The organism is Stenotrophomonas sp. STEN063 (genome assembly GCF_056854515.1).
Map to the genome: position 1 here is coordinate 1 of NZ_JBXFWF010000002.1, position 115,343 is coordinate 115,343.

At 62.3% G+C, this 115,343-nt stretch carries 86 protein-coding genes and 3 pseudogenes (1 of these 89 running past the window's edge); 49 read left to right on the top strand and 40 right to left on the bottom strand.

Annotated features, from left to right (window positions below; genetic code table 11):
• Nucleotides 1-100: 100 nt before the first annotated feature.
• On the bottom strand, nt 101-1,057 hold the full coding sequence (locus AC1VWL_RS00850; protein ID WP_481533979.1) for a chemotaxis protein: 957 nt from the start codon (nt 1,055-1,057) through the stop codon (nt 101-103).
• Between the two features lie 113 nt (nt 1,058-1,170).
• Between AC1VWL_RS00850 and flgA the strand changes: the two genes are divergently transcribed.
• The 4 genes from flgA to AC1VWL_RS00870 all read left to right on the top strand — a co-directional run bounded on the left by flgA (nt 1,171) and on the right by AC1VWL_RS00870 (nt 3,823).
• Nucleotides 1,171-1,815 carry a flagellar basal body P-ring formation chaperone FlgA gene (flgA, locus tag AC1VWL_RS00855; protein WP_481533980.1) on the top strand — a complete coding sequence of 215 codons (645 nt, stop codon included), beginning with the start codon at nt 1,171-1,173 and terminating at the stop codon, nt 1,813-1,815.
• Between the two features lie 62 nt (nt 1,816-1,877).
• Nucleotides 1,878-2,180 (top strand): flagellar biosynthesis anti-sigma factor FlgM, encoded by a 303-nt coding sequence (gene flgM / locus AC1VWL_RS00860; RefSeq protein WP_282271889.1) that lies wholly within the window; start codon nt 1,878-1,880, stop codon nt 2,178-2,180.
• A 2-nt stretch (nt 2,181-2,182) separates the two neighbouring features.
• The gene (locus AC1VWL_RS00865) at nt 2,183-2,515 is read left to right on the top strand and encodes a flagellar protein FlgN (RefSeq protein ID WP_481534018.1); all 333 of its coding nucleotides are present in this window, start codon (nt 2,183-2,185) and stop codon (nt 2,513-2,515) included.
• 114 nt (nt 2,516-2,629) lie between these two features.
• Nucleotides 2,630-3,823 (top strand): ATP-binding protein, encoded by a 1,194-nt coding sequence (locus AC1VWL_RS00870; RefSeq protein ID WP_481533981.1) that lies wholly within the window; start codon nt 2,630-2,632, stop codon nt 3,821-3,823.
• A 229-nt stretch (nt 3,824-4,052) separates the two neighbouring features.
• On the opposite strand, the gene AC1VWL_RS00875 is transcribed toward AC1VWL_RS00870, so the two are convergent.
• Together AC1VWL_RS00875 and AC1VWL_RS00880 are read right to left on the bottom strand one after the other, a co-directional pair.
• Nucleotides 4,053-5,783, bottom strand: coding sequence for an EAL domain-containing protein (locus AC1VWL_RS00875; protein ID WP_481533982.1), 1,731 nt, complete (start codon nt 5,781-5,783; stop codon nt 4,053-4,055).
• Nucleotides 5,784-5,803: 20 nt separating this feature from the next.
• A pseudogene (locus AC1VWL_RS00880) lies at nt 5,804-6,784 on the bottom strand (sensor histidine kinase); the annotation flags it as partial.
• A gap of 400 nt (nt 6,785-7,184) precedes the next feature.
• On the opposite strand from AC1VWL_RS00880, the gene AC1VWL_RS00885 reads away from it, so the two are divergent.
• Entirely contained in the window at nt 7,185-9,959 is a 2,775-nt protein-coding gene (locus AC1VWL_RS00885; protein WP_482985485.1) for a bifunctional diguanylate cyclase/phosphodiesterase, read from the top strand.
• 520 nt (nt 9,960-10,479) lie between these two features.
• Here the strand turns inward: AC1VWL_RS00885 and AC1VWL_RS00890 are convergent.
• From AC1VWL_RS00890 to AC1VWL_RS00910, 5 genes are all read right to left on the bottom strand, one after another.
• Complete coding sequence (locus tag AC1VWL_RS00890) at nt 10,480-11,670, bottom strand: methyl-accepting chemotaxis protein (RefSeq protein ID WP_482985405.1); 1,191 nt, start codon at nt 11,668-11,670, stop codon at nt 10,480-10,482.
• A gap of 126 nt (nt 11,671-11,796) precedes the next feature.
• The gene (gene hflD / locus AC1VWL_RS00895) at nt 11,797-12,411 is read right to left on the bottom strand and encodes a high frequency lysogenization protein HflD (RefSeq protein WP_482985406.1); all 615 of its coding nucleotides are present in this window, start codon (nt 12,409-12,411) and stop codon (nt 11,797-11,799) included.
• A 9-nt stretch (nt 12,412-12,420) separates the two neighbouring features.
• Nucleotides 12,421-13,542: a tRNA 2-thiouridine(34) synthase MnmA gene (mnmA, locus tag AC1VWL_RS00900; protein ID WP_482985407.1), complete on the bottom strand. Its 1,122-nt coding sequence runs from the start codon at nt 13,540-13,542 to the stop codon at nt 12,421-12,423.
• The gene (locus tag AC1VWL_RS00905; protein WP_482985408.1) at nt 13,539-14,003 is read right to left on the bottom strand and encodes an NUDIX hydrolase; all 465 of its coding nucleotides are present in this window, start codon (nt 14,001-14,003) and stop codon (nt 13,539-13,541) included. The genes mnmA and AC1VWL_RS00905 overlap by 4 nt, the downstream gene beginning before the upstream one ends.
• A gap of 2 nt (nt 14,004-14,005) precedes the next feature.
• Nucleotides 14,006-14,482: a hypothetical protein gene (locus AC1VWL_RS00910; protein ID WP_482985409.1), complete on the bottom strand. Its 477-nt coding sequence runs from the start codon at nt 14,480-14,482 to the stop codon at nt 14,006-14,008.
• A 104-nt stretch (nt 14,483-14,586) separates the two neighbouring features.
• Between AC1VWL_RS00910 and clpS the strand changes: the two genes are divergently transcribed.
• Nucleotides 14,587-14,907, top strand: coding sequence for an ATP-dependent Clp protease adapter ClpS (gene clpS / locus AC1VWL_RS00915; protein ID WP_282272346.1), 321 nt, complete (start codon nt 14,587-14,589; stop codon nt 14,905-14,907).
• 323 nt (nt 14,908-15,230) lie between these two features.
• The gene (clpA, locus tag AC1VWL_RS00920) at nt 15,231-17,510 is read left to right on the top strand and encodes an ATP-dependent Clp protease ATP-binding subunit ClpA (RefSeq protein WP_482985410.1); all 2,280 of its coding nucleotides are present in this window, start codon (nt 15,231-15,233) and stop codon (nt 17,508-17,510) included.
• Nucleotides 17,511-17,893: 383 nt separating this feature from the next.
• Here the strand turns inward: clpA and infA are convergent, their stop codons facing one another.
• The 5 genes from infA to trxB all read right to left on the bottom strand — a co-directional run bounded on the left by infA (nt 17,894) and on the right by trxB (nt 21,966).
• Complete coding sequence (gene infA / locus AC1VWL_RS00925) at nt 17,894-18,112, bottom strand: translation initiation factor IF-1 (RefSeq protein WP_005409596.1); 219 nt, start codon at nt 18,110-18,112, stop codon at nt 17,894-17,896.
• Nucleotides 18,113-18,210: 98 nt separating this feature from the next.
• Nucleotides 18,211-18,945, bottom strand: a complete 735-nt coding sequence (aat, locus tag AC1VWL_RS00930) for a leucyl/phenylalanyl-tRNA--protein transferase (protein ID WP_482985411.1) — start codon at nt 18,943-18,945, stop codon at nt 18,211-18,213.
• A complete protein-coding gene (locus tag AC1VWL_RS00935) occupies nt 18,942-20,084 on the bottom strand; it encodes a GNAT family N-acetyltransferase (RefSeq protein WP_482985412.1) in 1,143 nt (380 codons plus the stop codon). Before AC1VWL_RS00935 ends, aat begins: the two co-directional genes overlap by 4 nt.
• Nucleotides 20,081-20,962, bottom strand: a complete 882-nt coding sequence (locus AC1VWL_RS00940; RefSeq protein ID WP_482985413.1) for a metallophosphoesterase — start codon at nt 20,960-20,962, stop codon at nt 20,081-20,083. Before AC1VWL_RS00940 ends, AC1VWL_RS00935 begins: the two co-directional genes overlap by 4 nt.
• Nucleotides 20,963-20,997: 35 nt before the next feature.
• Nucleotides 20,998-21,966, bottom strand: a complete 969-nt coding sequence (trxB, locus tag AC1VWL_RS00945) for a thioredoxin-disulfide reductase (protein ID WP_303746396.1) — start codon at nt 21,964-21,966, stop codon at nt 20,998-21,000.
• Between the two features lie 289 nt (nt 21,967-22,255).
• Between trxB and AC1VWL_RS00950 the strand changes: the two genes are divergently transcribed.
• From AC1VWL_RS00950 to AC1VWL_RS00980, 7 genes are all read left to right on the top strand, one after another.
• Nucleotides 22,256-24,622 carry a DNA translocase FtsK gene (locus AC1VWL_RS00950; RefSeq protein WP_482985414.1) on the top strand — a complete coding sequence of 789 codons (2,367 nt, stop codon included), beginning with the start codon at nt 22,256-22,258 and terminating at the stop codon, nt 24,620-24,622.
• Between the two features lie 93 nt (nt 24,623-24,715).
• Nucleotides 24,716-25,354: an outer membrane lipoprotein periplasmic chaperone LolA gene (lolA, locus tag AC1VWL_RS00955; protein WP_481515659.1), complete on the top strand. Its 639-nt coding sequence runs from the start codon at nt 24,716-24,718 to the stop codon at nt 25,352-25,354.
• Nucleotides 25,355-25,479: 125 nt separating this feature from the next.
• Nucleotides 25,480-26,775, top strand: a complete 1,296-nt coding sequence (locus tag AC1VWL_RS00960; RefSeq protein WP_481511921.1) for a replication-associated recombination protein A — start codon at nt 25,480-25,482, stop codon at nt 26,773-26,775.
• Nucleotides 26,776-26,811: 36 nt separating this feature from the next.
• Complete coding sequence (gene crcB, locus AC1VWL_RS00965) at nt 26,812-27,198, top strand: fluoride efflux transporter CrcB (RefSeq protein WP_296252342.1); 387 nt, start codon at nt 26,812-26,814, stop codon at nt 27,196-27,198.
• Between the two features lie 89 nt (nt 27,199-27,287).
• Nucleotides 27,288-28,328, top strand: coding sequence for a glucokinase (locus AC1VWL_RS00970; RefSeq protein WP_482985415.1), 1,041 nt, complete (start codon nt 27,288-27,290; stop codon nt 28,326-28,328).
• A gap of 22 nt (nt 28,329-28,350) precedes the next feature.
• Nucleotides 28,351-29,358: a glycosylasparaginase gene (locus AC1VWL_RS00975; protein WP_482985416.1), complete on the top strand. Its 1,008-nt coding sequence runs from the start codon at nt 28,351-28,353 to the stop codon at nt 29,356-29,358.
• Nucleotides 29,355-30,092 carry a copper homeostasis protein CutC gene (locus AC1VWL_RS00980; RefSeq protein WP_482985417.1) on the top strand — a complete coding sequence of 246 codons (738 nt, stop codon included), beginning with the start codon at nt 29,355-29,357 and terminating at the stop codon, nt 30,090-30,092. Before AC1VWL_RS00975 ends, AC1VWL_RS00980 begins: the two co-directional genes overlap by 4 nt.
• 145 nt (nt 30,093-30,237) lie before the next feature.
• Here the strand turns inward: AC1VWL_RS00980 and AC1VWL_RS00985 are convergent, their stop codons facing one another.
• Nucleotides 30,238-32,388: a TonB-dependent siderophore receptor gene (locus tag AC1VWL_RS00985; protein ID WP_482985418.1), complete on the bottom strand. Its 2,151-nt coding sequence runs from the start codon at nt 32,386-32,388 to the stop codon at nt 30,238-30,240.
• A 351-nt stretch (nt 32,389-32,739) separates the two neighbouring features.
• On the opposite strand from AC1VWL_RS00985, the gene AC1VWL_RS00990 reads away from it, so the two are divergent.
• Nucleotides 32,740-33,096 (top strand): hypothetical protein, encoded by a 357-nt coding sequence (locus AC1VWL_RS00990; protein WP_482985419.1) that lies wholly within the window; start codon nt 32,740-32,742, stop codon nt 33,094-33,096.
• 638 nt (nt 33,097-33,734) lie between these two features.
• Nucleotides 33,735-34,499: pseudogene (locus AC1VWL_RS00995) on the top strand (site-specific integrase); the annotation flags it as partial.
• Here AC1VWL_RS00995 and AC1VWL_RS01000 read toward each other — a convergent pair.
• Nucleotides 34,499-35,004, bottom strand: a pseudogene (locus AC1VWL_RS01000) (hypothetical protein); the annotation flags it as partial. The pseudogenes AC1VWL_RS00995 and AC1VWL_RS01000 overlap by 1 nt on opposite strands.
• A gap of 159 nt (nt 35,005-35,163) precedes the next feature.
• On the opposite strand from AC1VWL_RS01000, the gene AC1VWL_RS01005 reads away from it, so the two are divergent.
• Nucleotides 35,164-38,892, top strand: coding sequence for a hypothetical protein (locus tag AC1VWL_RS01005; protein ID WP_482985420.1), 3,729 nt, complete (start codon nt 35,164-35,166; stop codon nt 38,890-38,892).
• Nucleotides 38,893-39,647: 755 nt separating this feature from the next.
• Here the strand turns inward: AC1VWL_RS01005 and AC1VWL_RS01010 are convergent.
• Nucleotides 39,648-40,397 carry an AlbA family DNA-binding domain-containing protein gene (locus tag AC1VWL_RS01010; RefSeq protein WP_482985421.1) on the bottom strand — a complete coding sequence of 250 codons (750 nt, stop codon included), beginning with the start codon at nt 40,395-40,397 and terminating at the stop codon, nt 39,648-39,650.
• 727 nt (nt 40,398-41,124) lie between these two features.
• On the opposite strand from AC1VWL_RS01010, the gene AC1VWL_RS01015 reads away from it, so the two are divergent.
• The 4 genes from AC1VWL_RS01015 (at nt 41,125) to AC1VWL_RS01030 (ending at nt 44,341) form a co-directional block, all read left to right on the top strand.
• Complete coding sequence (locus AC1VWL_RS01015) at nt 41,125-41,949, top strand: AraC family transcriptional regulator (protein WP_482985422.1); 825 nt, start codon at nt 41,125-41,127, stop codon at nt 41,947-41,949.
• The gene (locus AC1VWL_RS01020; RefSeq protein ID WP_482985423.1) at nt 41,946-43,049 is read left to right on the top strand and encodes an alpha/beta hydrolase family protein; all 1,104 of its coding nucleotides are present in this window, start codon (nt 41,946-41,948) and stop codon (nt 43,047-43,049) included. Before AC1VWL_RS01015 ends, AC1VWL_RS01020 begins: the two co-directional genes overlap by 4 nt.
• 99 nt (nt 43,050-43,148) lie before the next feature.
• Nucleotides 43,149-43,694 (top strand): AAA family ATPase, encoded by a 546-nt coding sequence (locus AC1VWL_RS01025; RefSeq protein WP_482985424.1) that lies wholly within the window; start codon nt 43,149-43,151, stop codon nt 43,692-43,694.
• Between the two features lie 515 nt (nt 43,695-44,209).
• The gene (locus AC1VWL_RS01030) at nt 44,210-44,341 is read left to right on the top strand and encodes a hypothetical protein (protein ID WP_482985425.1); all 132 of its coding nucleotides are present in this window, start codon (nt 44,210-44,212) and stop codon (nt 44,339-44,341) included.
• 891 nt (nt 44,342-45,232) lie between these two features.
• Here the strand turns inward: AC1VWL_RS01030 and AC1VWL_RS01035 are convergent.
• Nucleotides 45,233-46,003: an SDR family NAD(P)-dependent oxidoreductase gene (locus tag AC1VWL_RS01035; RefSeq protein ID WP_482985426.1), complete on the bottom strand. Its 771-nt coding sequence runs from the start codon at nt 46,001-46,003 to the stop codon at nt 45,233-45,235.
• Between AC1VWL_RS01035 and AC1VWL_RS01040 the strand changes: the two genes are divergently transcribed.
• Nucleotides 45,978-47,006, top strand: a complete 1,029-nt coding sequence (locus AC1VWL_RS01040) for an AraC family transcriptional regulator (RefSeq protein WP_482985427.1) — start codon at nt 45,978-45,980, stop codon at nt 47,004-47,006. The genes AC1VWL_RS01035 and AC1VWL_RS01040 overlap by 26 nt on opposite strands.
• A gap of 3 nt (nt 47,007-47,009) precedes the next feature.
• Here AC1VWL_RS01040 and AC1VWL_RS01045 read toward each other — a convergent pair whose 3' ends face one another.
• From AC1VWL_RS01045 to AC1VWL_RS01055, 3 genes are all read right to left on the bottom strand, one after another.
• Nucleotides 47,010-47,996 (bottom strand): NAD-dependent epimerase/dehydratase family protein, encoded by a 987-nt coding sequence (locus AC1VWL_RS01045; protein WP_482985428.1) that lies wholly within the window; start codon nt 47,994-47,996, stop codon nt 47,010-47,012.
• A 28-nt stretch (nt 47,997-48,024) separates the two neighbouring features.
• A complete protein-coding gene (locus AC1VWL_RS01050; RefSeq protein ID WP_088479559.1) occupies nt 48,025-48,573 on the bottom strand; it encodes a TetR/AcrR family transcriptional regulator in 549 nt (182 codons plus the stop codon).
• Between the two features lie 72 nt (nt 48,574-48,645).
• Nucleotides 48,646-49,101 (bottom strand): MarR family transcriptional regulator, encoded by a 456-nt coding sequence (locus AC1VWL_RS01055; protein WP_482985429.1) that lies wholly within the window; start codon nt 49,099-49,101, stop codon nt 48,646-48,648.
• A 104-nt stretch (nt 49,102-49,205) separates the two neighbouring features.
• Here AC1VWL_RS01055 and AC1VWL_RS01060 point away from each other — a divergent pair, with 104 nt between their 5' ends.
• Nucleotides 49,206-50,468, top strand: a complete 1,263-nt coding sequence (locus tag AC1VWL_RS01060; RefSeq protein ID WP_482985430.1) for an alpha/beta hydrolase — start codon at nt 49,206-49,208, stop codon at nt 50,466-50,468.
• An 85-nt stretch (nt 50,469-50,553) separates the two neighbouring features.
• On the opposite strand, the gene AC1VWL_RS01065 is transcribed toward AC1VWL_RS01060, so the two are convergent.
• Together AC1VWL_RS01065 and AC1VWL_RS01070 are read right to left on the bottom strand one after the other, a co-directional pair.
• Nucleotides 50,554-50,982, bottom strand: coding sequence for a hypothetical protein (locus AC1VWL_RS01065; RefSeq protein ID WP_482985431.1), 429 nt, complete (start codon nt 50,980-50,982; stop codon nt 50,554-50,556).
• 167 nt (nt 50,983-51,149) lie between these two features.
• Nucleotides 51,150-51,917 (bottom strand): alpha/beta fold hydrolase, encoded by a 768-nt coding sequence (locus AC1VWL_RS01070; protein ID WP_482985432.1) that lies wholly within the window; start codon nt 51,915-51,917, stop codon nt 51,150-51,152.
• Between the two features lie 123 nt (nt 51,918-52,040).
• Here AC1VWL_RS01070 and AC1VWL_RS01075 point away from each other — a divergent pair, with 123 nt between their 5' ends.
• Nucleotides 52,041-52,925 carry a LysR family transcriptional regulator gene (locus AC1VWL_RS01075; protein ID WP_482985433.1) on the top strand — a complete coding sequence of 295 codons (885 nt, stop codon included), beginning with the start codon at nt 52,041-52,043 and terminating at the stop codon, nt 52,923-52,925.
• 80 nt (nt 52,926-53,005) lie between these two features.
• Here AC1VWL_RS01075 and namA read toward each other — a convergent pair whose 3' ends face one another.
• Entirely contained in the window at nt 53,006-54,052 is a 1,047-nt protein-coding gene (namA, locus tag AC1VWL_RS01080) for an NADPH dehydrogenase NamA (protein ID WP_482985434.1), read from the bottom strand.
• 145 nt (nt 54,053-54,197) lie between these two features.
• On the opposite strand from namA, the gene AC1VWL_RS01085 reads away from it, so the two are divergent.
• From AC1VWL_RS01085 to AC1VWL_RS01095, 3 genes are all read left to right on the top strand, one after another.
• Nucleotides 54,198-54,584: a winged helix-turn-helix transcriptional regulator gene (locus AC1VWL_RS01085; protein WP_482985435.1), complete on the top strand. Its 387-nt coding sequence runs from the start codon at nt 54,198-54,200 to the stop codon at nt 54,582-54,584.
• Between the two features lie 104 nt (nt 54,585-54,688).
• Nucleotides 54,689-54,913 carry a hypothetical protein gene (locus tag AC1VWL_RS01090; protein ID WP_482985436.1) on the top strand — a complete coding sequence of 75 codons (225 nt, stop codon included), beginning with the start codon at nt 54,689-54,691 and terminating at the stop codon, nt 54,911-54,913.
• Nucleotides 54,914-55,348: 435 nt separating this feature from the next.
• A complete protein-coding gene (locus AC1VWL_RS01095) occupies nt 55,349-57,994 on the top strand; it encodes a bifunctional diguanylate cyclase/phosphodiesterase (protein WP_482985437.1) in 2,646 nt (881 codons plus the stop codon).
• Nucleotides 57,995-58,592: 598 nt separating this feature from the next.
• Here AC1VWL_RS01095 and AC1VWL_RS01100 read toward each other — a convergent pair.
• From AC1VWL_RS01100 to AC1VWL_RS01115, 4 genes are all read right to left on the bottom strand, one after another.
• Nucleotides 58,593-59,981, bottom strand: coding sequence for a CehA/McbA family metallohydrolase domain-containing protein (locus AC1VWL_RS01100; protein ID WP_482985438.1), 1,389 nt, complete (start codon nt 59,979-59,981; stop codon nt 58,593-58,595).
• Nucleotides 59,982-60,057: 76 nt separating this feature from the next.
• The gene (locus AC1VWL_RS01105) at nt 60,058-63,126 is read right to left on the bottom strand and encodes a TonB-dependent receptor (protein ID WP_482985439.1); all 3,069 of its coding nucleotides are present in this window, start codon (nt 63,124-63,126) and stop codon (nt 60,058-60,060) included.
• Nucleotides 63,127-63,239: 113 nt separating this feature from the next.
• Nucleotides 63,240-64,286, bottom strand: a complete 1,047-nt coding sequence (locus tag AC1VWL_RS01110; protein ID WP_482985440.1) for a FecR family protein — start codon at nt 64,284-64,286, stop codon at nt 63,240-63,242.
• 2 nt (nt 64,287-64,288) lie between these two features.
• On the bottom strand, nt 64,289-64,813 hold the full coding sequence (locus AC1VWL_RS01115; protein ID WP_482985441.1) for an RNA polymerase sigma factor: 525 nt from the start codon (nt 64,811-64,813) through the stop codon (nt 64,289-64,291).
• 377 nt (nt 64,814-65,190) lie between these two features.
• On the opposite strand from AC1VWL_RS01115, the gene AC1VWL_RS01120 reads away from it, so the two are divergent.
• Complete coding sequence (locus AC1VWL_RS01120) at nt 65,191-65,838, top strand: DUF2306 domain-containing protein (protein WP_482985442.1); 648 nt, start codon at nt 65,191-65,193, stop codon at nt 65,836-65,838.
• Between the two features lie 287 nt (nt 65,839-66,125).
• On the opposite strand, the gene AC1VWL_RS01125 is transcribed toward AC1VWL_RS01120, so the two are convergent.
• The 4 genes from AC1VWL_RS01125 to AC1VWL_RS01140 form a co-directional block, all read right to left on the bottom strand.
• Entirely contained in the window at nt 66,126-67,634 is a 1,509-nt protein-coding gene (locus AC1VWL_RS01125) for a putative bifunctional diguanylate cyclase/phosphodiesterase (protein ID WP_482985443.1), read from the bottom strand.
• A gap of 100 nt (nt 67,635-67,734) precedes the next feature.
• A complete protein-coding gene (locus AC1VWL_RS01130) occupies nt 67,735-69,027 on the bottom strand; it encodes a DUF389 domain-containing protein (RefSeq protein WP_482985444.1) in 1,293 nt (430 codons plus the stop codon).
• Nucleotides 69,028-69,167: 140 nt separating this feature from the next.
• The gene (locus tag AC1VWL_RS01135) at nt 69,168-69,488 is read right to left on the bottom strand and encodes a hypothetical protein (protein WP_482985445.1); all 321 of its coding nucleotides are present in this window, start codon (nt 69,486-69,488) and stop codon (nt 69,168-69,170) included.
• A gap of 95 nt (nt 69,489-69,583) precedes the next feature.
• Nucleotides 69,584-73,075 (bottom strand): ATP-binding protein, encoded by a 3,492-nt coding sequence (locus tag AC1VWL_RS01140; protein WP_482985446.1) that lies wholly within the window; start codon nt 73,073-73,075, stop codon nt 69,584-69,586.
• A gap of 198 nt (nt 73,076-73,273) precedes the next feature.
• On the opposite strand from AC1VWL_RS01140, the gene AC1VWL_RS01145 reads away from it, so the two are divergent.
• From AC1VWL_RS01145 to AC1VWL_RS01190, 10 genes are all read left to right on the top strand, one after another.
• Entirely contained in the window at nt 73,274-73,915 is a 642-nt protein-coding gene (locus AC1VWL_RS01145) for a response regulator (protein ID WP_481533825.1), read from the top strand.
• A gap of 413 nt (nt 73,916-74,328) precedes the next feature.
• Entirely contained in the window at nt 74,329-78,843 is a 4,515-nt protein-coding gene (locus AC1VWL_RS01150) for an ESPR-type extended signal peptide-containing protein (protein WP_482985447.1), read from the top strand.
• Between the two features lie 448 nt (nt 78,844-79,291).
• Nucleotides 79,292-79,867 carry a fimbrial protein gene (locus tag AC1VWL_RS01155; protein ID WP_482985448.1) on the top strand — a complete coding sequence of 192 codons (576 nt, stop codon included), beginning with the start codon at nt 79,292-79,294 and terminating at the stop codon, nt 79,865-79,867.
• Between the two features lie 58 nt (nt 79,868-79,925).
• Nucleotides 79,926-80,672, top strand: a complete 747-nt coding sequence (locus AC1VWL_RS01160) for a fimbrial biogenesis chaperone (protein ID WP_482985449.1) — start codon at nt 79,926-79,928, stop codon at nt 80,670-80,672.
• Nucleotides 80,673-80,759: 87 nt separating this feature from the next.
• The gene (locus tag AC1VWL_RS01165) at nt 80,760-83,453 is read left to right on the top strand and encodes a fimbria/pilus outer membrane usher protein (RefSeq protein ID WP_482985450.1); all 2,694 of its coding nucleotides are present in this window, start codon (nt 80,760-80,762) and stop codon (nt 83,451-83,453) included.
• Nucleotides 83,450-84,535, top strand: coding sequence for a fimbrial protein (locus AC1VWL_RS01170; protein WP_482985451.1), 1,086 nt, complete (start codon nt 83,450-83,452; stop codon nt 84,533-84,535). Before AC1VWL_RS01165 ends, AC1VWL_RS01170 begins: the two co-directional genes overlap by 4 nt.
• 11 nt (nt 84,536-84,546) lie before the next feature.
• Nucleotides 84,547-85,053, top strand: coding sequence for a fimbrial protein (locus tag AC1VWL_RS01175; protein WP_482985452.1), 507 nt, complete (start codon nt 84,547-84,549; stop codon nt 85,051-85,053).
• A 10-nt stretch (nt 85,054-85,063) separates the two neighbouring features.
• Nucleotides 85,064-85,555 (top strand): fimbrial protein, encoded by a 492-nt coding sequence (locus tag AC1VWL_RS01180; protein ID WP_481533756.1) that lies wholly within the window; start codon nt 85,064-85,066, stop codon nt 85,553-85,555.
• A gap of 9 nt (nt 85,556-85,564) precedes the next feature.
• On the top strand, nt 85,565-86,083 hold the full coding sequence (locus tag AC1VWL_RS01185; protein ID WP_482985453.1) for a fimbrial protein: 519 nt from the start codon (nt 85,565-85,567) through the stop codon (nt 86,081-86,083).
• A gap of 566 nt (nt 86,084-86,649) precedes the next feature.
• Nucleotides 86,650-86,964: a hypothetical protein gene (locus AC1VWL_RS01190; protein ID WP_482985454.1), complete on the top strand. Its 315-nt coding sequence runs from the start codon at nt 86,650-86,652 to the stop codon at nt 86,962-86,964.
• Between the two features lie 64 nt (nt 86,965-87,028).
• Here the strand turns inward: AC1VWL_RS01190 and AC1VWL_RS01195 are convergent, their stop codons facing one another.
• The 4 genes from AC1VWL_RS01195 to AC1VWL_RS01210 all read right to left on the bottom strand — a co-directional run bounded on the left by AC1VWL_RS01195 (nt 87,029) and on the right by AC1VWL_RS01210 (nt 91,239).
• Nucleotides 87,029-88,447, bottom strand: coding sequence for a sensor histidine kinase (locus AC1VWL_RS01195; RefSeq protein WP_482985455.1), 1,419 nt, complete (start codon nt 88,445-88,447; stop codon nt 87,029-87,031).
• 101 nt (nt 88,448-88,548) lie between these two features.
• Complete coding sequence (locus tag AC1VWL_RS01200; RefSeq protein ID WP_481533752.1) at nt 88,549-89,256, bottom strand: response regulator transcription factor; 708 nt, start codon at nt 89,254-89,256, stop codon at nt 88,549-88,551.
• A 94-nt stretch (nt 89,257-89,350) separates the two neighbouring features.
• The gene (locus AC1VWL_RS01205) at nt 89,351-90,193 is read right to left on the bottom strand and encodes a methylenetetrahydrofolate reductase (protein ID WP_482985456.1); all 843 of its coding nucleotides are present in this window, start codon (nt 90,191-90,193) and stop codon (nt 89,351-89,353) included.
• A gap of 119 nt (nt 90,194-90,312) precedes the next feature.
• The gene (locus AC1VWL_RS01210; RefSeq protein ID WP_482985457.1) at nt 90,313-91,239 is read right to left on the bottom strand and encodes a LysR family transcriptional regulator; all 927 of its coding nucleotides are present in this window, start codon (nt 91,237-91,239) and stop codon (nt 90,313-90,315) included.
• 128 nt (nt 91,240-91,367) lie between these two features.
• Between AC1VWL_RS01210 and msuE the strand changes: the two genes are divergently transcribed.
• From msuE to AC1VWL_RS01225, 3 genes are all read left to right on the top strand, one after another.
• Entirely contained in the window at nt 91,368-91,955 is a 588-nt protein-coding gene (msuE, locus tag AC1VWL_RS01215; RefSeq protein WP_482985486.1) for an FMN reductase, read from the top strand.
• A 74-nt stretch (nt 91,956-92,029) separates the two neighbouring features.
• On the top strand, nt 92,030-93,013 hold the full coding sequence (locus AC1VWL_RS01220) for a DUF1852 domain-containing protein (protein WP_482985458.1): 984 nt from the start codon (nt 92,030-92,032) through the stop codon (nt 93,011-93,013).
• A 29-nt stretch (nt 93,014-93,042) separates the two neighbouring features.
• Complete coding sequence (locus AC1VWL_RS01225; protein WP_482985459.1) at nt 93,043-94,071, top strand: methionine synthase; 1,029 nt, start codon at nt 93,043-93,045, stop codon at nt 94,069-94,071.
• Nucleotides 94,072-94,198: 127 nt separating this feature from the next.
• Here the strand turns inward: AC1VWL_RS01225 and AC1VWL_RS01230 are convergent, their stop codons facing one another.
• Complete coding sequence (locus AC1VWL_RS01230) at nt 94,199-94,759, bottom strand: dihydrofolate reductase family protein (protein WP_482985460.1); 561 nt, start codon at nt 94,757-94,759, stop codon at nt 94,199-94,201.
• A gap of 86 nt (nt 94,760-94,845) precedes the next feature.
• Nucleotides 94,846-95,571, bottom strand: a complete 726-nt coding sequence (locus AC1VWL_RS01235) for a lysoplasmalogenase (RefSeq protein ID WP_482985461.1) — start codon at nt 95,569-95,571, stop codon at nt 94,846-94,848.
• Nucleotides 95,572-95,770: 199 nt separating this feature from the next.
• On the opposite strand from AC1VWL_RS01235, the gene fdhD reads away from it, so the two are divergent.
• Both fdhD and AC1VWL_RS01245 read left to right on the top strand, forming a co-directional pair.
• Nucleotides 95,771-96,613 (top strand): formate dehydrogenase accessory sulfurtransferase FdhD, encoded by an 843-nt coding sequence (fdhD, locus tag AC1VWL_RS01240; protein ID WP_482985462.1) that lies wholly within the window; start codon nt 95,771-95,773, stop codon nt 96,611-96,613.
• Nucleotides 96,614-96,933: 320 nt separating this feature from the next.
• Nucleotides 96,934-99,210: an FdhF/YdeP family oxidoreductase gene (locus AC1VWL_RS01245; RefSeq protein WP_482985463.1), complete on the top strand. Its 2,277-nt coding sequence runs from the start codon at nt 96,934-96,936 to the stop codon at nt 99,208-99,210.
• 82 nt (nt 99,211-99,292) lie between these two features.
• Here the strand turns inward: AC1VWL_RS01245 and AC1VWL_RS01250 are convergent, their stop codons facing one another.
• From AC1VWL_RS01250 to AC1VWL_RS01260, 3 genes are all read right to left on the bottom strand, one after another.
• Entirely contained in the window at nt 99,293-100,855 is a 1,563-nt protein-coding gene (locus tag AC1VWL_RS01250; RefSeq protein ID WP_482985464.1) for an EAL domain-containing protein, read from the bottom strand.
• A 388-nt stretch (nt 100,856-101,243) separates the two neighbouring features.
• Nucleotides 101,244-108,239: an IPT/TIG domain-containing protein gene (locus tag AC1VWL_RS01255; protein WP_482985465.1), complete on the bottom strand. Its 6,996-nt coding sequence runs from the start codon at nt 108,237-108,239 to the stop codon at nt 101,244-101,246.
• A 684-nt stretch (nt 108,240-108,923) separates the two neighbouring features.
• Nucleotides 108,924-109,730, bottom strand: coding sequence for a TOBE domain-containing protein (locus tag AC1VWL_RS01260; protein WP_482985466.1), 807 nt, complete (start codon nt 109,728-109,730; stop codon nt 108,924-108,926).
• 180 nt (nt 109,731-109,910) lie between these two features.
• Between AC1VWL_RS01260 and AC1VWL_RS01265 the strand changes: the two genes are divergently transcribed.
• The 6 genes in view from AC1VWL_RS01265 to AC1VWL_RS01290 are tightly spaced (at most 2 nt apart) and all read left to right on the top strand, a layout consistent with a single transcriptional unit that may run on beyond the window.
• The gene (locus AC1VWL_RS01265) at nt 109,911-111,896 is read left to right on the top strand and encodes a TonB-dependent receptor plug domain-containing protein (protein WP_482985467.1); all 1,986 of its coding nucleotides are present in this window, start codon (nt 109,911-109,913) and stop codon (nt 111,894-111,896) included.
• A gap of 2 nt (nt 111,897-111,898) precedes the next feature.
• Nucleotides 111,899-112,438, top strand: a complete 540-nt coding sequence (locus AC1VWL_RS01270; protein WP_481533738.1) for a DUF2478 domain-containing protein — start codon at nt 111,899-111,901, stop codon at nt 112,436-112,438.
• Nucleotides 112,435-113,472: an ABC transporter substrate-binding protein gene (locus AC1VWL_RS01275; protein WP_482985468.1), complete on the top strand. Its 1,038-nt coding sequence runs from the start codon at nt 112,435-112,437 to the stop codon at nt 113,470-113,472. The genes AC1VWL_RS01270 and AC1VWL_RS01275 overlap by 4 nt, the downstream gene beginning before the upstream one ends.
• Entirely contained in the window at nt 113,469-114,488 is a 1,020-nt protein-coding gene (locus AC1VWL_RS01280) for a FecCD family ABC transporter permease (protein ID WP_481533736.1), read from the top strand. Before AC1VWL_RS01275 ends, AC1VWL_RS01280 begins: the two co-directional genes overlap by 4 nt.
• A 2-nt stretch (nt 114,489-114,490) precedes the next feature.
• A complete protein-coding gene (locus AC1VWL_RS01285) occupies nt 114,491-115,261 on the top strand; it encodes an ABC transporter ATP-binding protein (protein ID WP_482985469.1) in 771 nt (256 codons plus the stop codon).
• Nucleotides 115,261-115,343: the 5' end (the start) of a class I SAM-dependent methyltransferase gene (locus AC1VWL_RS01290; RefSeq protein WP_482985470.1), read on the top strand. It continues 724 nt past the right edge of the window; the window shows 83 of its 807 coding nt (coding positions 1-83); it begins with the start codon at nt 115,261-115,263; its stop codon lies beyond the right edge, outside the window. Before AC1VWL_RS01285 ends, AC1VWL_RS01290 begins: the two co-directional genes overlap by 1 nt.

Sequence of the window (115,343 nt, forward strand, 5' to 3'; positions counted from 1 at the left end):
GGTCCGCCCGCTGATGGGACCGCCCGCCCGGCCCGCGCGCGGGGGGCTCCCGGGTGCTCCGCCCCCCCCCTCGCCGGCCCCCCACTACAGGAGCCATGGCTCAGCTGTACGCGTACTGGGTCTCAGCCACATGCCGCAGCCGCTGCAGCACGAAATCAGCCAGCTCATGCGGGCTGTACTTGGCCACGAAGGCGTTGGCGCCTACGCGCTCGACCATCGCGTTGTTGAATACGCCCGACAGGGACGTGTGCAACAGCACATAAAGACCAGCCAAACCCGGGTGGCGGCGGATTTCCGTCGTCAGGGTGTAGCCATCCATCGCTGGCATCTCGATGTCGGAGATCACCATGGCATAGCGTTCGGCCGGGTTCTCGCCCGATGCCTGGATCTGCAGCAGATGCTCCAACGCCTGCTTGCCGTCGGAGAGCAGGGTTGCACTCACCCCCAGCTGGTCCAGCACGCTGCGGATCTGTTGGCGAGCCACGCGCGAGTCGTCGACGACCAGTACCTGCATCTGTGGTGCATCGGCAGGCAGGGCCATCGAAGGGTCGAGCACGGCCTCGCTGCGTACCTGGGCAATATCGGCCAGCACGCTCTCGACGTCGATCACCTGGATCAGTTCGCCCTGAAAGCGGGTAACTGCGGTCAAATACGTCGATTCGGCGCCCAATTCCGGCGGTGGGTGAATATCTTCCACCGCAATGTTGACGATGCGCTCGACTCCGCTGACCAGGAAGCCCTGTACCGAGCGGTTGAACTCGGTCACCACCAGATAGCCTGGCGAGGTGTCAGCCTCGGGTTCGCGCTCGGGATGGCCGATGGCAAGGCCAAGATCCAGCACCGGCACCGAGCGGCCACGCACGTCGGCTACGCCGGCAAACTGGGTCGGCAGGCCGGGCACCTGGAACAGTGCCGGACGGCGCAGCACCTCCTGCACCTTGAATACATTCACGCCAAAAAGCTGACGTCCGCCAAGGCGGAACAGCAGCAGGGCAAGGCGGTTGTGGCCGGCCAGCCGGGTCCGCTGGTCAATTCGGTTGAGCAGGTCTTGTGACATGAGTGCTGTATCGGCTGCAGGTGCCGACAACTTGAGTGCTCGCCAGCCGGGCAATTGGCACGGCGCTTGCAGCGACATCCAGCGAACTGTTCCTGAGCCGGTGGCCGCCGCTGATGCGCTTACTCCTTTCTATCTGCCTGCTGTTGCCATCACTGGCCGGGGCCACCGCTTTCCAGCCGGTGGAGTCGATCCGTTCCGCAGCCCTGGCCACGCTGGGGGCAGGGGAGAGCGGTGAAGCCAATGTCGATGCCAACCTGCGCCTGCCGGCCTGCAGCCAGCCTCTGCAGGCCAAGGTCACCGCCAACACAACGGTTGAGGTCGCCTGTCCGCAGGCGGGCGGTTGGCGCTTGTTCGTGCCGGTGAAAGTGCGCCGGGAGCAGCAGGTACTGGTGTTGGCCCGGGGCGTGGCGGCTGGAGAAACGCTGGCAGCGGCCGACATAAGCAGTGTCAAGCGCGACACGGCACGCCTGGCTGGCGCCGTGCTGTTGAATCCGGAGGCGGCCGTGGGCCGGGTGGCGCGGCGTGCATTGAGCGCTGGCAGCCTGCTGTCGGCGACCGATCTGGTTGCGCCTCGTACCGTCCGCCGCGGCGATAATGTCGCCCTGGTGTCCCGCCGCGGCGGGGTGGAGGTGCGTATGGCAGGCAAGGCCTTGGGCGACGCTGGCGAGGGCGAACGGGTCTCGGTCGAGAACCTGTCTTCACGCCGGGTGATGCAGGGTATCGCCACGCCCGCTGGCGACGTGCTGGTCAGCCGATAAATTGCTAAAGAACTGGCCGGCGTTGCCGTTATCGTTTTTGAACCGAATCAGGACTCCATCACATGAGCCAGAAAATCGACGGTGGTATACAGGCCGCAGCGCAGTTGCGCAGCGTAGCCATCAACACCAAGGTGGCCGCCGCAGGCGATGCCAAGCCCAAGCCGGTGGAGGCAGCCGATAGCGTGCGCCTGACCGGCGAAGCGACCCAGCTGCAGGCCGTGCAGCGTGAGCTGAGCGCCGCCCCCGCCATCGACCAGGCCCGTGTGCAGGCCGTGCGCGAGGCACTGGAAAACGGCAGCTACAAGATCAATCCCGACGCCATCGCCACGCGCATGCTGGGCCTGGACCAGCAGCTGCAGGGATGAACCTGTCCATGGGCGACCCGTTGCAGCGCCTGAGCGAAGCGCTGGACCGCGAACAGCGCGCCTTGGCCGAGCACGATGTGCCGGCCCTGGTTGCCGCCACGGGCAACAAACTGGAAGCCCTGCGCGAGCTGGAGCGGCAGCCCCCGCTGCATGAAGCCGAAAAGCTCAAGGAGCTGGCAGAGCGCAACCATGCCAACGGCATGTTGCTGGCTCGCCGCCGCCGCGAGGTCAACTGGGCGCTGCGTCAGCTTGGGCGTAGCGAGAGTGCGCCTTCTTACGATGCCAAGGGGCAGGCCCAGACCGTACATGCACGGCGGCCGCTGGCCGTGGCCTGATCGCTGCCAAACGCGGCGCCCTCGCCGCGATCAAGTACGCACATCCAGCTATAGTGGCGGCCTGTTCCTGAGCTTGTACCGGCCGCCGTGACCCAGATCGACAGCAGCACCCTCATGCCCATCCCCTCGGCGGCCACATTGCGAGCCCTCGGCGAGCGTGTCCAGCATGGGATGCTGGTCTTCAGCGGCAAATTTGAAGTCAGCATCGCCAATGGTCTGGTGCGCGAATTGTTTGGCGTGGATGGCCCGGGCAGTGTCGATCTTGGTCGCCAGCTTGAGGCCTTGTTGCCGCCGTTCGCGCTGTCGCAGGCCCGTGCTTCGGGTAGCTGGGTCGGCAGCCTGCCGGTTGGCGAGCGGGTCATCACCCTGCATCTGCACCATCACAGTGATGAGGCCGGCGAAGCCTTCCTGGCGCTGTTCCAGCATATCGACGGCCCGGAAGACTACGAGCGCGAGCTGCAGCAACGGCATGCCGAGCTGCGTCAGGCCTATCTTCGCTTGAACGGTACCCAGGAAAAGCTGCTGCAGTCGGAGAAGATGGCCTCCATTGGCCAGCTTGCTGCCGGCGTCGCCCACGAGATCAACAATCCGATCGGCTACGTCCACTCCAACCTGGGCAGCCTGCAGGAGTATCTGCGCAGCCTGTTTACGGTGATCGAGGCCTATGAGCGTGCGTTGCGCGCGCCCGATCCGAAGGCCTTGATCCCGGAAATCGATGATATCCGCGACCGTCTGGACATCGATTTCATCAGTCGCGACCTGCCGCAGCTGATGGCTGAATCACGCGAAGGTATCGAGCGGGTGACCCGCATCGTGCGCGATCTCAAGGATTTCTCGTACTCCGGCCGCGACGAGTCGTGGAAGCTGGTCGACCTGCATGCCGGCCTCGAATCGACCATCAACATCATCTGGAACGAGCTCAAGTACAAGGTCACGCTGGAACGTCGCTACGGCGAACTGCCGATGATCGAATGCCTGCCATCGGAGCTCAACCAGGTCTATATGAACCTGCTGCTCAACGCCGGCCATGCGATTGCCGATCGCGGCAATATCGTGGTCAGCACCGGCGTCAATGGTGATGAAGTGTGGGTTGAGTTCAAGGATGACGGCGCAGGTATTTCGCCGGAATTGCGACAGCGCATCTTCGACCCGTTCTTCACCACCAAGCCGGTCGGCAGCGGTACCGGGCTTGGCCTGTCGATCTCCTACGGCATCATCAACAAGCATCACGGCCGCATCGACCTGGACAGCACGGTAGGCGAGGGCTCCTGCTTCCGCATCGTGCTGCCGATCCGCCAGCCGAAGTAATCGGCGGGCGCGGCTGCAGGATTGTGGAATTGCAGGATTGTGGGAGCGGCGTCAGCCGCGAAGCTGGTGGCGTGTCGGTCATTGCAATATCTGCAATCACCGATGTCCTGCAGGCGGCCTTTCATCGATGCATCCTGCAATTGCGCCGGATGCATGTGGGTCTGAGTTGTCAGTAGCTTCGCGGCTTATGCCGCTCCCACAAAAAAACAGGGAAAGGACTGGCTGAAACCTACGCCGCCCCCACACCCTGCTTTTCATCATGGGTGCGGAAGGCCTGGCGGATGTGCTCGCGCAGCTCGTCGTCGTTCCATGGTTTGGTCAGGAAACGGTAGATCGCACCGCGGTTGATCGCGTCGGTGACGGTGTTCAGATCGGTATAGCCCGAGAGCACCAGGCGGATCGTGTCCGGATACAACATCTTTACCCGGCCAAGGAACTCGGTGCCGCTCATGTCGCTCATGCGCTGGTCGGACAGGATCACCTGCACGTCATTGATTGCCAGCAGGTCGAAGGCGTCACGCACATTGCCGGCGGCGAGGATCCGGTAACCATCGCGGCGGAACAGGCGCACCAGCGAGCGCAGCACGTTTTCTTCGTCGTCCAGCAGCAGCAACGTGCGGTCAGGACGGGTTTCGGCGAATGCCTCCGGCCGCAGGTAGCGGCGCCGCAAGGTCATGCCGGCGGCGTCGGCCGACATCGGCTCGCCAAACAGATAGCCCTGGAACACATCGCAGTCATTGCGGCGCAGGAAGCCAAGCTGGGCCTGCGATTCCACGCCGTTGGCGATCACCGTCATGCCCAACTGGTGGCCCATGGCGATGATGGCGCGGCTGATCGCGGCCTCACGGTTTGCCGCAGGTGCGCTCTTGATGAAGCTGCGGTCGATCTTGAGCTTGTCCACGGGATAGCGGACCAGTGCGCTCAGGCTCGAATCACCGGTACCAAAGTTGTCCAGGCACAGGCTGATGCCTTCGTTGCGCAGGTTGGCCAGGGTCTCGTGGACGAAGTTGACGTTGTTGGTCAACGCGCTTTCGTTGATTTCGAGGGTCAGCATGCGTGCAGGCACGCCGATGGACTGCAACATCGCCATCACTTCGGTGAAGAAGTTCGGGCGCAGCAGCTGCAGGGTCGATACGTTGACCGCCACGTTGAAATCTTCGAACCCCTGATCACGCCAGACCTTGGCTTGGCGCAGGGTCGTTTCCAGCACCCAGGCGCCGATCTGCACGATGATCCCGAGCCGCTCGGCGGTACGCATGAAGCGTTCGGGCACCAGCATGCCCAGCGTAGGGGACTGCCAGCGCAGCAGCGCCTCCATGCCCATGACGTGACCATCGCGGGCGCTGACCAGCGGTTGGTAGCGCAGCCGCAGTTCACCGTTGTCGATGGCGTCCACCAGCTGCCGCGAGATGATGCTCTCGCTGTGCGCACTGCTGGGCTTGTGCAATACGTGCACGTGCACCGCGTTGCCGCCTTCGCGACCGGCCTGGTGCAGGGCGTCTTCGGCCAGATCGAGCACGCCGGTCGCGGTATTGGAATGCTCGGGGCAGAGGCCAACCCCGATCTTGGCAGTCAGGAACAAGGTGTAAGGCAGCACCGACAATGGCAGCTCGATCTGCTGGCGTATCTGCTCGGCGAAGGCCTCCGGTGTCGGTGTCTGGCTGCTGCGGGGCACCGCGATCAGGAATTCGTCGCTGCCGTGTCGCCACAACTTGCCGCGGTCGCCCAGAAAGCCACGCAGGCGCTCGGCGATCAGGATCAAGGCCTGATCACCCACCTCGGCACTCATGTTCTCGTTGACCGATGCGAAGTGGTCGATGTCCAGGTGCAGCAGCATCAACGACGTGCCGGTGCGGTTGGCGGCGTCCACCAGGGTGGCCAGCTCGGGATTGCCCGCACCCAGCCGTGCAGGGCGCGCGTCGTTGCGGTCACCGAGCGAAGGAGGGCTGTTGTTCCACATCGGGCGGGGTCCTTGGGGGGTCACTGTGCGTCCATTGCGTAGGGTAAACGCAGATCAATACGGGTGCCTGCACCCGGCGCGGTCTCGATTTGCAGGCTGCCGCCGGCACTCTGCGCGCGTTCGCGCATCACGATCATGCCTAGACCGCGCGGGCCGGCGGGGTCAAAGCCTTCGCCATCGTCCACGACCTGCAGGTGCAGGTCGCCAGTGTCGCTGTTGCGCAGCGACAGCGATACCTGGCTGGCGCTGGCGTGACGCAGTGCGTTGGTAAGGCTTTCCTGGGCAATACGGAAACAGGCCTGCTCGACCTCGTTGCTGGGACGACGCGGCAGCGCATCCACATCCAGCAGAAGTTCAACGTCGGTGGAGCGGAACAGCAGCCCGGCCTGCCAGCGCAGCGCAGCCTCCAGGCCCAACGCATCGAGCTGCGGCGGTCGCAACAGCATCGACAGATTGCGTAGCTTGATCACCGTGCTGTCAGCCAGCTCGATGATCTGGTCGATGTCGTCCTGACGGCGCGGCTTGTTTTCTTCATCGCGGGCTGCGCAGGCGGCCAGTTTCATTGCGGTGATGGCCTGGCCGATGTCGTCATGCAGATCACGTGAGATGGAGCGACGCTCATCCTCCTGCAACGAAAACAAGCGGCCCGCCATGGCCTGCAGCTCGGCGTTGCTGGTGGCCAGGGCAACCCGGCCATGTTCCAGCTCACTCAAATCGCGGATGACAAAGAGTTGGCAGGCTTTGCCATCATGGTGCAGCTGCTGGGTGGTCACCATGGCATGAAAAGGCTCGCCGCCCATCCGTGACAGCTGCACCGGGAGCTCGCTCTTGCTTGAACGCGGGCCATGCCTGCCGAGGTTGGTCAGCGACTGGATGGCGCCATCGCTGCGACCGGCGCCCATGCCCAGAATGCCGCGTGCGGCTGGGTTGGCATAAAGAACGGTATCGCCGTCGGCAATCACTACGCCGTCATGCAGTAGCGCTCCCAGCTGTTCGAACTCGGCAGGCAGCCGGCCATGCAAGTGCGCTGCCGGCATCCATGACCGGAGCTGGTACCAGAGCAGCATGAGCGCCGCACAGATCGCCATCGCGATGGCCGTCACACTTTGGCTCCGCCAGCCCGATGAATTCGCATCCGTTGCCAGCAATACCGCCGCACCGGCCGTCAAAAAAACGGCCAAACCAAGCAGCCAAAGCATGCGTACACGCCGCCGCAGGAGTGCGAAGGGCACGGGTGGAGCGGAAGTGGCCGGATCGGCTTGCATGGTGAGCGGGGGTTTGGACAAGCGTCGGCGCAGTTTAACGGCTTGTGCACATAGCGCACGACGAAGTGCTCAATTCTGCCGAGTTGCTGCCGTTATCGAATGGGTACCCGGTTTGTCGGGCGTGGAGATAGATCGCGTGGATCGCGGCGTCATAGCTAGCCTGCTTCGTCACCCGTTGAATGCGGCCGTCGTGCTGCTGGACACGGACGGGCAACCATTGGCCGCCAATGGCATGGCCAGGGAGCTGGGCCTGCCCGAACGCCTGTCACGTTATTGCGCGCAACTTGCCGGCATCCGGCAGCGGCTGGACCGGCACGAGGCAGTGGCCTGCCCGCTGCCCGGTGCCGGCGAGCGGTTGGACGGCTGGCTCAGCGTGGTCCAGTCGCCCTCGGCGGTGCCGTTGGGGTATTTGTACTCCCTGGCCAGCGATACCGAGGCGCGCAATGCCCGTTGGGCGATGGCGATGGAATCGGCAGGCCACAGTCTGTGGGACTGGGATATCGTCAGCGACGCGGTCACCCGCGCCAGTCCGGCGCATGTCGCCAACGCGGCGCAACCTGGCATCGGCCTGCTTGACGAAGTCCATCCGGACGACCAACTGCAGCTGCGCCAGGCCATTGCCGCGCACCTGCATGACCCGCAGGTGCCCTTTGCCTGCCAGTTTCGCCTGCGTCAGGCTGACGGCAGCTGGCATTGGGTGCTGGATCGCGGCCAGGTAGTTACTCGCGCAGGGGATGGTCAGCCGTTGCGGATGGTTGGTACGTATACCGATATCCAGCAACAGAAGTCGCTGGAGGACGAGCTGCGTTCGCAGCAGGCCCTGCTGCGCCGCGCCCAGCGTGTGGCTGGCATGGGCAGCTGGGTATGGGAGCCGCAGCGCAAGCGCGTGCAGTGGTCTGAGGAATTTGCCGCCGCCATTGGCTGGAGCGATGCCGCGCTACCGACCGGACGGCAGTGGTTGCGCAATCTGAACAGCGATGCCCGTACGCATCTGTTCTGCAGCTGGCGGCGCCTGCTGGATGAGGCCAAAGGTGGCAGCTTCGATATCACCTGGGGTCGCGACCCGGTGACCCAGCAGCAGCTGCGCATCTGGGTGGAGCTTGATTACGATACCGCCGGCAGCCTGCACCGCGTGTTGGGGCAGGTGCAGAACATCAGCAATCAGCGCCGTACCGATGCCTTGATCCGCTGGCGCACCGAATTGCTGAACCGCGTGTCCGCGCTGGGCCGTATCGGCGGCTGCGAGATCGAGGTCAGTACTCGCGCGATGCAATGGACCGAGGAGTGCTACCGCATCCACGGCCTGCGCAAGGCGCCGATGACCCTGGACCAGGCATTGGACCTTTACATCCCGGACTCGCGCGACAACTTCGAGTCGGCGTTGCTGCGCATCGCCGAAGGCGGGCTGCCGGAACAGCTTGATCTGTGCTTCTATCGTCCGTCCGGGCAGCGGGTGTGGGTGCAGGTGCTGATCGAACTGGACCAGCGTGATGGCTTGCCCGAACGATTCGTCGTGCTGTTCCGCGACATCACCCGCGAACGCGAGGCCGATGAACGGCTGGAACTGCTGGCCCACTACGACCTGCTGACCGGCCTGCCCAATCGCATGCTGCTGCGTGAGCAGGGCTCGGAAGCGATCATCGAGGCGCGCGAACGCGGTGCCATCCTGGCGATGCTGTTCATCGACCTGGACGGCTTCAAAAGTATCAACGATACCTTCGGTCACGCCACCGGTGACATGTTGCTGAAGGCCGCGGCGGCGCGCCTGCACCAGAACCTGCGCAACGCTGACCTGTTCGCTCGCTTCAACGGTGATGAGTTCATCGTGATCCTGCGCAACCTGGTTGAGCCTGATGACGCCGGTCATGTGGCGCGCAAGCTGATTGCCTCGCTGGCCGAGCCGCTCTACCGCGAGGATGTCACCTTGAAGGTTGGCGCCAGTGTGGGTATCGCGCTGCTGGACGAAGGGCGTAATGACTTCGACAGCCTGCTGCGTGCGGCCGATGCGGCCATGCATGCGGCCAAGGAGGCCGGTCGCAATACCTACCAGTATTACAGCCAGGATGCGTTGGCTCGCACCCAGCGCCGGGTCGAGATCGAACATGCATTGCATGGAGCGGTCGAACGCGACGAGTTCAGCCTGGTCTACCAACCGCTGGTGCACGCCAATGGCGACGCCATTCCCTCGATCGAAGCGCTGCTGCGCTGGAACAGCGGCAGGATCGGCTCATGCAGTCCCGCCGAGTTCATCCCGATTGCCGAGAAATGCGGCGAGATCATCCATATCGGCGACTGGGTGCTGCAGGAAGTCTGCCGGCAGGCCGTGGTCTGGCAGCAGGCCGGGTTGAAGTTCGAGCGCATCGCGGTCAACGTCTCGGCGTTGCAGCTGCGTGATCGCGGCTTTGCCGAGCGCGTTGTCAGCATCTGCCAGCAGTACGGCTGGCCGCCACAACGGCTGGAGCTGGAGCTGACCGAGTCGGCGCTGATCCGCGACACCGATGCGCTGCGCCAGTGTTTTGATGTCTTCGAACAGCACGGCATTCCGCTTGCGGTGGATGATTTCGGTACCGGTTTCTCCAACCTGCATTACCTGAACCGTTTCCCGGTGCAGCGACTGAAGATCGACCGCAGCTTCGTGCAGGGCATGTTGCACGACGTCGGCACCGCCGAGGTTACCCAGGCCATCGTGCACCTGGGTCATGCGCTGGGCATGTTGGTGGTGGCGGAGGGCGTGGAAACCCCGGCCGAAGCAACGATGCTGATCCAGCAGGGCTGCGATGAACTGCAGGGCTATCTGTTCTCGCGACCACTGCGACCGCGCGAGATGGTGCAGTGGTTGCGCAGCGGTCCGGGCGAGTTGCTTGAATCGCCGAGCCAGGGCGCGATCACCACAGTCAGCGCAACCCACTGATCGACGGCAAGAACAAATACAAGCCCGGCTGCCTGATCCGCAGCCGGGTTTCTTCGACCTGTGGGAGCGGCGTAAGCCGCGAAGCTGGCGATGCTGGCAGGCCTTGAGCCGATGATGTGTGTGTTTCGCGGCTTGCGCCGCTCCCAAAGGGCATTGTGCGCGCACGCATGTTGACCGGTTGGGGCGGTGTCTCAGGGAACGGACAGGTCCCAGTCGATGCTGCTTGTGAGCCAATCGGTCTCTTCTGTCTGACCAGGGGGCGTGTCTTGAGCGCGCAGTGCACGCAGTTCCAGCAGCTCCCGCCGTGCATGCTGTTCAAGCCGCGCGAGTTGTTCGCGTCGACTCAGCGGGGTGCCGTTGGCGATAGGTGATGGAAGCATGGCGTCATCAGCCTGCGATGCTGGCTCGGCGTTGCTGTTGGCGGTGGAGCGGGGTGTCAGCATATATCAGCGTGGTTGCAGCAACAGCAAAGCCCCGGCCAAGGGCCGGGGCTCGGGTGCGGGGATGGAGCAGTGCGAAATCAGAACAACTCTACCGTGCCAGCGCCCATGCTCTGCTGGGACACCGGCTTGTGCGGCGGGCGTTCCCATTCCACGCGCATTTCGCGCAGGCGGTTGCCGGTGCGCTGCAGTGCGCTGACCATCTCGCCATCGAAGACGCCGCCGTTACGGTGCAGCAGTTCCTGCAGCGCCACGGCTTCGCGGTTGATCGCGCCAAGACGGTCAAGATGGGTGTGCACGCCGCCCAGGGCCTGGGTGGCGATGTCCTCGAACTGCAGGGCGCGCACGGCTTCGGCGACGCTGCCGTCGATGGCACGGCCGCATTCGGAGATCTCGCGCATGCCATCACCCAGCGAGGCGTTGATGGCGGCAACGCTGTCCAGCATCGATGCCGCTTCGTGGCGGGCTTCGCGGGACCGGTCCATGTCGCGTGAGGCCATGTGGGTGACGGTTTCACGCACCTTGGCAATCGCGTCCTTGGAGCTGTGGGCCAACTTGCGGATCTGCTCGTTGAAGGTGGTGGAGCGCTCGGAGAGGTTGCGCACCTCGTCGGCCACCACGGCGAAGCCACGACCGGCTTCACCGGCACGCGCGGCTTCGATGGCGGCATTCAAGGCCAGCAGGTTGGTCTGGTCGGCGATCGACTTGACGTCTTCGAGCAGGGCGAAGATGCCATCCAGGTGCTGTGCCATCTGGTCGATGTGCTGCACGGTGTTGCTGCTCTGGCCGCTGACCTGCTCAAGTGCTTCCACCAGCTGTTCCATCTGGTGGCTGGCATTCTGGGCGAAGCGGGCCACGTCGACACCGCCGCCACCTTCATCACCGGCGCGGTCAACGATGCGGGCCAATGCCTGGCTCTGCTGGCGCGACTTGCGGCTCATCGCATCGAAGCTGCCGCCCAAGCCGCCGACGGCCTGCCGGATCAGCTCGCGGGCGCGCTCGATCTCGCTGCGCGAACCATCGATTTCGTTGCTGACAAAGCTGCGCAGTTCGTTGAGCAGCTGGTCCTGCTCTTTCAGCACCTTGGCGTGCTCAGGCGAGCGCTTGCTTTGCGAATGCACGCTCCACCAGGCAAACACCAGCCAGCTCAGCACCATGGTGGTCAGGATCGCCCACAGGGCCGCGGAGGGCCAGGACAGGGCGGCAGCGACCACAACCAGAAGGGTGAGGACAAGCGGGGCTGCCAAACGGATTGCAATACGTGAATACATGGACGTTCTCGGGAGAGTCACGAATGCAGTATCGGCAGTGGGCAGGGTGTCTTTAGCCCACAGAGGTGAATCCCGGGAGGTTTTGCGATGCAGGCCCGCAACCCATGCGATTGCGGGCCTTGAAAATCAGCGCAGACGGCGCTCGATGGCTTCGAGCATGGACTTGCGCGAGAACAGGAAATCCCAGTAAGCGCCGCCAAGCTGGCGCCACAGCACCGCCGAGCGTACCGCGGCCAGCAGCAGCGCCCGGATCTCCGACACCACCATCGCCTGGCCCAGGTAATGCGGGTTGCCCTGCACCATGATCTTCGGCTTGAGCTGGCTGATGGTGTCCGCATACAGCGCGCCCATCGCGCTCAGTACGTCCGGGTGGCAGCTGTCGCCGCGCTCGCGGGCAATGCCGGCGGCGCGCTCGATGCCGGCTTCCACCTTGTCGACCGTGGCGCCTTCGCGCACGAAACGACGTTCCAGCTGCATCACCGACAGCGCGAGCCGCGGCAGCAGGTCGTCCTTGCCCTGGTTGCGGAAGTAGTCGCGCAGCAGGCGCAGTCCGGGTTCCACCTGGTTGGCACTGCCATACACGGCAGCGGGCGAGCTGGCATCAATACGCATTACGCTGTCCATTGCGGTACGCACCACGGCGCTCTCCGAATGGCCGGTTTCTGCGATGCGGCGGACCTGCTGCAAGGCCTGGGCAATGCCAGCCAGGGCAAGTACGCGGTCATCGATGGAAAAGGTCATGGTCATCTCTCAAGGGGAAACAGGGGCGGCCAAACGGCGCTCCAGGGGTGCATCGGTGGCGGCGATCACCGCGCCGCCCAGGCATTCCATGCCGTCGTACAACACCAGCGACTGGCCGGGGGTGACGGCGCGTTGCGGGCGTGCGAAATGCACGTCCAGCGTACCGTCATCACGTACCTTCACGGTGCAGGCTTCGTCCGGTTGGCGGTAGCGGGTCTGCGCGGTGCAATCGAATTCACGGGCGGGTGGGGCACCGGCAATCCAGTGCATGGTTTCGCTGCGCAGCCAGTTGGACTGCAACCAGGGGCTGTCATGGCCCTGGTCGACGTACAGGATGTTGCGGGCCACGTCCTTGCCGACCACGAACCATGGTGCTGCCGGGCGCCCACGCACGCCGCCGATGTTCAGGCCTTCGCGCTGGCCAAGGGTGAAATAGAACACGCCGGGGTGACGGGCGATCAGCTGGCCGTCGGGGTCGTGGATCTCGCCCTCGCGGGCTGGCAGGTACTGGCCAAGGAATTCGCGGAAATCGCGTTCGCCGATGAAGCAGATACCCGTCGAATCCTTCTTGGCATGGGTGGGCAGGCCGGCGTCACGGGCGATGCGGCGCAGCTCGCTCTTCTCCATGTGCCCGATCGGGAACAGGGTGGCTGCCAGCTGGGTCTGGCCCAGCTGGTGCAGGAAATAGCTCTGGTCCTTGCCGCGATCGGCGCCGCGCAGCAGGCGCCAGCGGCCGCCGGAGTGGTCGACCTGGGCATAGTGACCGGTGGCGATGCGCTCGGCGCCCAGCTCGCGCGCGGCGTCCAGGAAGTGCTTGAACTTGACCTCGCGGTTGCACAGCACATCCGGGTTGGGCGTGCGGCCAGCCGCATATTCGGCCAGGAAATGCTCGAACACACCCTGCCAGTATTCGCTGGAGAAATCGCGGAAGTGGAACGGGATGTCGAGCCGGCCGCAGACCGCCACGGCGTCGCGGCGATCATCTTCGGCACGGCAATGGCCGCTGCCATCGTCGGCCCAGTTCTGCATGAACAGACCGGCGACATCCAGGCCTTGCTGGACCAGGGTAAGTGCTGCCACCGACGAATCCACGCCGCCGGAGACGCCCACCACGATGTTGGGATTGCTCACGGTGCCACCTGTCGCACAATCGAAAGCGGGTAGCGCTGCCCGGCCAGCCAGTCGGAAATCGTATGCCAGACCAGCGGGCTGCGCAGCCGCGCCATATCGGCCTGCAGGGCTACCGGGCTCATCCACAGCGCCTGCACGATGCCGGTATCCAACGCCTGCTGCGGGTGGTGCTGCAGCGGTTCGGCGGAGAAGGCAAAGCGCAGGAACGGCGTGCCGTCGACGGCCGTCCATTGATAACTGCCGATGAAGCCGGTCAGGTGCACGTCCCAGCCGGTCTCCTCGCGGGTTTCACGCACGGCCGCCTCGAGCAGGCTCTCGCCTGGCTCGAGATGGCCGGCCGGCTGGTTCAATACCCGCCGGCCGTTCTTTTCTTCTTCCACCAGCAGCAGTTGCCCTGCGCGGGAGACCACGGTGGCCACGGTCACATGTGGCGCCCATCGCTGGGACTGCAGTGCATTCACGCTCAGTACTCGTCCTTGGACGTCATTTCCAGCTCGATCGCATCTGCGCTCTTGGCAGCGGCGTCGATGGCATCGGAAATCACCTCGGCGCTGGCATCGGCGTCAATCTTGACCACGAACATGGCCACCTCGCCCTGCTTGACCCAACCGCCGAGCTTGGAGTCGTTGGAATCCTCCAGCAGGCGGTTGGCGACCAGTGCCGGGAACTGCGGACCTTCGGACTTGTAGCCCGGCGACCAGATTTCGCGCACGTGGTGGCTGCCATAGGTTTCGACGTTGGAGCGCACGAACACCAGCTGGGTACGGTCGTCGTCCATTTCAAAGACCAGCTGGTAGTCACCATCGCTGTCTACCTCGTACTTGTACTTGAGGGTATCAAGCAGGCGACCGACCGCACGGTCCGGTTCGCCGGCAAAAGCGGTTCCAGCGGCGGCGGTGGCCAAGGTCAGCAGGGCGATGCTGAGTACGGACTTCTTCATGTTTTCCCCAAGGAATGGATGGTTAGCCGGTAAATTGTGCGGGGGCGAGGGGGCAGACGTCCAATGGTCAAAAGACAGCCAACTGGAACGGCTATAATCGCCAGATGTCCCAGAAGACCCAACACGACAGCGAACACGGCCTGCTGGTAGCTCCCGGCAAGCCCGAGGTTGCGCCCCCGCCGCAGTACCAGGTGATGCTGCTGAACGACGATTACACCCCGATGGACTTCGTGGTGACCGTCCTGCAGAGCTTTTTCTCGATGGACATGGACAAGGCCACCCAGGTGATGCTGCACGTCCATACCCGCGGCCGTGGCATCTGCGGTGTGTATACCCGTGAAGTCGCCGAGACCAAGGTTGCCCAGGTCAATGAGTTCTCGCGGATGAACCAGCACCCACTGATGTGCACGATGGAGCGGGCCTGAGCCTGCTCCGGGCGCCGATCCTGCGCCCGGCTTTGTGCCCATGCGGCATGGTTATCCGCATCGGCGGCGCAGCGGTCACTTGCCGGCTGTAGAACTGCCGGTATGCCCGGGTGCAGGAGTTTCGGCTGGCGGAACGATCCGTTTCGCGCGAGACACACAATCCCGATCCAAGCCCCTGTTCCTGCGTCGAAAGTGAATGCAGGATTCACGGAGGCGGGCGATTTGCCGTGCCTGCCGGCCCGGCGTCTACATCTTCGTCATTACGGTGCTGGAAAAATCGTCGTCAGGCCGCATATTGTCTCCAACCGCAACCGGAGTGCCTTATGTTCAGTAAAGACCTCGAGCAGACCATTGGTCAGTGCTACAAGCGCGCCCGAGAAGCCCGTCATGAGTACATGACGGTTGAACATCTACTGTTGGCGTTGTTGGAGAATGCTTCGGCGCAGGCGGTTCTCAAAGCCTGCGGCGCGGACCTGGAGCGCCTGGGTCGCGAGCTGGAGAAGGCGATCAATGCCTCGGTCTCGTTGCTGGCCGAGGATGACGGCCGGGATACGCAGCCGACCCTGGGCTTCCAGCGGGTGCTGCAGCGGGCCGTGTACCACGTACAGTCCTCCGGCAAGAAGGAGGTCACCGGTGCCAATGTGCTGGTCGCCATCTTCGGCGAGAAGGAGTCGCACGCGGTCTATTACCTCAACCAGCAGGACGTGACCCGCCTGGATGTGGTCAATTACCTGTCCCACGGCGTGGGCAAGAGTGGCGATGACCCGGAAATGTCTTCCCCGCTGGAAGGTGAGGGCAGGACCGAAGGCAGTGAGGGGGAAGGCAAGGGCGATTCCCTGGCCGAGTTCGCCAGCAATCTCAACGAACAGGCCAAGGCTGGGCGGATCGATCCGCTGGTTGGGCGCCGCGACGAGATCGAGCGCACCATCCAGGTGCTGTGCCGCCGCCGCAAGAACAACCCGTTGTATGTCGGCGAGGCCGGCGTCGGCAAGACCGCCATCGCCGAAGGCCTGGCCAAGCGCATCGTCGATGGTGAGGTGCCGGACGTGCTCGCCGATGCGGTGATCTATTCGCTGGATCTGGGCGCGCTGGTGGCTGGCACCAAGTACCGCGGCGACTTCGAGAAGCGCCTGAAGGGCGTGATCACCGCGCTGAAGAAGATTCCCAACTCGGTGCTGTTCATCGACGAAATCCACACCATCATCGGTGCCGGGTCGGCGTCGGGTGGCACCATGGATGCGTCCAACCTGATCAAGCCGGCGCTTGCTTCGGGTGAGCTGCGCTGCATCGGTTCGACCACGTTCCAGGAATACCGTGGCATCTTCGAGAAGGATCGTGCCCTGGCGCGGCGCTTCCAGAAGATCGACATCGTCGAGCCGACCATCGGCGAGACCTTCGAGATCCTCAAGGGCCTGCGACCGAAATACGAGGCGCACCACAGTGTGACCTATGCCGACGATGCATTGCAGGCGGCGGTGGACCTGTCGGTCAAGCACATTGCGGATCGCCTGTTGCCAGACAAGGCCATCGACGTGATCGACGAGGCCGGTGCGCGCCAGCGCCTGTTGCCGGAAGGCCAGCGCAAGGAACGCATCGACATCGAGGAAATCGAAGCGATCGTCGCCAAGATGGCGCGGATTCCGGCCAAGCAGGTCACGGCGACCGACAAGGATGTGCTGCAGCATCTGGAGCGCAACCTGAAGATGGTGATCTTTGGCCAGGACCAGGGCATCGAGTCGCTGGCTTCGGCGATCAAGCTGTCACGTTCCGGCCTCGCCAGTCCGGACAAGCCGATCGGCAACTTCCTGTTCGCCGGCCCCACCGGCGTTGGCAAGACCGAGGTGACCCGTCAGCTGGCGTTGCAGCTGGGTATCGAGCTGGTGCGCTTTGACATGTCCGAGTACATGGAGCCGCATTCGGTCAGCCGCCTGATCGGTGCGCCTCCGGGCTACGTCGGCTTCGACCAGGGTGGCCTGCTGACCGAGAAAATCGTCAAGACGCCGCACTGCGTGCTGCTGCTGGACGAGGTGGAGAAGGCGCATCCGGACATCTTCAATATCCTGTTGCAGGTCATGGATCGTGGCGTGCTTACCGACACCAATGGTCGCGAAGCGAACTTCAAGAATGTGGTTCTGGTGATGACCACCAATGCTGGCGCCACCCAGGCAGCGCGTCGCTCGATCGGCTTCACCAAGCAGAACCATGCAACCGATGCGATGGAAGTGATCCGCAAGAGCTTCACCCCGGAGTTCCGTAACCGCCTCGATGCCGTGGTGCAGTTCCAGCCGCTGGGCTTCGAGCACATCCTGCGGGTCGTGGACAAGTTCCTGATCGAACTGGAAATGTTGCTGCAGGACAAGCATGTTTCGTTGTCGGCCACCCCGGCTGCCCGCGAATGGCTGGCCCATCACGGCTTCGACGCCGACATGGGCGCGCGTCCGATGTACCGCGTGATCCAGGACAAGGTGAAGCGCCCCCTGGCCGACGAACTGCTGTTCGGCAAGTTGTTGAACGGCGGCAAGGTCAGCATCGATGTCCGCGACGGCGAGCTGATCGTGGAAACCGAGTCCGAGCCGGAGCATCTGTTGCCGGCAACGGTGTAAGCCAGCTCCTGTGGGAGCGGCGTAAGCCGCGAAGCCAGGATTGTGTCGGCGCAAACAAACCCCCGCATCCAACGATGCGGGGGTTTTCTTTTGCTCTGGTCCCTCCCTTGTGCCGCAGGCGCAGGAGAGGGTTGGGGGGCTTCGTTGCCTCTGTAGTGCCGAGCCATGCTCGGCATGGGGCATTACCGGTAGCGCTCCTGCCGAGCATGGCTCGTTACTACGGGGGGCATTGCTGGTAACGCCCCTGCCGAGCATGGCTCGGCACTACGGTGGGCATTGCTGGTAACGCCTCTGCCGAGCATGGCTCGGCACTACATGGAATCCTGGCCACGCGAAAAAGCCAGCGCTAAGGCTGGCTTTCTGCTCACGCTCGACTTACCGCATTACTTCATGCGGTAGGTGATACGGCCCTTGGTCAGGTCGTACGGCGTCATCTCAACCTTGACGCGGTCACCGGTCAGGATGCGGATGTAGTTCTTGCGCATGCGGCCGGAGATGTGGGCGATGATTTCATGCCCATTTTCCAAGCGAACACGGAACGTGGTGTTCGGCAACGTCTCGCTGACGGTGCCTTCGAACTCAATGGAGTCGTCTTTCGACATGTAGTCCTGTGCGGTTCTGCGGACGGCCAATGGGCCTAAGGGCGGGCATTTTACGCTGTCGCGGGCCGGGATGCAAAGTTTGCGTTAAGCGCCAGCATTCAGGCCAATGACGAGGCCGCCAGCTCGCCAAATCTGCGCGTCCAGCTGCCTGCATCGCTGGGTTGCTGGACCAGCTGGCGCACGCTGTCCAGAAACACTGCGCGGGGCAGGTGCTCCGCACCCATCCGCAGCAGGTGCGGGTTCTCCACCTGTGCATCCATCAATGGCCAGCCCCACTCGGCCAGGGTGCCGGCCAGGGCTGCGAGCGCCACTTTCGAGCCGCCACTGCGGCCGCTGAACATGCTTTCGCCGAAGAACATCTGGCCGATGGCGACGCCATAGATGCCGCCAACCAACGCTTCGCCATCAAACACCTCCACCGAATGCGCATAGCCGAGCTGGTGCAGGGCGACATAGGCCTGGTGCATGTCGGCGGTGATCCAGGTGCCATCCTGGCCGGGGCGCGGCGCCAAGGCGCATGCCTGCATGACCTCGGAAAACGCGGTATCAGCGCGGATTTTCCAAGTACTGCTGCGCAACCCGCGCCGGAAGCGCGAGGACAGGTGGACCTGATCGGTACGGAACACCATGCGAGGGTCCGGCGACCACCACAGCAGCGGCTGGCCCTCGGAGAACCACGGGAAGATGCCGCCAGCATAGGCGTTGAGCAACCGCACCGGGCTCAGGTCGCCGCCGACGGCGAGCAGGCCATCGGGTTCCTGCAAGGCCAGCTCGGCGGGCGGGAACGGCGCATCGCTGGCGCTGTCCAGCAGGAACGGACCTTTGTTGCTCATTGCGATGGATCTTCCTGCTTGAAGGGCGAATGGCGCAACAGGTCTGCGGCATAGGTCGCGACATCCTCGCGCTCGCGGCCGCACCAGTCGCGTGCCGCCTCGCGGAACTGTGGATGGGCCAGCCAATGGTGGCTGCGAACCTGTGTCGGAAGAAAGCCGCGCGCCAGTTTGTGCTCGCCCTGCGCACCGGGCTCGAAGCGCTGCAGGCCTTCGCGTAGGCAGTACTCGATGCCTTGGTAGTAGCAGGTCTCGAAGTGCAGGCCGGGCAGGGTGGCGCCGCCCCAGTAGCGCCCGTACAGCGTATCGGCGCCACGCAGGCACAGCGCGCCTGCAATCGGCTCGCCATCCTGGATCGCCAGGAACAACACCAGCTGACGCGGCATCTGCTCGGCCATGTGGCGCAGGAACGCCAAAGTCAGCGCCGGCGCGTTGCCGTACTCGGCAAAGGTCTGCAGGTAGAAGCCGTGCATGGCGCGCAACTCGTCCGCGCTGGCCTCATCGCCGTGGCGCACGACGAAGCTGATACCGGCGCGGACAACCTTGGCGCGCTCCTGGCGGATGTTCTTGCGCCGCTTGTGATCCATCGCACCGATGAAGTCATCGAAGTTCTTCCAGTCCGGCTGGCGGCGCCACTGGAACTGCACGTCATCGCGCTGCAGCCATTGCGCGCCGAACAGTGGGTCTTCATCGGCGAGATGGAAATTGATATGTGCGGACGACAAGTCGTTGTCCTGCACATGGCGCACGACGGCCTCGATCAATGCCTGCCGATCAGCGTCGTAACGGGCCAGCAAGCGCGGCCCGGTGACCGGCGAATAGGGCACGCCGCACAGCCACTTCGGGAAGTACTCCAGACCATGGCGTGCATACGCGTTGGCCCAGGCATGATCGAAAACGAATTCGCCGTGCGAATTCTGCTTCAGGTAACCCGGTGCGGCGGCGACTAGTTCGTCGTCGCGCCACAGGCTCAGGTGCTGGGCCTGCCAGCCCCATTCCGGGCGCAGGCAGCCATGCTGCTCCAGTCCACTGAGAAAGGCGTGGCTGATGAAGGGGTTGCTGCCGTCATGCAGGCCATCCCACTGCGCGGCGCGCAACGCTGCAAGGCTGGGCAGGACGCGAAGTTGCAAAGGCAGGTTCATGGTTCCAACGTCAGTACATCGATGACGGGTGGGTTGAACAGGCGCAATGGCAGGCCGATCTCTCCGCTACCGCTGGTGGTGAAAACACGTATCGGACCGCAGGCGCCCTGCATGACCTGCTCACCGCGATCGAAGCCATAAGCGCTCGGAATGACCTTGCGGTACAGCCAGGGGATGCGGATCTGCCCGCCATGCGTATGCCCGGCGAGCACCACGGCCACATTGCCGGCGCACACCTGCATGGCGCTGTCGGGGTTATGGGCAAGAATGATCGTGGGTCCAAGCAGTGCTTCGCCTCCGAGCAGGAAGCGCGCGTCATCCCGCCCTGCCCAGCGGTCTCCGAGGCCCGCCCAATCCACACCATCAGCGTCCCTGAGCAAACGTCCTTCAATGACGTTCATGCCGTGCGCGGCGAGAGCGGCACGCAAGGGTTTGTCGATGTCGGGGCCAGGTTTTTGCTGGTCGTGGTTGCCGAGTACCACAAACGCGGGCGCGCGTAGGTCCGCCAGCGGCGCGAACAGCTCCTGCAGCGACAGGCCTTGTGGCTCGTAGGTCAGGTCGCCGGCGATCGCCACCGCGTGGACATCCTGATCGTTGATGCGCTTCACCAACCGCTCAAGGAAGCGCCGATCCTTGTAGACGCCCAGGTGGATGTCGCTGACCAGCGCGATACGTGTAGCGGTACCAGTACCTACCAGCGTGGTGTGCCTGGTCACGATCATCTGCGGCTCGATGAAGCGTGCCCAGACGAACACGCTGGAGCCGAGCAGCAGCACCACGATGGCTGCGCGGTGCTGCCGTTTGCGCCAGCGCCACAGCAGCCAGGCGATGACAGGAAAAACCAGCCAGCTGCCATGGAACAGCAGCTGCTTGATCATCAGCTTGTCCATGGCGGGCTGGCCGGGTGGGGCGCTCAGGCGCCCTTTTCGTCCAGGAAGCGCTCGGCGTCCAGTGCGGCCATGCAGCCGAAGCCGGCCGAGGTGATGGCCTGGCGGTAGTGCTGGTCGGCAACGTCGCCGGCGGCGAAGACGCCTTCGACCGAGGTCATGGTGGCGTTGCCGCCCAGGCCGGAACGGATTTCCAGGTAGCCGTTGTTCATTGCCAGCTGGCCGGTGAACAGCTCAGTGTTGGGCTGGTGGCCGATGGCGACGAAGAAGCCGTGGGCTTCGATATCGCGGGTGCTGCCGTCCAGAGTGGACTTGACGCGCACGCCGGTGACGCCAGCGTCATTGCCCAGCACTTCGTCGACCTGGTGGTGCCACACGGTTTCGATCTTGCCGGCGGCGACCTTGGCGAACAGCTTGTCCTGCATGATCTTTTCCGCCTTCAAGGTGTCGCGGCGGTGGACCAGATAGACCTTGCGGGCGATGTTGGACAGGTACAGGGCTTCCTCAACGGCAGTGTTGCCGCCGCCGACCACGACTACGTCCTGGTCGCGGTAGAAGAAGCCGTCACAGGTGGCGCAGGCAGACACGCCGCGGCCCTTGAAGGCTTCCTCGGACGGAATGCCCAGGTATTTGGCAGTGGCGCCGGTGGCGATGATCAGCGCATCGGCGGTGTACTGGGCGTTGTCACCGGTCAGGGTGAACGGGCGCTTGGACAGGTCGGCGGTATGGATGTGGTCGAACACCACTTCGGTTTCGAAGCGCTCGGCATGCGCCTGCATGCGCGCCATCAGGTCCGGACCCATCAGGCCATGCGCATCGCCCGGCCAGTTGTCGACCTCGGTGGTGGTCATCAGCTGGCCACCCTGCTGCAGGCCGGTAACGACCAGCGGCTTCAGGTTTGCGCGTGCGCCATAGACCGCAGAGGTCCAGCCGGCGGGGCCGGAGCCGAGGATCAACAGGCGGGAGTGCTTGGTCGGGAGGCTGGAAGTGCTCATGTATACTCGCGAAAGTCAGGATTGGTGGCCCGAACGCGGCATTCCGCAACTGTCCGGGCAAGCCAATAGAGTGGCGGTCTGACCCCGGTGAATCAAGGCACGTGAATGGAACTGCGCGGCCCGTTGGATACAACTCCGCGGTTTCCCGCATTGCCGCCGCCTCCGTCTGGCGGCTTTTTGACGTTTTCTGTCTGTCAGCCGTACCGCACTGCGCTGTAATTGGGTGAAACCCGACGATCTGTCGTTTAATATCAATCACTAACCGTGCATTTTTAAGGTCTGGTCAAAGGTGGCGAAACAGGTCCCGGAACGCGACAAGAGCCCCAAGGCTGCCGCTGAAGCGCGCAAGTCGGCGGCTGCAGCAGACAATCCGCGTCGTCAAAAGCTGTGGCGTGATCTGGCGTTGATCGCGATCGCGCCGGCGCTGCTGTATCTGCTCGCCAGTCTATTCACATACTCGCCTACCGATCCGGGCTGGTCACAGTCGGGCTCGGTGGTTGCGCCCGTGCACAACATGGGCGGCAAGGTCGGCGCATGGATTGCCGATGTGCTGCGCCAGTTGTTTGGCTATGTGGCCTACCTGATTCCGCTGATGCTGGCGGCGGTCGCATGGATCGCCATGTTCGGCCTGAAGAAGACCGACGAGCGCGGCCAGGATGATCTGGGCCCGGCGCTGCGTCTGGTCGGCATTGTCGGTTTCCTCATTGGTGCCACCGGTTTCCTGTACCTGCGTCTGCCGCCGGGTGATGTTGCCCGCGCAGGCGGCGGCCTGGGCGTGCTGGTCGGCAAGTCCCTGCAGACGGGCTTTGGCCCGGTGGGCAGCAATCTGTTCCTGCTGGTGCTGTTGCTGACCTCGATCACCCTGGCCACCGGGCTGTCGTGGTTCGCGGTGATGGAGAAGATCGGCAAGTGGGTGCTGGCGCTCGGTCCGCTGCTCAACAAGAAGAAAGAGCAGGCCAGCGAGTGGCAGCAGACCCGCGTGCTGCGCGAGGAGCGCGAGGAAGTGCGCAAGGTGGACGCCGAGGTGCGCGCCAAGCGCGAGCCGGTGAAGATCGAGCCGCGCCCGGCACCGGTGATCGAGAAGAGTGACCGCGCCAAACGCGAGACGCAGATTCCGATGTTCCAGGGCGTCAATGGCGACGGCTCGGACATTCCGCCACTGGCCCTGCTCGACGACCCCAAGCCGCAGGCCAAGGGCTACGACGAGCAGACGCTGGAAACCCTGTCGCGGCAGATCGAGTTCAAACTCAAGGACTTCCGCATCGATGCGCAGGTCGTTGGCGCCTATCCGGGCCCGGTGATCACCCGTTTCGAAATCGAACCGGCGCCGGGCATCAAGGTCAGCCAGATCAGTTCGCTGGACAAGGACATCGCGCGCGGCTTGTCGGTCAAGTCGGTGCGTGTGGTTGACGTGATTCCGGGCAAGTCGGTGATCGGCCTGGAAATCCCCAACGTCACCCGTGAGATGATCTTCCTGTCCGAGCTGCTGCGCTCCAAGGAATACGACAAATCGGCCAGCGTGCTGACCCTGGCGTTGGGCAAGGACATCGCCGGCCGCCCCAGCGTGGCCGACCTGGCGCGCATGCCGCACCTTCTGGTGGCCGGTACCACCGGCTCGGGCAAGTCCGTTGCGGTCAACGCGATGGTGCTGAGCCTGCTGTACAAGGCCAGCCCGAAAGACCTGCGCATGCTGATGATCGACCCGAAGATGCTGGAGCTCAGCGTCTACCAGGGCATTCCGCACCTTCTGGCGCCGGTGGTCACCGACATGAAGGAGGCCGGTAACGGCCTGCGTTGGTGCGTGGCCGAAATGGAGCGCCGCTACAAGCTGATGAGCGCGGTCGGCGTGCGTAACCTGGCCGGCTTCAACAAGAAGGTGAAGGACGCCATCGACGCTGGCCAGCCGATGATGGACCCGCTGTTCAAGCCCAACCCGGAGATGGGCGAGGCGCCGCGTCCGCTCGAACCGCTGCCCTTCATCGTCATCTTCATCGACGAATTCGCCGACATGATGATGATCGTCGGCAAGAAGGTCGAAGAGCTGATCGCACGCCTGGCGCAGAAGGCACGTGCTGCCGGCATCCATCTGATCCTGGCCACGCAGCGCCCGTCGGTGGACGTGATCACCGGTCTGATCAAGGCCAATATCCCGACCCGCATCGCCTTCCAGGTCAGCTCCAAGATCGACTCGCGCACCATCCTCGACCAGTCCGGCGCGGAAGCGCTGCTGGGCAACGGCGACATGCTGTACCTGCCGCCGGGCACCGCCATGCCGGACCGCGTGCACGGCGCCTTCGTCTCCGACGAAGAAGTGCACCGCGTGGTCGAGCACCTGAAGGCCAGTGGCCCCACCGATTACATCGAGGGCGTGCTGGACGAAGTGCAGACCATGGGCGATGGCGTGGTGGTCGGCGCCAACGGTCTGCCGGAGAGCAGTAGCAATGGTGGCGATGAATCCGACCCGCTGTACGACGAAGCCCTGCGCATCGTGACCGAAACCCGCCGCGCGTCCATTTCCGGTGTGCAGCGTCGCCTGAAGATCGGCTACAACCGTGCCGCGCGCCTGATCGAGGCGATGGAGGCGGCCGGTGTGGTTACCGCGCCGGAACACAACGGCGACCGCACCGTGCTGGCGCCACCGCCACCCAAGCACTGAACGAAAGGGCGGCATTCAGCGATTGATTGCCGCCCATTCAGTTTGCAAGAGGCAGACTCTGCCTCACCAACGACACAACTATCCCAAGCCGCCATGACTGCATTCCTGCGCCACTCCGTTCTTGCTGTTGCCCTGGCTTGTGCCGGCCTTGCTGCGGATGCCCATGCCGGCGCCCGCGACGACCTGAAGTCCTTCACCAGCGGCCTGCGCGGCCTTGATGGGCAGTTTGCGCAGCAGGTGGTGGATCAGCGTGGCCGGGTCAAGGAATCGTCCAGCGGCCGCGTGGCGCTGTCGGCACCGCGCCAGTTCCGCTGGGAATACACCCGCCCGCATCCGCAGCTGATCATCGCCGACGGCAGCAAGCTGTGGGTTTACGAGCCGGACCTGGAGCAGGCACGGGTCAGCCCGCAGGGCACCGAGGAGCAGAACAATCCGCTCACCGCCCTGATCAACCCGGCACTGCTGGAACAGCAGTACGACATCAGCGAAGAAGCCGCGCCGCGCGACGGCATGCAGTGGCTGTCGCTCACGCCCAAGCGCGATACCCAGGCCAGCTTCGATGTCGCCGCTCTGGGCTTCTCCGGTGGCGCGCTGTCGCGGATGGAGCTGACCGACGCGGTCGGCCAGCGCACCATCATCACTTTCAGCGGCTGGAAGAAGAACCCGAGCTTTGCTGCAGGCACCTTCCGCTTCGTGCCGGGCAAGGACGTCGACGTCGTCGGCGACCGCTGAACCCAAGCCGGGCTTTTGAGACCAGGGCAGGGCGGCCACGCTGCTAGAATGCAGGCGTGGCCAGATCCCGAAATATCTTTCTTGATGAATCTCCCGCCGACCTGCTGACAGCGGACCGGGACAACATGCGTCCGCTCGCCGAGCGCATGCGTCCGCGTGCACTGGACGAGATGGTCGGCCAGAAGCGCTTGCTCGCACCCAACACGGCGCTGCGCCGCGCGGTCGAATCCGGGCGCGTGCATTCGATGATCCTGTGGGGCCCGCCGGGCTGCGGCAAGACCACCTTGGCCCTGTTGCTGGCGCAGTACGCCGATGCCGAGTTCAAGGCGATATCTGCTGTGCTGTCTGGTCTGCCGGATGTACGCCAGGTGCTGGCCGAGGCCGCACATCGTTTCGCCGACGGTCGCCGCACCGTGCTGTTCGTCGACGAAGTGCACAGGTTCAACAAGGCACAACAGGATGCCTTCCTGCCGCACATCGAACGCGGCACGATCATTTTTGTCGGTGCTACCACCGAAAACCCTTCGTTCGAGCTGAACTCTGCATTGTTGTCGCGCTGCCGCGTGCACGTGCTGGAATCTGTCTCGCCCGAAGACGTAGTGGAAGCGCTGCAGCGCGCACTCGACGACAAAGAGCGCGGACTGGGCGAGCAGGAGATCACGGTCTCGGCCGAGTCGTTGCTGGAAATCGCCAGGGCCGCCGATGGCGATGTGCGCCGCGCCCTGACCCTGCTGGAAATCGCCGCAGAACTGGCCGCAGGCGAGGGCGGTGAAATCACCCCGGAAACCCTGCTGCAGGTGCTGGCCGACCGCACCCGCCGCTTTGACAAGAATGGCGAGCAGTTCTACGACCAGATCTCGGCACTGCACAAGTCGGTGCGCAGCTCCAACCCGGATGGCGCCATCTACTGGCTGGCACGCATGCTCGATGGTGGCTGCGATCCGTCTTACCTGCTGCGCCGGCTGACCATCATGGCGGTGGAAGACGTCGGCCTGGCAGATCCACGTGCGCTGGAAATGGCGATCAATGTCTGGAACGCCTATGACCGCATCGGCGCACCGGAAGGCGATATCGCCCTGTCCAACCTGGTCGTGTACCTGGCCAGCACCGCCAAATCCAACGCCGCCTACATGTCGCTGCACGCAGCCCGTGCCGACATCGCCAAGTACGGAACCCAGCCGGTACCGATGCACCTGCGCAACGCTCCGACGCGTCTGATGAAGACGCTGGGTTACGGCCAGGGCTACCAGTACGACCACGATGTCGAAGGCGGCATCGCGCTGGACCAGACCGCGTTCCCGGATGAGATGGGCGAACAGGTCTATTACAAGCCGGTGGAGCGCGGCCTGGAGATCAAGCTGAAAGACAAGCTGGATCGCCTGCGCACCGCCCGCGAGCAGGCCCGCGCGCAGCGCAAATGACCGCCATCCGCCAACCCGTGCCTGGAGCGTGAATCCATGTGGCAGTCCTTCCTGGCCATCGGTATTGGCGCGGCACTCGGTGCCTGGCTGCGCTACGGGCTGAGTCTTTGGTTGAACCCGCTGCACAACACCGTGCCGCTGGGGACCTTGACCGCCAACCTGCTCGGTGGCTACGTCATCGGTCTGGCGCTGGCATTCTTCGCCAGCCGGCCCGAACTGTCACCGCAGTGGCGGCTGTTCATGGTCACCGGGCTGCTGGGCGGCCTGACCACGTTCTCGACCTTTTCGGCCGAAGTGGTTTACCTGTTGCAGCGCCAGCAGCTGGGCTGGGGACTGGTCACAATCGGCCTGCACCTCGGCGGCTCGTTGTCGATGACTGCCCTGGGCTGGTGGACCTGGCGTGCCCTGCGGCACCTGACTTGAGCCCGCTTTCAATGCCGCAGTCGATACCGCATCATGCGCCCACCACAAATTGAGCGTTTCCTGGATATGCAGCAAAAGCGGGCACACGAATGAGCAGACCGGCGTTGGATGACGCGGCCCGCAGCGAAGCAATCCAGGATTCTGAATCGGGGAGCGCCATCATCGGCGCGGATGTAGGCGGCACCTATGCACGTCTTGGCTGGACCCGGCTGGATGCCAACGGTGCGTTGAGCGTCCGGGGTTTCCGCAAGTACACCTGCGCCGAACATCCCAGTCTTGCCGCGATCCTGCGCGATTACGCCGACTGGCTGGCGCGCGAAACCAGCGCACCACCGATCGCACACGCCGTCGTGGCCATCGCAGGCGTGCTTGATGGCGACACGCTGCTCAACACCAACCTGGCATGGCCGGTGTCGCTGGCGGCAACCCGCCGCGACTCCGGTCTGGAAACGCTGGAGCTGATCAATGATTTCGTTGCTGTCGCACAGGCCATGGCGCATGCCGACGCCGACGCGCTGCATCTGATCTGCGGTGATCCTACCCAGGTGGTGCCAGGTCCGGCCGTGGTGCTCGGCCCCGGCACCGGTTTGGGCGTCGCCGTGTATCTGCCTGGCGGTAATCCTTCGGTACTCGCCAGTGAAGCGGGGCATGCGGCGCTGGCGGGTTCCACTGAGTTGGAGCAGGACGTATTGCGCCTGCTGTCGCGGCAGTACACGCATATCGACAACGAACGGATCCTGTCCGGTCCGGGCTTGATCACGCTTTACACCAGCCTGTGCAAACTGCGCGGCAGCACGCCGCATTGGCTCAGCCCCGCCGATCTGGTGGCGGCAGCCCACAGCGGCACTGATGCGCTGGCGACGGAAAGCATCGAGGTGTTCTGTGCGTGGCTGGGCAGTCTGGCCGGCGACCTCGCACTGACCTTTGGCGCGCGTGCGGTTTACCTCACCGGCGGCATCACCGGTCATTTGAGCGGCCCGCTGCATGCCGGTGGCTTCCAGCAACGCTTCCTTGCAAAAGACCGCTTGTCGCAGGCGCTGCGGCACGTGCCGGTCTGGCGTGTGGAACATGGTGAGCTCGGTGTACTCGGTGCCTTGGCTTGGCACGTGGATAAACTCGCAGCACGCTGACACCACCCAGGAGAACCCAGGCATGACTACCCGCAGACAGTTCCTGCAGTCGACCGCGCTGATCGGCGCATTGGGCAGTGCGGCGCCGGGCCTGCTGGCATCGCCGGTCGCTGCAAACGGCGCGCGCGTGGCTTCAACCTGGGACTTCGGCGTAGGTGCGAACCAGGCGGCATGGAAGGTATTGGCTGCGGGCGGCAGCGCACTGGATGCAGTTGAAGCTGGCGCTCGCTGGGCGGAAAGCGAGCTCTGCAACCCAACGGTTGGCCGCTGCGGCAATCCGGATCGCGATGGCGTGTTGAGCCTGGATGCCAGCATCATGGCCGGCGACGGCCGTTGCGGCTCGGTGGCGGCACTGGTCGACATCCTGCATCCGATCTCCGTGGCCCGTGCGGTGATGGAGAAAACCCCGCACGTCATGCTGGTGGGCGAGGGGGCCCAGCAGTTCGCGGTGCAGCAGGGGTTTGAGCGCCAGAACCTGCTCACCCCGGAAGCAGAAAAAGCCTGGCGTGAATGGTTGAAGACCGAACACTACGCGCCGCAGATCAACGCCGAGCGCCGTGGTATTCCCGGTGACAAGGACAACCACGACACGCTGGGTATGATCGCCATCGATGCCAGCGGACAGATGGCCGGCGCCTGCACCACCAGCGGCATGGCCTTCAAGATGCACGGCCGCGTTGGCGACAGCCCGATCATTGGCGCCGGCCTGTACGTGGACAACGAAGTCGGCGCCGCCACGGCGTCCGGCATGGGCGAGGAAATGATCCGCAATGCGGCTTCGTTCCTGGTGGTTGAATTGATGCGACAAGGTCGCTCACCGGCAGAAGCCTGCCGCGAGGCCATCCAGCGCGTTGTCCGCAAACGCCCGGAAGCGAGCCGCACCTTGCAGGTCTGCTTCCTGGCGATGAACCGCAGTGGCGAGGTCGGCGCGTATGCGCTGCACAAGGGCTTCGTCTATGCGGTCTGCGATAGCAGCAGGCAGGACGCGCTGCTTGAGTCCGCGTCGGTGTACACGAGCACGCAGGCATGAGCTCGCGCTATCTGTTGGAGATCGCCTGCAATTCGGCGATGTCGGCCGTGGCCGCGCAACAGGGCGGGGCGAATCGCATCGAACTGTTCGAGAACCTGGAGCAAGGCGGCACCACGCCTTCGTCCGGCAGTATTGCGGTGGCGCGGGATTACCTGCAGATTCCGTTGTTCGTGTTGATACGTCCGCGCCTCGGCGACTTTCACTACGGCGCACTGGAAGCGGAACTCATGCTGCGCGACATCGCGCATTGCCGGCAGCTGGGCTGCGATGGCGTGGTGATTGGCGCTTTGAGTGCAGACGCTGAAATCGACATGCCGTTATGTAGTGAACTGGTCAGCGCAGCCGGGCCCATGGATATCACGTTCCACCGTGCCTTCGACGCAGCCCGCGATTTGCCAACAGCGCTGGAGCAGATCGCGGATCTGGGTATCAAACGCATCCTCAGCTCCGGTGGCCACGCCAGTGCCGCCGAGGGCAGCGCCGTGCTGACCAGCTTGGCAGAGCAGGCTGGGTCACGTCTGGCCTTGATGGCTGGGGCGGGACTCAGCGCCCAAAACATCGCCGAGATCGCCTTGAAGACTGGTTGCGTGCAGCTACATGCCTCGGCCAAAGGGCGGCAGCGGTCCGCCATGCGTTACCAGAACCCCAGGTTGCAGGGCTTGGACAACGATTGGATTCAAACAGAAAGCAGCGCGGTCGCCGCTTTGCGCGAGGCGCTGGATCAGCTGGGCTGATCCGGCGCTCCTTGATGTTTGTCGATTAAAGTGTCGAGTCACTTTAATCGGCGGGTAGCCGCCTCTAGAACCTTTGTGGCTGGCACTTCAAATCAGGTCCGGCAGAGCGCGATGCCCACGGAGACGTGGGCATCGGCGTTTTTGCTTACCAATCGATGCGCAGATCCAGGGATGCGTTGCGAGCCTCGCCGAGCATGTCCAGGTTCCAGTATTTGCGATTGAACACATTGTTGAGGTTGGCGGTCAGCGTCGCGTCGCGACCTGCCACCGTGGTGCGGTACTGGAAGCCAACATCAGTGATCGTGCGTCCCGGGATCAGGATGCGATTGGCGTCTTCGTAATACTGCTCGCCGGAATAGCGGACCGTGCCGTGCAGGCTGAAGCCGCTGAGCAGGGCAGGACGGTATTCGAAATTGCCGACGTAACTACGCGGCGCCGAGCCTGCTGGGCGATTGCCGCGCAATGCGGCGTTCTCCGGCGAGAGATCTTCCAGGCTGGCGTCCAGCCACAAAGCTCCCAGGCCGACATCCAGGCTGTCGGTTACACCGTAGCTCGCGATGGCTTCAAAGCCGCGGTACAGGGTGAGGCCGTCCTGCACCAGGTAGAGCTGGCCATCACGCCATTGGTCGATCTGCGCGCTACGTTCTACCCGGAAAGCGGCGGTGGTGAAGCCCAACCTGCCGCTCTGGTATTTGGCACCGATCTCGTACTGCTTGCTGATTGTGGCGTCCAATACCTGGCCGGCGTTGGCATACGGCGGCTCGTTGTCAAAGCCAACGCGGCCCGCCGGTTCCAGCGACTCCACGTAGCTGCCGTAGATCGACACCGCGTCCACCGGCTTGTAGATCAAGGCAAGCGTGGGTGTCAGTGCCGAGGTGGCGTAGCGCGAGTCCACGGTCGGGTCGCCATCTTTGTCGCGTTGTTCGTAATCGACATAGCGTGCACCAAGTATTGCCTGCCATTTTTCGCCGAAGTGCAGGGTGTCGCTGGCGAACACCGACTTCTGCCGCTCATCCGAGCTCACTGGCGCAAAACTGAAATCCGGAACATGGTGGGAAATGAAATCCTGACGTTGGTAGAGGTTGCCCGAGAAGTCGTTGCTCCAGTAAAACTCATTGCTCCAGCGGTCCCAACTGCGCTGCACCGCGCTGCCAAACACCAGTTCATGGCGGATCGCACCGGTTTCAACGCTGCCGGTGACCAGTACCTGGGCAACGCTGCTGCGCAGATCGGCGCCGAAGTTGTAAACGCTGCCCTCGTAATCGCCTGCCTCATTGAGCAGGTTGCCGAACATCTTGTTGGAGTAGTGCTCGCGCCGGCTGCCGCCAACGGTGAAGTCCACGTTCCAATCCTCATTCACACGCCACTGCAAGCCGGTGGTGGCATTGGTGGTCTTCGCACGGTAGTAGGAGTTGCGGACGCGGACGTTCTCGTAGTCGTAGGTGGGGCGGGGCAGGCGATCGCCTTCGTAGCTATCCCAGTAGAAGTACATCGGCTCGTACTTGAGCTTGTTGTCCTCGCGCAGCAGTTCGGCATGCCACACCAGCGAATCGCCGATCGGCTGCTCCACTGCGATCGCAATCAACTCGCGATCAAGGCCCGCGCCGTTATAGGCGTCGCCACCGTCCTTGGCCAGATTGACGCGGACACCGAACGAATCAGGCCCGTTCAGGCGGGTGCTGGCGTCCACGCGGGCAGACCAGGCGCTGTCGTTGCGCCAGCCGACTGTGGTGGAGAGCATCGGCGTGCTGGTAGGCCGTTTGGTCCGGTAGCTGATGATGCCGCCGGGCGAACCAAAGCCATACATGAAGCCCCCGAGTCCCTTCAGTGCCTGCACGGATTCGACGGCTTCGAGCGGGTACTCGCCGCCCCATTCCATCAGCATCGGCACCCCATCCACATAGTGGTTGCTGACGCCGATGCCTCGGATCTGGGTGCCCCACCAGGCAGTCGTTGCCGAAGGCTCGGCTGCGTAAACCGATGGGTCATTGATGAAGATGTCGCCCAGCGTGGTTGCGCCGCGCTTCTCGATATCTTCCTGCTCCACCACGGTTACCGAGAACGGCGTGTCGAGCAGCCGCTTGGTGCCCAGCGCGCCCGCGCTGGCGTCCAGGTTGAGGTTCAAGCCCAGGCGCTCGCCCTTGACCCGAACGGTGTCGAGCTCGGTTGCGTCCTTGGCAGCTTGTGCGGCGGGAACGGGTTCTGCCGTTTGTGCCTGCGCGTTCAGGCAGGCGGCGGTGAGGCAGACGAACAGGGCGGAATGACGCGGGAAACGCACGCGCGGGAGACGATGCAACAAAGAGATGGCCTTGGCGGGAGTCGCAGATATAAGGAGCAGGGCGGCGGCGGCCTGCCAGCAGTAGCACGGCAGCGATGCTATTGCGAACGCGTCTCAATAGCAATATTTCACGGACATGACGGAAAAACCCTGTTTACGTCGTTACAGAGTCACATCATGGCGATCTGTGCTGTTCAGCGGCGCCTCTGCTGTAATCGATGATCAGTACCGGACCCAAATAAAGTGACTAATCACTAAATTCAAGGAGATCCTGCTGCGGGTCGCTCGGGCTGAGCCAACTCCAGGTTCGATGAAGTCGGCAGCCGTCAGTCCTCGCTGCTCCGGCTCACCTGGGCGCAGTTGAAGGGTGTGATCAATCATTTAAGTGACGAAGCACAAAATGCATCGATTTCTGCAAAGCCTATCTTGGCCCGTCAGGCCGATAGCGATAAGAAAAGCCGTGAGCCCAATCTGCTGGACCAGGCTGGAAACGTCGGGCAGAAGCAATACAGGATGGATTTCCCGGTGCGCAGACCAAGCACTGGCGGCAAAGCCGCTAGCCAGGGTTCTTGGCAGATGGACAGACAGGGCCGAACCATTGAGGGCGCTGATCAGAAAAGTACGCAAGACGTCGGCTGGAATTGGTTGAATCTGAGAGCTGGGCTCGAGATGAGTGCAGCAGATTTTGCGCAAGGCCTTCTGATGGCCATTGTGAATTTTACATAATGTACATTATGCGAAATGACGTAACAAGGCGGCTTCGATGAATCTGGCTCTGGATCACTTCTCACCTACAGCTTGATGTGAAGCAAACGCTCCGTCTGCAACGGACATCCGCGTCATTTGGGCCGGCTGTTGATCGCAGCGAACTTGGGCATTTCCCGCGCTAACTTGAAGCATTTCATGCACTCAGCGTGGACGCTCTCAATGAACTGCAGACAACGTGGTGAACCTTCCAAGGCCTGTGCTTAAGTTGGCTCACCACCAAAGCTACGCAGCGAAGTTGGTGCATGGGTAAAGATGGCGTAAGTGGTTGGTCCATACCGATGCCAAGCAGAAGCCTACGTTTCACCGCACTTCGAAAAATTAGGCTGCCTGATTCGCGAGGAACTGCAGACTCAACGCTGCCCAGATAACGTGGTGCTCTGGCAACGGCCGAATCAGTCACATTTCTAGGAAGTGAGCACCTAGCTGATGCAGCGGAGTTAGAGCACCCGTCAACGCTACGCAGCCAAGTCGGTGCATTATCAATGCAAGCGCTTTTAACTCGATTCGTCTACGTTGCGCGATGAACTAGTTTGCCTTCACCTTCTTGCGAACTGGAAACTTACGTTTGCCACGCAAAGCCGCCTCGATAGCGGCAGGAATCTGTGCAGCGCCGCTCGACCGAGGGCGAGTTGGTTTGGGAGTTGCGGCATTGGGTCGCGGTGCTGTCCACGGCGCACCGGCTCAAGCAAGCGGCCAATCCCTGTGAGCAGTCGGCGATCCGCACCGTGCTCAGTCGCGCGGCGCGGGCTGCGGTCAAGCGCGGCGAGCGGCCGCGCAAGAAGACTGCCATCACCCTGCCCGAGCTGGAGGCGCTGCTGGCCACCTGCGACGATAGTCTGGAAGGGATTCGGGATCGCGCCCTACTCTGCTATGGGTTCGCCAGCGGGGGCCGTCGGCGCAGCGAGATCGCCGCGGCTGACCTGCGCGACCTGCGTCGGATCGGCGAGGCAGGCTACATCTACCGGCTTGAGCACAGCAAGACCCAGCAGTCTGGCGTTACCGCCAACTCGACGCCGGACAAGCCGGTACTGGACCGGGCCGCTCTCGCCCTGCAGGGCTGGCTGGAGGCGGCAGGCATCACCGTGGGGGCCATCTTCCGGCGGCTCTGGAAGCAGCGCGTCGGCCCTACCCTGTCCCCCGCTGCGGTCGGCGAGATCGTGCAGCGACGGGCGCGCCTAGCTGGGCTGGAGGGGGATTTTGGGGGACACAGCCTGCGCTCGGGGTTTATGGCCGAAGCCAGCCGTCAAAGGGGGGCGCTGCCGGCGATCATGCAATTGACCGAGCATAGGTCGGTGTCGAGCGTGATCGGCTACTTCCAGACCGGCGGTGCCACGGTGAACCCCGCTGCTCGCTTGCTGGATGACTGTGCCGTCTCGCGGGAGCGGCCGTTGCCGACCCACAGGACCCGGCGACGGACCGGATCGACCACCACGGTGGCATAGCGATGGCCCTTGTGCAGGACTGGAAGAAACGGGCCACGGCCAGAATGTTGCTGGACTCAAGCAGTTGGCTAACCGCCTCGGCCAACCGGTCGGTGACCCACTGGTAGCGGCCCAGCCAGCTCAACTTCTCCAGCCGCAGACCGCCGTACTGGCCGCACCAGACCCGCCGGCGCGGCACCACCAGCCTCACCTGAAGCGCCATCAGGGGCAGGTCCCGTACCCGGCGCACGGTCGTCTCATGAACCTGGCGGCACCGGCGGCAGCATTGCTCACAGTACATCGTACACGTTGAGGGTTTGAGGTAGATCTTGACGGTCCGACAGTTGTCCTAGGGCCACGCGATAGCCTTCCTAGCCGCCCAGCTTCTCGATCGTCTTCCGGTCCAGCATGAACCTACCCTTGAGTCCTGAACATCAGGCTTCAAGGGTAACGGTGGACAGGAATGGCTCCACGCTAATCCGCGATGAACCCAAAAAAAAGGGGGGCTGTCATATAAGCTGGCGGCAGAGTAATTTTTGCCTCACGTCTGCTTCTCACGGACGATGCATCAGAATGGACGCGTACAGCGAAGCGGAGGCCATGTTTGACAACTAACGATCTTCAGTTCCCAACACCTAGCGAAGGGCAGTTTGAGGAGCTGGTTCTCAATCTGGTTGAGGCAATTTATAAGCCAGCATTGCCGGCACAGCTCGTGGGCCGCCGAGGGCAGCAGCAGAAAGGGATCGACGTAATTGTCCAGAGTCAGGACGGTCGATGGATCGGTGTTCAATGCAAGCGCTACCTGAAGAAGAAGCTGACTGGAAAGATCATTGCAGACGATCTTGAGAGCGCGCATGACGTAAAGCCCCCACTTTCACTGTTCATTGTTGCAACTAGAGCTGATCGCGATGGCTATCTGCAGGAAGAGGTTCGGCAAATGGCCCTGCATGGAAAGCAGGGTGCCGTGCACGTGTGGTCATGGCCTGATTTGGTCGCACTGTTGGACCAGCACGACTTGGCTCACCTCCTCCTTGCTAGTGTCGCGCCAAAGCATCTGCTGCGCGCCTATGAGCAGCAGGTGGGGCCTGTACCATTGGGGGCATCTGCATCACTATCAGTTTCGCCCTCAGCGGACGATCCGTCTTGGCTGGCTGGCATTGGCAAGCTGCTCGCACGGTTCAAGCCATACACGGCACTTGAACAACTAGATGCAATCTCTCCAAAGGCCGGCGACCAAGTCGCGCATACACTCGCAAAGATCCGCTGCCTTGTTGGCGCTGCTGCTTTCCACGAGGCGGTGCAGCTTGTCGATGCGCTGGCGACCCCCACGGCTGCTCAACTTGCGTTTGGCGCGCTTGCTGCTGCCCGCGCCGGCGATCACTCAAAGGCCAGAAAGTGGATTGAGCGTGCCAAAGCATCTACGAGCGACAAGGATCGTAAGCAGGTTTGGTCACTTTTTGTTTCGGTAGTAATGATCGTTGGCGATAGACCCTACGAAGATGTAATTGAGAGCATTCCGGCCGCATTACTCGATGCTCGCGAAGTGGCGCAAGCAATGGGCGACCTAGCAAGCAGCCAAGATCGAGACGAAGAGGCGATCAAGTGGTTTGAGAAGGCCGAAGCACAAGACCCAGGCGGGTCAGTTCCCCGTCAAGTGAAGCTGGCTTCCGCGAAAATAGCCCTGGCGTTCGCGCGCGCGCCCTTCGGCTCGCTCAGAGTGACGCACCCTAATGACATCAGCTTGGCTGAGGCCGGGAGATCGACACTAGCATCCATCGCGAATGACAATGACTTGGCCCAGATCGAGGACCCGCAGGCTCGTGCCGCTCTGCTGAACAACCTGTCGCTGGCCGAATTACTGCTCGGCGATGGAATTGGTGCAATGAAGCATGCCGAGGCGGCACTGCGGGAAGACCTGTCAAACATAGAGATGTGGCAGCGCTACACGTCGATGGCACTGAGGACTCAGCAAGAACTTAATGAAGAGCTGCTTCTGGCAGTTCCTAAGGATGCTGAGCTGCTGTTCAGAGTTTCAGTGCTCTACAGGGTAGCGGGAAAGCATGACCTTGCTCATGCGAGCTTACAAGGCGCGCAGGAGCTTGGGTTTGAGGACGAGGGATTGGAGGCTGAACTTTTCCGCTCGCAACACCAAAGCCCCCTGAGCGGTGAGGCTGCCGCGATCCTAATGGAACTGCTCCGCGGCACCCCGGCAGTACCCTCGGCAGCCTTGGTTCTTGAGTACATTGACGACCCTGCTATGGCACCCGTACGCGAGGACGCGTTAGGCCTCATTCGTCAGATGGCTGACCGAAATGAGCTTTCCGTGGAAGCTAGGGTTCTTGTTGCAGCTATGCTTCGCGACGGGGGGCATGATACGGAGGCCGCTGCTTTCATCCCAGTTGCCGAACAGATGTTGAGCCGCCATGGGCGTCTCGACCCAACAACTGCAGACCTTCTAGTCTCACTCCTCCTAACTCAATGGCGCCACCATCGTGCCGACGCAGTGACTGAAGAATGGGTTGCGGCCTATCCGAACGACATCAGCGCGATTGTTGCTCGGGCGAACGTGCTTACTTCAAGAGGACGGTACGGGGAATTCTGGGATTTTATCGACTCAGTGCTAGAACGCGCCGTTTCTACACCAGCTGTTCTGGAGAATTATGCGCGCGCCTCCATTCTCACTGGGCGTCTGCGCCGCGGCGCGCGACGTGTGCGAAATGTTGAGTTACCTCCGACCAGAACGGCAACTGCGTTCAGACGAGTGTTCTTCGCTCTGAGTGTATTCAGAGATCCAAGGCTTCGGGATCTCCTCACAGAAGGCCTTACCCCGGGGCGAGTTGATGCATCCAACGCGATGGCTCTGCTAGGCCTCGGCCTGCGGCGCTTCCGGGGCTCGCCAAGTCGAAACGCGGGCATTAATACACTAGTGACACTTTCGGCGCCGAATAGATCTCAGCGAACAATTTGGATTGGCTCAACGCCGAGCCCTGTATCTGGTGTTGTCCAGGTCGATCCGAGAGGATCTTGGGCATCCTCGCTCATTGGGCTAAGCGTGGGAGATCACGTCATTCCATCCAGTGGCCCGCTCGCCGGACTCGATGTGTCGGTTGTGGATGTGGCAGACACCGTACAGCTCTTTATGAAGGCATCTCGGGACGTTGCGGTAGGCGTTGGAGTAGCGGAAGGCGGGGCCGATGAGATTTCTGCGCTTTCCACCACTGATATGCTCAATCAGATGAAGGCGATGATCTCAGCGCACGATGCGCAGAGGAATCGCATGCTCAGCATCGCGCATCAACATGGCCTCCCTGCAACCGTAATGGCGTCGCTCTTCAGTAAGCCCGCGCGCACCTTTATTCAGAAGGTCAATGACTGGCGACCGAGTGTTCATAGTGGCACCGAAAGCGATCAGAAATACGACGATCGCATCATCCGAAGCGCAGAAAGATTCGTCATCGACTCCGTCGCCATCATGACTATCGTCCAATGTGAGTGCGAGGAGATAGTTCGAAGCTTTGGTGTACCCGTGATTACACCTCAGACCCTAATCACGCTTCGGCAGTTCTATTATCAAGAGCGCGAGAGCTTGCAGGCCGTGGCTCAGGCCCATGTGGCACCGGGCGGCAAGCTGCAGTTTGTGAAGGTTGGAGCCAAGGAACGCGTGGAGCATGTCAGATACTGGAAGAAAGTCGCTAGATTCGTGGGCAGTTGTGAGACAATTGAGTGCGGGAGCGATGAGTGTCTTTCTGCAGTGGGGCACTACGAGAATGTTGTTGACGCCGGGCTTGTCTCTTCTTTTGCTCTCGCAAGCGAGCGGGACTGGACTGTCCTTTCGGAGGAAAAGGGTGTCCGCGATCTAGCCGCCGAAGCGGGAGTAGCTAGTCGTGCAAGCCTTCAACGGTTGATCGCGGTTTCTGCGGACTTGCGTCCAAACTCTCTCCTGGCCTCGACAAAGGCTCTCGCTACGCTCGCGTCGCTCGGCGGCCACTTTACGGCTATCCCGATGAGCGTTCTGTTCGCGGCTCTTGAGCTCCCAGCTTTCCAAAGACAAGCTGCATTCAAAGCGCTTCTAGGATCGTGCAGAGAAGCAACGATCCAATCAACTTTTCCAATCCTTGCTGCGCTGTACGCTCATAACAAGGAGCGCTCTAGGGCAGATCGAAAGAAATCCCTAAGCTCATCATGGCTGCTGAAGGAGATCACCCGCGCTCTGCCTCGTGTACCGGCTCCGCTAGCTGGACCGCTTAGTGGGTTCATGCTCGAAACATTTCCGGGACGGGCCAATCGGAAGTTCCGTAGGGCGATGTTGAGATGGATAGGCGAAGGAAGCTAGGGGCAACTTCCTTCTCTAGATAGTTGGGCGCATGCCCGGCCTCTCGGGCTCTTGGCTCCTTGTGTTCTCCCGCCTGGCATAGCCGGGCGAGGCGCACACTACTTAGGGGCGTAGACCTGGCCGAATCGGATCGTGGGAGAGCTGCCCTGCCCCGGCTTCGCGCCGACTTGCCCGACCACAGCGAAGACGCACGCCTCGGGGTGCTTCGGGATCAGCTCGCGCAGACGGGCGGCTGCCGTCGCCGGGCTCCCGCGACGTGGGAGTATCCAGCGGCTTCGTGGCCTCCTGCGTGATCACCGCACTGCAGGCAGCTCACTTCGGCGAACGTCTGCCTCTCGACGTGAGTTGCTCCCTCCTGCACCCCGGCCCCAACACCGTGTTCGCGCTTGAGCGTGCGATAGGTGCGCGAAAACTTCTCCACTGTGTGCTTGGCATCGGCCGCCCGAAACGGCTTGTTCTCGGATGCCTTGGAATGCTTGACCTGGACCACGACGACCCGGTCCGTATCCCGGAACGTCGCGGCGGATGCGTAGTACAGCACCGCGTCGCCGATCTCGGTTGCGTCCTGGGAGACCGGTCGCTGGGGGAGAAGCCCTCGATCGTGATGCCGACAAAGCCATCTTGCGGAAGCAGCAAACCCAAGCTTACGAGCCACCCACGCTTCGTGGAACTCATGACCGTCGCAGGAGGCGCGAACGCTTTCGACGCGAACTGGAGATTTTGCCACACAGGGTCCCTTTTTCGTTGAACGCACCCTACAGGTCCAGCAATCGCCAAATGGCCTGCTTCTTCGCTTGGTAGGCGTCTTCGATGAATTCTTTGTGGTCGTCCGACTGAGTATCGTCGAAGCGGCTTTGCTCGTCGCGACTGAACTGGCTCATCCAGCTGTCATTCGCTTCCCGACGCTCATCTAGGACACGCAACTGGGCCAGATGCTTGTCGAGGTCTAAGCTAGGCTGGCTGGAATAGCCCGATTCGATGCGCCGGTTGAGCACCGCCTGCAGCTGCAAGTGGCCGGCTTCGGTGGACGTCGTGCCATCGCGCACGTAGACCACGCTTGTCCGCAGGCCCTCCCCTTCTCTTAGAGCGAGGAACGGCAGGAGTTTAGGATTGTCTTCCACCAGTAAAACCTGGAACGACTTGCCCACCAGCGCTTCGTATTCGGCCGCGCCGAAGGCAAAGTCAAGAATTTGGTACTCCAGCGGCTTGGGCAGATAGCCGCTGAGCGGCGGGATCAGCTGTGCCTTGTCCTTGATGCTCGGCAAGCCGATCGGAGCGAGGCTGCCATCTGCATGTTGCGACACACCCACGACGAGCGCGCCGCCGCCAGAATTCGCCAAGGCCAGGATATGGCGGGCGAGCTTAGGTAGCGCCGGCCAATCGGCTTTGAAGTCCAAGTAGTCGGTTTCACCGATGTTGTGGCGAAGCAGCTCTCGCAGCGCGTCTCGGGTAGGTGCCGTAAAGAACCGGGCAAAGGTTTCGTGTTGTTCTTTGAGAATCGTCATCCTGGGAAAACTCGGTGCGCATCCCAGTATCGGGCATGCGGGGTCAAGGCGAGTCACCGGGCCAGTATGACACCCAACCGAGGGCCACTGCGGCTCCGCGACGCCGGGCATTTGCTCCGAAGCTGCGGGCTTGGCGTCTCAGTTGCTGCGACACGGATGCTTCACATCCCCGGCGGCTGCCGGCGGACATCGACAGGCATTCTAGTGGTCGATGACCGTGGCGGCCGTCAGAGGTTGGCTTTTGGCTTGGTGGCACTCTTCGTCACGAGCCGGTCAAGCAGCTCGGTCATTGGGTAGTCAAGCTACGGCGGCAACGAAAACGGCACACCGAGAATCTCGCACGCGGTCTGACAAAGGGCTTCCGCCGGCGCCCACCCGCGGTGTATTCCTCTTGCGGGGTCTGGCACAGTGTCAAGCACACTGTCGACTCCCCGTAATTTAATGCCATTTTAGTTTGGAGATTTCCTGTTCGTTGACGGCCCAAAACGAACATCCACCCTACCCCCGATAAATCTTCCTTATCACTTGTACAGACGCCGCTGGCATTGATTGAGTTGCACCAACCAATGTCCTGGCGTCGCCGCCGAAAACCAAAGGATGGCACAGCGGCCCACTGACCTCGATTCGCTCAGCTCACCCACACCGCGCAGCAACAGCAAGATCCCGCAAACACCCTACCCCTCGCTGCGTTACGCTCCCACCCAGTCACTGGTACGGAACAGGCATCATGGGTGCGGCACGCAAGGCCTTGTGGTACATCGAAAGCCACTTTGCCGAGAACCCCTCGCTGGCCCAGATCGCCGAGGCGGTCGAACTCTCGCCGTTCCACCTCTCACGCCTGTTCCAGGTCAGTACCGGGACCTCGATGGCGCGCTATCTTCGTGCGCGTCGACTGACCGAGGCGGCACGGACCCTGGCTGCTGGCAGCGAGCCCATCCTGGATGTCGCCCTGGCCGCAGGCTACGCCTCGCATGCCGCGTTTACCAACGCGTTCACCGAGCAGTTCAAGCTACCCCCCGAACAGGTTCGCCGGAACGGTCTGCACGGCCTCGCGCTATTGGAGGCCATCAAGCTCGACGCCCCACCCCTGCCCTGCGAGGTGGAGCCGGTACGTCGCCGGCAGGGCCCGCTGCGTGTGGCGGGCATCCGCGCCCGCCACACCGCCGCTACGGTGGCGTCCATTCCTTCGCAATGGCAGCAGTTGGCGCTGACCCGGGAGCTCGGCAAGGACATTGCCTTCGGGGTCTGCTGCAACCGCGATGGCGAGGGTGCCTTCGACTACATCGCCGGCATTGAGATTGGTGCGAGCGCTGCCTTGCCTTCGCCGTGGCATGCCGTTTCCATTCCGGCCGGTGACTATCTGGTGGCGTGGCATGCCGGCCACATCTCGACCATCCGCTCCACTTGGTACTGGCTGTTGAACGACTACCTGCCCCGCTCTGGCCTGAGCCTCGCCGACGCCCCTGACTATGAACGCTATGACGCCCGCTTCGACGACCGCACCGGGAACGGCGGCGTGGAGATCTGGCTGCCGCTGTCCAACCTGAGTTGATCCAAGGAGACCCATTCGTGCGAGTAGTGCCCTACACATTCTTCCTGCTGACCTGCCTGGTCGCGCCGCTGTCATGGGCGGCTGCACCCTCCCCCGCTGTTGGCGAAACTCATGGCGTGGCCCACACATCCAGCGCAGCAATCCGCGATGCCGGGCACAGCGACCAAGTGCGGTACACCGTGTGGTATCCGGCGCAGCCAGGTGTACAACAGCAGCCGCTGGAGATCGGACCGCCGGGTGCACCGCTGTTCGTGGCGGGGGCTTCTGCCGTCGATGCCCCCGTTGCGCCGGGCCGCTGGCCCGTACTGCTGCTGTCACACGGCAACGGCGGCAGTGCCCGCATGATGGGCTGGTTCGGCACCGCCCTGGCGCAATCAGGGTATGTAGTGGTCGCGGTAGACCATCCCGGCAACAACGGTGTGGACGCGATGACTGAAGCCGGAAGTATTCTGGTGTGGAACCGGGCCGATGATCTCGCTGTGGTATTGGCTGCAGTGCAGGCCGACCCGGTGCTGGCTCCGCATGTGGATGCGGGCCGGCTGGGGCTGGTGGGATATTCGGCAGGTGGGTTCACCGCATTGGTGGCTGCCGGCGCGCGGCCGGACATGTCCCGGTTGGCCGCCTTCTGCAAGGCATCGCCGAAGGACGGGGTATGCATGCCCCAGGCCGAGAATCCGGAGATGACCCTTGAGCGGCGGATGGCGGCGGCCGCTACGCCGGAGCTGGCACCTTGGGTAGCCAGGTCGGCGGAGGATCGCCGCATTCCCAACGTTCGCGCTGTGTTCCTGATCGCACCGGCGATTGTGCAGGCATTCGAACCGGGTGAGCTCGCACAGTTGGAGGCTCCGCTGTCGGTGGTTGTGGGCGAGTCCGACGCGATTGCCTCGCCTGCCAGCAACAGCAAGGTCATTGCCGAGGTGAATGACAAAACGCGACTTCAGGTAATCCCTTTGGTAGGTCACTACGACTTCCTTGCCGACTGCACGGAACTGGGCCGTGAGCGGGTAGGAAAGCTGTGCGAGGTAAAGGCCGACAAGCAGGCTACGCATCAGGCAGCTATCCAGCAGGCCAGTTCGCTGTTTGATTCCGCCCTTCGGTAGGTGCACCTTTGAAGCTCCAAGGCGATGTCCGCTCGAGGCCAGAAGCGGGCATCCAGCAACGTATAGAATGCGCGCACTACGTCGCGCGGATAGCTCGCATTGACTGGCAGGAACTTCCATGTGATTACAGGCGCTTCAGGGGGCGGGAAGTCGACCCTGGTAGGTGCGCTGGGCGAGCTCGGCTACTCAGTGATGCCCGAGAGCGCTCTCTCTGTCCTGCAGGAACAGGAGCAGCGCAGCGCTTCCCCCTTGTCGAAAGCGAACCTGCAGGCATTCATGGAGGAAGTGCTCGAGCGAAGCATTCGGGCCTACGATGCCGCCCAGCTGCTGACCCCGCCCGTGTTCTTCGACCGGGCGCTTCCAGAGTGTCTGGAGCACATGCGCCTTCTCAACCTTGAGATCAAGCCGGAGTTCGAGGCTTGGCTGGATCAACGCCGATACGCGGATACCGTGTTCGTCGTGCAGCCGTGGCCGGAAATTTACGTTCAGGACCGCTGGCGGACGGCCGACTTCGCAAGGGCATCGCGATCTTTCGAGCCCACCGTCGCTGCTTATACCGACAGAGGCTATGGCATGCGGATTGTTCCTCAAGTGTCGGTCGAGGAACGAGTAGCGTTTGTTCTCCAACACACAGGGGTCCGCTAACGGCCAGGAGCAGGCGGTCGCGACTCCGGAATCAAGCCGACTCGCGCGGCGAGTTCGGCTTGAATGAACCCTGGGGCCGCATGCTAATCACTGCAGCCAGCCGGAGTCGTATACCCGACCTTTGCTCGAAGTGATAACTGCTCTGGTGTGCAAAGAATAGCCTGTCTTGTCCCAAGGGGAAGGAGTCGCGTACAGGAACAGCGACGTCACATCATTGCCAGAGAACCCGTGTTTTTCTAGTAGCGCTGTAGCAGTGAGCTGAAGGGTCGTTAGTGCCAAGCGGAGAGGCTCAAGCTCACCGGCGTTCGGTGGGTACGGCGCCTGGGCCAATAGATCAATTTCTGTCGTGTCTGCACCTGCGGAACGAAGTGCCTGGGCTAAGTGGGGAGAAATGCAGCTAAGACCACTGCCAGCATGATGCGCAAGGTTGTGAGCTACACCTGCTAGTGTGGACATCTTGCTCATAGCGAACCAACCCCGGAATCAAGCTGCGCCGCGTAGCGGCATTGGCTTGAATGATTGAAAAGGAAACCCCCATCGCTGAGTACAACCGCTCGGTCTTGAAGAACCATGATGGCGTTCAGTTAGGCGCCGCAACGCGGGCGCCACGCTTAAACAAGACCTTGAGTGGCGTGCTGCTGCAATGACTGTAAACAAGGAACTCGCCCTCGGGGTAGCCGGCGACGAATGTGCCCTTCCATTCAACACAATCCATAGATGGTTCGCCGAACAGGGTGCCATACGCTCTTCCCGAGAAAGCGACGCCAGACTGGTCGCGAGCAAAAGACGGGACAACGCTCCTGTCCAAGTGTTCCGTCTTTAGACGGGACTCGTGCGTCCCGTAAACCGGCTCGCAGCCTGCCAACGCGATGAGTCCAACTACCAGGAAGCGATGACCTCTCATTAGGAGCCTAACGCCCGAGCTAGGCCGAACCGCGACACGGCGTCGGCTTGAGTGAATTGTTACGCACCGGCCGTATGTGCCGTAAGCCAGCTTGTGAATGAGTTTAGCCGCGTAGAAAGACCGACTATGTCCCCGCAAGAGCCAGCCTCTGAGAACACGAGCTGCTGAGACGACTGATCAAGAACTAGTATGTCAAGACAGAAGGCATGATCCCAGACTGCAATGTCCACGAGGTACTCGGGAGTCTCATACCAGGCCGAGAGGGTCTTGGCGTGAGCATCAGTGACCTCAAACTTGAGCTGCTTTAGGGAAAGTTGCTCGTAGTTCGCGGCTAGCCATGCTGAAACAAAGCCTATTGCAGTGCTGGGGCTTAGATTCGCGACCATGTTTGATCCGGGGCCTAACTATTGATTAGACGGACCCGTGGGTCCGGTTATGCGCCTTACCCACAGGCCACAAGATGATGGCGCGTAAGGTTGACGCGGCTCGATCTTAGGGTGAGCTGTTCCGGCGAACAAGCTGACACGCAACGGGATCGAGCTGCAGTCGACAAGGCCGATCCAGACCTCAGCCAACAGGCGTGCAAATGTCTGCTTTGGGTTGGTAGCGGACGTCGTCAGGTCATCTCCTCTACCTACAGAAGCATTCCCCCGGAAGCCTCGATACGCTGGCCGGTGATCCAGCGACTGCCTTGCGACAGAAGATTTGCCACTGCCATGCCAATGTCGTCGGAACGACCGGTTCGCCCCATCGCCGTGTGCTGCGCCACATAGTGGTTCACGGCGGCATTGTCACGCACGGCACCACCGAAGAAGTCGGTCTCTGTAGCGCCAGGAGCTACTGAGTTCACTGAGATGCCCCGCGGCCCCAGCTCCAGCGCGAGATAGCGCGTCGCGGTTTCCAGCGCGCTCTTCATCGCCGCATACGCCAGGCTGCCTGCAGCTGCATGTCGGGTCAGGCTGGTGGAGATGTTGACGATGGCGCCGCCATCGGCCAGTTGCTGCGCCAGCAACTGAGTCAATAGCAGTGGTGCCTTGAAGTGCACGCGGTACAACAGATCAATGTCATCGCCGCGAATGTCACCGAAAGCTGATGGTGCATGCAGTCCTGCATTGTTCACCAACTGGTGGAGCTGCGATGCATCCCAGCGTTGCAGCTGCGCCTGCACAGACGCTACGAAGGCCTCCAGCGATTCACTGGCATTCAGATCCAACGGCAACATCGCGGCGCGCACGCCATGGGCTTCGATCTGGCGCAGGGTCTCAGCAGCCTGAACCTGCTGATGCTGGTAGGTAATCAGCACGTCGTTGCCCTGCTTGGCCAAGTGCAGGGCAATACTGCGGCCAATGCCGCGGCTGCCGCCGGTAACCAGTGCGATCGTGCGCGGCGTGTTCGAGTTTTTCATGGTGGCTTTGTGTCGTGAACTGGAGCGTGACATGCTGCGCCCACGGTGCAGCATGCACTTGCCCAATTGCGTACGATCCTTGCCCGATTCCCTTGCTACCGAAAATCACCTGGCCACACTGCGTGCATTGGCACTGCAAGCGCAAGACGTACTGCGCTCACGAAGCATGGACGAGTCGCCGCTACTGGAACTCCTGCCCGGTGCCTGGCTGGCGCGTACAGGGTCGAGGCGTGTTCCGGCCCCGGCACTGTACCGTCCTGCGCTGGGAGCGGTGCTGCAGGGAGCCAAGCAGGTATGGGTGGACGACGCGGTGCTGGAATATCGCGCTGGCTATGCGCTGCTTACCCGCCAGCCGATTCCCGCTCGCGGGATGGTTTCTCGCGGCGACCACCACACGCCTTTCCTGGGGCTGGTGCTGGAGTTGGATACGGTCACCCTGCGGCAGTTACTTGGTCAGTTGGGCAACCCACCTGAAGGCGAGACCCCAGATCCTGCGCCGTTCAGTGTGATAGCGCTGGATTTGGCGGTACTGAACTGTTTGCAGCGTCTATTGGAGCTGGCCCTCGACACGCCCGACGCCCAGCGGCTGCTGTGGCCTGCCCTGCAGCATGAGCTGCTGTTTCGTCTGTTGCAGGGTGAAGCGGGGCCCGCGCTGCTGGCGATGGCCCAGCCACCGCCTTTGGCACGCCGTATGGCGAGCGCCATTCGTCAACTGCAACGTGGCTTCAGGCAGCCACTCGATGCGGCGGCGCTGGCCAGCCGTGCAGGCATGGGCAGCGCGCTGTTCTACCGGCATTTCCGTGCTGCAACGGGTCTGTCACCGCTGCAGTACCAGAAGCAACTGCGTCTGATCGAGGCACGCCGCCTGCTGCAGCGGGGCGGCACCAGCATCTCCGCCACCGCGTTCGCCGTGGGTTACGAGAGCCCCTCTCAGTTCAGCCGTGAGTTCAGCCGGCTGTTCGGTCACACACCGCGCGAGGCTTTACCCCCTACCGATCGTTGAGCATCACACTTGATCGGCCACCTGGCACTTCAGCAGCGCGATCCCGGCTTCCAGCGTGACCACCGGCCGATAGCCCAGTTCGCTGCGAGCACGGCTGTCGTCCAATGTCACTTCCACCGCAGAAGAAGCAAATTCCTGCCGAGTCATCGGTGCGCGCAGTGGCAGCCGCAGCCTGCGGAACAGGTCGTCCAATCCAATGAACACGCGCAGCAACGCACGCGGAACCTGTTTGTCTGGGGCTTGTACACCATGGGCTTGCAGCTGGGCACCAATCAGACGCCGGAATGGCACCGGTGCGCCATCGCAGACGTGGTAGATGCGCGCGCCGGCGCCACGGGTCAGAGCGCAGCTGACCGCTTCGGCCAGGTTGTCCACGTGCGTAGCGGAGGTGAGGTAGTGCCCGCCATCAATCCACGCGAAACGCCCACTGCGTACGGCCTGCAGCAGGTACGGCATCGCGGTGGTGTTGTCGCGGCCCCAGACGAAGCGCGGCCGCAGCACCTTCACCGCGAACTGTGGCGTGGACAGCGCCAGCGCCAGCCGTTCCGCTTCGGCCTTGCTGGCGCCATAGACGCCGGCGGCGCGCGCCGGGTACGGATGGTCTTCGCGCGCCTGATGCAGGGGCGCACCGCGGGTCAGCGCCGATTCGCTGCTCAGCACGACCGCCACCGGCACACCCGCAGCACGGGCAGCGGTCAGCACGTTGCGTGTGCCCTCCACATTGGTCTGCCACTGGCTGGGCGAGGCATTGCGGTGGTCGGTGTCGGCGGCTGCGTGGATCAGCGCAGTGCAGCCTTGCATCGCCGCAGCGATGCCCGGGTCGAGCAGATCACCCTGTACTGGTTGGGCGCCCAGCGCCTCTACAACTGCCGCGGCGTTGGGGCTGCGCACCAGCGCACGTACGTGGTGGCCGTCTGCACACAGGCGGCGAATCAGATTGCGGCCCACGTAGCCGCTTCCTCCGGTCAGGAAGAGGGTGGAAGAACTCATCAGGGTTACCTCGGGGGAGAGAACGGATTCAGCGCGGCGGCGTGTCGATCAACGCGCCAATGTCCTGCAGCAGCTGCTGCCGCTGCGCGGACGGCCACTGCACGTAGTCCAGCGACTCCAGCAGCTTCATGCCTTCCAGCGCGAGGTAGGCCAGCAACGCGCTGCGTGGGTGCGTGGCCTGCTGCTGGATCTCGGCCAGGATCTGCGCCTGGTTCTGCTGGATGGGCGCGCGCAGCTGCGGGTCCTGCGCCATGGCCGCGCACAGCGCCAGGGCCACCGGCTGGAATGCTTCGGGAAAGGGTTGCTCGGCCGCAGCAAGTCGCCCACGCAGCACCGCATCCTGCTCGAAGCCCTTGGCCGCCTCACGGTTGAAGGCGTTGTCGCGGGCGACCGCACGTTCAACCACCGCCTGGATGAGTCCGGCCTTGGACTGGAAGTCATAGACCACCGAGGCCTTGCTGACCCCGGCTTCGGCGGCCACCGCATCCAAGGTCAGCCGCGCCGCCCCCACCTGGGCGACCACGCGCTCGGCGGCATCCAGGACGTGCTGCGGATCAATGCTTTTGCGGCGACCCATTGACGGGCTCCATATTTAACCATCCGGTTGATTATAAATATGGACGCGATGTTGTAAAGCCCGGCGAGCCGCCTACAGCGCGTCGTAGAGTGCGCCCAACTGGCCCAGTATCTGCGTGGCCGCCGACAGATCGGCGTCGGAGTACTGCGCCAGCGCCTGCTGCATCCACTGCTGGATGTTCGCTTCGCGCTGCCGGTGCCGCGCTCGACCGGCCGGCGTCAGCTTCACCCGCACCTTGCGCCGGTCTTCGGCCGCCTCCTGCTTGTCCACGTATCCGGCCGCTACCAGCCCCTTCAACAGCTGGGTCACGGCCGCGGTGGAGGTTTCAGTGCCCTCCGCCAACGCTGTCACCGACAGGGGCCCGCGCTCGTCCAGCAGCTTCAGAACCCGGGCGTGAGTCATCGACAGCGCACCGGCCTCTCGCGTAGCACGACCGCGCAGGCGCGCGTCGGCCGCGCTGAGCTGATACGCCGCACGGGCCAGGGCGGCGAATGCCGAGCTTTCAGCTGGTGGGACACCATGAACCATGACGGACCGGGGACTGGGCAGGGTTTGACAGGATAGCGCACGGAATTTAGTTTAGTACTTAGCGAATTGCCATCGCGCTTCCCCCCTTTCCTGGAGACACCGCAATGAGTTCACGTTCCGAAGCACAAAGCTGGGTGCTGGATATCGCCCTGGCCCAAGGTGGGTTCGACGCCCTCCATCCCGAAGCAAAGGCAACCCTCGTCCAGCTGGGCCACGACCCCGCGGACTTCGACCGGGTGTTCTCTCTCGTGAAGAGCGGCGCCATGCTGCCCAAGGCCTGGGCCACAGTGGCCGGCGAGATTGAGCGCAAGGCAGCGCATTACGACCGTGATGGGCACGCACAGACGGCGGCTGACCTGTACGTGCGCGCTGCCGTCATGTGGGGTCGCGCGCAGTACTCCATTTTCGATGCGGCAGATCCGCGCAAGCACGCCTTTCGCGCACATGCCAACCATGCCGTGGCCCGCATCGGCGCACTTCGCCAAGGCCGCGTGCGCCGTGTCGAGATTCCGTTCGAGGGCAAGACGCTGTACGCCCTACTGCACCTGCCCGTTGGCCCGGTACAAGGCGCGGCTGCAGTCATCCTCGGCCCGGGGATGGACATGATCAAGGAGGACTACATCTACGCTGCCGATCGCTACTACACCTCCCGTGGCGTGGTCGCGCTGTCCATCGAAGGCCCGGGCCAAGGTGAGACCCGCGCCAATGGCCTGGTGGTGACGCTGGACAACTATGAGCGTGCCATCAGCGCCTACATCGACTACCTGGCCTCGCTGCCGGAAGTGGACGCAGACCGTATCGCGATGTTTGGAATCAGCATGAGCGGCTACTGGGGTCATCGCGCCGCCGCCTGCGAACCACGCCTGAAGGCATTGGCCAGCTTCGAGGGTGTTACGGGCGATTTCGCCACGATCTTCGAGCGGGCCCAGCCCACCTTCAAGACCAACTACATGTATATGTCCGGCCATATCGACGCGGCCACGTTCGACCGCGAACTGGCCGAACGCATGCCGCTGGCCAACCAGGTCGCCGGGATCCACTGCCCGGTCCTGGTGGGTATCGGCGAATTCGACGAACTGACTCCGCTGGCTGATGCGATCGCCAATTTCGAACGCATCCGCGCACCGAAGGAGCTGCGCGTGTACGAAAACGAGTTCCATCCTTTGGGCGGTGTTGCTGCGGAGATCTTCCGCTATGGCGCGGAATGGCTGGAGCGCGTACTGGCAGGTGAGTTGAGTGAAGCCGGTCGCGATGTACGTCACTACGTGCAGCGGGACGGCACCGTCAGCGATGGAAGCGCCGATCCACGCTGGTGGCTGGGTCAGGTGCCTCCAGCCATTGCCCAGCTCCGCAAGTCGGAGGACTGACTGACATTGAAGGGCCGGGCCGCCATTGAGCTCCCTGCCCTTCTCAGCGTTGGCGCTCTGCGCACGCGTTGTGCTTGGTTTCCGCTCATCCCCGTGTGGCCTGCTCGCCAAAGGCCAATCGCAAAGCTTCGGCGTCGCCGTTCAGCGCGGCACGCATGCGGCCCTCGTCCAAAGGGCGTACCACCCAGTCCACATCCCATTGGAAGCCATTACGTCTTGAGATCGGAATCGCCAGATACCAACTTGGCCCCGGCCCTACGCAGTACCAGAATGCATCGTCTGAGGCCTGTGCCATCCAGCGCGGACCCGGTTGCTGCATGCCATCGAACCGTCCTTGCAGCTGTTTCACCACCCGCACCTCGGCACCGGTGAAGGCAGCACCATCGCGCGAGGGAAACCGCAGCCGCTCAAACGTTTCCTGGCGGGCAGCCCGCAACCGTTGCGGGCCGTTGAGTTGCGCAGCCGCCGCCATCACCGCCCCCAATCCCAGCAATATCACCAATGCGCTCTTCACGACGTCCTGCTCGTACTACTAACGAAGTAGTCAATGATAGCGATCAGCTGCAGCAGGATGCTGCACTACCGCACCGGCAGGAAAACCTCGAGTAAGCCACCAGAGCAGGAAAGCGATTGCTGGATTGACCGAGGCACGCCAAGACAGAGCGCACCTCCATGCCAGCATTACTTTGAGACCTGCTCCACCGCAGCAAGAATCACGTCCGCGACCTTCTGCGGCTGTGACAACTGGGGTACGTGGCTGGTATCCAAGGTGATGGTGGTTGCACCCAGTTTTTTTGCCAAGTCCTTCTGAAGGCCGGTGTCCAGCATGTGGTCCTGTTCACTGACCACATACCAGGTCGGACGGCTGGTCCATGCTGCCGCGCTGACCTGATCGGCAAAGTTGGCGCCGTTGGTTGGGTTCTGAGTAGCGGTCAGCAACTTGGCATCCGCCAACGGCAGATCCTGAGCCAGATGATGCTCAACGCCTTCGAGGGTCAGGGTCAGGAAACCATCCTGATCCGCGTTGAGATGACTGAAGCCAGAAGGTGTCGGATAGCCCTTGGACACATCGCTCACCGACTGGCCCCTGGATGGAGCGAAGGCGGCAACGTAGACCAAAGCCTTCACGCGCTCATCTTCACCTGCGTCGGTGATCACCGCGCCGCCGTAGGAGTGGCCAACCAGGACCACTGGCCCGCGCTGTGCCTCGATCGCCCGCTTGGTCTTGGCGACATCGTCCTGCAGCGAGGTGAGCGGGTTCTGAACTGCGACCACGTTCAGCCCCTTTGCTTGCAGCAGGGGGATCACCCGGTCCCAGGCATGGCCGTCTGCAAATGCGCCGTGGACCAGAACGACGGTGGGCTTCTCCGCAACCTGGCCGGTACCCGCGTCTGCGGCGCCGCTGCTCAGCGCAGCAGTCAGGAGAGCACTTTTCATCAGGGTTTTCATGGCGATTCCGTCCTATTCGTAGAGTGGATGCAGCCGACATCGGCTGAGTGAGGGCACTCTACATTTGCAACGAAAAGGGATAAATTCTCAAAACTGATCATCACTGGAAACGAGGCATTTCAAATGGATCGTCTTCATGCGATGCATGTCTTCGCCCGGGCAGTGGAATTGGGCTCCTTCTCGGCTGCCGCGGCGGAGCTGGACATTTCCCCCCAGCTAGCTGGCAAACACGTCCAAGCGCTGGAAGCCAGTCTGGGAATCAAGTTGCTGAATCGCACTACTCGACGCCAGAGCCTGACGGAGAACGGGCAACTATTTTACGAGCGAGCGAAGAACATCCTGGCTGAGATGGAAGCCGCAGAAGCTTTGATTGCCGAGTCGCGCGCGATTCCTCGTGGCAAGCTGCGTGTAAGTGCACCCATCACATTCGGTAGTCACGCACTGGCACCGCTACTCCGCGACTACCTGCGTGATCATCCTGAGGTAGCGGTAGATCTCAGCTTGAGCAACCGTACGGTAGATCTTCTTGAGGAAGGCTTTGATGTGGTGTTCCGCACTGGCTCATTGCCTGACAGCGGACTTCGAGCTCGCGCCTTGGCACCTCTCAAGGTACTGCTATGCGCCTCGCCCAGTTATATGCAGGCCAGCCCACCGTTGGATGCACCGCAAGATTTGCATCAACATGAGTGCCTGGTCTTCGCCCATACATCGATGCGAACGGAATGGGTTTTCGAGGGCCCCGACGGACAGGTCACGTCAGTGCCAATTGTTGGGCGCTTCACAAGCGACAGTGGCGAGGCGCTCAGGGCCGCTGCGGTCGCCGGTCATGGAATCCTCCTGCAACCAAGTGCCCTGGTAGCAGAGGACATCAAGGCAGGACGTCTGGTAACAGTGCTCAACCGTTACCAGGCGCCCTCCAGGCCCTTCCATATGCTCTTTGCGCCAGATAGACGAATGACTCCCAAGCTACGGAGCTTTCTGGACTTCGCATCGACCCACTTTGGGTAGGCACCACCTCATCGTCCAGGCGACCCGCACTCAGCGCATCGCCATGGACGGCTCCAGTGGCACCTACCCATGACCGCTGATCAGGCATCGGCAACGGTATCAAGCCAGACCGAGCCATAGCGGGTGTACTGCACCGGCGTCGGGATGTGCTCTTCAAGCGCATCTGCAGCACCGCGCACCCAGAAAGGCTCGCGAAGCAGCTGGCGGCCAACGAAGACCAGATCTGCGCTGCCGTTCTGCAGGATCTCTTCTGCGTGCTGCGCGCTTTTGATCATGCCCAGCGCGCTTGTGGCAATACCAACGGTTTTACGAATCAGCTCAGCTGCAGGCACTTGGTAGCCCGGGTAGCTTTTCACCCGCACCATCTTGATGCCACCTGAGCTGCAGTCAACCAGATCCACGCCCTGCTCCTTCATCCAGGTGGCATAGGGAATGAAGGACTCCGGGACATTTCCACCATCGGCATAATCATTGGTGGAGACGCGAACGAAGAGAGGACGGTCACCCCAGACCTTCTTCACTTCATCAATGATCTCGCGCAGCACACGGTAGCGGCCTTCTGCACCATTGCCGTACTCATCGGTCCGGGTGTTGGCCAGCGGAGACAGGAACTCGCTCAGCAGGTAACCATGGGCACCGTGAATCTCCAGGACATCGAAACCGGCATCGCTCACACGCTGAGCGGCACGACCGAAAGACGCAACCATCTCGGAGATGTCGCCCTTGGTCATTGCTCGCGGCACCGGGCCGTCATCCAGGAACGGGATGGCCGAAGGCGCAATCAACTCAACGCCCGGGAGTGCCGACGAACGACCGGCGTGACCGATCTGGGCACCAACCTTTGCTCCAAAAGCGTGCAGCCCGTCGACCAGTCGCTTCAGGCCGGAGACATGCGCATCACTCCAGATACCGAGGTCACCGGGGCCGATACGGCCATCCTCAAGGACGGCGAGGGTTTCCGGGAAGATCAAGGCTACTTGGCCGAGCGCGCGGGCGCCGTAATGGACGTGGTGCCAGTCAGTAACAAAGCCATCTTCGGCAGCGGAGTGCATGCACATCGGGGACATGACCACACGATTTTTCAGGAACAGCCCTTTCAATTCAAAGGGGGATAGCAACAGGCTCATTGATGGAAACCAGTCAGTGGACGGAATGAGCGCATGCTATTTTGTACATCCCACAGATGTAAGTACGCACATAAATGTGCTGTAGTATCTTTTTTTATACTTTAAACGCGATCAGGGCCCCTGATACGCGCATTGGAGAATTGCAATGAAGACCGGCGTTCCTCACACCCAGGAGGGGGCTTACGCGTGTCCTGTCACGTTCACCGCCGATGTCATTGGCGGTAAGTGGAAGACATTGCTGATCTTTCACTTGATGAGCGGCACACGCCGATTCAATGAGCTACGCCGAATGATTCCAGAGATCACCCAGCGCATGCTGACCCTCCAGTTGCGGGAGCTGGAGTCGTGGGGCTTGGTCAATCGGCACGTGTATCAGGAAGTCCCACCAAAGGTGGAGTATTCGCTCACTGAACTCGGTTCAACGCTGGTTCCTCTAGTCAGCGCCATGCGAGATTGGGGGTTCCAGTACGAGGAAACCCTCCTCAAGCTCAAGGGTCAAGCCGCGGCCAAGGAGCAGTCGCGGTTGCCCTGACACCAATAGCCCGCCTGACTGCTGCGGCGCTTGCGTGCGCAGCTCAAGCGCTGAGTTCTTGATGTTTGCAAGGGGACCAAGAATCGCAGGATCGAACTCGCAGCGTGGCGCGTGATGCGATCAAGCAGCTCGGCAGCGTTGTTTTCGATGCACGTTCCCGGAAGCAAAAACTGTGGGCCGATGGAGCAGCTCGTTTCAAGGTGAGCGGTAGTACTGTTGGCTCGGCGATGCAATTGCTTCGGTACCCGCCAGCGCACGAAGCTCTCGATGTTCTTGCGCTATTTCTATCAGCGCTTCTTTTGATTTCATTGCATGCAAAGATCGCGTGACCAAAGACGTACGTTGCCTTCTGCAATGGAACCCGGGATCCGATAACCATCCCATTTGATTTCATGCGGCCACTGCTCTCCCTTGGGCGGGGTCTGGCCCAGCGTTGCCAGTTGTGGTTGAAAAGGCCCTGCCGGCACCCTGCCGTTGCGAGCCCAGCTCAGGGACAACGCCCGTTTGCCCCAATCCTTGCACAGCCAATACATCACGGGCACTGTGAGCAGCACCCTTTCGGGTAGCCTTTGCACGCCCGCAAACGGATCTGGGACACTCCATCAAGATCATCCGTCCCACGCCGATACCCATACTCGGTCCCGAAAGGCGGAAGTTGCGTCACTATAGTTGCTGCGTAGTTTTGATTGTTTCCATGGCCGGCCAGTGCACGGCGGGCTACATGTTCCTCATGACACAAAGTTACGCAGGAGCCGAACCGGCACGTGAACTTCATCCAGCCTGATATAGAAGACGGCGAGCAAGTGCTGCCAACCCGCGCTAGCGGCCTGCCGCCGCTCGCCTGGGCGGTGGCGGGCCTGTTGTTCGGCCTGACCTGCACGGCGATCATCGCGTACCGCGAATGGTCGGATGTGCACTCTCAGGCGGCCGAGGCGCGCAGGAACCTGGCTGATGCAAGCGTCGCTCAGTTGCAGGTCCCACTTGAACGCGCGGCATCCATCCTGCGCGCGATGCAGACTGTGTTCCTGGCCAATGACCAGATGGACCAGACCGGTTTCAGCCAGTACTACGCGCGTCTCTACGATGGCAGCGACGCCTACACGTCCATGGCCTTTGCGCGAAGCGCGCATGTAGACCGGCCGCAGACTGGCAACGCGGCTTATCGCTATGAGCTTGTGTCGCCCTACCAGGGAAATACCAGCTTGCTGGGTTTCGACATGGTCACCCAACCCGCCAACCTGGCAGCCCTGCTGCGCGCCCGGGACACCGACACCGTCACCGTTTCAGCGCCTTTTACCCTGCGCCAACACACGCCCCCAGGGCAAAGCCCGCTGGGTGTCACGCTCCGTCTACCGGTGTATTCCAAAGGTCCAACGCCAACAACCCCTGGCGAGCGGCAAGCCCGGGAGATCGGTGCACTGGCCATCGGCATCCGCTTGCAGCCACTGATAGAAAGCGCGCTGTCACCGCCCGTTCTGGATGGTTTCCGGGTAAGCATTCGCGATACGGATGCACGGGCCCAGCCTTTCTACGAGTCTGGCACTGTAGCTACCGCAGGGCAGCCTGCGCAGCACCGTCAACTGGATTTTGGCGGCAGGCGCTGGCACCTTGAATTGATGCCACGTCCCCAACCTTTGGATCTCGGCCGGCTGGATACCATCGTCATCGCCGGGAGCATCATCAGCCTGCTGATATCGGCCTTGCTGTGGTCATTGGCCGTAACCCGCCGCAAAGCGCTGGCCCTGGGTGCGCAGATGAGTTCCCGCTACCGCGAAAGCGAATTGCGCTTCCGCGCCCTGAATGAGCTACTGCCGGCACTTGTGCTGCTGGCCGACGCTCGAGACTGGAAGATCGTTTATGCCAACCAGGCCGCGCGCAAACGTCTCGGCGACCCTAACGGCCAGCCGTTGTCTACTTTGTTTCTCGATCAACAACTGCAGGCCCGGTCCCGGGATCCGGCATATCTCCGCAGCAGCTGGAACCGGCTTGAGGCCGAGCTGCGAGCAGCAGATGGCACCAGCTTCTGGGCTGATGCATCCATCGCCGAAGTGGACGTGGATGGCACGCCCCATCTGTTGATGGTGGCAACCGATAACTCCGAACAGCGCGAGCTGACTGATCGCCTGAGCTACCAGGCCGCACACGACGCACTCACTGGTCTCTACAACCGCCGTGAGTTCGAACGGCGTGTGGAAGAGGTACTGAAGGAACGCTCCGCAACAGCGACCAACGGTTTGTGGGCGTTGCTGTACATCGACCTTGATCAGTTCAAGCTGATCAATGACGTGTCCGGGCACATGGCGGGCGACCAACTGCTTCAGCAGCTCGCCTTGATCATGCGCCAGCAGCTGCGCAGCGGCGACGTCCTGGCTCGTTTGGGAGGGGACGAGTTCGGTCTGCTGACCTTCCATGCCAACCACAGCGGGGCGCTGGCGCTGGCTGAGCAGCTACGCCGCAGCATCGAAACGCTGTTGTTTGCCTGGCAGGAGCGCAGCTACACAGTCAGCTGCAGCATCGGCATGGTGGTGATCGACCAGCAGCTGCCTACTCTGAAGGACCTGCTGGCGTGGGCAGACACGGCCTGTTACATGGCCAAGGAGAACGGGCGCAACCGTGTCCACGTCTATCGTGAGGACGACGAGACCAGCCGACGCCATGGTGAGATGGAATGGGTCAATCGGCTGCGCTGGGCAATGGAACAGGACCGTCTATTGCTTGACTACCAACAGATCGTCTCGCTCACCGGCGAGGACACCGGTACCAACATCGAGCTGCTTCTGCGCCTGCGTGATGAGGACGGCAGTATCGTGTTGCCGGGTGCATTTTTACCCGCCGCCGAACGCTACGGCCTGATGCCTGCAATTGACCGCTGGGTGATCCGGAAAGCACTGGCAAACTTTGCCAACCTCCACCCCACGACGCAGGCACTTGGCAGCTGCGCTATCAATCTTTCAGGTGCCAGCATCGAGGACGAAGGCCTGGCCGACTTCATCCTGGGCTGCCTGGCAGAACACGGTGTACCCCCGCAGCTGCTTTGCTTCGAGATCACCGAAACCGTTGCCGTCCGCAATCTGCTCAAGGTGGCGAGCATCGTCGAGCGACTCCGGTGTGCCGGTTGCAGCATTGCCCTCGATGACTTCGGTGCAGGTATGTCGTCCTTCGGCTACCTCAAGAATCTCCCCTTGGACCTGATCAAGATCGACCGCAGCTTCATTGTTGACCTGGATACCGATCCGATCAGCCACACCATCATCAGCGCCATCGCAAAGATAGGTCATCAGCGCGGCCTCAAGGTCGTGGCCGAAGGTGTAAGTTCCGAGCACCTGTGCGAGGCAGCCCGTTCCCTGGGCGTGGACTATGCCCAGGGCTTTGGCCTGCATCGCCCTGAACGGGTGAAGTTCCAGCGGTAGCGTCGGTTTTCTGTTCGGAGGCTGTACCGCGCATGGTGCGTGAAGGAGTGATCGTAAAACGGATGCAGTAGCGGACAAGCGCTTAACCCCTGGCCTGGCAACATACTGCTGGATCTGAACGGAGCCAGCACCATGACCGCTGAACGAACCTTTCCGCGAAAAGGCGCCCTGTTGTGCTTTGCAATTGGTGTTGTCTTGGAGTCGTTCATCCAGGCCGTCTGACCGGGTGCACGTTGCCGGGTTTTCAGCCCTCTGGGGAAACTCGGATAAGCTTGGGTTGCGTCATTGGCACGATGGAACGTTGAAAGTCGCACGATCGTGTCGAAATCAACATGACATGCATCATGAAGCCATTTGCCGAACACCTGGACCAGCTCCCGCTTCGGATGATCGCGCCAATAGGCACAGTGATAGGCGCCAGTGAAGGGGAAATCGAAAATCGAGCCATGACAGCCACACCATCTCCCCCTTCTCCAACGCGTCGGACTCCAGAATCGTCCGCACCAATCCCGCGCCATGGCCGGCGGTAACGCCCCAATCTCTATCATCGTCCGCTGTCGGGAACAGCCTTTCGCTACCCACCAACATCCCGGTCAGGTCATGCCTGCTCGTCCCTCGTAACGCCAACGAAGATAGGGTTCGAGTAGAACCACAGATCTTCCCAAGGATCCTCTCCAGGCTCGTCCACCAGCGCTTCGACGGCCCCGGTGTTGTTGCCTCGCACGCGAACGTATCCACCTTGCGAAGGTATAGGCAGAGTCCAACGCGCAACTATCCACTCGCCTTCAACCACCCATGTTGCCGTGTCGAAGCCACGCCGTTGCATCTTCAGGGTTCCCTCTTCGCCCTTTTCGCCAACGATCAGCTCGATGCGCTTCAGCACCGGGTGCTGTCCGTTCGCGTTGGCGCTTGTTGGCTGACGCATCCGCGCTTCCACCTGCATCGGTTGTGAGGCGGCTAGCGTCACCGTGTCGCCCAGAGATCCAGTGACGTTTCCATCCGTCACCTTGAACTCAAGTGCGTCGATCAGGTCTCCCGTTACCGTGAACATCCGGCCGTGGCGCAACCCATCGAGGATATCCTCGGCGTCGGGGCGCGCCAGCACATAGGTCTTGCTGTATTCCCCAGGGTCATAGTCACGTCCACCGTCGCGCAGATTCACATGTGAGTCTGAGTTCGCGGTTATCCAGAATCGAATGCCGTCCGCCAGCATCTGGTCCCAGATCCCACCCACCTGCGCGGTCATCTGATCGTAGCCGCCCATGGTTGGGGCATCGGTGTTGCGGTACAGGCCCCGCTCGGAGCGGATGGCCTGATGTCCGGGTGCGCCTTCCATGCCGACCAGCACTTTCGGCGCCGCCGCATGCCACGCGCGCAGTTCTTCTGGGCTTACCTCCCCCCACTCGCCAAGACCGCTCGCGGTGCGCGACGGATGGTTGATGAACATCAGCGGCGCAGGGCACAGATCCCGCAGATAGGCAAGTGCCGCCTGCATCTGCGCTTCGGTGTCGCGGCTGCCCTGCAGCGGCTCGCTACGGCTGAAGTCCCGCTCGGCGGCAACCAATTGCTCCATCTCCTGCGGGCCTGGCGCGATGATGAGCGAGGCGTGCTCCCCCGCCGGCACATCGAATTCCATGCCATTGAACTGGATCACCTCCGGCACATCGGCACGTGCTCGAAGCAATGCGGGATAGGCGTGGTCGCGGGTTACCGCGGAGTGGCCCGGGCCGCCATGATCGGTGTGGACCATCCAGCGCAGTCCAAACGCTCTGGCCTGCGCGGCATTGTGGCTGCGGCTGTAGGGTGAATCGCCGCCGCGAACTGGCGTTGGCGGTGTCGTGCTGTGGTCCCAGTCCACGCTCCATTCGCTGTGCACATGGTGGTCGCCGGCTAGCCATTGGCGGTCCGTATCGCCCACAGTAGAAGCGGGAGCGCACACCGCTGGGACCGACGCTGCGAGCAGCGCCAGCATCAAGGATTTCTTCATTGCATCGCCTCAGAAAGCGTACGGCGGCATGCGGATACCTGATTGGTCCGCATGCCGCACAAAGTTGAGCCGTTACTTAGAAGTCCGCGCGCAGGCCAAGGCTGATGCGGCGACCCGAGGTCTCGTCCATGGTCGGGAACGATGGGTCCATGGTGTAACCGCTGGTCCGTTCGTTGGTGAGGTTGATGCCTTTCAAGCTGACCTTGATGTTGTCGGTGATGCGGTAACCGATCGATACATCCATCTGGCCATAGGCATCGCGCCAGATCGGGTAGAGGTTGTAGCCGATCGATTCGACGTACTCGTCCTTGTGGTTGTACGACACGCGGGCATCGAAGCGGTCGTTCTCGTAGTAGGCGGTGAAGTTCCAGGTCTTCTCCGACAAACCTGGCATCGGCGTGCGGATGCCAAGCGCGGACTCACCAGCCAGCGAGCTGTCCAGCATGGTGTAGTTGGCATTGATGCCGAAACCATCCAGCCAAGGTGTGAACATGTTCAAGGGCAGCTGTGCAACGAGCTCGATGCCGTCGACTTCGTACGCTCCCTTGGCGTTGACCGGCTGGTAGACATCGAAGTCGTAGATGCCGTTGAGGCTGCCGTTGGCGTTGTACACCGCCACGTCCTCGACCACGCCGGACAGCGAATTGATGACTACACCATCAATGTTCTTGCGGAAGTAACTGGCGGCGAACAGCGCACCGTTGTCCATGTACTTCTCCAGACCGAGTTCCCATTGCTTGGCGTAGGTCGGCTTCAGCGCCGGGTTGCCGTCGGTGAAACGGTAGGAGCTCCAGCTGGCGGTGCGCTTGTACGCGATATCGGTCAACGCCGGGCGCATCATCACCTTGGAGGCGGCCGCTCGCAGCAGCAGGCCCGAGGAAAGCTCGGCGGTCATATTGAAGCTGGGCAGCAGGTCGTCGTAGCTGCCGTCCTTTGATACCGGACTGTCGGTATAGCCGGTGCTGCCGTTGGGAAGCTGGATCGGGTGATAGCCGAACGAATCGACTTTCGTATCCACGTAGCGCGCGCCGGCGTTGACGGTGAACGGCACCTTGCCCAAGTCGAATGCGAAGTCGGCCATGGCATAGAAGCTCATCACCTTCTCGTCGACCTGGTAGTACTGGCCGGGGTCAAAGGGCGTGTAGAAGCCATCGTAGCGGAACGCGTTGCGCGCGTAGTCGTTGGAAATCTGCTGCCAGTTCAGCCCCTTGTTGGAGTAGCTGCCGCCCGGGACGATGTCGCCGATGTACTGCAGCGGACTGTCGGCCATCGTGCGGGTATTGACCCAGGCTGCGCTTCCGGCGGTCGGGCCGGTGATCTTCAACTCCCCGTACTGACGCTGCTTGGAGCGATCGGTGTAGCGCGCGCCGAACCTGACCGTGTGCAGTGCGGGCAGGAAGGCCATGTCCAGCAGGCGGGTGACATTGACCTGGCCGGCGTACTTGTCGTCCTTCACTTTTTCCAGCGTGGTCTCATACGCCTCGAACAGGTAGCGGCTGGGATCGTTGTACATGTCGAAGCTGCCGGCCGCGGCGGTTGGGATCGTCTCGCCGCTGCTGCCATTCCAGCGGGTGCGCGAAGGCGCATACGCAACGTGTTTGAGATTGGAAGAGTCCGAGGTCTTCTCCGCGCCGGAATAGCCAACCAGCGCATCCACGTACCAGCTGTCGCCCTTCCAGTCCAAGGCCAGGCTGTACTGGCTGTAGTCGGTCTTGTTGATCCGCTCCTTGCTCAGCATCTCGTGCTGGGTCGCGGTGTAGGAGACATCGCGCAGCACCACCATGCCGTACTCGGACAGCGTAGTGGCGTCGTACTCGTGGATGGTGTCGAAGGTACTGCGACTGGAGGCGGAATAGGCCGCCGCGTCATACTCGTCCTCGGTGCTGTCGTAGCCGCCGACCATCGCGTCGAACGTCAGGCTGAAGTTGTTGCTTGGCTTGTACTGCAACGAACCGGTCGCGCCCCACTTGTCCTGTTCGTTGAGGTAGACGCGGTCACCGACCTTGTCCTGGAATACCACCAGGTTGGTCTGGCTGGCGTCATTGCGGTCGGTGATATTGATCCCTGCATCGCGCAGCAGCACGGCCTGCGCCTGCGTGCCGCGGGTGCCGGAGGCAGTCAGGAAGCGCGAGGAGGGGCGGAAATTGATGCCCGAGGTCGAATCGGTACGATTTGTGCGTTTGGACTGCGAGTACGATACCAGCGCGCCCCAGTCGCCCCAGGTGTCGGCGGCGAGGAAGGCGAAGCGCGGGTCAACCTCTTCCGAGATGCTGTTGTGCGCGCCCTCGGCGGAGAACACCAGCTTGCGCTCGTTGTAGTCGAACGGCCGCGCGGTGGAGATCTTCACCGAGCCTGCGATGCCGCCCTCCTCGTCCGCTGCAGTGGGAGATTTCTGCACAGTCACCTGCTGGATGATCTCCGCGGCGAACATGTCGAATTCCACATCACGTCCGCCGCTGCCCGACGCCGTTGCCAGGTCGTTGATCGAAACATGGGTGTATTCCGAAGGCAGGCCGCGCACATTGACCTTTGTGCCCAGGCCTTTGCTGCGTTCGATGGTCACACCGGGGACGCGTTGCAGTGCCTCGGCGAGGTTCTGTTCGGGAAAGTCGGCCACATCGGTGGCGACGATCGAGTCGGAGAAGCCGACGGTGGCTCGCTTGATGTCCACCGCCTGCTCAAGGCTGCGGCTGTAACTGCCGGTGACCTGGATGGTTTCCAGATTGGCAGCTTCGGCTGCGGGTGCATCCACACCACCCTGGGCCAATGCCGTACCCGGCCCCGTCATTGTGCCCGGTGTCGCCAGAGCGGATATCGGGCTTGGCGAAGCGGTGTCCTGCGCTTCAATGGTGACCGTGGTGGCATTGAGATAGCGATAGCGCAGCCCGGTGCCGGCCAGCAAGCGGCTTAGCGCCGCGTTTGCGCTCAACCCCGCAGGAACGCTTGGCGTGCGAGGATTGCCTGCACTCTGGGCGTTGTAGACGAACTGCAGGCCGGTCTGCCGTGACAAGGCGTTGAGCGCCATGTCCAAGGGCTGCGAAGCGATGGCTTCGCTGGCTACGCGGTCCGGTTCAGCGGCGTTGGCACCTGCCGTGGCAGAGACGTGTAGCGCAAGGGCAATGGAAAGGAACAGTGTGCGGCGCATCGTGGGATCCAGTGAGGGAATGGCGGTGGTCACAGAACAGGTTTGTCCCTGCTTTCCCCTACTACGAGTGCGCAGCGCGCCGATCGGGCACCGGTTTTTCAATGAATTTTTTCTTACAGCACCTGCGGCGCGCGCGGACGCAAGCGCACATGGATACCGTCGGATGCACGTTGCATCACCAGGGTTGGCTGCTGGTCAAGGAACGCGCGAAGCGATTCCACGTCATCCACGCGCAGGTTCCCGGTGAGCCGCAGTGCGCCAGCGTCCTCACTCACGTGCAGGCGTAGCGTGTTGCGCCTGTTGAAGCGGTCAGCCACATCCCGTAGTGACTCGTCCCGGAATACAACCCTGCCCTTCCACCAAGCGGTCATGCTGGCGGCGTCTTCCTGACTCACGCGCACACGTTGGTCGCGGTAGTCCACCTGTGCTACCTGCCCGGCGCCAAGGTTTGCAAGCATGCGCCCGTTGCCCCCGTCGCCGCGGACATGCACGCGCCCCTCGCTCACGGCGATACGGGCCTGCTCCCGGAGCAAGGACACATCGAACGTGGTACCAATGTCGGTCACCTGCAGACCTGCGGCATGTACCGAAAAAGGACGGCGATCCTTGCCAACCACGAAGCTGGCCTGCCCGCGTTCCAGCTCAACGCGTCGCCCCAGCAGGGTCATGCGAACGGATATCTCGCTTTCTGCATCCAGATGCACCAAGGTGCCATCTGCGAGGGTGATTTGTCGTGGCGCCGCATGTGCGGCTGCGTAGTGTCCAGTACGAGGCCAGGCCAGGGTTGTGATCAAGCCAAGACCAAGACCCAGCATCAGCGCCGCCGCAACCGCAATGCGCGGTCGCCCCCGTGCAGGGCTGATCTTCGGTACCGCAGGCTGCGCACGCGGACGCGGTGAAAAACGTACTACGTTATGGTCGTTGCCTGCAGGTGCGGGGGCTTGTAGCAGCGACTCCACGTCGACGGGCATGGCGCGGAGCGCTTCCCCAAGCGCACCGGCCACTTCGCTGATCGCCATGTATTCGCGCAGGTGCTCCGGAGAGACCAGCAACCACTGCATGAAATCGCGTTGCTGCGATGGACTGAGATCGCCCTCACGCTGCAAGGCATGCCAGTTCGCGGCGGCAACGGTCAGCGCCGACGGATGTTCCACGGCCATGCTCAGCGGCCCCCAGCCGGTTCGGCCATGACGCGGCGACACGCCGAGAGGCCGCGAACTACATGCTTCTTCACCATATGCGGTGATACGCCCATGCGTTCGGCAATCTGCTTGTAGCTCAGCCCATCGCGGTACTGCATGACCAGAACCGCCCGGGTGTGTTCGGGCAGAGTCGCAAGCAAGGTCTGCAGGCGCTGGCTACGTTGTTCGCGTTCGGCGGCGTCTTCCACGCATTCCCCGCTAGCCAGACTTTGGGCCGCGCCCGTGATCTCTTCGATGGACAGTGTCGACCAACGTCGTCGAACAGCCTGCTCGCGCGCGAGGTTCTGCGCGACGGTGAACAGATATGCCTCAGGATTGGCAATCAGCTCACCCTTGCGTTCGTGGGCATGCAACAGCCGCAGATAGGTTTCCTGCACCAGATCCTCGGCATCCTGCCGTGCACCACGCCGCACGAAGAAACCGCGCAGCAATGGCGCGTGGTCTTCGAACATGCGCGCCAAGCGCCGTCTTGCCTGCTCGGCCACCTGCCTCGCCCTTACCCCTGAAGTGCGCCGCAAGGTAGGCGTCGCATGTTACGAGCGCATGACTGTCACCTCCCGGCCGGCCTCGAACACCTGCAATCAGGTCAATCCTCACTATCCAAACAGCGCTCGACCTCCGCGATCGGCCTGGAGCAGCCAATCCCGGGTATCGGGGCCTGGACGAATCAGCGAGTGTTCGTTGTCGCTCGCCCCGCGCTCCCCTGCTCCGTCAGCTGTAGCGCGGCTTCGTCGCCTTCAGGTGCCCTTCGTCGCAATCTGTTTGCAGCCCAGGCGGCGGTTGCAACAAGCTTGGCCTGGGGAAGCGGACCGGCAAGCAGACATGCTCTCCGGGGCGCGGACATATTTCTTGGGGCTGACACATGCACTTTGCAAACATTGCGGTTCACGTCGTGGCCGGCTCCATCGCGCTCGCGTTGGGCTTCCTGATCCTGCTCAGGGAAAAAGGAACGGCCGGTCACCGGCGGCTTGGACGCGCGTTCTTCTGGATGACGTTGGTGGTCTGCTCAACGGCCGCCATCGGAACGATCTTCTTCCGGTTCCTGCCCGCATTCGCGGTGCTGAGCCTGCTGGTCCCGTATCAGTTGTTTGGCGGCTGGCGTGCGGTGCGCACGCGGGAAAGCGGGCCAATGAAGATTGATGCGGGCGCGTTGCTGATCGCACTGACGCTTGCCTTGCCTTTGACGCTGGAAGTGTTGGGGCATGGCCGTCGGTTGGTGGCCGTTGACTATTCGGCGGTAGGGACGCTTTGGTTGATACTGGCCTACGACGCCATCAAGTGGACGTTTCCCCGAAACTGGTACCGCTCGATCTGGCGGTATGAGCACAGCTACAAAATGACGGCTTCCGTGTTTGCCATGCTCTCGGCATTGATCGGGAATGTCGTTCGGATCGGTCAGCCCTGGTCCCAGTTGGCTCCTTCAGTGATCGGCCTTGTCGTCATTGCCCGGTCTTTCTTCCGACTCGGGCAACGGCAGATGCATGGCGAGGCTGCACCGGGCGGGCGGTGATTATGTGGATGCGGTGCGCCGCGTTCAGGTGATCAGCGTCGCCGCGTTGTGCAGGCCGAAGTACAGCTCAGCGCGAAGCGTCATGCCGCACTTGGACGAAGAACTAAAGGGCCGGATCACGACGTGCCTTGCGGGCGTCTCGCGCCAGGGATACTCACTGACGGCCGGCACGTTGCGGGTATGGGGAGTCCCGACAACGCAAAGGGTAAGCGTCGGCTCTTCAGCCCGACGCCATGTTTTCTATAAAAGCTCCGCGAGGCCTTCACTATTCGCCCCCCGTTGCCACCTCAACCTTCCAGTAGCCGATGCAGTACGTCTTGTTCGTCGCCGTGCCGCGCGACCAGCGCTGGCACCTCCTCTGCCCGTATAGGCCTGCTGATCAAGTAGCCCTGAATCACGTCGCAATCCATTTCGGCCAACAAAGCCTGCTGTTCTTCGGTCTCCACGCCTTCTGCCACAACCTGCAAACCGACGGCTTTGGCGAGCCCGATGATCGCCCTGACGATTGCGTCACTTTCCTGGCACTCACCAATGCAGCTGATGAAGCTACGGTCCACCTTCAGTTCCTGCACTGGAAACCGCTTCAAGTGCGAAAGACTGGAATGGCCCACACCAAAATCATCCAATGAGATACGTACGCCAACTGCAGACAGCTTGCGCAGCGTCATCAGGCTCAGTTCGGCATTTCGCATCGCACCGGACTCTGTGATCTCAATACACAGATCCTCCGGCGCCAATGAGTGACGCGCCAGCGCATCAAGCACATCCGTGTAGAATGACGTGGAGTTGATCTGGAACACGGACGCATTGACTGACATGCGCCAGTCCACAACGCGCTCGCTGCCCCATTCCTGCATCTGGCGGCATGCTTCGTTCATTACCCAACGACCAATATCAACGATCATTCCGGTCTTCTCAGCCAGCGGGATGAAGTGGTCCGGCGACACGTGGCCATGCTCGGGGTGGTTCCAGCGCAGCAATGCTTCCACGCCTGTCACCCTGCCGCTCTGCACGTCCAGCTTCGGCTGGTACAGCAGGAAGAACTCGTTCTCGCGCAAGGCACGGCGCAGGTCTCCCACCAGCAGTTCCACTTCCGACACGCTGGCGTCCATCAAAACATCAAACACCGTGTAGCGGTTTCTTCCCAGGTGCTTTGCCTCGGCCAGCGCAATGCTTGCTTGCGTCAGCAGGCGGCTACGTTGGCCTCCTGCAAGGGTCTCCATGGCGATGCCAATGCTGGCAGATACGTCGATCTCCTTGCCATTGATGACAAAGGGCCGCTGCATCTCCTGCATCAGCCGCTTGGCGACAGTCTTGGCCTGCCCCAGTTCTTCAATCTCGGCAATTGCCGCGAACTCGTCACCTGCCAGTCGAACGATCAGGTTTCCCATGCGGATGCCCGAGCGCAATCGCAGAGCAATGGACTTCAGCAGTTCATCGCCGAAAGCATGCCCATGAAGCTGGTTGATCGCGCTGAACCCATCCACACCGATCACCAACACCACCTTGCGCTGACCTTGCTTGCCATGTGCCCGCAGCTGCTGTTCCAGGACCAAGCGGCCAGGCAGTCCGGTCAATCGATCCTGTAGCGCCAAAGACTGCTCAGCGGGCACAGGCGCGGCGCTCGACGCCATTCCGATGAAGCCGGCCATCTGCCCCTGAAGGGCAGCGCGATGAACTCGCCTGGCAAGCAGCGGGAAGCACAGCAGGAACGCAAATACGGCGCTGGTACCGAGTGCCGCAAGCAAGCCAACGTTGACCGCCGGGGCAAAATTGTAGGTGGCATTGGCAATCATCTCGATCTCCTCGCTGGGCCTCCAGCCTCGGATTGGTGTTTCATTGTTGCGTTCGGCGTCCTCGAGCTAAATACAACAAGTACGAATTCAGGACCGCGTGTCACTCTGCAGGCGCAGCAGGTGCTTGCTCCTGGTTGCGCACGACAACTGTCCAGCCGGGCAGCTGCTGCTGGAGTCTCGTTTCCCAGGATTGGGTGTCATCCTTGCTCAGCACCATGGCGGTCCGGGGGCGCACCACCGCTATCCTTTCTTGCTCGGCGACTTCCACGGAGACCAGCTGGTCAAGCAACTGTTTGGCCACTGCGTCGCCATTGGAACGTGCCATCGATTCCTTCGCTGCGTCGGCGCTCAATCGCGCTTCTATGGATGCCACCTGCCCACGGATCCGGTCGATATCGGCCATGCCGTTCTGCAGGCTGTCACTGGCCTCCAGGCTCTGGTGCAACTCCACCAGGACATGGCGCCCCAGTTTGGTGCCGATCTGGCGCTGCAGTTCGGATTCGGCCAGGGGAAGGTAGTGTGGTACGAAGGCAACAATGTTGAACTGCGGCACCTCCCCTCTTGGATCCACATGGAAGCTGTCTATTGCACCGCCATGGCGCGCCAGATATGCCTCGGTTTCCAAGCGCCCGCTGTTGCCCACCCAGGTGGACGCGGCAATGCCCCGCAACGCGATACCCAACGGCACCGCAAGCACCAGAAAGGTCACTGCGATCAACGCCGCCTGCCATGCGGTGTGCTGGGGCGAGTTCTGCATGCCGAAGCCGTACCACTTCGCAACCAGCGTCACGCTCAGTGCGATGGCCAACAGATTCGTCATGAACAAAAAGAACGCGTTGCCGGCAATGACCATGCTGCCAACGGCCAGGCCATATCCGACCACTGCCAGCGGCGGCATCAAGGCGGTGGCGATCGCAACACCGACGATCGTTTCACCTTTCCGGGTGATGGCAGCATAGGCACCGGCCAAACCGGAAAATACCGCAACCATCAGGTCAAACAGGGTCGGCTGCGTCCTGGCCAGAATCTCGCTGGTGGCCTCGCGGATCGGCGACGCCTTCACAATCAGGTAGGACACCAGCAGCGCCAATGCCGTGCCGATCAGCAAAGCGATCAAGGCACGGCGCATCATCCTGAAATCAATCACGCACAGTGAGAAACCCAGCTGCATGATGGGTCCCATCAGCGGCGAGATCAGCATCGCGCCGATGACTACCGCCGCCGACGACTGCAACAAGCCAAGGATTGCAATACCACAGGACATCATCGCCATGAATAGATAGCGCGGCGTTGCGGTACCTCCATCAAGCACGCTGGCCACAACGGCATCGTGCTCGACGGAGGCAATGATATGGCTGCTTCGCCATTGGCTGGCGCGAGACAGGAACGGCATGAGGAATGGGGACATCGGAGTATTCACAGACAGAGATAAGTAATGCCTCACCGAAGTGAGGCATCGTCGATGACATCAGGATCGAACAGCGCAGTACCCACCCGCACGCTGGCAGGGTGACCTGGCCGATTCAGACGACCTCAGCTGCGTGAGCGCAACAGCTGTGTGCACGGTGTTTCTGGCGCCTGCCGCAGACCCATGCGCTCGATTTCGAGTGCCAACAGCAGTTCCAGATTGTCCAGGCCATCCCGGATGCGCTCGTTGGCCTTGCGGTCGTCGTGGCCACAGTCCAGATGGGTTTCCAGCAGCGCCCCCAGCAGCGGGAACAGAACCTCGCCCTCGGTACAGGCGGACGACTTCAACAAAGCCGTCAGAGCGGCCCTGCGCGTCGTGGCCGCCGTGGACAGCCGGGCCGAAGTGGTAGTCGAAGCGGCGTTGCGGAGGTTGAACACGTTGTTCATGGGGACTCTCGCCTGCGCCTTGGGCGCGCTGGGTGACGGGAGTTACACCTTGCCGCCTGGAGTACGGCATTCCCATGCAACAAATACGAAAACACTCAATCCTGCAGTGTCTTCATGTACTGGCCCAACGCTGTACGCAGTTCGCTCAACTCGCTCTGATGCAAGGCGATGCCTTCAGCCTCTACTGCATGTTGCAGATCACGTACACGATTGGCCAGGGCGTCGGCGCCAACGGCCCCCAGGCCGCCGGCAATACGATGTAGGTGATTGCCCAAGGCCACCGCATCCTGTGCCTGCAGGGCGTCCTCCACCGCTCGTAGATCGGCATTTGTTGTGCTGACGATACTGATGATCAACTGGTCTGCCACCTGCGCGGAGCCAAACCGGGCAATCAGCGCCTGTCGCGCATTCGCGGTTGCCATGTCCGGCACGGCAGAGAATTGCCCGGCGGCTCCCGTTTGGCCGGTGTACTGCGCGTCCGCCGGGACCACATCCAGCCCCCGGTCGGCATCGGCCTGCAACCAGCGCGCCACTGCTTGTCGCAGGATCGGCAACGGCACGGGCTTGGCAAGGAAATCGTCCATGCCCGCCTCACGGCAGCTCCGGGCCTCCTCGTCCAATGCGCTCGCAGTCAGCGCAATGACCGGCAAGCGGCGGCGACGCGGATGCTCGCTTTCCATGCGACGTATCCGCCGTGTCATCTCATAGCCATCCATTCCCGGCATGCGGCAATCGGTGATGACCAGATCGAACGAGCCGTGAACCAGTGCCTCCAACGCCGCTGCGCCATCGGCAACCACGGTATGGCTCAGCCCCAGCTGTTGCATCCGCCAGCGCATCAGATCCTGGTTGGTCGGGTGGTCTTCGACGATCAATACATTCTTCTCTGACCAATGCGCCGGCAATGGTGTGGTGTCCCCCATCTCCGATGCTTCGCCGAGCTCAACCTCCCCTTCCAACATCGGCAGCCACACACTCAGGGAAACCTCGGTTCCTTCTCCCAGCGTGCTCTCCAGCGCCAACTGGCCTTCCATCAGGTCCGCCAAACGCTGGCAGATACTCAAGCCCAAGCCAGTACCACCGTAGCGACGCGTGGTCGATGACTCGGCCTGGATGAATGGGCTGAACAGATGCGCTTGTTGGTCCTCCGGTACACCGATGCCTGTATCACGCACTGCCAGGCGAATCCGTTGCGCGCCAGGGCGCTCTTCCAGCAGGTCCAGCAGGATGGTGACCTCTCCCTGTGCGGTGAACTTGATCGCATTGCTGAGCAGGTTGAACAGTACCTGCCGCAGACGAATGCCATCAGCCATGTGCCGTTGCGCCACCCGCGGATCGATACGGTCGCTCAGCACAAGCCCCTTGGTCGTGGCCTGGGTCATGAGCATCTGCTGGGCGTTGTCGATCTTCTGCCGCAGACTGATCGGCGTGGCTTCCAAGGCCAGCGCGCCCGCCTCCATCTTGGAAAAATCCAGGATGTCGTCGAGGATCTGCCGGAGCATCTGCGCGGAGTCCTCCAAGGTGGCAACGACACGTCTTTGCTCACCATCCAGCCGGGTATGGGACAGCATCTCCAGCATCCCCAGCACACCGCTCATCGGCGTGCGTATTTCATGGCTCATGGTTGCAAGGAAGCTTGCCTTCGCCTCGGCCGCCTGCTCGGCCGCTGCCTTGGCGTCCTCCAGCGCCTGTGCCTGGGCACGCGCCTGGGTGACGTCGATCCAATAGCCACTCCACTGCAGCGCGCCATCATCGGCGCGGTGTGGTTGTGCGCGCGAGCGTATCCACTTCCAGCCTTCGGGCGAGCGCACGCGAAAGTCCGCGGCGATGTCATCGAACGCAGCTGCCGCGCGTTCCAGCTCCGCGGTCACCTGCGACTGGTCGTCAGGATGCACGCGTGCGAACAACTCGCGTTCGTTGTGGAGCGCCTGGGCCACCTCGATTCCGAACAGCGACAGCATGTCGCCGGCAATATAGGGGAACGAGAACTCCCCCTCGGCATTGCACCGTGCCTGATAAACCACGGCAGGCAGGCTACCGGTGACTTCCGCCAGACGCTTCTCCACCAGCCGGCGCTGCTCCACCTCGCGCCGCAGCCGCAGATAACCGACGGCATGCACCGTCCCCGCCGTCAGCAACACCAAGGCCAGCGGCACTGCCCACTTCAGAAACGCTTGCCAATCGAACCTGGACCGATACTCCACGGCCATCCAGTCCGTACGGATAGCCTCGCGCTCGCGCGGCGTCATGCTCATCAACATGCGGTCGAACGCCGATGCCAGCGCCGCATGTTGCGGCCGTACTGCCAGCGCGAGCCGATCTTCCACGCCTGCCGGGGCTGCGATATGCAACTCCCCGGCGTAGTGCTCGCGCAGGAAGCGGTCCACAACGGCCAGGTTGCCGATGTAGGCATCCGCCTTGCCCGTGTGCACACGCTCCATGCCCTCCTGTGCGGTTGCCACCTTTACCACAATGGCGCCAGGCGCCTGGGCCTGCAGCAGCGGTGCCAACCGGTCCGGATCGGAAAGCGCTACCCTGCGCCCGTCCAGATCACGCATATCAAGCACGCTGTCGTTGTTCCTGCCGACCACGATCACGTTGGAAACGGTCAGGAAGGGCTGGCTGAACACCCAGTCATCACCGAACACCGCCGCGTCATTGGGCACGCCCAGCACCGCATCCAGGCGACCGTCGCGCATGGCGTCGCGGATGGACTGCCAGCTGTCCAGTGACAGCGGTTTGAGCTTGTCGGCGCCAGCGGTGCGGAACTTCTCAAGGTAGTCGCCGGCAATGCCGCTGGGCTGCCCTTCCTCGTCCACGAACGAAATGGGTGCCCAGGTCGGCGCGAAGCCGATGTTGAGCGGCAGCGCGAGTTGGTCGCGCTCGCTGGCGGTCAATGCCAGCTTGCCGCTACCCAGCCACTGCAGCGGTTGCAGCCAGTGCGCCCGGATCGCCCGGATGCTTGCCTCGGGAAGGGAATGCAACGCAATATCCAGCGCCTCGGCCAGGGGCTGCTGCGCATTCGGTACACCAAAATGCAGCGAATCCGGCGGTAGGTCGCTCTGCCGCTGCAGCCCGATACGGGTGATGCCCGCCTCGGCGATCAGCGCGGTGGCCACATAGGCATTGCCCAGATAAACATCGGCCTGCCCGTCGCTGACCATCTGCAGGGCCTCACGGGTGGATTGCGCCTGCAGGTGCTGGGCGGTCGGATAGCGCTCGCGGGCGGTGACGCCCAAGGAGAAGTCCCGCTCAGTCACCAACCGCAGTCCGGCCAGTTCTGCATCGCGTGCGGCACGACCATCCTGCAATCGACTCACCAGCGCAACCGGGGCGTCGACGTACGGGCGGGTGAAGACCATGCAGCGGGTGCGCTCGGCGGTCAGGGCGATGTCCATCACGACATCCACCTCGCCGTTGCAGGCCGCCTGGATCACCTCGGCCCAACTGGCATAGCGCCGGGTAGCCACTTTCAGGCCCAAGCGGCTGGTTGCCTCCACCAGATAGTCGTAGGCCAGGCCCTCCACCCGGCCATCCTGCACCCGCTCGAAGGGCAGCCAAACGTTGTCGTACAATCCGACCGTCACGGTGGGATGCGCCTTGAGCCATTCCCGCTGTTGCGGCGACAGCGGCAAAGCATCACTCTGCGCAAACGCAGGCAAGACCAGCATCGCGGCCAGGCACAAAACGACGCAACGGAGGAAGCAATGCAGACGCACCCCGGCCGACCTCCTCATAGCTGCAAGCCCCATCCTGCCCTCCCAGTCCTCATCCGATAACCATCCATGCGCCTTCGCATCATTCTTGCCGATGATCATCCCGTCGTCCGCATCGGCGCACGTGCGCTCATCGAAAGCAGCGGCGTGGGTGAGGTGGCCGCTGAGGCCAACAACCCCGACGAACTGCTCCAGGCATTGGAAGCGCACCCGTGTGACGTGCTGGTGACCGATTTTGCCATGCCCGGGGGCCAGCAACCCGATGGTTTCGCCATGCTGGGGCTGATCCGCCGCAAGTACCCCGACCTTCCCATCCTGATGCTGAGCATGGCCAACAACCTGGGCATCCTGCGCATGGTGGTCTCGGCCGGGGTGCTGGGCCTGATCGACAAGGCATCCTCCTTGGACGAGCTGCCACAGGCATTGCAGACCGTGCATCGGGGGGCACCGTATGTCAGCAAGGGGTTGAAGGAACGCATTGCCGAACTCGGCAGCGAGACCGTGGCCGCCGGTGCCAAACAGCCCTCCCCGCGCGAAGCCGAGGTATTGCGCCTGCTGTCCACGGGTCTCTCGGTGACCGAAATCGCTGCCCAGCTGAGCCGCAGTGTCACCACCATCAGTCGCCAGAAGAGCGACGCCATGCGCAAGCTGGGGATCAGCAATGATGCCGAGTTGTTTGAGTACCTGCGCAATGAAGGCATCTCCAATTGATGGGCTGAAGTCACAGGCCAACCACGCATCTCTCTTCACTCGTGTCGAGAAGCAACGTATCTGACTGCTGCGGATGCTCTATGCCGCAACGGCGCATGGATGGCAATACAACTAGTTGTATTTCCGCTGCTTCTTGATTGATGTCACTGTTCCCCACCGGCCCCCAATCGCTTGGGGGCTTTTTCGTAGTTCTTGCATGTTGACGGTTCCTGCTGCTGCGGAAAATTCAACCCGTGCCAGATAGCCGTGCCTCCCGTACGGAACTGGCCCGCCCTCCAACGCGACGCATTGCACGCATGAATGCACCTCGCCGAGGACCACGATTCAGGCTCGCTACATGCGCCGGGATCGCGGGTTGAGTCGGTAACGACACAGCCGGGCCTCGCCAAGCGCATCAACTACGAGGAACCGCCATGAACAAGATCTATCGCATCGTTTGGAACCATGCTGCCGGCCAGTGGATGGTCGCTTCCGAGCTGACCAAGGGCCGCGGCAAGCGCGCCCGTGTACGCCGCGCGGCCTTGGCCGTTGCCCTGGCTCTGCCGTTCGGCGGTGTGCTGGCTGCCGAGGTGTGCACGACCGACGCAGGTATCGCCGGCACCGTGGACGAACATGGCGCTTGCGTCGTGGAGAACACCGCGTTCGGTGGCATCGGCTTGATGGGTGCCGTGGACGGCGGTACGGCTACCGGCGCTAACGCCGTGGCCGTGGGTCCGGGCTCCCGAGCCATCGGCGACCGTTCTGTAGCCATAGGTAATGGTGCCGTAGCCAGCAATCTGGCCAACGTCGCCATCGGTGATCAAGCCAACACTGATGGCTTCAATGCTGTTTCCATGGGCTACAACGCCACTGCCAATGGCAACTACACCCTGAGCCTGGGTGGTGGTTCCACCGCGACTGGCGGGCGTGCCACTGCGGTGGGCACGGATGCTTCTGCATCGTTCAACAATGCCACCGCTGTCGGCAATGCCGCCCTGGCGAACGCCGCGTACTCAACGGCAGTTGGCAATGCTGCACAGACCTCCGGTATCTCTTCCATCGCCTTTGGCAGCAACGCCAACGCCAGCGCCTTGAACGCCAGCGCAATCGGTAACAACTCCCTCGCCAGCGGGCTCAACTCCGTGGCTTTGGGCTACAGCAGCAATGCAGTGAACAGCTCCAGCGTCGCACTGGGACCGGCCGCAGCAGCAGGTGGCTTCGACGTCAACGGAGATCCGATTGGCTCGAACCAGATTGCAATCGGCAACGTCGCAGCGGCGCTGGCAGACCGCTCCATTGCGTTGGGCGCTGGCGCTACCGTTGCCGCCGAAGCCCAATACGGCATGGCCTTCGGCCGTATGGCCTCGGTGACCGCCGATGGCGTGAACGCCGTTGCCATTGGGCAGGCGTCGATTGCCGACCGCGCCGACAGCGTTTCCTTCGGCAGCAGCAGTGCAGGGCGCCAGCTGATCAATGTAGCGGATGGCACCGAAAACACCGACGCGGTCAACGTTTCCCAGTTGAACTCCGCCAAGGCAGAACTCGGCAACATCATCACCAATGTCTCCAACAATCTGGCCGACGCCACCCGCTATTTCAAGGCCAATGGCGCCATGGATGGCAGCGACGATGCCTCTGCCACCGGAAACAACTCGGTGGCAGTCGGCGTGGCCGCCAAGACTTCCATGGCGAACAGCGTGGCCATGGGCTTCACTGCTCAGACAGGCGATGTGAACGCAGTTGCCATCGGTCGTGGCGCCACCACCACGGCCGGCAGCGCCAGTGCCATCGCCATCGGCAACGGCACTTCGGCCACTGGCACCTCGGCCACAGCCGTTGGCATGGGCGCAGTAACCACCGCCAATGAGGCCGCTGCGTTTGGCGCCCGCGCCAGCGCTTCTGGTGTGGCTTCGGTCGCCATCGGCGCAAACGCTCAGGCGGTGAACGCCAACGGCGTGGCCATCGGTAGCGGCGCGAAAACCCTGTTCGGCAGCGCCGGTGCAATGGCACTCGGCAACGGCGCAACTGCTGCGGGCGTTTCGTCCACGGCGGTCGGCGCTGGCGCGGTGACTAGCAACACCGAAGCATCCGCGTTTGGTAGCCGTTCGAGTGCACTTGGTGATGGCGCTGTCGCAGTAGGCCGTCAAGCATCAGCAGTCCAGTTCTCCACGGCAATGGGCTCCAACGCCAGTGCATCGCAGGTCTATTCCGTGGCCATTGGCCGTCAGGCATCGGCGTCGGCCAACTCGGCCATTGCCATCGGCATGCAGGCCAACGCCAGCAATGGTGGCGCCATGGCCGTCGGCTCCGGCGCGGTGGCATCCGGTGATCGTGCAGCGGCAGTGGGCCCCGGTGCCCAGGCGCAGAATGCGTTCTCCGCTGCCTTTGGCCGTCATGCGATTGCCTCGCACGATGAAGCGGTGGCCATCGGCCATCAGTCCACCACCGACCGAGCCAACAGCATCTCCATCGGCAATGCCAGTGTGCAGCGCCAGCTGGTCAACGTGGCAGCGGGAACCGAAGACTTCGATGCCGTCAACGTATCGCAGCTCAAGGCGCTGGGTCTCATCGACCAGGATGGCGAGATGCTGAACGCAGTCGTCTACGACGCCGATGACAAGGGCGCGGTCAGCTTTGCCGGCGCCAATGGCACCGTGCTGAAGAACGTGGCCGAGGGTGACGTATCTGAGGACAGCAAGGAAGCCGTCAACGGTTCGCAGCTGCATGCCACCAATGAGCAGGTTGCGCAGAACACCACCAACATTGCCAACATTGATAACCAGGTCACCAACATCGACGGTCGCGTGACCAACCTGGAGGCGGGTTTCAACGACGGCAGCATCGGTTTGGTTCGCCAGGATGCCGTCAGTCGCGACATCACCATTGCCGAGGCCACCGATGGCACTCGCGTGTCGATGGCTGGCACGGCGGGTGATCGCGTGATCACCGGCGTGGCAGCAGGTGTCGATGACAGCGACGCCGTCAACGTGTCCCAGCTCAAGGCGACTGGCTTGATCGATGCCGATGGCAATACGCTCAATGCAGTGGTCTACGACGCCGATGACAAGGGCGCGGTCAGCTTTGCTGGCGCCAATGGCACCGTGCTGAAGAACGTGGCCGAGGGCGACGTATCCGAGGACAGCAAGGAAGCCATCAACGGTTCGCAGCTGCATGCCACCAATGAGCAGGTTGCGCAGAACACCACCAACATTGCCAACATTGATAACCAGGTCACCAACATCGACGGCCGCGTGACCAATCTGGAGGCGGGTTTCAACGACGGCAGCATCGGTTTGGTTCGCCAGGATGCCGTCAGTCGCGACATCACCATTGCCGAGGCCACCGATGGCACGCGCGTTTCGATGGCCGGCACCGCAGGCGACCGCGTGATCACCGGCGTTGCGGCAGGTGCCGATGACAGCGATGCCGTCAACGTGTCCCAGCTCAAGGCGACTGGCTTGATCGATGCCGATGGCAATACGCTCAATGCAGTGGTCTACGACGCCGATGACAAGGGCGCGGTCAGCTTTGCCGGCGCTAATGGCACCGTGCTGAAGAACGTGGCTGATGGCGATGTGTCCGAAGGCAGCAAGGAAGCCGTCAACGGTTCGCAGCTGCATGCCACCAATGAGCAGGTTGCGCAGAACACCAGCAACATCACCAACATCGATGGCCGCGTGACCAACCTGGAGGCTGGCTTCAACGACGGCAGCATCGGACTGGTGCGCCAGGATGCCGTCAGTCGCGACATCACCATTGCCGCCGCCACCGATGGCACGCGCGTGTCGATGGCAGGCACCGCAGGCGACCGCGTGGTCACCGGCGTAGCAGCAGGTACCGATGACAGCGATGCCGTCAACGTGTCCCAGCTCAAGGCGACTGGCTTGATCGATGCCGATGGCAATACGCGCAATGCAGTGGTCTACGACAGCGATGCGATGGACAGCATCACCCTGGGCGGCAAGAACGCTACCCAGCCGGTCAAGCTGAAGAACGTGGCCGATGCAACCGAAGACGACGAAGCCGTCAATCTGGCACAGCTGAAGGCAGCGGGTCTGGTGGATGCCGGTGGGCAGACGCTGGACGCAGTGACCTACGATGCCGACAGCAACCGTGGCCAGGTGACCTTTGCCGGCGCCAATGGCACCGTGCTGACCAATGTGGCGGACGGCCGCATCCAGTCCGGCAGCCGCGACGCGGTCAACGGTGGCCAGATTGCCGCCCTGCGCGACCAGTTGCAGAGCCAGATCGGCGATATCGACAACCGCGTGACCAACATCGAGAACAACGGCGGTGGCGGTGGTGGCGACAACCCGTACTTCGACGCCAATGGCAATGAAGCGCCGGTACGCGGTGGTACGACACCATTGCCGGCTGCCGATGCCCAGGCGGATGGTGCCAGCGCAGTCGCTGCTGGTAACGGCGCCAGCGCTTCGGGCAGCACCAGTGTCGCTGTAGGCGCCAATGCCGAGGCCAAGGGTGACAACGCTGTCGCACTGGGTGCTGGTTCGGTGGCTGACCGTGACAACACTGTGTCCGTGGGCTACCAGGGCGGTGAGCGCCAGGTGACCAATGTCGCGGCCGGCGTGCGTGATACCGATGCAGTCAATGTTTCCCAGCTCAACCAGCGCCTGGCCGAAGCCAAGGACTACACCGACCAGCGCATGGACGATATGTGGAACGGCGTGAACGATCGTATCGATCATGCCAATCGCCAGGCCAACCGCGGCATCGCCGGTGCATCGGCGCTTGTCCAGGTAACCCCGTACCTGCCGGGTAAGACGGTTCTGAACGCTGGCATGGCGACGTACCGCGGCGAGAGTGCGATGGGCGTCGGCATCTCGCGCTGGAGCGATAACGGTCGCGTCAATGTCAATGCTGGCGTCTCCGTCGCCCGCGGCGACAGTGCCATCTTCCGCGTCGGCGTGGGTGTGGTATTGGGCGATTGATGCACAGCCCCTGGCAGCGACCAAGCTGTCAGGGGCTTGGTTTCCCGCGTTGCTTTCCAGGATTTGAAAGCGTGCCCGGCCCCATGGCCGGGCATTTTTTATACCTATGAAAGCGCAACGCGGGACGCATCCATGTTCACAGCAGTCACCACAATTGGTTCTGACTCAGAGCACGAAACATTTCGGTTTTATCCGAAACTTTGCAACTACTTGCATATACCGAACCCTTGCCGGTTCCTATTCTTTCCACACCGCACAAGCCTGCGGTCGTGCGTGCAAGGACGCTCGGATTGCAGTTGATATCCCCCGTACCCGGCATGGTCCAAAGGCACGCAACACAAGCCCAAGCGACCTGCACACACCTACACCCGTCGCGCGCGCTCCCCCGCGCCCGATGAACACGTCCGCCTTGGCGGATACATCACAACTGTTGATAGGAAGATTGCAAATGAAGTACTTCACGATCGCATCTGCTGCAGCTGCCGCCCTCGCATTGGCCTCCTCGGCCCACGCGGCCTCCACCACCGGCGGCACCATCACCTTCACCGGCGTGGTCAACGACGCCACCTGCACCGTCTCCGGCGGCTCGGGCACCGACGGCGGCACCGGCAATTTCTCGGTTGCACTGGACCCGGTCAATGCCAACCTGCTGGCCAATGCCGGCGACACCGCCAACCCGAAGGTGTTTGACGTGATCATCGGCGGCCCGGGCCAAGGCACCTGCGAAGACGGCAAGATCGCCAGCATGTCGTTCCTGCCGTCCAGCACGCAGGTCGATCCGGTCACCGGCGCACTGAAGAACGTGCTGACCGGCGAAGCCACCAACGTCCAGATCGAACTGGCCGACGACGCTGCCCAGGCGATCAATCTGGCCGTTCCGGGCCAGTCGTGGGACGCCACCATCGGCGCTGTCGCTCCGAACACCGGCAAGGTGCAGTTCCAGGCGCACTACCTGGCCGTCAACGGCGCTTCCACCCCGGGCTTGGTCAACACCAACGTGGTGTATTCGGTCGTTTACAACTGATCCTTGCGGATCCATTGCGTGTGGCGGCGGTTGCCGCCACACGTTCAGGAGGTGAGTCATGAACAAGTATCTGCGTAGCCTGTTGTGGGTTGTTGCAACGTTCTCCCTGTTTGCCAGCGCGCACAGCCAAGCAAGCGTGGTGATCGGAGGCACCCGCATGGTCTACCCTGCCGATGATCGTGAAATCACTGTAAAGCTAACCAATGAAGGCAGCCGCCCTGCCCTGGTGCAGGTGTGGTTGGATCAAGGCGATGAAACATCCACGCCGGATACCGCCGATGTGCCCTTCACCGTCTCCCCCCCGATCTTCCGCATGGATGCCGACAAGGGCCAGGCCGTGCGCATCGTGCATACCCGCCAGCCGATGCCTAGCGATCGCGAGTCGCTGTTCTGGATCAACGTGCTGGAAGTTCCTCCCAAAGCTGAGAACAGCGACGATCGCAATCTGTTGCAGTTCGCTTTTCGCACGCGCATCAAATTGTTCTTCCGCCCTAATGGGCTTCCGGGTGACGCCGCAAGCGCCCCCCCGCGCCTGAACTGGAAGCTGGTGCCTGCCGCCGATGGCAAGGGTCATGCGCTGCAGGTAAGCAACCCCACTGCCTTCCACGTCAGCTTCGCCCAGGTGGCGCTGAAGCAGGCAGGCCAAAGCCTGGGCGGCCAGGGCGGCGGCATGGTCGCACCTCAAGGCACGGCGCTGTTTCCATTGAAGGACGTGAGCCAGATCGCCGCCGATGCGCAGGCCGAGTTCACCGTCATCAACGATTACGGCGCACTCAATCCGCTCACTGCACCGCTGACCCGCTGAGTTCGCTTGTCCGTTTGTCGTCGCTGTCGCTGGCCATGATGGCCAGCGGCCAGGCCCCGTGCGCTCTTTCTTCAGGAACCTGCCTCCATGTCCGCGTCGTCGCAGCCCTCCAAGCGTCCGTTCACCCGTTTGCCACGACTGGCTGCACTGCCGTTGCTGGTGGCCTCGGTGTTGTCGATGCAGGCACATGCAGACGACGCCAGCGGTGACGACGCCACCTTCGACATGGATTTCTTTCCGGCCGGTACCGCGCCGAAGATGGACCTGTCGCGCTTTGCCCGCAGTGGATATGTGCCGCCCGGCACTTATCGTGGCGACGTGGTGTTCAATGGCCAATGGCGTGCACGCACGGACATTGTGTTCCAGGACGCTGTTGGCAACGACCAACCACAAGCGTGCTTCGATGCTGATGCACTGGCAGGCTACGGCGTGGACTGGAGCAAAGTGGTCGCGGCCGGCAACACTGATGGCACCGCTGGCGTAGCGCCCGGCCGCATGCCTGCTGAACGCTTCTGCGCGCCGCTGGCTGACTATGTTCCGGGTGCCCAGGTGTCCTTCGACACCGGCACCCAGGTGCTGACCATCTCAGTGCCGCAGGTGTATACCGCCCGCGACGCACGCGGCTACGTCGACCCTTCCCAATGGGATACGGGCATTACCGCTGCCACCGTCAACTACAGCGCGCAGCTCTATCGCACCATTGGTCAATATCAGGGAACGGCCGGCTATCTTGGCGTGCAGTCCACTTTCAGCCTCGGCGGCTGGCATGCCCTGCACGCCGGTTCGCTGAGCTGGGGCCGGCACGGCCGCAGCCGCTACCAGGCAACCCGCACCACCCTGCAGCACGACCTTCCTGCGCTGCGCGCACAGCTGACCCTGGGGGACACGTTCACGTCCGGCCAGCTGTTCGACAGCGTGCGCGTGCTTGGCGCCAGCCTGGGCAGCGACAGCCGCATGGACCCGCAGTCGCGCCGCGGCTATGCCCCCATCGTGCGTGGTGTGTCCGAGACCAATGCTCGCTTGGTGATCCGCCAGCGTGGCTACGTGATCTATGACACGCCAGTTGCACCGGGGCCGTTCGCCATCGATGACCTCTACCCCACCGGCTATGGTGGTGACCTGGAGGTCGAACTGACCGAGGCCGATGGCCGCATCAAGCATTTCTCGGTGCCGTTCTCGGCGGTGCCGCAACTGCTGCGCCCTGGCAGCAGTCGCTGGGCAGCAACCGCAGGCAAGGTCGACGAGGTCAACCTGCAGGTGCAGCCTTGGCTGCTGCAGGGCACCTACGAGCGTGGCCTGACCAACAGCACCACGGCCTATGCCGGCAGCATCCTCAGCAACGGCTACCACGCTGCGCTGATGGGCGGCGCCTGGAACACCCCCGTCGGTGCCCTGTCGGCCGACCTTACCCAGGCACGCAACCGTGCACCGGGGCAGTCGGCGACGCAGGGCGTCAGTGCGCGGGTCGGCTACAACCGCAACTTCATCAACAGCGGCACCGACTTCTCGGTGGCCGCCTACCGCTATTCCACCAGCGGCTTCGTCAGCCTGCAGGATGCCGTGGCACTGCGTGACGCCACCTCGCGTGGCCACGATGTGGACGGCCTTCGCCGGCAGCGCAGCAGGATGGACCTCAGTGTCAACCAGATGCTGGGCGATGGCGCTGGCCTGTTGTTCGTCAACGGTTCGATCCGGGACTTCTGGGGCCGCCGTGGCAATGAGACCGAGTTCTCCGCCGGCTACAACAATAGCTGGAAGTCGCTGAGTTACAGCCTGTCCGTGCAGCGCACCCGCGACAGCGTGGTGCAGCACGATACCAATAACTGGCTGGACATTCCCGGTATGCGCCAGACACAGGCGCCGACCAACGCGATACGTGACACACGCCTGTCCTTCACCGTGTCAGTGCCATTGGGCCGTGCTGCCGGCGCGCCGACCGCGACCGGCATGTTCAACCATTCGCGCGATGGCGGTGAAAGCCGCAGCTTGTCGCTGGCTGGTGCCGCTGGCCCAGAGCATCGCTTGGCGTATGGCGCCTCGCTCAGCGAGAGCAACAACAACGGCGCCTATGACCTGACCGCGCAGTACAACGGCAGCCTGTCGCAGTTTGCTGCAGGTTACAGCCGGGGCTCTGGCTATCAACAGCTGAGCGGTGGCATCACCGGCGGGCTGGTGCTGCACGGCGGTGGTATCACCCTGGCGCCGCCGCTGGGCGAAACCATCGGTCTGATCCATGCCCCCGACGCTGCCGGCGCGCATGTGGAAAACGGCCAGGGTGCCAAGGTGGATCGCCGCGGGTATGCGGTGGTGCCCTACCTGATGCCCTACGAACTGAACACCATCACGTTGGATCCCAAGGGCACCGATATCGGCGTAGAAATCGCCGAGACAACGCGTCGCGTGGCACCGCGTGCAGGCGCAGTCGTGTCCCTGCGTTACGACACCCGCAGCGGGCGTGCGCTGATCATCCAGACGCGTCTGCCGGATGGGCGACCGGTGCCCTTCGGTGCCGACGTGCTGGACGCCGCCGGCAACTCCGTCGGTGTGGCCGGCCAGGCGAGTCGTTTGCACGTCAATGGGTTGCAGCACAGCGGTGCCATCACTGTGCGCTGGGGGGATACGGCAGCAGAATCCTGCCGGCTCGACGTTCATCTACCGGACGACCGAAAAGGCAGCAAGCAGATGGATTACGAGACGCTCGACCTGCCCTGCGTCAACAACGATCAAGACATGACACCTGAAGGCAGCGATGCCGACACCTCCATGCGGAGAACACCATGATCCTTTGGTTAAAACTCTGGTTCGACCAAAAGGCAGTGTGGCTGGGTTCGGCGCTGCTCGGGCTTCTCTCTTTGCTCAGCCCGATAGCTTACGCCGGCACTTGTGCCTACACTGCGGAGACGCCGACCTTCATCCGGGCAGTGACTAGCATTACCGGTTCGATCACCGTCGGCCGCGATGTCCCTGTGGGCACGGAGATCTATCAGGCCACCTTCAATACCAATCGACCGGCAAACATCCACTGCCAGCCGGGCACGTATACGCGCGCGCGTCGGTACACCAACAACCCCTATGGTCTCTCCGACTATGTGCACCCAACCTACGGGCGCCGCGTCTATCTGACATCGGTACCGGGCATCGGTGCGGTCGTGTGGTGGGCAGGAAATGCTCTGCCGACCACGGCGACCGACACCTTCAACATTCCGACCACACTACTAGCCGCCACGGCATTTGACATCAGTTTGATCAAAATCGGTGACGTCGGCGCAGGGACGATCCGTGGCTCCGACCTGCCGACGTTCGAGTACGTTGAGCTTGGTGACAACACCATCCGCATGTTGCTGGGAAGCTTCACGGGATCTCTCAACATCGTCTCGCGCACCTGCTCGACGCCCGATGTCACCGTAGACCTTGGAACCCATCAGATGAATGTGTTGTCGGGTGTTGGTTCCGGCACAAACTGGGTCAACGTGCCAATCCGGCTCAATAGTTGCCCAGGTTTTTACGATGCCCACCGCAGGAATCTCACCAACGACGATGGGGTTTCAATGCTGAACAGGACTGCAAATCAGATCCGTTACCGCGTCAATCCAGTGACGTCCATCGTCAATCCAACGCAGGGCGTGATGGCGCTGCAGCCGGATGGCGTCAACCAGACCGCCACCGGTATTGGCATCCAGATGGCAGATGGCAACAGCAACCCAATCACCTATGGCAGCAACCGTGCGTCCGGCTTGGCACTGACTGCAACCAATAATGCGAGCTACACCCTCAACCTGCGTGCACGGTACTACCAGACCGGCACAACACCGACGTCCGGCCAGGCAAACGGCGCAGCGACGGTGACATTGATCTACGAATAGGGGAAAGGATGATGTCCACGCTCTCAAGGCATCTGGCCGTAGCCTGCCTCCTGCTATGCGGTGCCCTGCCCGGCGTCGCCGCTGCGCAAGACCTCACTGTGCATTTTACCGGGCGGTTCCAGCCCGGTACATGCAGCTTCTCGGTGCCCAGTGCCGACCTGGGGACTTACCAGGCAACGGCCTTCACCGGCAGCACCACCACGGCGTGGCGGCAGGTGACGGTGACCTCCAGCAACTGCACCACGGATATCACCAACATCCACATGCGTTTCAGCGGGGTAGCTGATGTCAACAACAGCAACTACTTCGCTGTACGCAATACCACGGCCAGTGGTGTGGCCATCGAGCTGATCAATGGCGGCAGCCAGCGGGTCATCCCCAACGTGACCACGTTCGACTGGTCGCGGGCATCCATTGGTGCGAGCTACAACTTGTTTGCACGCTTCGTACAGACCCGACCGACACTGACTGCCGGCACGGTCAGCACGCCCATCACCATCCAATTCACCTATAACTGAGGACATCACGATGCGCCTGAAACTTGGTTCTCTTCTACTGATAGCCGGCCTGTCATTGCTCGCCGAAGCCGCGCAAGCGCAAACGGTAAACTTCAACCTGACTGGCAACATCCTGCCCGGCGTTTGCCGCTTCACCGCCGCGGATGTGGATCTTGGCACCTACTATGCCACCGAGTTCACCGCCGTCGGCACGACCAAAACATGGGTGGATGTGCCTGTACGCTCCACCGGCTGCGACCCTTTGGTGACGGTGATTCACATGAACGTGTCCGGCACTGCCGACGCTGCAGATAGTGCGCACTTCCGCGGCGTTGCCGGCATCGGCATCGAGATGCAGAACCCAGGTGGTCTGGCGATTCGTCCTTCCGGCACGAACGTGAACTACGTCGCCGCTTCCGGCGCGACCAACTATATGCTGCGCGCACGCTTCCGCCAGACCGCAGCAGTGGTCGCCGCTGGCAGCGTGCGCTCTGCGGTGACGATCCAGGTCACCTACAACTGAGCCCTGCCGATGCCACGACTCTTCTCCATCGCCTGCGTGGGAGCGTTGTTCCTGTTTGGCTACGCCGCCGTCCATGCCCAATCCCTGGGTTTCGATATGACAGGTGACATCCTGCCGCCCACCTGTCGCTGGGCGGTGGGCGACGGCAACCGCAGCGTTCAACTGGACGCCATTGATCTGCGCGACCTGCCTGTCAGCGGCGCGGCCGGCCACACGCCCTTCCAACTGGTGCTGGAGGGCTGTTCGGCGGGCGTCACCCAGCTTGGGTTCGCCTTCAACGGCAATGCTGATCCCAGCGATTCATTCCGCTATCAGAACCTCGGCAACGCGACGGGTGTGGCAATCGAACTCCAGACCGCAGACGGCCAAACGCTACGCGCCGACGGCACCGACAGCAGCCGCGTTGTAACGGTGATTGATGGCCGTGCTGCACTGGATCTGCAAGCCGCCTACTGGCACCTCAACGGTCAGCAGGCCAGCAGCGGCACCGTGGTTGCTGTTGCACAAATTCTGATCTCTTACCTGTAGCCTGTGTCTGGCCGCAGCAGACTGGTGGCCATGTCTTCTTATCCAAGCTTCATGGCTTCTTCAGCAAGCAGTGGCCGCTTCGAGCAGTTGCCACCTGGATTTGGCGCTTGCAGCGTCGCAACGATAGTCGCCGACTGCAGCTAAACCCAGCTGCAGCGCTCCTTGCGGACCCCACTTGCAGGAGATCTCGCCGCGCAGTTCCCATTGAACCGCCCTCTTCTGCGACGGCCACGGATCACGGAACCTGCGTAGGTCCGGTGGCAGTGACCGGCGAGATCCGTGCTGATCTGGGGACGTGACATATCAGGGATCATATGAAACGCACCGGAACCAACTCACCAATATTCACTTGATGGGTGAATATTGGTGCGTGCAATACAGGGACTCGATCAATAGATTCAGACATAGGATCATCGTCCCGTCACATGAGGTCCGCGCAGCCGATCCAGCTGCGTCGCCCGAACCTGTATATGCTCGTATACCCAGTCAGAGCCGAAGATCAGTCCCCCAAGCCCGTGATCTGTTTGACGGACTGGCCAGAGATTGCCACGTCGAGTGCAACTCACATGGAGAAGATCCTGGGTTCCGCGCTGCGATCAGAGATACGAAGAAGATTCCACGCAGGCATGCCGGTTCCATTGCCGCGGACCAAGCCCCGCAAAGGTGTCAACATCAATCTGTCGGCAGGCGAATCCCTCAAGGTGCTGGTGCACAATGAAATGGTGCGAAGCCGGATCACCCACGAGGCGCTGGCGAGAAGCCTGAGCATTCCCACGCCATCGTTGAAGCGGGCGCTGGACCTGCAGCAGCCAGCGGACGTCGACCTTCTCTCCAGCATGGTGGCAGCCATAGGCAAACGATTGGTCGCCTACATCTCGTAATCCGCATTGCTGGCGAGCAGCTGCGGATTCCCGAAGCAGGCACCGGGCCGGTGGACGATCGCGCTCACCGCCCGCTTTCGGGCACTGTGTCGGGAGCATCTGCGAGGTCGCTGGCAAAGTGCATGGAAACCGTTGTTCCGATTCCAACATCGCTGTGCGCGCTGACACTTCCCCCCGCGCGCACGAGCAGGTCGTGCACAACGGACAGACCAAGCCCGCTGCCCTGCCCCCGGGGCTTGGTGGTAAAGAAGGGCTCGAAAGCGCGTGCCAACACTTCTGCCTCCATGCCTGTGCCGGTGTCAGCAAGATCCAGCACAAAACGACCGCCATCGTTTCGCGCCCGCAGAGTGAAGTCGCCACCACCGGGCATCACGTGATCCGCGTTCGCGGCCACGTTGAGGACCATCAGGTCGAACTGCATCCGGTCGAAGAACACAGGCGGCAGATCAGCTTCCAGTTCCATGTCAACTTTCACCTCCGGCCCCATCAACTGCCGCACCATTGGCAGGAGCGCCTTCAACGCTTCACCGGGCTCGAACCACTCCTCGATCCCATCCTCATGGTGCACCAGGGACAGCAGCCTACGCATCATCAGGTTGGCACGTGCCAGCGCCGAATCCACACCAATCAGGGACTCGCGCATCCGCACGCCATCATCGCTGCGTAGACCGCTGTGTACGTAGCCGCCTGCAACCGCCAGAACGTTGCCGAAGTCATGGGCGACGCCACTTGCAAGCCTGCCGACGGCCTCCATCTTCTGTGCCTGGACCAGCTGCGCGAAGGTTCTCTCGCGCTCAGCCATTTCTTCGCTCAGACGCTGGTTGGCAGTATCCAGCGCATCCCCGCGCCGCCTTGCCTCGAGAAAACTCTCACGCAGCGCTGCCGAACTTCGGTCAAGTACGACCGCGATCATCAGGAACATCGCTGTACTGAAGGCAGCGTCGCCCAGAAGCGCAGCCGCTTCCCCCTGGCGGCCAATGTCGACCCATATGCCCAGGAAGAAGGCCATGGTGATGCACATGAACATCAACCACAGCGCCAAGCGCCCGACAATCAGCGCCGCGATGGCCAGCCAGATCGCCAGTACGGGTTGATCAAAACGCTGCGCTCCAAAGCCGGAGCTCAAATACGCAGGAATCAAGGTCACGCTGAAGATGCATAGCAATGCATATGCTGCGGCCTCAAACTTCCCCTTGCGAATGAGGAAGAAGCTCATTGCCGAAACGCAGATCACGGACAGGCTCAGCACCATGCTGGTCACTTCACCGGGCCGCCAGGGAATGTCCACCAGGAACGCCCGGTAACACCAGGCCGCCGCCGGCAATGCCGCCAGAAGAAAGGCGATCAGCTGGAGCATGGGCGCATTGCGCCGATTGACCGGATCGGCGATGGGTACGTCACGCAACCATTCCAGCAAGCCCCGCCATAGCCGCGGGCCGACGCCCCACACGCTTTCAGCTGGCACCGACAGTTTCTTGTCCATCCCTGATCTCTTCACCTTTCTCTCCGTCCAACATTAGGATGGAACAGTTACCAGCAACTCTGCAAAGGGCGCGGAGCCGAACCGCCGAAGGCAGAGATTGTCTACAGGAGCAGGAGATAGCCGATCCCGCGGACCGTGGTAAGCGGCAACTCGCTTCCGGTCGTGGCGTGGACCTTGCGTCGCAGGCGATGGATCAGCATTTCAAGGCGGTGGAGATCGAAGTCCTCTCCTCCGCTGCCCAGATGCTGGAGGACAAGGTCCCGTGCCACCACGCCTCCGTTGGCGTCATCCAGCATGACAAGGAACAGGCGCTCCCCCTCGGACAAGGCCACCTCTGTCCCCGAAGGCGACAAGAGGCGCCAGCCCTGTGCGATCAAGCCCCATCCTGCCCGGGCTGGATCACGCGGAAGGGGTGTGTGCATACCCGGTGACGTCCGCCGCAGGACGCTGCGCACTGTGGCGGCAAGCACATCGATATTCACCGGCTTGGAGAGATAGGCGTCCGCCCCCTCTTCCAGCCCGCGAACGTGGTCCTCCGAGCCGCGCCGACCGGTCAGCATCACAATGCCCACATCACCAAGCTTGCGCAGATGCTGCGTGACCATGAAGCCACTCTCATCCGGCAGGCCGACGTCCACGATGAACAGATCATGGGGACGGAGACTCAACGCCCGGTACAAGTCCATTGCACAGCTCACGCCATGGACCTCGAAGCCCGCCTGCCTCAGCCCGGGAACAAGGATCTTCTCGCGCAGTTCATCGTCGTCCTCCACCACCATCACGGACAGTTTTTTTGCTTGCTCCTGCATGCCGTCTCTACGCGGTGACAAGCGCGCATGATCGCACCTGCCGTTGGCCACGTCATTTCATCCCGAGAGCCGCAAAGCCGCGTCGTAGCGGCCATCAGCGCTGGTTGCGGTAGTGCTCAACCCATTCCAGGGACTGGTCGATGCCGCCAAACGGGAAGATATGCAGGCTTACGGTTCCATGCGCTTCCGTCAGCCCGCTGGCCAGGCGCTCAACAAACCGATCCGGCCCGGCCGTTCCAAACAGCTTGCCGATCGAGATGCCGTACTTGGACCAGATCGACGCGCTTGCACTGACACCACACATCGCCGCATAGCGCGCGAGCACGGCAATCCCTGCTGGGCCTGGCACCCCTACCCGCACTGGCTGACCGATGCCGCGCTCGCGCAGCGCGGCCAGCCACCTCAACACGATGTCGGCATCAAAGCCAAACTGGGTGACGATCAGCGGTGCCATGCCACGGTTCTCGATGCTGCTGCACTTTCGTTCAAGCACCTGCCAGCGCTGGCTTTCACTCATCACCGGGTGACCTTCAGGATGCCCGGCCACGCCAACAAGCTTGATGCCTGAGCGTTCCAGCACACCGGTTTCAATCAATGACGCGCTATCGGCAAACGGTCCCTTGGGGCTGGGCGAATCCCCGGCAATCACGAAGCAACGCTCCACACCCGCCTCATGGACCGCCCGGGCGATGAACGACTCCAGCTCAGCGAGCGAGGCGATTCGGCGCGCCGGTATATGCAGCTGGGGCTCAAAGCCCAATCCGCGAACTGTCGCGGCAGCGGCCAGTCGGGCGGCATTGTCTTCACCCGGCAGGTAGGGAATGAAAATGGTTGAGCCGGGCGCTATCCGGGCAGCAGCTGCAGTCAGCGCTGGAATGGCCTTGGCGCCAACTTCCAACGAGTAGCCAGCAGTGATGTTGTTCGGAAGGCTATGCATGACGGGATGATTCAAAGGTATTGCAGTGGTGGCTTTCGATTCAGCCCCCCCACGCGCTCTGATCGAACGGGCGAGGCAAGGCGTGGTTCCATGACGTTATTGCTCGGGGTTCAACCAACCTATCTGGTTGCCTGCTCCTGCCCAATAGTCGAGGCAGCCACAGCGGTTGAGTGCCGGGCCAGCTCGATGAAGGCGCGCACGTAATCGATGCTGGTGTCCGTTTCACGCGCGCCGAGGAAGATCTGTTTGGCGATCCCGCGTGCGCCCAGCCGCACCGGCAGCACGTCCATCCTGCTTGCATATTCTTCCACCAACCAGCGTGGCAGCGCGGCCACGCCGCGGCCACTGGCCACCATCTGCACCATGATGTCGGTGGTTTCGATGGCTTTGTGCCGCCGGGGAGTGATGCCTGCCGGCAGCAGGAACTGGCTGTAGATATCCAGGCGCTCGATGTCCACCGGATAACTGATCAGGACCTCGCGGGCCAGCTGCTGCGGCTTCACGTAAGCCGCCGACGCCAATGGATGGTCCTTGGCCACGACCAGCACCTGCTCGTAGTCGAACACAGGCTCGAACTTCAGGCCCGGCTTGAACAATGGGTCGGGCGTAACCAGCAGATCGATCTCGTAGCCGAACAGCGCGCCGATACCACCGAACTGGAACTTCTGCCTGACGTCCACGTCCACGTCCGGCCAATCAGCCAGATAGGGCGATACCACCTTGAGCAGCCATTGGTAGCAGGGATGGCATTCCATGCCGATGCGCAGTGCACCGCGCTCACCCTGCGCGAACTGACCCAGGCGCTCTTCGGCCAGGTCCAGCTGTGGCAACACCCGGTTGGCCACCGCCAACAGGTACTGCCCGGATTGGGTGAGCCGCAGGCTTCGACCTTCGCGCAGCCAGATGTCGGTACCCAGCTGCTGTTCCAGCTTGCGGATGCTATGGCTGAGGGCTGACTGGGTCAGGTTCAACACGCCCGCGGCCGCAGTCAACGAGCCCTGCTTCTCGACCTGCTGGACGATGCTCAGATGGATGCGCTCAAGCATGTGAATGAATTTTCTTCATGGAATCGTGAAATTAAACCATTTTACCTCATGGAAATCTGTAACTAGGATCGAACCTCACCAGCTGCTCCATTCAGCTGACTGACGATCCAGCTCCCATGAAGGCAGAAATGACACACCCTCCCCCACTTCGCGTCGTCGCCGTTTCCGGCGGGCTGCAGCGCCCCTCCAAGGCCGCAGCCCTGGTCGAGCATCTGTCGAAGCTGATTGCAGCCGAGGTTCACTGCGAAACCCAGCTCGTCGAGCTGGGCCAGCTAGCCCGGCACATGGCCGGCACGGTCAGACGCAGCGAACTGCCCGATACGGTGGAACTCGGACTGGCAGCAGTCGAGCAGGCGGATGTGCTGGTGGTGGCGACGCCGGTCTATCGCGGCTCCTACACGGGACTCTTCAAGCACTTCTTCGACTTTATCCATCAGGACGCATTGATCGACACGCCCGTTTTGTTGGCCGCCACCGGCGGTAGCGAGCGCCATGCGCTGATGATCGACCACCAGCTGCGGCCACTTTTCAGCTTCTTCCAGGCACGAACCTTGCCGCTGGGCGTGTACGCGACCGACAGGGACTTTGCCGGTCACACGCTGCACAACGCGGAGCTGCTTGAACGGGCCAGGCTGGCGGTAGAACGCGCTTTGCCGGTCATCGAGCTGACACGCGGCACCGAAGCACGCCCCGCCAGAGCCATCGTCGCTGCCTGAAAGCAAAATCCCCTGCCGCATCAGCGCAGCGCTGTGCCGGCCCCTATCCGCAGAACCTACGGTAGTGCACCGCCATGAAAGACAGTTTTGAATTCAGCATCAAGCGCATCCGCTTCGATGAAAACTACCAGCCATTGGACAGTACGCGGCTGACAACTAACTTCGCCAATCTGGCCAGGGGCAACAGTCGCCAGGAAAACCTGCGCAATACGCTGAGGATGATAGACAACCGGTTCAACAGCCTTGCCGGTTGGGACAACCCGATGGGAGACCGCTATTCCGTTGAGCTTGAGATCATCTCGGCCGAGATGGACGTACTGGGCGCAGGCCAGACCGATGCATTTCCGCTGATCGAGATACTGAAGACAAGCATCGTTGACCGTCAAACCAAGACACGCATCGAAGGAATCGTTGGCAACAACTTCTCGTCCTACGTGCGTGACTATGACTTCAGCGTGCTGTTGCCGGACTACAACAGCAACCGGACAGCTTTTTCCACACCGGATGATTTTGGCGACCTGCACGGAAAGCTGTTCAAGCACTTCGTGAATTCGCGCGCCTACAAGGAGAACTTCAACAAGCTGCCGGTGATCTGCATCAGCGCATCCAGCAGCAAGATCTACCACCGCACCGCCAATCACCACCCCGCGCTCGGCGTGGAGTACCTGCAGAACGAGCTTTCCTCAACCGATCAATACTTCGCGAAGATGGGAATGCAGGTCCGCTTCTTCATGCCGCCGGACAGCGTTGCGCCGCTGGCGTTCTACTTCTTTGGTGACCTGCTGGGCGACTACACCGACCTGGAACTGATCGGCACCATCAGCACGATGGAGACCTTCCAGAAGATCTACCGGCCCGAGATCTACAACGCCAACTCTGCGGCAGGAAGTGTTTACCAGCCCAGCCTGAAGCACCAGGACTACTCCCTGACAAAGATTGTCTATGACCGTGAAGAACGCAGTCAGCTGGCGATCAAGCAAGGACGGTTCACCGAAGAGCATTTCATCAAGCCGCACCGGCAGACGCTGGAACGGTGGGCCGCTGCCTGCCCGCTCTGATCACTCCAAGGAAAATGAATCTACCCGCCATGAAGAAATTGTTGCCCACCTCAACCGCTGGCAGCCTGCCAAAACCCGGCTGGCTTGCCCAGCCAGAGAAGCTCTGGTCACCGTGGAAGCTGCAGGACCAAGAATTGCTTGAAGGCAAGCAGGATGCGCTACGCCTTTCGCTGCACGAACAGCTGCAAGCAGGCATCGACATCGTCAGTGATGGCGAGCAGACCCGCCAGCACTTCGTCACCACCTTCATCGAGCACCTGGATGGCGTGGACTTCGAGAAGCGCGAGACGGTCAGGATCCGCAATCGCTACGACGCCAGCGTGCCAACCGTCGTGGGCGCGGTCAGCCGGCAGAAGCCGGTCTTCGTCGAAGATGCCAAGTTCCTGCGCCAGCAGACCAGGCAGCCGATCAAATGGGCGTTGCCTGGGCCAATGACGATGATCGATACGCTCTACGATGATCACTACAAGAGTCGCGAGAAGCTTGCCTGGGAGTTTGCCAAAATCCTCAATCAGGAAGCCAGGGAGCTGGAGGCAGCGGGCGTCGACATCATCCAGTTCGACGAACCCGCCTTCAATGTCTTCTTCGATGAAGTCAATGACTGGGGTGTTGCCGCACTTGAGCGGGCGATCGAAGGGCTCAACTGCGAGACTGCCGTTCACATCTGCTACGGCTACGGCATCAAGGCCAATACCGACTGGAAGAAGACCCTGGGCTCGGAGTGGCGTCAGTACGAGGAATCCTTCCCGAAGCTGCAACAGTCCAATATCGACATCATCTCGCTGGAATGCCAGAACTCGTATGTTCCCATTGATCTGATCGAACTGGTACGTGGCAAGAAGGTGATGGTGGGTGCCATCGACGTGGCCAGCGACATCATTGAAACCCCAGAGGATGTAGCCAGCACCCTGCGCAAGGCACTGCAGTTCGTGGATGCGGACAAGCTCTATCCGTCCACCAACTGCGGCATGGCACCGCTGCCGCGCCACGTGGCCAGAGGCAAGCTGCATGCACTCAGTGCCGGTGCAGAGATCGTTCGGCGTGAACTAGTGGCCTGAACTACGTAGCCCGGGTAAGCGCAGCGCACCCGGGACAAGGATTTGGCGGCCGCCAGAAGCTGGCTTCCGGGCCAGCTTCGGGTGTCCACCAAATCGCAAAGACATTGCGTTACGTTGCAAGCCACGGTCAGCCGCACGCGCGCCGGTAATGCATGGCAACCGCGCCGTTGCGCAACGGCGTCGATGAGATCATTTCAAGTCGCCGGGTGTTGGCCAGCCCGCGCTGGTAAAGCGTCGGGCCGTGCCCGGCGATCCTGGGGTGAACGAGGAACTTGTACTCGTCGATCAGACCCAGCCTATCCAACTCGGTAGCGAGCATGCCGCTACCGAGCAGCACGCCAGCCGGCGTCGCCTCCTTGAGCTTCTGCACGCTCGTGCGCAAGTCCCCGCCGATATGGTGGCTGTTGGTCCAAGGGAACGCTGTTCGCACCGACGACACCACGTACTTCGGCTTGACCTCCAGCCCGATCGCCCAGTCACGCATCGCCTGCGTGGCTTCCACTTCGCCGCGAGCAACTGCCGGCCAGTAGCTCTCCATCATCTCGTAGGTGACCCGTCCCCAGAGCATCGCCCCGGCTTCATCCATAAGGCGACTGAAGAAGGCGTGTGTCTCGTCGTCGGCGATGCCCTCCTGATGGTCGATGCAACCGTCCAGGGTGATGTTCAGGCTGAAGGTCAGAAGTCCCATGCGAGCGTGCTCATGGTTGGGCGTTCCACTGGATTGTCGCCCGTCGGCGGACGCATTGCAGTACCGGGCTGGTATCCCTGTCGCAATCAGCCTGCGCTTGCTTGCACTCCGGCAACTGACGAGGCGAGGATGATCTGGGCAACATAGTAGAAGGGCAGTCCCCAGAGCTTGTTGCTGGCACCCAGTGCGACGAAACGATTGCGGGCAACAGCGATGTCGGAGATCGCGAACATCACCGCACCAACTGCAAGCCGCCACGTTCCGGAGGCAGCGCTTGCGGCGATCGCCAGGGCGCACATGGCAACGATAGCTATCACGTACGCCACAACCGCGACGCGATAAAAGGCTTTCAAATAGCTCCAGAGCCAAGCGATTACCGCGATTCCAAGACAGCCGATGACGGCGAACGCTATCGCCAGCGTCGTGCTGGCAAAGGGCAGCGATGCAAACGCTATCGCATAAGCCACATGCGCAAGCAGGAAGCTGGCCAAGCCAAGCAGGAAAAGCTGGCTCTTCTGGGACAGCAGCAAGACGTCCCCTACCCACCCAAGCCCCAGTCCGACCAGGATCAATTGACCATAGGCAGATGCAGTCGCGTCGAGCTGAAGTGCCAAGGCCAGGAATGCCGTACTGGCGAGGATCTTCAGCAAAACTTTGGCAAGCTTCCAGCTACGGTACTCGCAGAGGACCAGGACGGCACAGGCAGCAAGGCAAACGACGATTGTGGAGCCTGTTGTGGTCACCATGGTGGTCTGCGTTTCCCCAACGCTTTTATAAAAGGCGGATGCTGTCGGCTGCTTCATGGCAGCCATGGGGCAAACAATTTCCCCGCCGACGATTCACCAAGCTTGCCGTGGCCAGCACCTGATAGGCAACCGACCCGACCGATGGGCGTTCCATGGTGTTGCACCCGCCTGGGCACGCCCATCACATGCTTGCGCTATTCTTCGACCCAGGACGCACGCTCCAGAACTCCACATCGCCCAGCCACGCCGTCAGGTCGCCGCCCGCATGTCCAGAGTCGATCCAACTGCTGCCGACGAAATGCCTCCGGGAGTCGCCGCGAGACGAACACTCCGCTGGTGCAAGGGGGAGCGGAGCACCATCGTCGACAGCGTAGCCGAGGAAGTGCCCGTTGCGATGCATTACAACGGTGTGCCCTTCTCGGTAATGATGGCCACACCGTCAGATCTTGAAGACCTGGCACTCGGCTTCTCGCTGACCGAAGGTCTGATCACCGATGCGGCCGAGTTTATCGAGGTCGAGGTAAGCCCCTGCATCGAAGGCGTCGAACTTCGTATGCAGGTGGCCAGCACAGCACCGGCGGCCTCCCTGCAAGCAGGTTCTGCCCGTGCATTACCCAGCCGCAGCGGCTGCGGCTTGTGTGGCGCACAACTGCTGGAGGACGTCATGCGCCGGATACCCCCGATCGAGAGGCCCTCGACCTTTCCGCTTGCTTCATTGCGGTTGGCCCTGTCGTCGCTTCCCGGAATGCAGCCCATGAACGTGGCTACCGGCTCCACCCATGCCGCGGCCTGGGTGCAGGCGGATGGTCGAATCACGCATGTTCGCGAAGATGTCGGCCGGCACAATGCACTGGACAAGCTGGTGGGCGGCCTGCGGCGTGGTTCCGTATCGACCGACGCCGGCCTGGTTCTCATATCGAGCCGGGCCAGTTACGAAATGGTGAGCAAGGCGGCGCACGCTGGCATGGCGGTTGTTGCTGCTGTTTCCGCGCCGACGGCACTTGCCATCGACCTGGCGAGCGCGGCCGGCATCTGCCTGATCGGTTTCGCCCGCCGTGACCGATTCAACGTGTACTCACATCCAGAGCGATTGCTTGGATTTGACTAGGGAATGCCGAGGCATAGGAGGCAGCGAACAGGCCAAAGCCAGAGAAGCCCGTTCTGGAAATCACATGAAGCCAACATTCATACGCTCAGTGTTGCAACCATGGCTGGAAGTGCTGCATTGACCGGGATGAAGTCCGGTTGCTACCACCCGGGAGGTCCGCTTGATGATCACTTCGTCTCGACTTGATTCTGCGTTGCTGGCCAAAAGCAGCCTTTCAGGCCCGCATCGCAAGTGACCAGATCGGATCGTCCTGGCCGGACCACGGATTCAGGCTGTCCCTCCCCTTCCTTGATGTGCCAATACAAGAGTGAGACATCACCATGAGCGAGAAGGACGTCCCCGGTATTCGCAAATACGATGCTCCGGCAGGCGGCTGGGGGGCGCTGCGGGCAACGGCCAAGGCGATCAGTGATCAGATGGCCGCCCCGGAAGCTGCGATCACGCTGTTCCGGACCAACAAGCCGGAAGGCTTCGATTGCCCCGGCTGCGCGTGGCCTGACCGCAAGCACACCTCGACTTTCCAGTTCTGCGAGAACGGCGCGAAGGCCGTGACCTGGGAAGCCACCAAGAAGCGGGTCACCCCCGAGTTCTTCGCGGCAAATACCGTTTCTTCACTTCTGGAAATGACAGATTTCCAGCTGGAGGACCAAGGGCGCCTGACCCATCCCTTGGCCTATAACCCGGACAAGGACATCTATGAGGCGGTGGAGTGGGATGAGGCGCTCAGCCGGATAGGGCAGATCCTGCGCGAACAGCCAGACCCGAACATGGTCGAGTTCTACACCTCCGGGCGCGCTTCCAACGAGGCTGCTTTCCTCTACCAGATCTTCGCTCGTGAATTCGGAACGAACAATTTCCCCGACTGCTCCAACATGTGTCACGAAGCCACGAGTGTTGGCCTGCCGTCATCGATTGGGATCGGCAAGGGCACCGTCTCCCTGGATGATTTCGACGCCTGCGAGCTGATCATTTCCATCGGGCACAATCCGGGGACCAACCACCCCCGCATGATGGGTACGCTGCATGAGGTTGCACGCCGCGGCGCTCCCATCATCGTGCTCAATCCACTGCGCGAACGCGCCCTGGAGCGCTTCGCCGATCCGCAGGATCCGCTGGAGATGGCGACGCTCGGGGCAACGGAGATCGCCTCTTCCTATCTGCAGCCGCGCATAGGCGGCGATGCCGCAGCACTGAAAGGCATCATGAAGGCCCTGCTGGAGATGGACGCTGCCGAGGGCGGAGACGCCGGCATTCTGGATCGCGCCTTCATTGAAGAACACACCCGGGGATTCGACGCCCTCGCCAAAGACCTGCAGGCGGCGAGTTGGGACGGAATCGTGTCCGAATCAGGCTTGCTTGAGGACGACCTGCGCAAGGTCGCCCAGGCCTATGCCAAGTCCAACGCCACCATCATCACCTACGGCATGGGGATTACCCAGCACAGCACGGGCACCAGGAATGTCCAGCAGATTGCCAACCTGCTGCTCCTGCGTGGCAACTTCGGCAAGCCCGGCGCGGGAATCTGTCCATTACGTGGGCACTCCAATGTGCAGGGGGACCGCAGCGTCGGCATCACCGAAAAGCCCAGCGTCGCGATGATCGATCGAATCGAAAAGCGGTTCGGGTTCCGCGCGCCAGGCGAGCATGGCCACGATGCCGTTGCTGCGATGCAGGCCATCATCGAAGGCCGCTCGACCGTCCTGATCTGCCTCGGCGGAAATCTGGCAGTCGCGCTACCTGATGGCGACGCCTGTTTTGCTGGCATGCGTAACCTGGAGATGTCGGTACACGTTGCGACCAAGCTCAATCGTAGTCATCTGCTGGTCTGCAAGAACACTTTCATCCTGCCCTGCCTCGGCCGAACCGAGCTGGACATTCAAGCCACCGGGCCGCAGGCGGTCACCGTGGAAGATTCGATGTCGATGGTGCATGCATCGCGGGGCAAGCTGAAACCCGCCTCTGAGCAGTTGCGTTCAGAGCCGGCAATCGTTGCCGGCATAGCCAGTGCAACCCTGCCATCGAGTCGCGTGCAATGGATGGAAATGGTGGCCGACTATGACCTGATACGCGAAGCCATCGAAGCGGTGTTCCCCGATTTTTCGGACTACAACGCCAGGATCCGGATTCCCGGTGGCTTCCGCCTGCCTTTGCCACCTACCGAACGCATCTGGCGCACCGGCTCTGGCAAGGCCGAGTTCCTCCGCTTCCCGGGACTGGCTGAAGACCCGAAACCCGTCGACAACGCAGTACTGAGGCTGGCCACCATCCGCAGCCACGACCAGTACAACACCACGATCTACAGCCTGGATGATCGCTACCGGGGCGTCTTCGGCCGTCGCGATGTCGTGTTCATGAACGAAGCGGACATGAGCGAGCGCGGGATCCAGCAAGGGGATCGGATCCGTATCAGGACGGCGCTGGACAACGAGGGCCACAGGATTCTTGAGGACGTCATTGCCGTCAGCTACCAGATTTCCCGGGGCTCGGTAGCGACGTATTACCCGGAAGGGAACTGCCTCATTCCACTGAGCTACATCGACCCTGCCAGTGGCACGCCTTCCTACAAATCAGTGCCGGTGCACATCAGCCGGGCATAGTTATCTTCCCGCCTTCGTGACGCGTGATGATTGAAGACTGTCAGGCCAACGGCTTCGAGCGGCGTTGCTATTCCGTGCGACGTCAGGTTTCGGCTGCCGAAACACCCTTCCCTGCCGTGAAGGCCAGGAACTGGTGGATGGGAAGCGCCTTCGCGTAGCGCCAGCCCTGCCCGAACTGCACACCGGAATGCTTCAGATAGGCTTCTTGTTCCAGCGTCTCGATTCCTTCGGCGATGACCGTCAGCTTCAGTGCATGCGCCATGTTGATGATGTGATCTGCCACGATGCTCTGCGCAGCATCAGCACCGATGACGCGGGTAAAGGACTTGTCGATCTTGAGTGCGTCCAGCGACAGGCCTTCAAGCAGGGAGAGGCTCGAATAGCCGGTGCCGAAGTCATCAATGGTGACCCGATAGCCGAGGGAGCGCGCATTGCCGATTACTGCGGCAGCCGCTGCTGCATTGATGAAGCCGCGTTCGGTGATCTCCAACCAGATCTGCTGCGGCCGGAAACCTGCCTTCGCTACCGCTGCATTCAAACCATGAAGGAAACGCCCGCTCTCCATTTCGTTGGCGGGGATATTGATTGAGAGATGGGCATCTTCCTGTCCGCGCAGGTAGTGGCCCATCTCTGCCACACCCACATCGATCACCAGGTCGGTCAGCGGTGAGATGAGACCGGTTGCCTCCGCCAGCGGAATGAACTGATCCGGGGATGCTATCGGCGTACCTGGTCGCTGCCACCTGACCAGCGCTTCGGCTCCGATGCACCGTCCATTGGCCAGGTTGATGATGGGCTGGTAATGAACCACGAATTCCCTGTTCCTGATCGCCAACTCCAGCGTCTTTGCGGGCGACAGTTGCTGCCTCGACACCCAGATGATGAGGCCGATCAGTATCAGCGAGATTGCCGCGCCGATGGGAAGCAGGTAACGCCATTCCAAGTCTGCGGTGGCACCGGTCAGCGCGGTGTCAGTCAACGCAAAGGCAACGAGGCCAGCCACCGGCCGGGAGGAAAATGCGTATTGACCGCCAGTGCCCGGCTGGTTGCCCGCAAGCAGCATCTGAATCACCTGCGGCTGGACGACGCCAGAGGCTTCAAGAACCCGCCCGTCACGACTGGCAATGCCGTACACGACCTGCGTAGTGATCACCAGGTCGGTAAGCCGGCCCGGGGTAATCAGCACCCCGTAATCGCCGCGTCGGACCTCGACCCGGGGCTCCCCCCTGAACAACCTCGGCAACTCGGCATACGAAAGCGTGCTGCCGTCGCCAAGATCCAGGTCCGCATCACCGGCCGGCACCGGCGGCGATATCACGCCAAGCCGGGTGCATACCAGTTCTCCGTCCACGAAATAGCCCAGGTCCTCAATGCTGCGCGCGTCGGCAACCACCTGGCCCATCATCTTCAGGTGTGCAGGCGAGCAGTCGGTAGGACCAATGCTGCCTGCGCGTACAAGTGCGCGCTTGGCATCATCCAGGGTACGTTCGGTGCGCTTTGCAGTGGATGCAGCAACATCGTCCAGGTGCTGTTGCTGTGCGCCCAGCGCCTGCTCGCGCTGCACCCATGACACTCCGATCAATGGAAGAACACCCGCCGCTATTGCCAGGACGCCGGCGGCGAGCAGTACCGATTTCCTTCTCATGCAACCCCGCCGTATCGGCATGCGTCCAGTTCCGACAGCGTACCGCAAAGGCGCCATGCGGCGCCGGCAGTGGCCTTGTGCGAACAGCGTGCCTCGGTTCGGTCAATAGCACAGCGCGCACGGTTCCGGCATCTGCCCTGGCACCAGGCCCGGGGCCGCGGGCAACAACATGTCCAAGCGGGAACTTGTGCCCCCGCGGAACGCAATCTGTTGGACCAACCGCAGCCATCGTTTCGGCAAGCAACCTGTCCGACGCAGATCCCGTAGCACCATCCCATCGAGCACATTGCCCGGCCGCTGCGCAGCAAACCGGGAATGGCCAGTCATCCAACCATCGCATTCATGCGTCCGCACCGATGTCCTTCGTTTCATCGGTGCGGACCTGTCATCAGGGCGACGGGCTGCCGCCGATCGAACTTCCGGATGATGTACAACGCGTTGTTGGCCCGCGGCAGCGATTGCGCTGATCCGCAGAGGATCCGCCACTGTACTGATCGCTGTACATCGACTGGGAGGCACCTTGCTGGCCATAACGTACCTGCAGGCCGATGCTGTTGCTGCGCGTTGCATTGCGCCCCTGTTCATGGCCAAGCAACAGCGAGAACATCCAGCCGCTGTCAAATTGCAGGTCCATGCCTGCGCCCACCGCGAACATATCGTCGTTGTAGCTGCGCATCGCCAGGATGTAGTCGGTGCCCTGCGGCCGCTGCACGTAGTTCACCGAAACATCGCCGCGGTTCTCCAATGCGCTGCGGTACTCGACGCTCCAATGCGGCCGCCAGTTCAAACGCTCGCGCTTGAATGTAAGGCTGCCTTCCAGACCTACCGCCAACGCACTGTTGTCTACCTGCTGCCGTCCATAGACCAGGTCGTATACGCCAAGGCCAGCCTCTCGGTAACCATCCAACGTAGCGCGGTGGCCATCGTAGCGACCGTAACCCGTGACGCTCATTCCGGAGGGGCTGCGATGCTCATAGCCCAAGGTCAGCGACCCGAACCACTGGTCGCCCTTGCGGCTGGCATGCGCACTCGCAGCAACCGTCTCGCTCCAGCGGGTGAGATCGAAATCCAGCCTGCCATTGGCCAACATGCCATCGACGAACATGTGTTCTCCAAGCCGCCACAAGCCATAAACAGCCAGCGATTGCTGGTCTGCATCAACCTTGGACGGCGTGCCGTCGAAGTCGGTGCCTTGCTTGCCCCAACTGCCTGCCATGCCGAGCAGTACGTCTTCTCCAACAGCACGGTCAGCACCAAGCGTGATGCCGCCTGTATTGAAGTCGAAACCGCCACCCGCACGTCCGCCACGACCGGCGCTACCGAAGGTCGCCGTGCCCGCCAACCACAGACCCCAGCCTTCCGGCAGCGCAGGCAGTGCCGCTTCGGCGGCGCGTCCAACCGGCATCGTCAGGCCAGACGCACTTTGGCTACCGGCATAGGCCAGCGCGAAATTGAAGTTGCTGTCATTGCTGCCACCACGTACCTGGCGCAGGCGGTCGCGGATGTTGTCACTCTGCACCTGCGCAAACCGCACGGTGGAATCCAGCTGCGCCTGCACGCCGCCACTGACCTGCGCATCACGGGTCGGGTCGGGACGTGAACTCACCGTCAACTGCAGCTGTACCGATGCGGCCGCATAGCTTCCGGATGCCGCCTGGCTGGCAATCAGCATGGCAGTGCCCTCGCCCACCAAGGTGACGGTACGCCCACTCACCGTGGCAACGGCTGGATCGGAACTGGTGAAGCTGAAGGCGCCCGTGCTGTTGCTCTGTGGCTCGGGCAGCTCGAACGTGGGCTCACCGTAGACCTTGGTCATTGCATCCAGCCAGGACAGTTGCGGGATGGCCACAGCAACTGTCACATCCAACCGCACCTGTGCAGCGGCTTGGTACATCGCGTTGCCCGCCTGATCGGCCGTCAGCGAGCAGGTGCCTGCGGCGAGCATGGTCACGCTCGCACCGCCTACGGTGCACACCGTTGGCGTGGTCGAGGCAAACGTCACCGGGTTGCCGGATGCACCGCCGGTGGCGCTCACGGCAAACGTACCGCCCTGCGAATACACCGGTTCGGCCGGGTTGGCGACGAAGTTGCTGATGGTCTGCCCAGCCGCCTGCACGATGAAGCGATAGGCCTGTACGGCGGTAAAGCCATTCGCATCGGCAACCTGCACGCTGAAGTCATAGTTGCCAGCCGCAGTGGGCTCACCGTCCATCTCGCCGGACTCGGTCAAGGTCAGCCCCGGCGGCAAATTGCCGGAAGACAGGGCGAACCGGTACGGCGCAGTGCCGCCACGTGCACCTAGCTGTTGGTGGTAATTCTGGTCACCGGTCGCCGGCGGCAACTGAGGATCCAGCTGCAGCTGTGGAGCGTTGATGACCAACGTGTAATGCCGGGTGACGGAGAACGGGCCGTTGCCGGTGCTGCTATCCGTTGCGGTGATGTCGAAACTGAAGTTCCCGGAAAGCGTCGGAGTACCAGACAACTCACCGTCGGCGGACAGGCTCAGGCCGGCCGGCAGCGCGGTTGAAGTGTAGGTATATGGCGCCGCGCCGCCATCGGCAGATAGCGCCTGTCCATAGGTGTTTGATGCAGTAGCAGCCGGCAGGGTTGCCGGCCCCAGGTCCAGCGCCGGGGCAGAGACCGCAATGCTCACTGGCGCCGAAGCGGTGGTGGTGAAAGCATCGGTCGCGGTGTACGTGAAACTGTCGGCACCGGAATACCCAGGGTTCGGCGTGTAGCTGATACCAGTACCGTTGGCGATCGCCGTTCCATGCGCTGGCGCAGTTACAACTGCGACCGAGGCTGCCTTTCCGGTGATATCCAGATTGATCAGCGCTGCAATGGCGCCGTAGTCAACCGACTCGCTCACCGCGCCTACTGCAAGCAACGGTACACCAACCGTGATACTGACCTGCGCCGGTGCCGAGCTGCCTCCCGGACCAGTTGCGGTATAGGTAAAGCTGTCCGGACCGGCATGGTTCGCCGTTGGCACATAGGTCACCACATCACCTGCCACCGTCGCGCTTCCGTGCGTCGGTCCGGCGCTGATTGCGATGCCGCTGTGCACACCGGTGATCGACGTTGATAGATCGATCGCCAGCCCCGTGCTGTTGTGTGGCACTGCGATGCCGTCGAGGTCTGCAGCCACCGGAGCTGCTGGCGTCGCGACGGTGAGGCTCACCGTGGCGACATCGGAAGTACCTCCCGCGCCTGTGGCCGTATACGTGAAACTGTCCGCACCGAAGTAGCCGACAGTCGGCAGATAGGTCACCACGTTGCCGGCAACAGTCGTCGTGCCATGCCCCGGTGCTGTGGCGATCGCGATACTGCTGTGTGGCCCGCCGCTGATCGAGCTGGAGAGATCGATGGGAGTGCTCGTGTTGTAAGCCACGGTGACACCGGACCTGTCGCCCGCGACCGGCTTGGCGATGAAGTTGTAGCTGACGTTGTCCGTGCTTGTCTGTCCAGCGACCACAACAGTCACATTGACCGCACCACTACCTGTGACGGGCGTCGTGACGGTCAGCGAGGTTGCCGATGCAGCCGTCACCGTGCCGGGAACAGAACCAAAAAGCACCTGATTGCCCGCAGCCGTAGCGAGGAAGCCGGTACCGGTGATCGTAACCACCTCCCCCGCCGGACCAGAAGCTGGTGAGATGGCGGTTATCGAAGGCCGCACGTTGATCTGATTGCTTACAGCGCTTCCCAGCGCTGGGTAACCCGGAATCACGCTGCCCGAGTAGATCAATTGCGCACTGCCGGCGCCTGTTGCCTGATAGGTCAGCGTCACGGTACAGCCGCCCGCGGGTATCTGCAGGTCATCCAGGTTCACTGTGGACGTTCCCGTACTTGATGCGGAGGCACCACAATTTCCGCCTACCGCCATGCCCGGGAAGAGCAATGAAGCACTCGTCCCCACCGTCGCATTGAAGGAGGGCGTGGTGCTCGCGTTTGGGTTGGTGAAGGTAAGCGTCAGTGTTCCTTCGGAGCCCACAGCCATGGACGCAGGTGCAAAGCTCATGCTGAGACCCAGGCCCTGTGCCTGGTTGATGACGAAACTCAGCTGAGCCTGCGGTGCCGGATTCCAGTTGGTATCACCGGATTGACTGGCATTGATCCGGCAGGTGCCGACGCCGATGAAGGTGACCGTATTGCCAGCCAAGGTGCAGCCGGAGCTGGAGAGATCCAGAGCGTAGTTGACCTGCAACCCTGAGTTCGAGCTGGCCTCGACCGTATATGGTGTGCCTCCTACCGCTGCTGCGGGCGCTTGCGTGGTGAAGCTGATGGTCTGGTCACCCTTGCCAATGGATACCGTGGTGATAGAGGTGTTCGAAGCAGCACTGGCCCCATCAAGAACCCCGACGATGTAGCTGAAGCTACCTGCTACGGTGGGTGTTCCAGACACGATGCCCGTTGCTTGATCAAGCGTGGTCCCAGGCGGGAACGCGCCTGCATACAGGCTGTAGGCGTACGGTGCCACGCCCCCGGAAGCCGGATTGGATTGGTAATAGCTCCCCCCAACCTTCAATCCGGAAGCAGCATCGGCAGTAATGCTCAGTGGGGTTTGATAGGTGAAATCGCCCGCGGAGCTCGCTTGGCTGACGCCACCGAAGGTAGTGACAGTAATACCGGCCACCCCCGCTGCTGCCGCTGGCGTGGAGAAGCTGAGCGTACCAGTGTTGATGACCGTCACCGATCCGGCCGGGATGGTTGCGTTGCCGATCATCACCGAAGTATTGCCAGCGATGAAATCCGTGCCACTGACAGTGACTGTCGTTCCGCCGCTGGTCGACCCGACCGTTGGCGATATCGACGTCAGCGTCGGGGCGTTGAAATAGATGAACTGGTCGGCCGCGCTGGTCGCACTGGTGCCTCCAACAGCAGTCACGGTGACGTCGTAAGTGCCCGCCAGATTGGCCGGTGAGGTCGCCGTGATCTGGGTATTGCTGTTGATGGTATAGGTAGCGGCCGTCGCACCAAATTTCACCGCACCGGTAGCGGGGGCTGCGGCAAACCCGGTACCGGTGATGACGACTGCAGTGCCGCCCGCAGTCGGTCCGACGCTTGGCGAAACGGCGCTGACCGTAGGAGGTGCCACATAGGTGAACTGATCCGCCGCGCTGGTAGCACTGGTGCCGCCTGCGCTTGCCACGGTGATGTCGTAGGTACCCGCTAGATTGGCAGGCGCCGTCGCTACGATCTGGGTGTTGCTGATGATGGTGTAGGTCGCGTTGGTACCGCCGAACGCCACCGCGCCCGTCGGGGCCATCACTGCAAAGCCCGTGCCAGTGATAGTGACTGTGGTGCCGCCACCCGTCGGCCCGGCAGTGGGCGAAACCGATGTGACGGTGGGTGCAGCGGCATAAGTGAACTGATCCGCCGCGCTGGTAGCACTGGTGCCGCCTGGGCTCGTCACGGTGATGTCGTAGGTACCTGCCGAGTTGGCGGGCGACGTCGCGGTGATCTGGGTATTGCTGTTGATGGTGTAGGTCGCGTTGGTGGCGCCGAACTTCACTGCACCGGTCGGGGGCACTGCTGCAAACCCGGTACCGGTGATGATCACGGAAATACCACCGCCCGTCGGCCCGGCTGTAGGCGAAACCGAGGTGACCGTGGGGGCAGCGAGATAGGTGAACTGATCCGCCGCGCTGGTAGCACTGGTGCCGCCCACGCTTGTCACTCTGATGTCGTAGGTACCCGCCGAATTGGCAGGCGCCGTCGCCACGATCTGGGTGTTGCTGATGATGGTGTAGGTCGCGTTGGTGGCGCCGAACTTCACTGCGCCGGTCGGGGGCACCGTTGCGAAGCCAGTACCGGTGATGTTGACCGTCGTACCGCCTCCCGTCGGCCCGGCGGTAGGCGAAACCGAGGTGACCGTTGGGGCAGCGGCATAGGTGAATTGATCCGCGGCACTGGTAGCACTGGTACCGCTTGTGCTCGTCACGGTGATGTCGTAGGTACCCGCCGAATTGGCGGGCGACGTCGCGGTGATCTGGGTATTGCTGTTTTTGGTGTAGGTCGCGTTGGTAGCGCCGAATTTCACTGCACCGGTCGGGAGCACCGCTGCAAACCCGGTACCGGTAATGACGACGGAAGTACCGCCGCCCGTCGGCCCGCCAGCAGGCGAAACCGAGGTAACCGTGGGGGGAGCGACATAGGTGAACTGATCCGCCGCGCTGGTGGCACTGGTGCCACCCGGGCTGGTCACGGTGATGTCGTAGGTACCCGCCGAATTGGCGGGCGACGTCGCGGTGATCTGGGTATTGCTGTTGATGGTGTAGGTCGCGTTGGTAGCGCCGAATTTCACTGCACCGGTCGGGGGCACCGCTGCAAAGCCGGTGCCGGTGATGGTGACTGTGGCGCCACCGCCCGTTAGCCCAACGTTGGGGGAAATCCATGTGACCGTGGGGGCATTGACATAGGTAAACCGATCGGCAGCGCTGGTAGCGCTGGTACCGTCCAAGGTCGTGAGCGTAATGTCGATCGAACCTGCTGGCAATGCCGGCGAAGTTGCGATGATCTGGGTGTCACTTACGATGGAAAAGCTCGTTGCCAGGGTCGCATCGAACTTGATGGCCGGCGATGCGGAGCTGAAGCGTGTGCCGGTAATGGTTACCTGCGTGCCTCCAGCGGTGGGGCCGGTGTTGGGTGAAACAGCACTGATTGTTGGTGGCGGAAGATCGTTCACCACCGTTATCTGGAATTCCTTCTCAAGGAACAGCGCATGCGAGTCGGTGGCGCGAACACGCACGGACTTGGTGCCAGCTGCCACCAGCGCGGCATCGTTTATGCGCAGCTCGGAACCGGAGATGTTGAAGCTTGCGTTGTCGGTGCTGCCAGCCCCGGACACAAGCGTATAAGTGGCCGAATCATTCGGGTCGCTATCAACGGAGGACAGCATGCCGATCAGCGCGTTCACGCCAGCGCTACGGGCCACGGTTGCATTGCCCAGCAAGACGTTGCTCGGAGCAGAAAGACAGGTCACCTTCGCCTGAACGACGCCGCCCTGCGGCCCGAATGACCACGCATAGATGGTGAACGTCGGCAGGTTGGTGCTGATGGTATGCGAGTCATGCTGGTTCAGCTCATGACCTGACCACGTGTATTCCTCCAGCAGGATGGCGGAACCTTGCGCGGCGTTGTTCTCATAGAGCGCGAAGCCGGCGCCACTCGCACCATCATTCTGGTTAGCGTTTCCGCTCCCTGAGCTGGTGACGTCATAGGTAATGACATCACCTGGCTCCAAGGCGTACTCCTCCCAGAGATTCTGGTCCACTGGTGTCAGGCCGCCACCCCAATGCGCATTGATTGCGTTGCAACCAGCCGACGCCAAAGCGGGTGCCGACAACGTGATGCCGCTCAGCGCCACCAATAGGCATGCCATCCGGCTGAAGAATGACCTGTTTGCATATGCGGACAGACTGGGCAGCTGCGCCTGACGCAACGATACGCACACCCAATGCATCAGCCGAAGGACGGCAGTGGCCTGTTTCATTCCATGTTTCCCCTGTCTTGCACACACGAAGAGGCAGTCCACGCATTGGCGGCCTGCCCACTGGATCAACGCTTCAAACCTGCAACATGGAGTGCGACAGGAGCCTGCCACCTTCCCCCTTGGGCTACCCTCAGCCCGGCTGGGCCGAGAGTCATGGTCTGCAGCCCGGCGTAAATCTAGCAGCCCATCAATGCAGGGGAAAGATTTTTTTCAGCCCCCAACACGCGCCCAGTACAGGCAGCTGCCCCGCTGGCCCAGGGAGACTCGGAATGCGCCAGGACGTCCTGAAAGCAGCGATATCAACGTCAGGCGGCCCAACCAGTAATGGGCATCAGACCGGCAGATAAACTCTTACGATCACTGCGCTGGCTTGGACGCGCAACCTGCTGGCAGCTGAGACCCTTGACCCTACGGTTGGGTCTGGGCGCGGAGCAACAACTCCTGGCGCAGGGTGTTACGCAGCTGGCTTCGGGTGGGGTTCTTGGCAGGTTGATAGGGACACCTCCCCATCGCATACCCTTCACTGCTTCCTGCCAAGGGACCGGAGGATCAAGAATCAGGGCTGTTCGCCGATCAGGTCGACACTCCCACAATCACGCTTGACGCATTGAACAGCACCACCACCGGTTCGCTTTCCCGAAGTTCCAGCGAACTGGTGCTATCACTGGTAATGACTGCAACCACAATGCAACCGTGACCAATGTCCACCACAACCTCATCATTCACGGCGCCGCCTGTAATTCTCGCAACCTTGCCACTGAACTGATTCCGGGCGGAGCATCGCGTGCCTTGATCGTGCGCCAGAATCACCGATGAGGCCTTCACCAATGCGTAGACTGGCATGCCAATCTCCAGCCCCAACGATTCCATGCTGCCGTGGGTGATGGTCGCCACGACCGTGAGCCCAGGCGCGACTTCGATCTGCACTTCATCGTTCACTGCACCGGCGGCCACGGCGCTGATCCGGCCGTGGAACTGATTGCGCGCACTCGTGATCATTCCGATCCTCCGTATCAAAGCCATGTCCTCATCCAATCCGGCGGGAACCTGCTGGGACTGCAGGAAGGCGCGGTGCGCGCGTTCAAGCTGCTCGAAGCGCGCAACCAGTTGGCGTCCGCGCTCGGTCAACTGGGCACCGCCGCCGCCACGCCCGCCAACGCTGCGTGCAACCAAGGGTTCGCCGGCTGCCGTGTTCATGGCGTCCACGGCGTCCCAGGCGTTCTTGTAGGTCATGCCCATCCGCTTGGCGGCCTGGCTGATCGAACCGCAGGCATCGATGAACCCCAGCAAGGCGAAGCGGCCACGGCCGCCCAGACTTTGCCCCGCAACGTTCAGCCATAGGCTGCCTTGCAGCTCAAGCATGGGGTCGGTCTCGCTCATCTGGTCTGGTCCATGCGGCGGAAGCAGTGCCCAGTGTAAGCCGCGCGCCATCTCCACCCGGCTTGATATCGATCAAGGACGCTCCGGCACTCCCCCCTGAGAATCCCTGCATCGGTCACGAAGTTGACCTCACCGTACCGTTATATCATCTTGGATATAACGAACCCGAGGATTGCGAGTATGCGCACCTGCCGTTTCGTTCTGCCGCTGTCAGCCCTTCTGCTCCCCCTGTCGGCCGCAGCTGCCGACACAGCGACTGCCCCGCCGGTCTTCACCTTGGGCAGTATCGATGTCCACGCCGAGCGCGGCACCTCTCCCACTGTCGCCGAGCGAAGCCTGGACGCGGAACGCATCCAGCAGCTGGACCGCAACACGGTCGGAGACGCAGTCAGCGTGCTGCCGGGCGTCAGCCTGGCACGCAATTCGCGCAACGAGGACATGGTCTACCTGCGTGGCTTCGATCCCCGCCAGGTTCCGGTATTCCTCGACGGCGTCCCGCTGTACGTGCCTTACGACGGCTATGTCGACTTCGGTCGGTTCACCACCTTCGACCTGGCCCGCATCGACGTCGCCAGTGGCGCTGCTTCATTGCTCTATGGGCCCAACATCCTCGGCGGGGCGATCAACCTGATCAGCCGGCGGCCGGAGCGTCCATTCGAGGCTGACCTGCGGCTGGGCGTCGCCGATGGCGGCGAGCGCAAGGCGGCGGTCAACCTCGGCGGTCGCCAGGGTGATTGGTACTACCAGCTCGGCTGGTCAATCCTGAAGGCGGATGAGTTCCCACTCCCGGATGGGTTCGTCGACTACAAGCGCGTACCTACCGACACCGGTGATTACCGCCGCAATGCCGACCGCGAAGATCGCCGCCTGTCATTCAAGCTCGGCTATACGCCGCGTGAGGGCGATGAATATGCCATCGGCTACGCGCGCCAGGATGGCGAGAAGGGCAATCCGGTGTACACGGGAACCGCACGCAGCGGCATCCGTTACTGGCGCTGGCCATGGTGGGACAAGGACAGCCTGTACTTCATCGGCAATACCCAGCTCGGTCAGCACACGACCTTGCGCACCCGCCTCTACCGCGACACCTACGGCAACGGACTGGAGGCCTACACCGACGGCAGCTATCAAACCGCGCTGGACAACACCAGTTTCCCCAGCATCTACGACGACAAGACAATCGGCGGCTCGCTGACCTTGGCCAGCAACGCCCTGCCCCGCCAGCAACTGCAGCTTGCATTGCATTACAAGGAAGACCAGCACAGCGAGCGTAACCCGCACTCGCCGACCAAGGACTTCCGCGATGTCACCACCTCGGTGGCAATCGAAGACCGTATCGCACTGACTGACACCGCGCACCTGCGCGCAGGCCTCGGCCATGACCGTCGCGAGGCCAAGCGTGTCTACTACTGGCCGACCGGCAGTGCCGATGCCACCAATGCCGTTCTGGAGTACGTGCAGCAATTGGCACCGGAGCAGCAGTGGTATGCCAGCGCCGCACGTCGCACGCGCTTCCCCACCATCAAGGATCGCTATTCGGCACGCATGGGAGCCGCACTGCCCAACCCTGACCTCGCTCCCGAGCATGCCACCCATCTCGAACTGGGCCTGCGCGGTAGCTGGTGGCAAGGCAGCCAACTGCAGGCAGCGATGTTCCACAGCCGCATTGATGACCTGATCCAGACCGCCGTCGTTGCCTCGCCTGAGTGCGGCGGTCGCACCTGCAATCAGGCGCAGAACATTGGCCGCGCCCGCAACGTCGGCATGGAGCTGGGCTTGCAGCAGCGCATCGGTGAGGACTGGGACTTGCAGGCAAGCTACACCTGGTTGCGGCGCACCAACCTGGAGAACCGCGATGTGGCCCTGCTCGACAGCCCGCGCCAGCGCTTGTTCATGGCCGTCGGCTGGCAGCTGCTGCCGCAGTTGCGTCTGCAGGCCAGCCTGGAAGCCGAACAAGGGCGCAAGGTCAGCTATGCCGATACTACTCGTCCGGTGCGTGCCCTGCCTGGCTTCGGCATCGGCGGCCTGAAGGCGAGCTGGTCACCGCGCGGCAACGTCGGCTTTGACCTGGGCGTGCGCAATATCGGCGACAAATGGTATGAGCTGGCCGATGGCTACCCCATGCCTGGCCGCACCTGGTTTGCCAATGCCAACTGGAGGTACTGAGCATGAGCAGCGCGCAGCCCGCACGCATCGCCGCCATCGTGCACGACGGCAACGGTGAGCCCGATGGACTGCTGGCGGCTTTTGCTGCCCGCCAGCTCGCAGCCGGGCACCGCGTCCGCGGGCTGGTGCACCTGCCTCATGCGCCAACAGCCACGGGCAAGCGCATGGTACTGATGGACGTAACCGATCCGCAGTCCCGCTACCCCATCAGCCAGGCGCTGGGCGCTGCTGCCTGTGGCTGCAATCTCGATCCGCGCGGCATTGCCGATGCCAGTGTCGTACTACGTCGTGCCGCGCAGGAACCGGCGGCGCTGGCGATTGCCAATCGGTTCGGCACGCTCGAGTCGCAAGGCGGCGGCATGGCCGACGAACTGTTGGCGCTGATGCTGGCCGGCATCCCGCTGCTCACCGCAGTGAAGCTTCCCTATCTGGAAGCCTGGCGCGCGTTCACCGGTGGCATGGCGGTTGAGCTTCCTGCCACCGACGCGGCCCTGCAGCACTGGTGGGATGGCTGCCGCCAGCAAGATCAGGAGGCGATATGAAACGTCGCGCCCTGTTGCAGGCCTTCGCGCTGGCACCATTGCTGTTTGCAGGAGGCCGACTATTGGCAATGCCCGCACAACGCGTGCTGCGCCTGGGCGAACCCAAAGGCACACCGCAGCGCGTGTTCGCCGCGGGCGCCCCGGCAGCGGTGCTGGTTGCGGCGATCGCGCCGCAGCGATTGCTGGGCTGGCCCATGCGGGTTTCACCAAGCGCGCTGGCGCTGCTGCCGACGGCACTCCGCGGCCTGCCGATGGTCGGCCGTCTTGCCGGACGCGGCAGCACCGTCAGCCTGGAACACCTGCTTGAGCTGCAGCCGGATCTGGTGCTGGATGCCGGTGATTTCGACGCGAGCTACCGTGACTCCGCCGAGCGGGTGTGGCAGCAGACCGGAATTCCGGTCGAGCTGGTTGCAGGACACTTGCCCGATCATCCCGCTCAGCTGCGCCATGTCGGCAAGCTGCTTGGTGTGACCGCGCGTGGCGAGGCGCTGGCGCAGGCAGCGGAAGCACAGCTGGCGTTGGTGCGCGAGGTGCTTGCCGCCCGCCCTGCGGCCTCGCGTCCGACTGTCTACTACGGGCGCGGCAGCGATGGGCTGGAAAGTGGCCTGTCCGGTTCGATCAACACCGAGGTCATCGAGTTCTGCGGTGGCCGCAATGTTGCTGCCGCGGCTGGCAAAGGGGGGCTGGCACGTGTCTCGCTGGAGCAACTGCTGGCCTGGGACCCGGACGTGATCCTTACCCAGGACGCCGCATTTGCCGCAAGCGCGGCACAGGACGCACGTTGGCGCAGCCTGCGTGCGGTGCGCGAAGGGCGCTTGCATTGCGCACCGTCACTACCGTTCGGTTGGCTGGATGGCCCGCCCGGCGTCAATCGCCTACCAGGCTTGCCGTGGCTGCTGTCGCGGCTGCATCCCGGTGCATCGCCGGCGCTTGCACCTGCCGCACTGCGCACGCGCATCAACGCGCTGCATCAACTGCTTTGGGATCAGCCGCTACCAGCGGACATCGTGCGCAGCCTGGATGGTCGCCAATGAGGGTGCGCCCGATGCCGCGCTGGGCATGGCATGCCGGCGGCTGGGTGCTGCTGGCGGCAATGATCCTGTTGGCATTCTCGGTTGGCCAGTTCCCTGTATCGCCGGCGTGCGTGGTGCAGGCAATAGGCTGGCAGCTGTTTGGCATTGGCGAGCCAAGTCCGCCCGCTGTGCATGCGGCGCTATGGAATATCCGCCTGCCGCGCGTGATCGCGGCGGTGCTGATTGGTGCGGTGCTGTCCGCTGCCGGGGCGGCGTATCAAGCGATGTTCCGCAATCCTCTGGTCTCGCCCGACATTCTTGGTGTCTCCGCGGGTGCCGGGCTAGGTGCGTCGCTGGCATTGTTCCTCGGTCTGCCATTGTTGCTGGTGCAGGGCTTCGCCTTCGCCGGCGGGTTGACTGCGGTCGGTCTGGTCTGTCTGGTGGCAGCGCTGGTGCGTCGACATGAACCGATACTGGTGCTGGTGCTGGCCGGCGTTGCCGTGTCGGCACTGTTGGGCGCCGGCATTTCGCTATTGAAGCTGCTTGCAGACCCTTACACCCAGCTTCCTTCAATCACGTTCTGGCTGCTTGGCGGATTGAATGCCGTTGTCCTTGATGATCTGCGCGTCACCGCACCGCTGCTGCTGGTCGGATTGTTACCGCTGCTGTTGCTGCGCTGGCGCATCAACCTGCTCAGCCTCGGTGATGAGGAAGCCAGCGCATTGGGAGTAGCGGTCACACCGCTACGCTGGACGCTGATTGCCGCAGCAACACTATGCACAGCGGCTGCTGTGTCACTGGCCGGCATCATCGGCTGGGTCGGGCTGGTGGTGCCACACATCGCGCGCTTGCTGGTGGGCGCCGACTTCCGTCGGCTGTTGCCAACCAGCCTGCTGCTGGGTGCCAGCTTCCTGCTCGCCGCCGACACGCTGGCGCGGACCTTGGCTCCGATAGAGCTGCCGCTCGGCATTCTCACTGCGTTCGTCGGTGTGCCGTGTTTCCTGTTGGTGCTGGCACGCAGCGAGAGCCGGGCATGAGCATGGGCGACGTTCTCCTGCAGGCACGCGGGCTGACGGTAGGCCATCGCCAGCAGCCCCTGGGCGAGCCTTCGGACCTGCACCTTCATGCAGGCGAAGTGCTGTGCCTGCTGGGCCCGAATGGCTGCGGCAAGACCACGCTGTTCCGCACGCTACTTGGCCTGCTCCCCGCCATTTCTGGCGAGATTGCGTTGCAGGGGCAGCCGCTGCATCTGCTTGGCCGCAACCAACGCGCCCGGCAGCTGGCGTACGTTCCACAGTCGGCGCCGTTCGCCTTTGCCTGGCGGGTGCTGGAAGTCGTTGCCATGGGCCGCGCGGCCCATCTTGGTTTATTGGCCACGCCCACGCGTGCGGACGAAAAAATTGCCCTTGACTGCCTGGATCAGCTCGGCATCGCCGCATTGGCGCAACGCGTGGTCAACACCCTCAGTGGCGGTGAACGCCAACTGGTGTTGATAGCGCGCGCACTCACGCAACGTGCACGGATCCTGATCATGGATGAACCTACCGCCAGCCTCGATTTCGGCAACCAGCTGCGCATTCTCGACACCGTGCGCAGCCTCGCCGATCGCGGCATCGGCGTGTTGCTGTCCACACACCAACCGCAGCATGCGCTGCAGGTGGCAGACCGCATCGCCTTGATGGCCAACGGAAGCCTGCACGCGCTCGGCCCCGCCCGCGAGGTCGCCACACCCGAACGGTTGGCGCAGCTCTACAACGTCGATGCCTCGCGCATAGCCTTTGCCCTTCCTGACCTGCAGTCACTGTCCTGATGACCACACCTCCAGCCCCCATCGATCACATGGCCCGCTACCGCCAGCATCTGCTGGCCTGCGGCTTCCAGGCCAAGCCCGC

Bases quoted from the DNA above. Each gene is read 5' to 3' on its own strand.
- AC1VWL_RS01085 (WP_482985435.1), top strand. From the start codon at position 54,198: ATGAAGACCGGCGTTCCTCACACCCAGGAGGGGGCTTACGCGTGTCCT.
- flgA (WP_481533980.1), top strand. From the start codon at position 1,171: ATGCGCTTACTCCTTTCTATCTGCCTGCTGTTGCCATCACTGGCCGGG.
- AC1VWL_RS01045 (WP_482985428.1), bottom strand. From the start codon at position 47,996: ATGAGTTCTTCCACCCTCTTCCTGACCGGAGGAAGCGGCTACGTGGGC.
- AC1VWL_RS01075 (WP_482985433.1), top strand. From the start codon at position 52,041: ATGGATCGTCTTCATGCGATGCATGTCTTCGCCCGGGCAGTGGAATTG.
- AC1VWL_RS01265 (WP_482985467.1), top strand. From the start codon at position 109,911: ATGCGCACCTGCCGTTTCGTTCTGCCGCTGTCAGCCCTTCTGCTCCCC.
- AC1VWL_RS01030 (WP_482985425.1), top strand. From the start codon at position 44,210: ATGATTGAAAAGGAAACCCCCATCGCTGAGTACAACCGCTCGGTCTTG.
- infA (WP_005409596.1), bottom strand. From the start codon at position 18,112: ATGTCGAAAGACGACTCCATTGAGTTCGAAGGCACCGTCAGCGAGACG.
- AC1VWL_RS01060 (WP_482985430.1), top strand. From the start codon at position 49,206: ATGAGTTCACGTTCCGAAGCACAAAGCTGGGTGCTGGATATCGCCCTG.
- AC1VWL_RS01170 (WP_482985451.1), top strand. From the start codon at position 83,450: ATGATCCTTTGGTTAAAACTCTGGTTCGACCAAAAGGCAGTGTGGCTG.
- AC1VWL_RS01200 (WP_481533752.1), bottom strand. From the start codon at position 89,256: ATGCAGGAGCAAGCAAAAAAACTGTCCGTGATGGTGGTGGAGGACGAC.
- AC1VWL_RS00870 (WP_481533981.1), top strand. From the start codon at position 2,630: ATGCCCATCCCCTCGGCGGCCACATTGCGAGCCCTCGGCGAGCGTGTC.
- AC1VWL_RS01105 (WP_482985439.1), bottom strand. From the start codon at position 63,126: ATGCGCCGCACACTGTTCCTTTCCATTGCCCTTGCGCTACACGTCTCT.
- AC1VWL_RS01070 (WP_482985432.1), bottom strand. From the start codon at position 51,917: ATGAAAACCCTGATGAAAAGTGCTCTCCTGACTGCTGCGCTGAGCAGC.
- trxB (WP_303746396.1), bottom strand. From the start codon at position 21,966: ATGAGCACTTCCAGCCTCCCGACCAAGCACTCCCGCCTGTTGATCCTC.
- AC1VWL_RS01145 (WP_481533825.1), top strand. From the start codon at position 73,274: ATGCGCCTTCGCATCATTCTTGCCGATGATCATCCCGTCGTCCGCATC.
- AC1VWL_RS01135 (WP_482985445.1), bottom strand. From the start codon at position 69,488: ATGAACAACGTGTTCAACCTCCGCAACGCCGCTTCGACTACCACTTCG.
- AC1VWL_RS01160 (WP_482985449.1), top strand. From the start codon at position 79,926: ATGAACAAGTATCTGCGTAGCCTGTTGTGGGTTGTTGCAACGTTCTCC.
- AC1VWL_RS01260 (WP_482985466.1), bottom strand. From the start codon at position 109,730: ATGAGCGAGACCGACCCCATGCTTGAGCTGCAAGGCAGCCTATGGCTG.
- AC1VWL_RS01195 (WP_482985455.1), bottom strand. From the start codon at position 88,447: ATGGACAAGAAACTGTCGGTGCCAGCTGAAAGCGTGTGGGGCGTCGGC.
- AC1VWL_RS00980 (WP_482985417.1), top strand. From the start codon at position 29,355: ATGAGCTCGCGCTATCTGTTGGAGATCGCCTGCAATTCGGCGATGTCG.
- AC1VWL_RS01220 (WP_482985458.1), top strand. From the start codon at position 92,030: ATGAAAGACAGTTTTGAATTCAGCATCAAGCGCATCCGCTTCGATGAA.
- clpS (WP_282272346.1), top strand. From the start codon at position 14,587: ATGTCCCAGAAGACCCAACACGACAGCGAACACGGCCTGCTGGTAGCT.
- AC1VWL_RS01185 (WP_482985453.1), top strand. From the start codon at position 85,565: ATGCCACGACTCTTCTCCATCGCCTGCGTGGGAGCGTTGTTCCTGTTT.
- AC1VWL_RS01050 (WP_088479559.1), bottom strand. From the start codon at position 48,573: ATGGGTCGCCGCAAAAGCATTGATCCGCAGCACGTCCTGGATGCCGCC.
- AC1VWL_RS01210 (WP_482985457.1), bottom strand. From the start codon at position 91,239: ATGCTTGAGCGCATCCATCTGAGCATCGTCCAGCAGGTCGAGAAGCAG.
- AC1VWL_RS00935 (WP_482985412.1), bottom strand. From the start codon at position 20,084: ATGAACCTGCCTTTGCAACTTCGCGTCCTGCCCAGCCTTGCAGCGTTG.
- AC1VWL_RS01125 (WP_482985443.1), bottom strand. From the start codon at position 67,634: ATGATTGCCAATGCCACCTACAATTTTGCCCCGGCGGTCAACGTTGGC.
- AC1VWL_RS01190 (WP_482985454.1), top strand. From the start codon at position 86,650: ATGGAGAAGATCCTGGGTTCCGCGCTGCGATCAGAGATACGAAGAAGA.
- AC1VWL_RS00890 (WP_482985405.1), bottom strand. From the start codon at position 11,670: ATGTATTCACGTATTGCAATCCGTTTGGCAGCCCCGCTTGTCCTCACC.
- AC1VWL_RS01235 (WP_482985461.1), bottom strand. From the start codon at position 95,571: ATGGCTGCCATGAAGCAGCCGACAGCATCCGCCTTTTATAAAAGCGTT.
- clpA (WP_482985410.1), top strand. From the start codon at position 15,231: ATGTTCAGTAAAGACCTCGAGCAGACCATTGGTCAGTGCTACAAGCGC.
- namA (WP_482985434.1), bottom strand. From the start codon at position 54,052: ATGAGCCTGTTGCTATCCCCCTTTGAATTGAAAGGGCTGTTCCTGAAA.
- AC1VWL_RS01155 (WP_482985448.1), top strand. From the start codon at position 79,292: ATGAAGTACTTCACGATCGCATCTGCTGCAGCTGCCGCCCTCGCATTG.
- AC1VWL_RS00970 (WP_482985415.1), top strand. From the start codon at position 27,288: ATGAGCAGACCGGCGTTGGATGACGCGGCCCGCAGCGAAGCAATCCAG.
- AC1VWL_RS00975 (WP_482985416.1), top strand. From the start codon at position 28,351: ATGACTACCCGCAGACAGTTCCTGCAGTCGACCGCGCTGATCGGCGCA.
- fdhD (WP_482985462.1), top strand. From the start codon at position 95,771: ATGTCCAGAGTCGATCCAACTGCTGCCGACGAAATGCCTCCGGGAGTC.
- AC1VWL_RS01055 (WP_482985429.1), bottom strand. From the start codon at position 49,101: ATGGTTCATGGTGTCCCACCAGCTGAAAGCTCGGCATTCGCCGCCCTG.
- crcB (WP_296252342.1), top strand. From the start codon at position 26,812: ATGTGGCAGTCCTTCCTGGCCATCGGTATTGGCGCGGCACTCGGTGCC.
- AC1VWL_RS01245 (WP_482985463.1), top strand. From the start codon at position 96,934: ATGAGCGAGAAGGACGTCCCCGGTATTCGCAAATACGATGCTCCGGCA.
- AC1VWL_RS01225 (WP_482985459.1), top strand. From the start codon at position 93,043: ATGAAGAAATTGTTGCCCACCTCAACCGCTGGCAGCCTGCCAAAACCC.
- AC1VWL_RS00940 (WP_482985413.1), bottom strand. From the start codon at position 20,962: ATGATCAAGCAGCTGCTGTTCCATGGCAGCTGGCTGGTTTTTCCTGTC.
- hflD (WP_482985406.1), bottom strand. From the start codon at position 12,411: ATGACCTTTTCCATCGATGACCGCGTACTTGCCCTGGCTGGCATTGCC.
- AC1VWL_RS01285 (WP_482985469.1), top strand. From the start codon at position 114,491: ATGGGCGACGTTCTCCTGCAGGCACGCGGGCTGACGGTAGGCCATCGC.
- flgM (WP_282271889.1), top strand. From the start codon at position 1,878: ATGAGCCAGAAAATCGACGGTGGTATACAGGCCGCAGCGCAGTTGCGC.
- msuE (WP_482985486.1), top strand. From the start codon at position 91,368: ATGACACACCCTCCCCCACTTCGCGTCGTCGCCGTTTCCGGCGGGCTG.
- lolA (WP_481515659.1), top strand. From the start codon at position 24,716: ATGACTGCATTCCTGCGCCACTCCGTTCTTGCTGTTGCCCTGGCTTGT.
- AC1VWL_RS00875 (WP_481533982.1), bottom strand. From the start codon at position 5,783: ATGTGGAACAACAGCCCTCCTTCGCTCGGTGACCGCAACGACGCGCGC.
- AC1VWL_RS01010 (WP_482985421.1), bottom strand. From the start codon at position 40,397: ATGACGATTCTCAAAGAACAACACGAAACCTTTGCCCGGTTCTTTACG.
- AC1VWL_RS00960 (WP_481511921.1), top strand. From the start codon at position 25,480: ATGCGTCCGCTCGCCGAGCGCATGCGTCCGCGTGCACTGGACGAGATG.
- AC1VWL_RS01230 (WP_482985460.1), bottom strand. From the start codon at position 94,759: ATGGGACTTCTGACCTTCAGCCTGAACATCACCCTGGACGGTTGCATC.
- AC1VWL_RS01255 (WP_482985465.1), bottom strand. From the start codon at position 108,239: ATGGCATGCCTATTGGTGGCGCTGAGCGGCATCACGTTGTCGGCACCC.
- AC1VWL_RS01150 (WP_482985447.1), top strand. From the start codon at position 74,329: ATGAACAAGATCTATCGCATCGTTTGGAACCATGCTGCCGGCCAGTGG.
- AC1VWL_RS01110 (WP_482985440.1), bottom strand. From the start codon at position 64,286: ATGGCCGTGGAACATCCGTCGGCGCTGACCGTTGCCGCCGCGAACTGG.
- AC1VWL_RS00850 (WP_481533979.1), bottom strand. From the start codon at position 1,057: ATGTCACAAGACCTGCTCAACCGAATTGACCAGCGGACCCGGCTGGCC.
- AC1VWL_RS01120 (WP_482985442.1), top strand. From the start codon at position 65,191: ATGCACTTTGCAAACATTGCGGTTCACGTCGTGGCCGGCTCCATCGCG.
- AC1VWL_RS01205 (WP_482985456.1), bottom strand. From the start codon at position 90,193: ATGCATAGCCTTCCGAACAACATCACTGCTGGCTACTCGTTGGAAGTT.
- AC1VWL_RS00910 (WP_482985409.1), bottom strand. From the start codon at position 14,482: ATGAAGAAGTCCGTACTCAGCATCGCCCTGCTGACCTTGGCCACCGCC.
- AC1VWL_RS01250 (WP_482985464.1), bottom strand. From the start codon at position 100,855: ATGAGAAGGAAATCGGTACTGCTCGCCGCCGGCGTCCTGGCAATAGCG.
- AC1VWL_RS01100 (WP_482985438.1), bottom strand. From the start codon at position 59,981: ATGAAGAAATCCTTGATGCTGGCGCTGCTCGCAGCGTCGGTCCCAGCG.
- AC1VWL_RS01270 (WP_481533738.1), top strand. From the start codon at position 111,899: ATGAGCAGCGCGCAGCCCGCACGCATCGCCGCCATCGTGCACGACGGC.
- aat (WP_482985411.1), bottom strand. From the start codon at position 18,945: ATGAGCAACAAAGGTCCGTTCCTGCTGGACAGCGCCAGCGATGCGCCG.
- AC1VWL_RS01015 (WP_482985422.1), top strand. From the start codon at position 41,125: ATGGGTGCGGCACGCAAGGCCTTGTGGTACATCGAAAGCCACTTTGCC.
- AC1VWL_RS01130 (WP_482985444.1), bottom strand. From the start codon at position 69,027: ATGCCGTTCCTGTCTCGCGCCAGCCAATGGCGAAGCAGCCATATCATT.
- AC1VWL_RS01035 (WP_482985426.1), bottom strand. From the start codon at position 46,003: ATGAAAAACTCGAACACGCCGCGCACGATCGCACTGGTTACCGGCGGC.
- AC1VWL_RS01175 (WP_482985452.1), top strand. From the start codon at position 84,547: ATGTCCACGCTCTCAAGGCATCTGGCCGTAGCCTGCCTCCTGCTATGC.
- AC1VWL_RS01280 (WP_481533736.1), top strand. From the start codon at position 113,469: ATGAGGGTGCGCCCGATGCCGCGCTGGGCATGGCATGCCGGCGGCTGG.
- AC1VWL_RS01275 (WP_482985468.1), top strand. From the start codon at position 112,435: ATGAAACGTCGCGCCCTGTTGCAGGCCTTCGCGCTGGCACCATTGCTG.
- AC1VWL_RS01180 (WP_481533756.1), top strand. From the start codon at position 85,064: ATGCGCCTGAAACTTGGTTCTCTTCTACTGATAGCCGGCCTGTCATTG.
- AC1VWL_RS01165 (WP_482985450.1), top strand. From the start codon at position 80,760: ATGTCCGCGTCGTCGCAGCCCTCCAAGCGTCCGTTCACCCGTTTGCCA.